This window comes from Streptomyces sp. NPDC079167, from assembly GCF_040686735.1.
GTDB lineage: Bacteria > Actinomycetota > Actinomycetes > Streptomycetales > Streptomycetaceae > Streptomyces.
Genome location: NZ_JBFBLO010000003.1, coordinates 115,344 through 227,674 on the forward strand (window position 1 = coordinate 115,344; position 112,331 = coordinate 227,674).

The 112,331-nt window shown below is 70.7% G+C and carries 101 protein-coding genes and 2 tRNA genes; 50 read left to right on the plus strand and 53 right to left on the minus strand.

From position 1 onward, the window contains the following. Positions 1-77 precede the first annotated feature (77 nt). Entirely contained in the window at positions 78-533 is a 456-nt protein-coding gene (locus tag AB0P41_RS08180; protein ID WP_351275025.1) for a TerB family tellurite resistance protein, read from the plus strand. A gap of 125 nt (positions 534-658) precedes the next feature. Here AB0P41_RS08180 and AB0P41_RS08185 read toward each other — a convergent pair whose 3' ends face one another. Further along, entirely contained in the window at positions 659-1,720 is a 1,062-nt protein-coding gene (locus AB0P41_RS08185) for a helix-turn-helix domain-containing protein (RefSeq protein ID WP_365930879.1), read from the minus strand. Positions 1,721-2,015: 295 nt separating this feature from the next. Here AB0P41_RS08185 and AB0P41_RS08190 point away from each other — a divergent pair, with 295 nt between their 5' ends. The 4 genes from AB0P41_RS08190 (at position 2,016) to AB0P41_RS08205 (ending at position 12,122) form a co-directional block, all read left to right on the plus strand. Next, positions 2,016-2,654 carry a hypothetical protein gene (locus AB0P41_RS08190; protein WP_365930881.1) on the plus strand — a complete coding sequence of 213 codons (639 nt, stop codon included), beginning with the start codon at positions 2,016-2,018 and terminating at the stop codon, positions 2,652-2,654. 106 nt (positions 2,655-2,760) lie between these two features. Further along, positions 2,761-4,884 carry a flotillin family protein gene (locus tag AB0P41_RS08195; RefSeq protein WP_365930883.1) on the plus strand — a complete coding sequence of 708 codons (2,124 nt, stop codon included), beginning with the start codon at positions 2,761-2,763 and terminating at the stop codon, positions 4,882-4,884. Between the two features lie 330 nt (positions 4,885-5,214). Continuing rightward, positions 5,215-10,101, plus strand: coding sequence for a DNA repair ATPase (locus AB0P41_RS08200; RefSeq protein WP_365930884.1), 4,887 nt, complete (start codon positions 5,215-5,217; stop codon positions 10,099-10,101). Positions 10,102-10,118: 17 nt separating this feature from the next. After that, complete coding sequence (locus tag AB0P41_RS08205; protein ID WP_365930886.1) at positions 10,119-12,122, plus strand: NAD-binding protein; 2,004 nt, start codon at positions 10,119-10,121, stop codon at positions 12,120-12,122. Between the two features lie 72 nt (positions 12,123-12,194). Here AB0P41_RS08205 and trpS read toward each other — a convergent pair whose 3' ends face one another. Next, on the minus strand, positions 12,195-13,247 hold the full coding sequence (gene trpS, locus AB0P41_RS08210; RefSeq protein ID WP_365930888.1) for a tryptophan--tRNA ligase: 1,053 nt from the start codon (positions 13,245-13,247) through the stop codon (positions 12,195-12,197). A gap of 333 nt (positions 13,248-13,580) precedes the next feature. On the opposite strand from trpS, the gene AB0P41_RS08215 reads away from it, so the two are divergent. The 3 genes from AB0P41_RS08215 (at position 13,581) to AB0P41_RS08225 (ending at position 15,864) form a co-directional block, all read left to right on the plus strand. After that, positions 13,581-14,681 carry an LLM class flavin-dependent oxidoreductase gene (locus tag AB0P41_RS08215; RefSeq protein WP_356709258.1) on the plus strand — a complete coding sequence of 367 codons (1,101 nt, stop codon included), beginning with the start codon at positions 13,581-13,583 and terminating at the stop codon, positions 14,679-14,681. Positions 14,682-14,683: 2 nt separating this feature from the next. Next, positions 14,684-15,343 (plus strand): FMN reductase, encoded by a 660-nt coding sequence (locus AB0P41_RS08220; protein ID WP_365931189.1) that lies wholly within the window; start codon positions 14,684-14,686, stop codon positions 15,341-15,343. A gap of 98 nt (positions 15,344-15,441) precedes the next feature. Beyond that, on the plus strand, positions 15,442-15,864 hold the full coding sequence (locus AB0P41_RS08225) for a universal stress protein (protein ID WP_356709256.1): 423 nt from the start codon (positions 15,442-15,444) through the stop codon (positions 15,862-15,864). A gap of 69 nt (positions 15,865-15,933) precedes the next feature. Here AB0P41_RS08225 and AB0P41_RS08230 read toward each other — a convergent pair whose 3' ends face one another. The 3 genes from AB0P41_RS08230 to AB0P41_RS08240 form a co-directional block, all read right to left on the minus strand. Further along, positions 15,934-16,791 (minus strand): ABC transporter permease, encoded by an 858-nt coding sequence (locus tag AB0P41_RS08230; RefSeq protein WP_365930890.1) that lies wholly within the window; start codon positions 16,789-16,791, stop codon positions 15,934-15,936. Further along, a complete protein-coding gene (locus tag AB0P41_RS08235) occupies positions 16,788-17,759 on the minus strand; it encodes an ATP-binding cassette domain-containing protein (protein WP_356709252.1) in 972 nt (323 codons plus the stop codon). Before AB0P41_RS08235 ends, AB0P41_RS08230 begins: the two co-directional genes overlap by 4 nt. Positions 17,760-17,924: 165 nt before the next feature. Next, entirely contained in the window at positions 17,925-18,347 is a 423-nt protein-coding gene (locus AB0P41_RS08240) for a hypothetical protein (protein WP_356709250.1), read from the minus strand. Positions 18,348-18,473: 126 nt separating this feature from the next. Here AB0P41_RS08240 and AB0P41_RS08245 point away from each other — a divergent pair, with 126 nt between their 5' ends. The 3 genes from AB0P41_RS08245 to AB0P41_RS08255 all read left to right on the plus strand — a co-directional run bounded on the left by AB0P41_RS08245 (position 18,474) and on the right by AB0P41_RS08255 (position 20,675). Continuing rightward, a complete protein-coding gene (locus AB0P41_RS08245; RefSeq protein WP_365930892.1) occupies positions 18,474-19,337 on the plus strand; it encodes a hypothetical protein in 864 nt (287 codons plus the stop codon). A 127-nt stretch (positions 19,338-19,464) separates the two neighbouring features. Further along, entirely contained in the window at positions 19,465-20,394 is a 930-nt protein-coding gene (locus AB0P41_RS08250; protein WP_365930894.1) for an NADP-dependent oxidoreductase, read from the plus strand. A gap of 35 nt (positions 20,395-20,429) precedes the next feature. Then, positions 20,430-20,675, plus strand: coding sequence for a DUF2630 family protein (locus tag AB0P41_RS08255; RefSeq protein WP_356709242.1), 246 nt, complete (start codon positions 20,430-20,432; stop codon positions 20,673-20,675). Positions 20,676-20,691: 16 nt separating this feature from the next. Here the strand turns inward: AB0P41_RS08255 and AB0P41_RS08260 are convergent, their stop codons facing one another. After that, positions 20,692-21,105, minus strand: coding sequence for an RNA-binding S4 domain-containing protein (locus AB0P41_RS08260; protein ID WP_356709240.1), 414 nt, complete (start codon positions 21,103-21,105; stop codon positions 20,692-20,694). 114 nt (positions 21,106-21,219) lie between these two features. After that, on the minus strand, positions 21,220-23,280 hold the full coding sequence (locus AB0P41_RS08265; RefSeq protein ID WP_365930897.1) for a PhoX family protein: 2,061 nt from the start codon (positions 23,278-23,280) through the stop codon (positions 21,220-21,222). Positions 23,281-23,572: 292 nt separating this feature from the next. On the opposite strand from AB0P41_RS08265, the gene AB0P41_RS08270 reads away from it, so the two are divergent. Continuing rightward, a complete protein-coding gene (locus tag AB0P41_RS08270; RefSeq protein ID WP_365930899.1) occupies positions 23,573-25,084 on the plus strand; it encodes a VWA domain-containing protein in 1,512 nt (503 codons plus the stop codon). Here AB0P41_RS08270 and AB0P41_RS08275 read toward each other — a convergent pair. Both AB0P41_RS08275 and AB0P41_RS08280 read right to left on the minus strand, forming a co-directional pair. Continuing rightward, complete coding sequence (locus tag AB0P41_RS08275; protein WP_365930901.1) at positions 25,018-26,262, minus strand: ATP-binding protein; 1,245 nt, start codon at positions 26,260-26,262, stop codon at positions 25,018-25,020. The two genes, AB0P41_RS08270 and AB0P41_RS08275, sit on opposite strands and share 67 nt — an antisense overlap. Continuing rightward, the gene (locus AB0P41_RS08280; RefSeq protein ID WP_356709459.1) at positions 26,259-26,912 is read right to left on the minus strand and encodes a response regulator transcription factor; all 654 of its coding nucleotides are present in this window, start codon (positions 26,910-26,912) and stop codon (positions 26,259-26,261) included. Before AB0P41_RS08280 ends, AB0P41_RS08275 begins: the two co-directional genes overlap by 4 nt. 147 nt (positions 26,913-27,059) lie before the next feature. Between AB0P41_RS08280 and metG the strand changes: the two genes are divergently transcribed. After that, positions 27,060-28,673 (plus strand): methionine--tRNA ligase, encoded by a 1,614-nt coding sequence (gene metG / locus AB0P41_RS08285; protein ID WP_356709232.1) that lies wholly within the window; start codon positions 27,060-27,062, stop codon positions 28,671-28,673. A gap of 66 nt (positions 28,674-28,739) precedes the next feature. Here the strand turns inward: metG and AB0P41_RS08290 are convergent, their stop codons facing one another. From AB0P41_RS08290 to aspS, 3 genes are all read right to left on the minus strand, one after another. Beyond that, complete coding sequence (locus AB0P41_RS08290; protein ID WP_356709230.1) at positions 28,740-29,321, minus strand: Uma2 family endonuclease; 582 nt, start codon at positions 29,319-29,321, stop codon at positions 28,740-28,742. A 67-nt stretch (positions 29,322-29,388) separates the two neighbouring features. Beyond that, positions 29,389-30,150, minus strand: coding sequence for a hypothetical protein (locus AB0P41_RS08295; protein WP_356709228.1), 762 nt, complete (start codon positions 30,148-30,150; stop codon positions 29,389-29,391). A 267-nt stretch (positions 30,151-30,417) separates the two neighbouring features. Then, positions 30,418-32,235 carry an aspartate--tRNA ligase gene (gene aspS / locus AB0P41_RS08300; RefSeq protein WP_356709226.1) on the minus strand — a complete coding sequence of 606 codons (1,818 nt, stop codon included), beginning with the start codon at positions 32,233-32,235 and terminating at the stop codon, positions 30,418-30,420. Positions 32,236-32,409: 174 nt separating this feature from the next. Here aspS and AB0P41_RS08305 point away from each other — a divergent pair, with 174 nt between their 5' ends. Beyond that, a complete protein-coding gene (locus AB0P41_RS08305) occupies positions 32,410-34,530 on the plus strand; it encodes a SpoIIE family protein phosphatase (RefSeq protein WP_365930904.1) in 2,121 nt (706 codons plus the stop codon). On the opposite strand, the gene AB0P41_RS08310 is transcribed toward AB0P41_RS08305, so the two are convergent. The 3 genes from AB0P41_RS08310 to AB0P41_RS08320 form a co-directional block, all read right to left on the minus strand. Continuing rightward, entirely contained in the window at positions 34,525-35,601 is a 1,077-nt protein-coding gene (locus tag AB0P41_RS08310) for an AI-2E family transporter (RefSeq protein WP_356709222.1), read from the minus strand. The genes AB0P41_RS08305 and AB0P41_RS08310 overlap by 6 nt on opposite strands. A gap of 93 nt (positions 35,602-35,694) precedes the next feature. Beyond that, a complete protein-coding gene (locus tag AB0P41_RS08315) occupies positions 35,695-36,651 on the minus strand; it encodes a pirin family protein (protein ID WP_365930906.1) in 957 nt (318 codons plus the stop codon). A gap of 149 nt (positions 36,652-36,800) precedes the next feature. After that, positions 36,801-37,241, minus strand: coding sequence for an SseB family protein (locus tag AB0P41_RS08320; protein WP_356709218.1), 441 nt, complete (start codon positions 37,239-37,241; stop codon positions 36,801-36,803). A 172-nt stretch (positions 37,242-37,413) separates the two neighbouring features. Between AB0P41_RS08320 and AB0P41_RS08325 the strand changes: the two genes are divergently transcribed. From AB0P41_RS08325 to AB0P41_RS08335, 3 genes are all read left to right on the plus strand, one after another. Continuing rightward, positions 37,414-39,240, plus strand: coding sequence for an acyl-CoA dehydrogenase (locus tag AB0P41_RS08325; protein WP_365930908.1), 1,827 nt, complete (start codon positions 37,414-37,416; stop codon positions 39,238-39,240). 148 nt (positions 39,241-39,388) lie between these two features. Further along, positions 39,389-40,687 carry a M18 family aminopeptidase gene (locus AB0P41_RS08330; protein WP_356709214.1) on the plus strand — a complete coding sequence of 433 codons (1,299 nt, stop codon included), beginning with the start codon at positions 39,389-39,391 and terminating at the stop codon, positions 40,685-40,687. Between the two features lie 104 nt (positions 40,688-40,791). After that, on the plus strand, positions 40,792-41,013 hold the full coding sequence (locus tag AB0P41_RS08335; RefSeq protein ID WP_124277833.1) for a DUF6458 family protein: 222 nt from the start codon (positions 40,792-40,794) through the stop codon (positions 41,011-41,013). 79 nt (positions 41,014-41,092) lie between these two features. Here the strand turns inward: AB0P41_RS08335 and AB0P41_RS08340 are convergent, their stop codons facing one another. Beyond that, positions 41,093-42,904, minus strand: a complete 1,812-nt coding sequence (locus tag AB0P41_RS08340; RefSeq protein WP_365930910.1) for an NHL domain-containing thioredoxin family protein — start codon at positions 42,902-42,904, stop codon at positions 41,093-41,095. 64 nt (positions 42,905-42,968) lie between these two features. Between AB0P41_RS08340 and AB0P41_RS08345 the strand changes: the two genes are divergently transcribed. Beyond that, positions 42,969-43,463 carry an LURP-one-related family protein gene (locus tag AB0P41_RS08345; RefSeq protein ID WP_356709210.1) on the plus strand — a complete coding sequence of 165 codons (495 nt, stop codon included), beginning with the start codon at positions 42,969-42,971 and terminating at the stop codon, positions 43,461-43,463. 69 nt (positions 43,464-43,532) lie between these two features. Here AB0P41_RS08345 and AB0P41_RS08350 read toward each other — a convergent pair whose 3' ends face one another. After that, positions 43,533-44,330, minus strand: coding sequence for a carbon-nitrogen family hydrolase (locus tag AB0P41_RS08350; RefSeq protein WP_356709208.1), 798 nt, complete (start codon positions 44,328-44,330; stop codon positions 43,533-43,535). A gap of 214 nt (positions 44,331-44,544) precedes the next feature. On the opposite strand from AB0P41_RS08350, the gene AB0P41_RS08355 reads away from it, so the two are divergent. After that, entirely contained in the window at positions 44,545-45,369 is an 825-nt protein-coding gene (locus AB0P41_RS08355) for a maleylpyruvate isomerase family mycothiol-dependent enzyme (RefSeq protein WP_356709206.1), read from the plus strand. A gap of 102 nt (positions 45,370-45,471) precedes the next feature. Here AB0P41_RS08355 and AB0P41_RS08360 read toward each other — a convergent pair whose 3' ends face one another. Both AB0P41_RS08360 and AB0P41_RS08365 read right to left on the minus strand, forming a co-directional pair. Beyond that, positions 45,472-46,779 carry an MFS transporter gene (locus AB0P41_RS08360; RefSeq protein WP_365930913.1) on the minus strand — a complete coding sequence of 436 codons (1,308 nt, stop codon included), beginning with the start codon at positions 46,777-46,779 and terminating at the stop codon, positions 45,472-45,474. Next, complete coding sequence (locus AB0P41_RS08365; RefSeq protein ID WP_365930915.1) at positions 46,776-47,459, minus strand: GntR family transcriptional regulator; 684 nt, start codon at positions 47,457-47,459, stop codon at positions 46,776-46,778. The genes AB0P41_RS08360 and AB0P41_RS08365 overlap by 4 nt, the downstream gene beginning before the upstream one ends. A 231-nt stretch (positions 47,460-47,690) precedes the next feature. Here AB0P41_RS08365 and AB0P41_RS08370 point away from each other — a divergent pair, with 231 nt between their 5' ends. Beyond that, entirely contained in the window at positions 47,691-48,569 is an 879-nt protein-coding gene (locus tag AB0P41_RS08370; RefSeq protein WP_356709200.1) for a D-alanyl-D-alanine carboxypeptidase, read from the plus strand. A gap of 59 nt (positions 48,570-48,628) precedes the next feature. Here the strand turns inward: AB0P41_RS08370 and AB0P41_RS08375 are convergent, their stop codons facing one another. Both AB0P41_RS08375 and AB0P41_RS08380 read right to left on the minus strand, forming a co-directional pair. Next, a complete protein-coding gene (locus tag AB0P41_RS08375) occupies positions 48,629-48,811 on the minus strand; it encodes a DUF397 domain-containing protein (RefSeq protein ID WP_365930917.1) in 183 nt (60 codons plus the stop codon). Beyond that, positions 48,808-49,662 carry a helix-turn-helix transcriptional regulator gene (locus AB0P41_RS08380; RefSeq protein WP_356709196.1) on the minus strand — a complete coding sequence of 285 codons (855 nt, stop codon included), beginning with the start codon at positions 49,660-49,662 and terminating at the stop codon, positions 48,808-48,810. The genes AB0P41_RS08375 and AB0P41_RS08380 overlap by 4 nt, the downstream gene beginning before the upstream one ends. Positions 49,663-49,917: 255 nt before the next feature. Here AB0P41_RS08380 and AB0P41_RS08385 point away from each other — a divergent pair, with 255 nt between their 5' ends. After that, positions 49,918-50,340, plus strand: a complete 423-nt coding sequence (locus AB0P41_RS08385; protein ID WP_365930919.1) for an ATP-binding protein — start codon at positions 49,918-49,920, stop codon at positions 50,338-50,340. Positions 50,341-50,355: 15 nt separating this feature from the next. On the opposite strand, the gene AB0P41_RS08390 is transcribed toward AB0P41_RS08385, so the two are convergent. The 4 genes from AB0P41_RS08390 to pdhA (AB0P41_RS08405) all read right to left on the minus strand — a co-directional run bounded on the left by AB0P41_RS08390 (position 50,356) and on the right by pdhA (AB0P41_RS08405) (position 54,582). Continuing rightward, complete coding sequence (locus tag AB0P41_RS08390; RefSeq protein ID WP_365930921.1) at positions 50,356-50,895, minus strand: hypothetical protein; 540 nt, start codon at positions 50,893-50,895, stop codon at positions 50,356-50,358. 120 nt (positions 50,896-51,015) lie between these two features. Continuing rightward, on the minus strand, positions 51,016-52,428 hold the full coding sequence (locus AB0P41_RS08395) for a dihydrolipoamide acetyltransferase family protein (RefSeq protein ID WP_365930923.1): 1,413 nt from the start codon (positions 52,426-52,428) through the stop codon (positions 51,016-51,018). Positions 52,429-52,438: 10 nt separating this feature from the next. Then, entirely contained in the window at positions 52,439-53,419 is a 981-nt protein-coding gene (locus AB0P41_RS08400; protein WP_365930925.1) for an alpha-ketoacid dehydrogenase subunit beta, read from the minus strand. A gap of 2 nt (positions 53,420-53,421) precedes the next feature. Beyond that, positions 53,422-54,582, minus strand: a complete 1,161-nt coding sequence (gene pdhA / locus AB0P41_RS08405) for a pyruvate dehydrogenase (acetyl-transferring) E1 component subunit alpha (RefSeq protein WP_365930926.1) — start codon at positions 54,580-54,582, stop codon at positions 53,422-53,424. Between the two features lie 346 nt (positions 54,583-54,928). On the opposite strand from pdhA (AB0P41_RS08405), the gene AB0P41_RS08410 reads away from it, so the two are divergent. From AB0P41_RS08410 to AB0P41_RS08420, 3 genes are all read left to right on the plus strand, one after another. Then, positions 54,929-55,588 (plus strand): response regulator transcription factor, encoded by a 660-nt coding sequence (locus AB0P41_RS08410; protein WP_356709184.1) that lies wholly within the window; start codon positions 54,929-54,931, stop codon positions 55,586-55,588. Between the two features lie 265 nt (positions 55,589-55,853). Beyond that, positions 55,854-56,261, plus strand: coding sequence for a pyridoxamine 5'-phosphate oxidase family protein (locus AB0P41_RS08415; RefSeq protein ID WP_365930928.1), 408 nt, complete (start codon positions 55,854-55,856; stop codon positions 56,259-56,261). 25 nt (positions 56,262-56,286) lie between these two features. Then, entirely contained in the window at positions 56,287-57,345 is a 1,059-nt protein-coding gene (locus AB0P41_RS08420; protein WP_365930930.1) for a phosphotransferase, read from the plus strand. Positions 57,346-57,383: 38 nt separating this feature from the next. On the opposite strand, the gene AB0P41_RS08425 is transcribed toward AB0P41_RS08420, so the two are convergent. After that, positions 57,384-58,997, minus strand: a complete 1,614-nt coding sequence (locus AB0P41_RS08425; RefSeq protein ID WP_365930932.1) for a protein kinase — start codon at positions 58,995-58,997, stop codon at positions 57,384-57,386. Between the two features lie 294 nt (positions 58,998-59,291). On the opposite strand from AB0P41_RS08425, the gene AB0P41_RS08430 reads away from it, so the two are divergent. The 6 genes from AB0P41_RS08430 to AB0P41_RS08455 all read left to right on the plus strand — a co-directional run bounded on the left by AB0P41_RS08430 (position 59,292) and on the right by AB0P41_RS08455 (position 66,671). Continuing rightward, entirely contained in the window at positions 59,292-60,923 is a 1,632-nt protein-coding gene (locus AB0P41_RS08430) for a protein kinase (protein WP_365930934.1), read from the plus strand. A gap of 479 nt (positions 60,924-61,402) precedes the next feature. Continuing rightward, positions 61,403-61,609: a hypothetical protein gene (locus AB0P41_RS08435; RefSeq protein ID WP_365930936.1), complete on the plus strand. Its 207-nt coding sequence runs from the start codon at positions 61,403-61,405 to the stop codon at positions 61,607-61,609. Between the two features lie 85 nt (positions 61,610-61,694). Then, positions 61,695-62,306, plus strand: coding sequence for a PadR family transcriptional regulator (locus AB0P41_RS08440; RefSeq protein WP_365930938.1), 612 nt, complete (start codon positions 61,695-61,697; stop codon positions 62,304-62,306). 86 nt (positions 62,307-62,392) lie between these two features. Further along, the gene (locus AB0P41_RS08445; protein WP_356709169.1) at positions 62,393-63,157 is read left to right on the plus strand and encodes an ABC transporter ATP-binding protein; all 765 of its coding nucleotides are present in this window, start codon (positions 62,393-62,395) and stop codon (positions 63,155-63,157) included. After that, positions 63,154-66,015, plus strand: a complete 2,862-nt coding sequence (locus AB0P41_RS08450) for an ABC transporter permease (protein ID WP_365930940.1) — start codon at positions 63,154-63,156, stop codon at positions 66,013-66,015. The genes AB0P41_RS08445 and AB0P41_RS08450 overlap by 4 nt, the downstream gene beginning before the upstream one ends. A gap of 107 nt (positions 66,016-66,122) precedes the next feature. Continuing rightward, positions 66,123-66,671 carry a bacterial proteasome activator family protein gene (locus tag AB0P41_RS08455; RefSeq protein WP_356709165.1) on the plus strand — a complete coding sequence of 183 codons (549 nt, stop codon included), beginning with the start codon at positions 66,123-66,125 and terminating at the stop codon, positions 66,669-66,671. Positions 66,672-66,832: 161 nt separating this feature from the next. Here AB0P41_RS08455 and AB0P41_RS08460 read toward each other — a convergent pair whose 3' ends face one another. The 7 genes from AB0P41_RS08460 to pdhA (AB0P41_RS08490) form a co-directional block, all read right to left on the minus strand. Continuing rightward, positions 66,833-67,819, minus strand: coding sequence for an NAD(P)H-quinone oxidoreductase (locus AB0P41_RS08460; protein WP_356709163.1), 987 nt, complete (start codon positions 67,817-67,819; stop codon positions 66,833-66,835). Positions 67,820-67,890: 71 nt separating this feature from the next. Then, entirely contained in the window at positions 67,891-69,033 is a 1,143-nt protein-coding gene (locus AB0P41_RS08465) for a potassium channel family protein (protein ID WP_356709161.1), read from the minus strand. After that, on the minus strand, positions 68,991-70,709 hold the full coding sequence (locus AB0P41_RS08470) for a molybdopterin-binding protein (RefSeq protein ID WP_365930942.1): 1,719 nt from the start codon (positions 70,707-70,709) through the stop codon (positions 68,991-68,993). Before AB0P41_RS08470 ends, AB0P41_RS08465 begins: the two co-directional genes overlap by 43 nt. Beyond that, positions 70,706-71,581: an NTP transferase domain-containing protein gene (locus AB0P41_RS08475; RefSeq protein WP_356709159.1), complete on the minus strand. Its 876-nt coding sequence runs from the start codon at positions 71,579-71,581 to the stop codon at positions 70,706-70,708. Before AB0P41_RS08475 ends, AB0P41_RS08470 begins: the two co-directional genes overlap by 4 nt. Positions 71,582-71,673: 92 nt before the next feature. After that, positions 71,674-73,083 carry a dihydrolipoamide acetyltransferase family protein gene (locus AB0P41_RS08480; protein WP_365930944.1) on the minus strand — a complete coding sequence of 470 codons (1,410 nt, stop codon included), beginning with the start codon at positions 73,081-73,083 and terminating at the stop codon, positions 71,674-71,676. Beyond that, positions 73,083-74,114, minus strand: a complete 1,032-nt coding sequence (locus tag AB0P41_RS08485; protein ID WP_356709155.1) for an alpha-ketoacid dehydrogenase subunit beta — start codon at positions 74,112-74,114, stop codon at positions 73,083-73,085. The genes AB0P41_RS08480 and AB0P41_RS08485 overlap by 1 nt, the downstream gene beginning before the upstream one ends. Next, complete coding sequence (gene pdhA / locus AB0P41_RS08490; RefSeq protein WP_365930946.1) at positions 74,111-75,274, minus strand: pyruvate dehydrogenase (acetyl-transferring) E1 component subunit alpha; 1,164 nt, start codon at positions 75,272-75,274, stop codon at positions 74,111-74,113. Before pdhA (AB0P41_RS08490) ends, AB0P41_RS08485 begins: the two co-directional genes overlap by 4 nt. 209 nt (positions 75,275-75,483) lie before the next feature. Here pdhA (AB0P41_RS08490) and AB0P41_RS08495 point away from each other — a divergent pair, with 209 nt between their 5' ends. After that, on the plus strand, positions 75,484-76,005 hold the full coding sequence (locus AB0P41_RS08495; protein ID WP_356709151.1) for an Lrp/AsnC family transcriptional regulator: 522 nt from the start codon (positions 75,484-75,486) through the stop codon (positions 76,003-76,005). 12 nt (positions 76,006-76,017) lie between these two features. Here the strand turns inward: AB0P41_RS08495 and AB0P41_RS08500 are convergent, their stop codons facing one another. Next, positions 76,018-76,608, minus strand: a complete 591-nt coding sequence (locus tag AB0P41_RS08500; protein ID WP_365930949.1) for a TetR/AcrR family transcriptional regulator — start codon at positions 76,606-76,608, stop codon at positions 76,018-76,020. A gap of 123 nt (positions 76,609-76,731) precedes the next feature. Between AB0P41_RS08500 and paaN the strand changes: the two genes are divergently transcribed. Continuing rightward, complete coding sequence (gene paaN / locus AB0P41_RS08505) at positions 76,732-78,432, plus strand: phenylacetic acid degradation protein PaaN (RefSeq protein ID WP_365930951.1); 1,701 nt, start codon at positions 76,732-76,734, stop codon at positions 78,430-78,432. Positions 78,433-78,549: 117 nt separating this feature from the next. Here paaN and AB0P41_RS08510 read toward each other — a convergent pair whose 3' ends face one another. From AB0P41_RS08510 to AB0P41_RS08520, 3 genes are read right to left on the minus strand one after another with little or no spacing between them, the layout of a single operon-like run. Beyond that, positions 78,550-79,257 (minus strand): TrmH family RNA methyltransferase, encoded by a 708-nt coding sequence (locus tag AB0P41_RS08510; protein ID WP_365930953.1) that lies wholly within the window; start codon positions 79,255-79,257, stop codon positions 78,550-78,552. Continuing rightward, positions 79,254-80,510 carry an HTTM domain-containing protein gene (locus tag AB0P41_RS08515; protein ID WP_365930955.1) on the minus strand — a complete coding sequence of 419 codons (1,257 nt, stop codon included), beginning with the start codon at positions 80,508-80,510 and terminating at the stop codon, positions 79,254-79,256. The genes AB0P41_RS08510 and AB0P41_RS08515 overlap by 4 nt, the downstream gene beginning before the upstream one ends. Continuing rightward, complete coding sequence (locus AB0P41_RS08520) at positions 80,507-81,514, minus strand: DUF5819 family protein (protein ID WP_356709453.1); 1,008 nt, start codon at positions 81,512-81,514, stop codon at positions 80,507-80,509. Before AB0P41_RS08520 ends, AB0P41_RS08515 begins: the two co-directional genes overlap by 4 nt. 115 nt (positions 81,515-81,629) lie before the next feature. Here AB0P41_RS08520 and paaA point away from each other — a divergent pair, with 115 nt between their 5' ends. The 5 genes from paaA to AB0P41_RS08545 are packed head-to-tail and all read left to right on the plus strand — an operon-like array spanning position 81,630 to position 85,199. After that, a complete protein-coding gene (paaA, locus tag AB0P41_RS08525; RefSeq protein WP_365930957.1) occupies positions 81,630-82,658 on the plus strand; it encodes a 1,2-phenylacetyl-CoA epoxidase subunit PaaA in 1,029 nt (342 codons plus the stop codon). Next, positions 82,655-82,945, plus strand: coding sequence for a 1,2-phenylacetyl-CoA epoxidase subunit PaaB (gene paaB / locus AB0P41_RS08530; protein ID WP_069171673.1), 291 nt, complete (start codon positions 82,655-82,657; stop codon positions 82,943-82,945). The genes paaA and paaB overlap by 4 nt, the downstream gene beginning before the upstream one ends. Continuing rightward, positions 82,942-83,643: a 1,2-phenylacetyl-CoA epoxidase subunit PaaC gene (paaC, locus tag AB0P41_RS08535; protein ID WP_365930960.1), complete on the plus strand. Its 702-nt coding sequence runs from the start codon at positions 82,942-82,944 to the stop codon at positions 83,641-83,643. Before paaB ends, paaC begins: the two co-directional genes overlap by 4 nt. After that, entirely contained in the window at positions 83,640-84,137 is a 498-nt protein-coding gene (paaD, locus tag AB0P41_RS08540) for a 1,2-phenylacetyl-CoA epoxidase subunit PaaD (RefSeq protein ID WP_365931191.1), read from the plus strand. Before paaC ends, paaD begins: the two co-directional genes overlap by 4 nt. Beyond that, the gene (locus tag AB0P41_RS08545) at positions 84,138-85,199 is read left to right on the plus strand and encodes a 2Fe-2S iron-sulfur cluster-binding protein (RefSeq protein WP_365930962.1); all 1,062 of its coding nucleotides are present in this window, start codon (positions 84,138-84,140) and stop codon (positions 85,197-85,199) included. A gap of 273 nt (positions 85,200-85,472) precedes the next feature. On the opposite strand, the gene AB0P41_RS08550 is transcribed toward AB0P41_RS08545, so the two are convergent. From AB0P41_RS08550 to AB0P41_RS08565, 4 genes are all read right to left on the minus strand, one after another. Continuing rightward, positions 85,473-85,817 carry a rhodanese-like domain-containing protein gene (locus AB0P41_RS08550; RefSeq protein ID WP_356709132.1) on the minus strand — a complete coding sequence of 115 codons (345 nt, stop codon included), beginning with the start codon at positions 85,815-85,817 and terminating at the stop codon, positions 85,473-85,475. A gap of 45 nt (positions 85,818-85,862) precedes the next feature. Further along, positions 85,863-86,918, minus strand: a complete 1,056-nt coding sequence (locus AB0P41_RS08555) for a J domain-containing protein (protein ID WP_365930964.1) — start codon at positions 86,916-86,918, stop codon at positions 85,863-85,865. 59 nt (positions 86,919-86,977) lie between these two features. Further along, positions 86,978-88,447 (minus strand): DUF2252 domain-containing protein, encoded by a 1,470-nt coding sequence (locus AB0P41_RS08560; protein ID WP_365930965.1) that lies wholly within the window; start codon positions 88,445-88,447, stop codon positions 86,978-86,980. A gap of 250 nt (positions 88,448-88,697) precedes the next feature. Next, on the minus strand, positions 88,698-89,771 hold the full coding sequence (locus AB0P41_RS08565; RefSeq protein WP_365930967.1) for a hypothetical protein: 1,074 nt from the start codon (positions 89,769-89,771) through the stop codon (positions 88,698-88,700). An 81-nt stretch (positions 89,772-89,852) separates the two neighbouring features. On the opposite strand from AB0P41_RS08565, the gene AB0P41_RS08570 reads away from it, so the two are divergent. Continuing rightward, positions 89,853-90,305: a MarR family winged helix-turn-helix transcriptional regulator gene (locus tag AB0P41_RS08570; protein ID WP_356709124.1), complete on the plus strand. Its 453-nt coding sequence runs from the start codon at positions 89,853-89,855 to the stop codon at positions 90,303-90,305. A 69-nt stretch (positions 90,306-90,374) separates the two neighbouring features. Here AB0P41_RS08570 and AB0P41_RS08575 read toward each other — a convergent pair whose 3' ends face one another. After that, entirely contained in the window at positions 90,375-90,719 is a 345-nt protein-coding gene (locus AB0P41_RS08575; protein ID WP_356709122.1) for a helix-turn-helix domain-containing protein, read from the minus strand. A 157-nt stretch (positions 90,720-90,876) separates the two neighbouring features. On the opposite strand from AB0P41_RS08575, the gene AB0P41_RS08580 reads away from it, so the two are divergent. Continuing rightward, positions 90,877-91,488, plus strand: a complete 612-nt coding sequence (locus AB0P41_RS08580) for an NAD(P)H-dependent oxidoreductase (RefSeq protein ID WP_356709120.1) — start codon at positions 90,877-90,879, stop codon at positions 91,486-91,488. A gap of 245 nt (positions 91,489-91,733) precedes the next feature. Here the strand turns inward: AB0P41_RS08580 and AB0P41_RS08585 are convergent. Next, a tRNA-Leu gene (locus AB0P41_RS08585) sits at positions 91,734-91,816 on the minus strand. Between the two features lie 315 nt (positions 91,817-92,131). On the opposite strand from AB0P41_RS08585, the gene AB0P41_RS08590 reads away from it, so the two are divergent. From AB0P41_RS08590 to pknB, 6 genes are all read left to right on the plus strand, one after another. Next, entirely contained in the window at positions 92,132-92,989 is an 858-nt protein-coding gene (locus tag AB0P41_RS08590) for a DUF3662 and FHA domain-containing protein (protein ID WP_365930970.1), read from the plus strand. Positions 92,990-92,999: 10 nt separating this feature from the next. Next, the gene (locus AB0P41_RS08595; protein ID WP_104787364.1) at positions 93,000-93,515 is read left to right on the plus strand and encodes an FHA domain-containing protein; all 516 of its coding nucleotides are present in this window, start codon (positions 93,000-93,002) and stop codon (positions 93,513-93,515) included. A 129-nt stretch (positions 93,516-93,644) separates the two neighbouring features. After that, the gene (locus tag AB0P41_RS08600; protein WP_356709115.1) at positions 93,645-95,132 is read left to right on the plus strand and encodes a Stp1/IreP family PP2C-type Ser/Thr phosphatase; all 1,488 of its coding nucleotides are present in this window, start codon (positions 93,645-93,647) and stop codon (positions 95,130-95,132) included. 21 nt (positions 95,133-95,153) lie between these two features. Continuing rightward, a complete protein-coding gene (locus AB0P41_RS08605) occupies positions 95,154-96,554 on the plus strand; it encodes an FtsW/RodA/SpoVE family cell cycle protein (RefSeq protein ID WP_365930972.1) in 1,401 nt (466 codons plus the stop codon). Next, positions 96,551-98,005, plus strand: a complete 1,455-nt coding sequence (locus AB0P41_RS08610; protein WP_356709111.1) for a penicillin-binding transpeptidase domain-containing protein — start codon at positions 96,551-96,553, stop codon at positions 98,003-98,005. The genes AB0P41_RS08605 and AB0P41_RS08610 overlap by 4 nt, the downstream gene beginning before the upstream one ends. Before the next feature lie 172 nt (positions 98,006-98,177). Further along, the gene (gene pknB / locus AB0P41_RS08615) at positions 98,178-100,163 is read left to right on the plus strand and encodes a Stk1 family PASTA domain-containing Ser/Thr kinase (protein ID WP_356709109.1); all 1,986 of its coding nucleotides are present in this window, start codon (positions 98,178-98,180) and stop codon (positions 100,161-100,163) included. Between the two features lie 79 nt (positions 100,164-100,242). On the opposite strand, the gene AB0P41_RS08620 is transcribed toward pknB, so the two are convergent. The 5 genes from AB0P41_RS08620 to AB0P41_RS08640 form a co-directional block, all read right to left on the minus strand. Beyond that, the gene (locus AB0P41_RS08620) at positions 100,243-100,971 is read right to left on the minus strand and encodes a class E sortase (protein WP_356709107.1); all 729 of its coding nucleotides are present in this window, start codon (positions 100,969-100,971) and stop codon (positions 100,243-100,245) included. A gap of 36 nt (positions 100,972-101,007) precedes the next feature. After that, positions 101,008-102,390, minus strand: a complete 1,383-nt coding sequence (locus AB0P41_RS08625; protein WP_365930974.1) for a class E sortase — start codon at positions 102,388-102,390, stop codon at positions 101,008-101,010. After that, complete coding sequence (locus tag AB0P41_RS08630) at positions 102,387-103,025, minus strand: aminodeoxychorismate/anthranilate synthase component II (protein ID WP_356709103.1); 639 nt, start codon at positions 103,023-103,025, stop codon at positions 102,387-102,389. The genes AB0P41_RS08625 and AB0P41_RS08630 overlap by 4 nt, the downstream gene beginning before the upstream one ends. Continuing rightward, the gene (locus AB0P41_RS08635; protein ID WP_099173291.1) at positions 103,022-103,210 is read right to left on the minus strand and encodes a hypothetical protein; all 189 of its coding nucleotides are present in this window, start codon (positions 103,208-103,210) and stop codon (positions 103,022-103,024) included. Before AB0P41_RS08635 ends, AB0P41_RS08630 begins: the two co-directional genes overlap by 4 nt. Positions 103,211-103,327: 117 nt before the next feature. Continuing rightward, a complete protein-coding gene (locus tag AB0P41_RS08640) occupies positions 103,328-104,053 on the minus strand; it encodes a DUF881 domain-containing protein (protein WP_365930975.1) in 726 nt (241 codons plus the stop codon). 178 nt (positions 104,054-104,231) lie between these two features. Here AB0P41_RS08640 and crgA point away from each other — a divergent pair, with 178 nt between their 5' ends. Further along, complete coding sequence (gene crgA, locus AB0P41_RS08645) at positions 104,232-104,486, plus strand: cell division protein CrgA (RefSeq protein ID WP_031090433.1); 255 nt, start codon at positions 104,232-104,234, stop codon at positions 104,484-104,486. Positions 104,487-104,752: 266 nt separating this feature from the next. On the opposite strand, the gene AB0P41_RS08650 is transcribed toward crgA, so the two are convergent. Then, on the minus strand, positions 104,753-105,658 hold the full coding sequence (locus AB0P41_RS08650; protein WP_365930977.1) for a rhomboid family intramembrane serine protease: 906 nt from the start codon (positions 105,656-105,658) through the stop codon (positions 104,753-104,755). 156 nt (positions 105,659-105,814) lie between these two features. After that, positions 105,815-106,342, minus strand: a complete 528-nt coding sequence (locus AB0P41_RS08655; RefSeq protein WP_356709095.1) for a peptidylprolyl isomerase — start codon at positions 106,340-106,342, stop codon at positions 105,815-105,817. 348 nt (positions 106,343-106,690) lie between these two features. Here AB0P41_RS08655 and AB0P41_RS08660 point away from each other — a divergent pair, with 348 nt between their 5' ends. Next, a complete protein-coding gene (locus tag AB0P41_RS08660) occupies positions 106,691-107,407 on the plus strand; it encodes a DUF5324 family protein (RefSeq protein WP_365930980.1) in 717 nt (238 codons plus the stop codon). A gap of 123 nt (positions 107,408-107,530) precedes the next feature. Here the strand turns inward: AB0P41_RS08660 and AB0P41_RS08665 are convergent. After that, positions 107,531-107,603: transfer RNA gene (locus AB0P41_RS08665), tRNA-Ala, on the minus strand. Between the two features lie 170 nt (positions 107,604-107,773). On the opposite strand from AB0P41_RS08665, the gene AB0P41_RS08670 reads away from it, so the two are divergent. Further along, positions 107,774-108,322, plus strand: coding sequence for a DNA-binding protein (locus AB0P41_RS08670; protein WP_356709091.1), 549 nt, complete (start codon positions 107,774-107,776; stop codon positions 108,320-108,322). A gap of 92 nt (positions 108,323-108,414) precedes the next feature. Beyond that, positions 108,415-109,827 carry a serine/threonine-protein kinase gene (locus tag AB0P41_RS08675; RefSeq protein WP_365930981.1) on the plus strand — a complete coding sequence of 471 codons (1,413 nt, stop codon included), beginning with the start codon at positions 108,415-108,417 and terminating at the stop codon, positions 109,825-109,827. A 25-nt stretch (positions 109,828-109,852) separates the two neighbouring features. Here AB0P41_RS08675 and AB0P41_RS08680 read toward each other — a convergent pair whose 3' ends face one another. Next, on the minus strand, positions 109,853-111,190 hold the full coding sequence (locus tag AB0P41_RS08680) for a hypothetical protein (RefSeq protein WP_365930983.1): 1,338 nt from the start codon (positions 111,188-111,190) through the stop codon (positions 109,853-109,855). A gap of 348 nt (positions 111,191-111,538) precedes the next feature. Beyond that, positions 111,539-111,673, minus strand: coding sequence for a DLW-39 family protein (locus AB0P41_RS08685; RefSeq protein WP_003958712.1), 135 nt, complete (start codon positions 111,671-111,673; stop codon positions 111,539-111,541). A 280-nt stretch (positions 111,674-111,953) separates the two neighbouring features. On the opposite strand from AB0P41_RS08685, the gene AB0P41_RS08690 reads away from it, so the two are divergent. Next, positions 111,954-112,313 (plus strand): DUF6344 domain-containing protein, encoded by a 360-nt coding sequence (locus tag AB0P41_RS08690; RefSeq protein WP_365930984.1) that lies wholly within the window; start codon positions 111,954-111,956, stop codon positions 112,311-112,313. The last annotated feature ends 18 nt before the right edge of the window (positions 112,314-112,331 follow it).

Below are 112,331 nucleotides of genomic sequence, written 5' to 3' on the forward strand. Positions count from 1 at the left end.
CCATCCGCCGTACTTCTACACGGTTGTAGAGTCTGACTGGTTCCCGCACCACAGGCAACGCAACGTATGGAGACGTCATGGCCCTTTGGGATCGGATCAAGGAATCCGCGTCGACGATGCAGACGCAGCTGGAGGCGAAGAAGAACGACCTGAAGAGCGGGGCGTTCCGGGACGCGAGCATGGCCATGTGCGCCCTCGTCTCCGCGGCCGACGGTTCCATCGACCCGTCCGAGCGGCAGCGTGTCGCCTCGCTGATCGCCACCAACGACGTGCTGCAGAACTTTCCGGCGGACGACCTCCAGCGCCGGTTCAACGCCTACGTGGACAAGCTGACGGCGGACTTCGCCTTCGGCAAGGTCAGCGTGCTCCAGGAGATCGCCAAGGCGAAGAAGAAGCCCGCCGAGGCGCGTGCCGTCATCCAGATCGGCATCGTGATCGGCGGCGCCGACGGCGACTTCGACAAGTCGGAGCAGGCCGTCGTGCGCGAGGCGTGCTTCGCCCTGGACCTGCCGCCGCACGAGTTCGACCTGTAGGGCACCCACTCCCGGCGCGTACGTCCCGGGCCCTCGGGCCGTACGCGCCGGGGCACTCGGGCCGTACGCGCCGGAGCCCTCGGGCCGTACGCGCCCGGGCACTCGGGCCGTACGCGCCCGGGCACTCAGAGCTCCTTCGCCGGCCAGTCCAGCAGCCGGGCGCCGATCACCGCGGTCTGCAGCGTGTAGCGGTGCATCGGGTCGGACGGGTCGGAGCCGGTCAGCTGGTGTATCCGCTCCAGCCGGTACGTCAGGGCGCGCACGCTCAGCGACAGCCGACGGGCCGTCTCCGCGGCGACACAGCCGGCGTCGAAGTACACGGACAGCGTGCGCAGCAGCGGCTCCGCGCCGCCCCGTGCCTCCTTGAGCGGGCCGAGCTCGCTCCGCACCAGGTCGGCCATCGCCTGCCGGTCCCTGGTCAGAACCGGATAGACCAGCAGGTCGGCGGCGTACAGCACGGGGTCGTCGAGGCCCATCCGCTGAGCCAGATCGAGGGCGTCGAGCGCCTCGTCGTACGAGTGGACCACCCCGCCGGGGCCCCGGTGCGGGCGGCCGACCGCGACCTGACCGCCGTCCGTCGCGGCATGGGCCTGCTTCGCGAAGTACCGCAGGACGTCGGGCTGGCTGCCGGGGGCTATGCAGACGAGCCGCCCGTCCTTCGTGGTGAGCAGGATCTTCCGGCCGCTGAAGCGGGCCAGCAGGGCCGCCTCCACGCTGCGGGGCACCGCGTCGGACTCGGTGTATGCCTCGGGGCCCGCCGCCACCGCGACGGCGTGGGCCCGCGAGAGCCGCAGCCCGAACCTGCTGGCGCGCTCCGCGAGCCGGCCCAGGTCGCTGCGCCCGTACAGCAGGTCGTCGATGAACTCCCGCCGCGCCGCTTCCTCCCGCCGCACCGTGATGCGCTGCGCCCGCTCGAAACCTTCCGCGAACGCGTCGACCGTCTGCTCCACGGCGGCCAGCACGGCATCGGCGGCGCCCTGCGGGGCGAGCGGCCAGGCGGCGCGGGTCTCCGAGAGGTGGCGCCGCACCAGGGCCCGCAGCTGGTGTCCGGCCTCCGCCGCCTCACGGCCGAGCGCGCGCCGCGTCTCCAGCTCGTCCCGGGTGAGACGGCGGCCGGTGTCCGCGACCTCGGCCAGGATCCGGGCATAGCCCTCCAGGAACCGTTCGGGGATCTCGGGCTCCGCCACTCGCACTCCTCCACTCATCGCCGGCATCGTCATCCTGTCAACGCACGGAAGCCGGTGCCGGTGCCCGGCAGGCCGGTCCCGTAAAGGCTGCCGGATTCCGGCAGTGCGGCCGGACCCGCCCGGCTGACACGATCTGTTCAGCAACACACGGGGGAATCACGGGGGACACGGGGGATCACGGGGGAAGAAACCGGTTGCTGCGAGGCCGTGTTCGCGGTGTCGCAGCGCCGGTCCCCCGTCCCACCCGGCGCCGCCCGGTTCCCCGGGCCGCACGGCGTCGCAGGGGGTGGACCGGATGACCGAATTCCTTTCCGCAGCACTCGCGTTCCCGGCCGTCGTCTTCGGCGGCGCCCTGGTGGTCGTCGTCTGTTTCTGGCTGCTGGTGCTGGTCGGAGCGGTGGGTCACGACTCCTTCGACACCGACCTCGACACCGAGGCCGTCGGCTTCGGCGGGGTACCCGTGTCCGTGTCGGTGTCGCTGTTCGTCGCCGTCTCCTGGTTCACCGGCCTGGCCGGTTCGGTCCTCGTCCTCCGCAGCGGAGCCACCGGCACCCTGCGGGCCCTGATGCACCTCGCCGTACTGGCGGGGGCACTTCTGATCGCCTGGGGGGTGGTCCGCATGCTCGTACGCCGCTTCCACCGGTTCTTCCCCGCGGAACCTCCCCCATCGCGCCAGGACTTCGTGGGTCAGGTCTGCACGATCCGTACGGGATCCGTCAGCGCCGACTTCGGGCAGGCCGAGGTCGCCGCCGCCGACGGGTCGACCGCGATCGTGCAGGTGCGGCAGCCGCTCAGGCCGTCCGCGGCGGGAGAGGAGTTCACCTCCGGCAGCACGGGCCTCCTCTACGCGTACGACGCCGACGGTGAGTTCTTCTGGGTCTCGCCGTACGACGCCTCGCTCGCCCCGCGCCCGCTGCCGCGCAAGGCCGTCTGACCCGCACCCCTTCTTCCGGACCCCGGGCCCGTGGTTCCGCGCGCCCTCGTACGGGCGTCCGGGCTCCCCTTCTCCTTCGTACGTCCCACCAGCCGCAAGGACTGACATGGATGCCATCTCCTGGGGCATCGGCGTGCTCGTCGCCGTTGTCCTGCTCATCACCGTCGCCCTGGTCTTCGTCATCACCCGGCTCTTCCGAAAGGTCGAGCAGGGGAAGGCCCTGATCATCTCCAAGACCAAGAAGGTCGACGTCACCTTCACCGGTGCGGTGGTCCTCCCGGTGCTGCACAAGTCCGAGACCATGGACATCTCGGTGAAGACCATCGAGATCCGCCGTACCGGGCGCGAGGGTCTGATCTGCCAGGACAACATCCGCGCCGACATCCACATCACGTTCTTCGTCCGCGTCAACAAGACCGTCGAGGACGTCATCAAGGTCGCGCAGGCCATCGGCACGGAGCGGGCGAGCGACAAGGCCGCCATCCAGGAGTTCTTCGCCGCGAAGTTCTCCGAAGCGCTCAAGACCGTCGGCAAGCAGCTCGACTTCGTCGACCTGTACACCAAGCGCGAGGAGTTCCGGGACCGGATCATCCGGGTCATCGGGACCGACCTGAACGGCTACCACCTCGACGACGCCGCGATCGACTTCCTCGAGCAGACGCCGATGGCGCAGCTCGACGGAGCCAACATCCTGGACGCGCAGGGCATCCGGAAGATCACCGAGCTGACGGCGATCGAGCACGTGCGGACCAACGAGTTCCAGCGCACCGAGCAGAAGGAGATCACCCGGCAGGACGTCGACGCCCGCGAGACCATCCTGGAGCTGGAGCGCCGGCAGGCCGAGGCGGAGATCAAGCAGCGCCGCGAGGTGGAGACCCTGCGGGCCCGTGAGGAGTCGGCCACCGCCCGGGTGCAGGAGGAGGAGCGGCTCGGTTCGCAGAGTGCGTTCATCCGCACCGAGGAACAGCTCGGCATCCAGCGGGAGAACCAGGCGCGCGAGGTCGCCGTCGCGCAGAAGAACCGCGAGCGGGTCATCGCGGTGGAGAACGAGCGCATCGAGAAGGACCGGATGCTGGAGGTCATCGGGCGCGAGCGGGAGACCGAGCTGAACCGGATCGCCGCGACGAAGGAGGTCGAGGCCGAGCGGCGTGAGGTCGCGGACGTGATCCGGGAGCGGATCGCGGTGGACCGTACGGTCGCCGAGCAGGAGGAGTCGATCCTGACGCTGCGGTCCGTCGAGGAGGCGGAGCGCACCCGCAGGTCCGTGATCATCGCGGCCGAGGCGGAGGCGCAGGAGAAGCTGGTCAAGGACATCAAGGCGGCGGAGGCCGCGGAGTCGGCCGCGGTCCACCTGGCGGCGGAGCAGCTGACGCTCGCGGACGCCCGGCTGAAGACGGCCGACCTCGACGCGCAGGCGAAGCTGCGGCTGGCGGAGGGGATCCAGGCCGAGTCCGCGGCGGCCGGGCTGGCGGACGTCCAGGTCCGTGAGGCCGAGGCCGACGTCACGGAGAAGGCCGGGCTCGCGGAGGGCCGGGCGACGGAGGCCCGGCTCAGGGCCGAGGCGGAGGGCGCGCGGCTCAAGGCGCTGGCGGCCGCCGAGGGCACGCGGGCGCAGGCGACCGCGGACGCGGCGGTGATCGGCGAGAGGCTGAAGGCCGAGGCCGAGGGGCTCACGGAGAAGGCAGCGGCGATGGCCGCGCTGGACGAGGCGTCGCGCGGGCACGAGGAGTACCGGCTGCGGCTGGCCGCGGAGAAGGAGATCCGCCTCGCGGAGTTCGACGTGCAGCGGCAGGTGGCGGAGGCACAGGCGACGATCCTGGCGACGGGTCTCGAGAACGCGGACATCGACATCGTCGGCGGGGACTCGGTCTTCTTCGACCGGCTGGTCTCGTCGATCTCGTTGGGGCGCAGCGTGGACGGGTTCGTGAACAACTCCAAGACCGCGCAGGCCCTTGCCGGGCCGTGGCTGGACGGCAGCGGGTCCTTCACGGACGACCTGACCCGGATGCTGGGGTCCGTCACCTCGGGGGACGTGCAGAACCTGACGGTGTCCGCGTTGCTGATGCGGCTGATGCGGGGGACGTCGGGGGCGGCCTCGGGGCAGGTGCGGCAGTTGCTGGCGGCGGCGGAGGAGCTGGGGCTGGCGGGGATGACGGTGTCGTCGCTGACGGAGGGCGGCGGCACGGGTTCGGCGGAGCCGTCGCTGAACGGGGCCGCGGGGGTGGCGTAGCCACCGGGACCCAGGGCATGTCGCTGGGCGGGGCCTGAGCCGGGCCGGGAGGTTCCGCCCTGGCCGCGTGAGGGTTCCGTCCTCAATCGCCGGACGGGCTTGATTTGCCGCCCCGAGGCCCTGAGGTCCCGCCCCGGCCACATGAAGGTTCCGTCCTCGAACGCCGGACGGGCTTGAATGTGCCGCCCAGGGCCATGTGGCAGGAATGGCCGGCCCCAGGCCATGAGGTCCCGCCCCGGCCGCGTGAGGGTTCCGTCCTCGAACGCCGGGCGGGCTCGATGCAGGCCGGGGGTGTTGTCAGTGAGTGATATTCCGTAGGGAGCCGTACGCATGGACCGTGACGCCACACCCACCGATGGCGGTGCCTACGAGGTGCTCCGGCGGCGGCTCGGGGCGCAGGCCGATGAGCTCGTCCGGCGGTCCGAGGCGCTCAACGCGCGGCGGACCGAGGAGTTCGGGTCGACCGGGCTGCGGCTCCTGGCCACCGAGCAGGTACACACCGGGCGCCCCTCGCTCGCCCGGGACCTCGTGGCGGTCGGTGGCCGGCTGCTGTTCGGCTTCGAGCGCGGGCCTGGGGCCGCCGGCGAGACCGGGGTCGGTGACGTCCTCGTCCTCCGGGAGCCCGGACTGGAGGAGGTCACGGCCGGAGGACCGCTGGCCGACGAGGCGTTCGTACGGGAGTTCGCGGGCCTGCACCGCTACTTCCGCGACGCCCGGCTGCTGCGTCTGCGCACGGTCGGCGGCCGGCTGATCGCCGTGTTCCGTACCGGCGAGAGCGCCGAGGACGTCCGTGTCCTGCGGTGGGCCCTGGGGCCGGACGGGTCGCCCGGGGAGTTCCTGGACGCGCGGGGCGACCGGGACCATGTCTTCCCGCCCTCGCACGACTTCGACTGGACCCCCGCGGGCCGGGAGTCGCACCGTCCCGGCCGGTACCCGCACATCGCCGTGGCCGACGGCGCGCTCTTCGTCGACACCCTGGGCGGCACGCTCACGGTCAAGACCGAGGACGACACCACGACCCCCGACGGGATCTACGAGGAGCCCGTCGACGAGCCCCTGCAGTCCCTGGCGGACGCCGACGTCGAGTACGCGAGGGCCGGGCCCCTGGTCCTGCTGCGGGTACGCCCGTACAAGGAGGAGGGCTGGCGCCACCTGGTCCTCAACACGCTGCTCGGCCAGGTCCGGCGGCTGGACGCGATCGGGCCGTCGTGCCACCGGCTCCCCGAGGACCAGGGGATCATCTTCCCCGGCGGCTACTACCTCACGACCGGCGAGGCCAAGACCTTCGACACCGCCGAGGAGCTCACCGACCCGGTCTTCGAGGGCGCGGTCCGCTCGCCCAACGGCGAGGACGTGCTGTACGTCTTCCGGTCCCGCGACGAGAGCCGCACCCTGCTCCTGCCGTACAACCTGATCCGCCAGGAGGTCGCCACCCCGCTGCTCGGCCGGGGGCACGCGCTCCTGGACGACGGCACCCTCGTACTGCTGAAGGGCGGCGAGGACGGGCCCGCGCGTGTGCACCCCCTCCAGCGCTGGCAGACCCCGTACGTCTCCGACACGTACGCCGCGTCGCGCCCCGCCGGCACCGGCCCGCTCGCCAGGACCGGCAACGCCGACCTCGTGCGCGGGATCTCCGACTGCCTCGCCCTGGCGCACGGCGTACGCGACATGACGCCGACCGCCGCCGTGTACGCCCGGCTCGTCGCCGACTGTGCGCGGGCGGGTGACCGCTACCACTGGCTCGCCGATCCCGGTCTGGGCCTGCTCGCCGAGCCCTTGGAAGAGATCGGCCGGACCGCCGCGCAGGTGCTCGCCGAGTTCGAGGCGGTACAGGAGCTGACCCGGCAGGCCGCCGAGGCCCTCGACGGGACGGCCGCCCGGCTCACCGCGCTGGTCCGGCGCATCCGTGGCGAGGCGCCACGCTCGGCCGCCGCCTGGGTCGACCAGCTGACCGAACTGCGGCGCACCCACGGCCACCTGGCGACGCTCGCCGGGATGCGGTACGCCGACACCGGGCGGATCGCCGAGCTGTCCGCCGAGGCCGAGGGCGACCTGGCGTCGGCCGCCCGGCGGGCCGTATCCTTCCTCGCCCGCGAGGACGCCTTCACCGGCTACCACGAGGAGCTCGCCGCCCTCACCGGGGCCGCCGAGGCGCTGACCGCCGCCGCCGGGGCCTCCGAGGTGGCCGACCGGCTGACGGAGATCACCGAGGGACTGGCGACCGTCACGGACGTGGTGGCGGGGCTCGACATCGGTGACGCCACCGTCCGTACGTCGATCCTGGAGCGGATCGCCGGGGTGCTGGGCGACGCCAACCGGGCCCGCGCCACCCTCGACGCCCGCCGCCGGGAGCTGCTGTCGCAGGAGGGCAGGGCCGAGTTCGCCGCCGAGTTCGCGCTGCTCGGGCAGGCCGTCACGGGGGCGCTGGCCGCCGCCGACTCCCCCGGCGCCTGCGACGAACAACTGGCGCGGCTGCTGCTCCAGCTGGAGAACCTGGAGTCCCGGTTCGCGGAGTCCGACGACTTCCTCGGCCGGCTGGCCGAGCGCAGGACCGAGGTCCACGAGGCCTTCTCGGCCCGCCGCCAGACCCTCCAGGACGCCCGCGCCCGGCGGGCCGAGCGGCTCGCGGACTCGGCCGCCCGGGTGCTGGAGACGGTCACCCGGCGTCTCGCGGCGCTGGAGGACCTGGACGCCGTCCACACGTACTTCGCGTCCGACCCGATGGTCACCAAGGTCCGGCGCACCGCCGACGAACTGCGCGAGCTGGGCGACCCGGTGCGCGCGGAGGAGCTCGACGGGCGGCTGAAGGCGGCCCGCCAGGAGGCCGGCCGCGCGCTGCGGGACCGGGGCGAGCTGTACGCGGACGGCGGCACGGTGCTCAAGCTGGGCCGGCACCGCTTCGCGGTGAACACCCAGCCCTTCGACCTGACCCTGGTCCCGCAAGGGGACGGGCTCGCCTTCGCGCTGACCGGCACCGACTACCGCGCCCCGGTCACCGACCCGGAGTTCGCGGCGACCCGCCCGTACTGGGACCGGCTGCTCCCCTCGGAGTCGCCGGACGTCTACCGCGCCGAGCACCTGGCCGCCCGGCTGCTGGACGAGCACGGCGCCGACGCGCTGGCCGGCGCGCGGGACCTGGCGGCGCTCGTGCGGGAGGCTGCAGCGGCGGCGTACGACGAAGGGCACCAGCGGGGTGTCCACGACGAGGACGCCACCGCGATCCTGGCCACGCTGCTGCGTCTGCACGCCGGCGCCGGGCTGCTGCGGTACGAACCCGCCGTGCGCGCCGCCGCGCAGCTGTTCTGGGCGCACGAGGCGGACGGAGCCCTGCGCGTCTCCTGGACGCGCCGGGCCGTGTCGCTGGCGCGGGCCCGCGACACCTTCGGACCCGCCCCGGCGATCGACGCCCTCCAGGAGGAGTGGGCGGCGGCGATGGGCGCGGGGGACGCGGCCGCCGCGTACCTCTTCGAGGAGCTGACGAGCGGCCCCGCGGGGTTCGTCACGAGCACGGCCACCCGCACGTTCCTGGAGAAGTTCCGCCGGGCCACCGGGACCCCGGCGTACGACGACGACCTGGCGGCGCTCACCGACGACCTCCCCGCCCGGCGCCAGCTGGTCGAGGGCTGGCTCGGCCCGTACGCCGCCGCGAGCGGCACCGGGGCGGACGCCGGGGACCTGGCGGAGGCGGCGGCCGTGGAGCTCTGCCCGGATCTGGCACGGTACGACTGCGACGCCCCGCTCACCGCGACCGTGGACGGGCTGCTCGGCGACCACCCCCGGGTGGACCGGGGGACGCTGACCGTCCGGCTGGACGAACTCCTCGCCCGTACCGCCGCCTTCCGGGCCGTCGACGTGCCCGGTTTCCGCGCCTACCAGCGGCTGCGCACCACGCTCGTCGACTCCGAACGGGCCCGGCTGCGGCTGGACGACCACCGGCCGCGCGTGATGTCGGCGTTCGTCCGCAACCAGCTGCTGGACGAGGTGTACCTGCCGCTGGTCGGTGACAGCCTCGCCAAGCAGCTCGGCACCGCCGACGCGGACCGGCGCACCGACTCGCAGGGTCTGCTGCTGCTCGTCTCCCCGCCCGGCTACGGCAAGACGACCCTCATGGAGTACGTGGCCGACCGGCTCGGCATGGTCCTCGTCAAGGTCAGCGGGCCGGCCCTCGGGCACGACGTGACCTCGCTGGACCCGGATCAGGCGCGCGGCGCGACCGCCCGGCACGAGGTCGAGAAGATCAACTTCGCGCTGGAGTCGGGCAACAACACTCTGCTCCACCTCGACGACATCCAGCACATCTCGCCGGAGCTGCTCCAGAAGTTCATTCCGCTCTGCGACGCCACCCGCCGCGTCGATGGGGTGAGGGACGGCGAGCCACGCAGCTACGACCTGCGGGGCAAGCGGTTCGCGGTGGTCATGGCGGGCAACCCGTACACGGAGTCCGGGGACCGGTTCAGGATTCCGGACATGCTCGCCAACCGGGCCGACGTATGGAATCTCGGCGAGGTGCTGAGCGGCCGGGAGGACGTCTTCGCGCTGAGCTTCGTGGAGAACGCCCTGACCGCCAACCCGGTCCTCGCCCCGCTCGCGGGGCGCTCCCGCGCCGACCTCGCGCTGCTCGTGCGCATGGCGTCCGGTACGGGTGCCGTGGCCCGCGCCGACCAGCTGGAGCACGCGTACGCGCCGGCCGAGCTGGACCGGATCGTGTCGGTGCTGCGCCATCTCCTCACCGCGCGGGAGACCGTCCTCGCGGTGAACGCGGCGTACATCGCGTCGGCGGCACGGACCGACGCGACGCGCACCGGACCGCCGTTCCGGCTGCAGGGCTCGTACCGCAACATGAACAGGATCGCCGAGCGGATCGTGCCCGTGATGAACGACGCCGAGCTCTCCGCCGTCGTCGACGACCACTACGCGGGCGAGGCCCAGACGCTCACCACCGGCGCCGAGTCGAACCTGCTGGAACTGGCCGCCCTCCGGGGCGCCCTCACCCCCGCCCAGGCGGAGCGCCGGTCGGCGATCGCCTCCGCCTATGTGCGTACGCAGGCACTCGGCGGCCCCGACGAGGACCCCGCCTCCCGCGCGGTGGGTGCGCTGGGACTGGTCGCGGACCGGATCGCGGCGGTCGAGGCCGCCGTCGACCGGGCCGTGGGACCCCGCGAGGGGGACGCGGGCCCACGCCCCCGTCACGCGATGATCACCGACACGCCCGACTGAGCCGGAGGGAGCAAGGCATGCTGGGTCATGTGTCCTCACTTCCGCAACAGCCCCAACGACCCCCGAACAGCGGCCACATGGTGGTCTGCGGCGACGACACCCTCGGCCGCCGGCTCGCCGTGGAGCTGCGTTACGTGTACGGGGAGCGGGTCACCCTCCTCGTCCCGCCGGGCCGGGAGCCCAGCAGACCGGACGTGCCGCTGACCCAACGGGCACGGGCCGGCGCCCTGTTCGGGCGGATGTCGGCCGCGATGAACCGCAACGGGGCGGGCGGCGCGAACGGGAGCGGCGACACGAACGCCGGCGTCGAGGCCGTCCGCATCATGGAGGCGCACGAGCCGTCCGACGACGTGCTGGAGGAGGCGGGCGTCGACCGGGCCGCCGCGCTCGCGCTCGTCTACGACGACGACGAGCTCAACATCCGCGCCGCCCTGACGGCCCGCCGGCTCAACCCGCGCCTGCGCCTCGTCATCCGGCTCTACAACCGCAAGCTGGGCCAGCACCTGGAGACGCTGCTCGACCAGGCCGCCGCCGTCTCCATGCCCGGACTCGACCCCGCCGCCCTGGACGCCTCCACCACCGTCCTGTCCGACGCCGACACCGCCGCCCCCGCCCTGGCCGCCACCGCGCTGACCGGCAGCAGCAAGGTCATCCAGGCCGAGGGCCTGCTCCTGCGCGCCGTGGAGCGCACCCCGCCCCGCCCGGGCGAGCTCGCGGACCCCGGGCTGTGCACGCTGGCGCTCCTCTCCTCCACCAGCCAGGACCCGGCCGGCAGCGAGGGCTCCGACAGCAGCGGCGAGGAAGGGCCTCAGCTCCTGCCCGACCTGGCGACGGTGAACGCCGCCACGGGCCGGGGCACGATCGTCCTGGAGGCCATCAGCCAGGCGGGGCCCGACCGGGGGCCCTCACGCATGGGAGGCAGGGGCGCTCCGCTCGGCCAGGTCTTCTCCCGGCGGCTGCGCTGGTCGGCGCTGGGCGTCGCTGCGGCCGTCGTCGCCCTGGCCGTCGCCTCGGTGATCACCACGGGCGACAGCCCGGTGCACGCCGCCTATCTGACCCTGCTCGACCTGCTGGCGATGGGCGACCCCGCCGTCGAGGACACCGACTCGGACTCCCGCCAGGTCATCCAGCTGCTCTCCGGCATGGCCGGGCTCCTGCTGCTGCCGCTGCTGGTCGCCGCCGTCCTGGAGGCGTTCGGCACACTGCGCACGGCCTCCTCCCTGCGCCGCCCGCCGCGCGGCCTGTCCGGCCATGTGGTCCTGCTGGGGCTCGGCAAGATCGGCACGAGGGTCCTGGTGCGCCTCCGCGAGCTGGACATACCCGTGGTGGTCGTCGAGGAGGACCCGGAGGCACGAGGCATCCCGCTGGCCCGCAGCCTGCACGTCCCGACGGTCCTCGGCGACGTGACCCAGGAAGGCGTCCTGGAAGCGGCCAAGATCCGCCGCGCCCGCGCACTGCTCGCCCTGACCAGCGTCGACACGACGAACCTCGAAGCCGCGCTGTACGCCCGCTCGGTGAAGCCGGGCCTGCGGGTGGCGCTGCGGCTGTACGACGACGAGTTCGCCACCGCCGTCTACCGCACCCTGCGCACGGCCCACCCGGGAGCCCTGACCCGCTCCCGCTCCGTGTCGCACCTGGCCGCGCCCTCGTTCGCCGTCGCCATGATGGGACGGCAGATCCTGGGCGCGGTCCCGGTGGAGCGCAAGGTCATGCTCTTCGCCGCCCTGGAGGTGGCGGGCAACCCGCACCTGGAGGGCCGCACCGTCGACCAGGCGTTCCGGGCGGGCGCCTGGCGGGTCCTGGCCCTGGACGCCACCCCGCCGGCCGACCGTCTGCCGGACCTGGCGGCCGTACCGCCGTACGACCCCCTCGACCCGCCGGGCCCGGACCGGCCCTCCGGCCTGGTCTGGGACCTGCACCCGGGCTATGTGCTGCGGCCGGAGGACCGGGTCGTGATAGCCGCGACCCGGCGCGGACTGGCCGAGATGCTGCGCGGGCAGGGCTCGGCGGCGCGTCGCTGAGCCGGGGAGGCCGGCCGGGCGCGGGCGGCGGCCCGGAAGGTCCGCTGACGTTCCGGGCGGCGGCCCAGGAGGTCAGCGGAACGTCCCCATCGCGTCCCGCACCTCCTGGAGGGTCGCCTCTGCCACGGCGTTCGCCCGCTCGTTGCCGGCCCGCAGCACGTCCCGTACGTACCCCATGTCCTGGGCGTACTCCGCCCGGCGGGCGCGGATCGGCGCCATGCGGGCGTTGACGGCCTCCGTCACGGTCCGCTTGAGACCGGCCGCGCCGCCGTTCCCGATCTCCTCGGCGACCTCGTGCGGGTCGCGGTCGAGGCAGAGCGCGGCCAGCAGCACCAGGCTCGACACCCCGGGCCGCAGCTCGGGGTCGTAGGTGATGTGCCGGTCGGCGTCGGTGGTGGCGCCCTTGATCAGCCGGGCGGTCTCGTCGGCGTCGGCGCCCAGGGCGATGGAGTTGCCCCTGCTCTTGCTCATCTTGGTGGCGTCGGTGCCGAGCAGCAGGGGCGCGGCGGAGAGCAGCGCGTCGGGTTCGGGGAAGACATGTCCGTACCGCTCGTTGAAGCGGCGGGCGACGGTGCGGGTGATCTCCAGGTGCGGCAGCTGGTCCATGCCGACGGGCACGAGGTTGCCCTTGCAGAACAGGATGTCGGCGGCCTGGTGCACCGGGTAGGTGTACATGAGGCCGCTGACGGCGGACTGCCTGGAGTGCGCGATCTCGTCCTTCACGGTGGGGTTGCGCCCGAGTTCCGCGACGGAGACGAGGGACAGGAACGGCAGCAGCAGCTGGTTGAGGGCGGGGACCGCGCTGTGGTTGAAGACCGTCGAGCGGGACGGGTCGATCCCGATGGCGAGATAGTCCAGGAGCAGCCCCTCCACATGCTCGGTGAGCCGCTCGGCGACGTCCCGGTCGGTGAGGACCTGGTAGTCGGCGATGAGCACGAAGGTCTCCACGCCGAGGTCCTGGAGGCGCACCCGGTTGTGGAGGGTGCCGAAGTAGTGCCCGAGGTGCAGGGCTCCGGTGGGCCGGTCGCCGGTGAGGACACGGAAACGGCCGGGGTCCCCGGCGAGCTGCTGCTCCAGCTCGGCGCTGCGGCGCACGGCGGGGCTGACGGCAAGGTCGGTGGTCATGGTCACGGGGGTCTCCTCGCTGGTGGTCTGCGCGTGGAGGACGGCCCGTCACGGGGCACCGGGGCAACGAGAAGGGCCGTCCGAAGATCGAACGGCCCTGGTTCCGTGCGGAGAAGGTGGCCGCTCCTAGGAGGAGCGCCACCAGTTACGGCACGGTACGGAGGTCATGGGCCGAGTGTAGCGCGCACCGGTCCCGGAGCGTGGAGCGTTTCCCTGCCGGGCCGGGCGTCCCGGGGAGGGCTGGAATAGGGAGAAGGGGTGCCCCGTTGTAGGGTGTGTCCACATAGTTCAAGCTTCAACAACTTCCGCTCAACACCTTTGGAGGCGGGCGCCATGCAGTTCGGGATCTTCACCGTCGGGGACGTCACCACCGACCCCACGACCGGTACGACACCGAGCGAGAACGAGCGGATCAAGGCGACCCTCGCGATCGCGCTCAAGGCCGAGGAAGTGGGCCTCGACGTCTTCGCGACCGGTGAGCACCACAACCCGCCGTTCGTCCCGTCCTCCCCGACGACCACGCTCGGTTACATCGCCGCCCGCACCGAGAAGCTGATCCTGTCCACCTCGACCACGCTGATCACCACCAACGACCCGGTGAAGATCGCCGAGGACTACGCCACGCTCCAGCACCTGGCCGACGGCCGCGTCGACCTGATGATGGGCCGGGGCAACACCGGGCCGGTCTACCCCTGGTTCGGCAAGGACATCCGCCAGGGCATCCCGCTCGCGATCGAGAACTACGCGCTGCTGCACAAGCTGTGGCGCGAGGACGTCGTCGACTGGGAGGGGAAGTTCCGCACCCCGCTGCAGTCCTTCACCGCGACACCGCGCCCGCTGGACGGCGTCCCGCCGTTCGTCTGGCACGGCTCGATCCGCTCCCCGGAGATCGCCGAGCAGGCCGCGTACTACGGCGACGGCTTCTTCCACAACAACATCTTCTGGCCCATGGAGCACACCAGGAAGATGGTCGACCTCTACCGGCGCCGCTACGCCCACTACGGGCACGGCACCGCCGAGCAGGCGATCGTGGGCCTCGGCGGCCAGGTCTTCATGCGGAAGAACTCGCAGGACGCGGTGCGGGAGTTCCGCCCGTACTTCGACAACGCGCCGGTCTACGGGCACGGGCCCTCCCTGGAGGACTTCACCCAGCAGACCCCGCTGACCGTCGGCTCGCCGCAGGAGGTCATCGAGCGGACCCTCTCCTTCCGGGAGGACGTCGGTGACTACCAGCGCCAGCTCTTCCTGATGGACCACGCGGGGCTGCCGCTGAAGACCGTCCTGGAGCAGCTCGACATCCTGGGCGAGGAGGTCGTGCCCGTACTGCGCAAGGAATTCGCCCGTCTGCGCCCGGCCGGAGTGCCGGACGCCCCCGTCCACCCGGCCGTCGCCGCCGCCCGCGCCGCCGCAACGGACCCGAAGGAGCTCCGATGACCGTGCCCGCCACCGCCCCCCTCAGGATCGTCGCCGTCGCGGCGGGTCTCAGCAGCCCCTCCTCCACCCGGCTGCTGGCCGACCGGCTCGCCGAGGCCACCCGTGAGCGGCTCGCGGCGGACCAGGACCGCCGAGTCGAGGTCCAGGTCGTCGAGCTGCGCGACCTCGCCGTGGACATCGCCAACCACCTGGTCACCGGCTTCCCGCCGGCCGGCCTGAAGAAGGCGATCGACGCGGTGACCGGGGCGGACGGGCTGATCGCCGTGACGCCCGTCTTCACCGCCTCGTACAGCGGGCTGTTCAAGTCCTTCTTCGACCTGATCGACCACACCGCCCTGACCGGCAAGCCCGTCGTCGTCGCCGCGACCGGCGGAACGCCCCGGCACTCGCTGGTCCTGGAGCACGCCATGCGTCCGCTCTTCGCCTACCTGCGAGCGGTCGTCCTGCCGACCTCCGTGTACGCGGCTTCCGAGGACTGGGGCTCCAACGGCGACGAGTACACCGAGGGACTGCCCTCCCGGATCCGGCGTGCCGGAGGCGAGCTCGCCTCCGCCGTCACCGGGCGGACCGTCTCCGGCGCCTCCCGGACCCTCACCCTCGACGACGGCGAGGACGCGGTCGTCCCGTTCGAGGAGCAGCTCGCCGGCCTGCGGGCCGGCTGACCCCGCCCGGGCATCGGGGGCACATCCGGCCCCTGATGCCCGCCTTGACTACAGTTGATCCCTGTATGCCGTAAATGTTGAACACACCGGAGGCAGACATGGGCAGGATCGTCGTGGGCGTGGACGGATCGGACGCGTCGATCAAGGCGCTCCGCTGGGCCGTGCGCCAGGCCGAGCTGACGGGCGACACGGTCGAGGCGGTCAACAGCTGGGAGTACCCCGCGACCAGCTGGGCGTCCATGATGCCGGGCATGCCGGAGGACTTCGACCCGCAGGAGGTCGCGACCGTGGCGCTCACCGAGGCGCTGGAGGAGGCACTCGGCGCGGAGGGCGCGGCGGCGGTCGAGAAGGTCGTGGTGATCGGCAATCCCGCCCAGACCCTGCTGGACCGCGCCAGGGGAGCCAACCTGCTGGTCGTGGGCGCCCGAGGCTACAGCGGCTTCAAGGCGACCCTGCTCGGCTCGGTCAGCCTCCACGTCACCCAGCACGCCGCCTGCCCGGTCACCGTCGTCCACGACTGAGCCGGCCGGATCCTGCGCCCACCGAAGGGCGGGCCTCCGGCACGCCGGAGGCCCGCCCTTCCGCCGCAGTCACTTCCGGTTGTACAGCCGCATCGTCACCGCGCCGAAGACCACCACGAACAGCGCCGACCAGCCCAGCGACCAGGCGATGTCCGTCGCGGGCCAGTTGCCGGCCATCAGCTCCCGTACGGCGGCGGCGAGATGCGTCACCGGGCTGTTGTTCACGAACGCCTGCAGCCAGCCGGGCATGGTGCTGGGGTCGACGAAGACGTTGCTCAGGAACGTCAGCGGGAAGATCACCATCATGCTGACGCCCATCACCGACTTCTCGGTGCGCAGCATCAGGCCGAACATCGTCCAGACCCAGGAGAAGGCGAAGGAGAACACCAGCAGGAGCGCGACGCCCGCCAGGACCCCGAGCGGTCCGCCGTCCGGCCGGTAGCCGATGACGATGCCGACGACGAGCATCACGGCCGAGGCCAGGAGGTAGCGCACGACGTCGCCGAGGAGGTAGCCGACCATGGGCGCCGGCCGCCAGATCGGCAGGGTGCGGAAGCGGTCGAACACGCCCTTGGCGATGTCGGTGTTCACCGCGACGCCCGTGTACATCGTGATCATCACGACGCTCATGACGAGGATCCCGGGCAGCAGGAACTGGATGTAGTCCTCGGTGGAGCCGGCCAGCGCCCCGCCGAAGAGGTAGGTGAACATCAGCACCATCATGATCGGAAAGACCGTCACGTCGAACAGCTGCTCCGGCACGTGCTTGATCTTCAGCATGGCCCGCCATCCGAAGGTCAGCGACGCCGACAGCGCGCTGGGCCGGTGCGGCCGCTTCCGGCCGACCAGCAGGGAGGCGAGGGTCTCCGCGTCCGGTGCGGTGAGTTCGGCGTCGTCGCGTTCGGCCGTGGTGGGCGCGCTGCTCATGCCGCTGCCCCCTTCTTGTCCGTGAGCGCGAGGAAGACCTCGTCGAGGCTGGGCTGCCCCAGCGAGAAGTTGTCCACGTGGATGCCGCACCGGGCCAGCTCCGCCAGTGCCCGCGCGGCCTGTTCGGCCGCCCCCTTGTCGGTGCCGTGGCCCCCGACCGTGGCGGTCAGCGCCACCGGGTCGTGGTCCAGCTGCACCGTCGCGTCGAGCGCGCGCGCCAGCACCCGTTCGGCCTCGGGACGCTGCCCGGGGTCGCGCAGGCGCAGATGGACGGACCCCGCCCCGACGGACGCCTTCAGCTCACCCTTCGTACCCTCCGCGATCACCTTGCCGTGGTCGATCACGGCGATACGGGAGGCCAGGTGGTCGGCCTCGTCGAGGTACTGGGTGGTCAGCATGACCGTCGTGCCCTGCGCGACGACGGCCCGCACGATGTCCCACACCTGGTTACGGCTGCGCGGGTCGAGCCCGGTCGTCGGCTCGTCGAGGAAGAGCAGGTCCGGGGTGTTCAGGATGGATGCGGCGATGTCGATCCGGCGCCGCATCCCTCCGGAGTAGTTCTTCACCTGCTTGCCCGCCGCCTCGCTCAGCCCGAACGCCTCCAGCAACTGCGAGGACCGGGTCCTGGCGGCGGGCTTGGAGTGGCCGAGGAGCCTGGCCAGCAGCACAAGGTTCTCCGTACCGGTCAGGTCCTCGTCGACCGAGGCGTACTGCCCGGTGAGACTGACCCGGCTGCGGACCGTGTCGGCGTCCTTCACGACGTCATGGCCGAATACCCGCGCCTGGCCCGCGTCCGGTCGCAGCAGGGTCGCCAGCATCCTCACGGTGGTGGTCTTCCCCGCCCCGTTGGGGCCCAGCACTCCGTAGACGGTGCCCGACGGCACGGCCAGATCGACGCCGTCCACCGCACGGTTGTCACCGAAGACCTTCACCAGCCCCGTGGTCTCGATGGCCAGTTCAGTACTCATGGTCGCTTCCCTGTCGGCTCGGCAGAGGCCCTGGGCGGATACGGGCCCACGATGGCACAGGACACGCCGGCAGCGGGGCGGATCGGACGGAACGGGACGGGCGCGGGGGCCGGATCGGATCCGGCCACCGCGCCCCTTCCTCCGGCATCAGGAAGGACGGCCGGGTCACTCCTCGCGCGTGTAGTAGGCGTAGAACATCGTGCAGAACATCCCCGCGCCGACCACCAGCCCGATGAAGCCCGACATCAGCACGCTCTTGCCGTTCAGGCTGGACAGGAAGCCGACCGCGCCCCCGGCCAGCACACCGAAGGCCGCCGCCCGCAGCTCACGCGGCAGGGCCCACCGGACCCGTGCGAGCACGTAGCAGAGCGCAGCGAAGACCACTCCGGAGACGACTCCGAGCCAGATCTGCCCGCCGGTGGTCGCTCCGCCGTCCCGGTTGATGAAGAAGGCCCAGAAGCCGAGGATCACGCCCAGCGTGAGGGGCACCGCCCAGGCGAGCGCCGTGCGCCGGTGCTCCTGGCGGACGGGAGCGGGGGCGCGGGCCTGCGTCCGTCGGCGCGTCGGCATCGTCGCGTGTGTGGCCATGGCGCACAGCTCCTTCCGTCGCCCCCCGTCCGTCCCTGTGTTCCTCCAGCGCACACCCGGCCGGGCCGCCCGGCAACTCGAATGGCCCACGGCCCGCAGCGCCCCGCCGCCCCAGGGGATTGGCTGATGCCTGTGCGGAACTGTCTCTCAGCGGCTCTCTCAGCGGTGCTGCTCGTCGTGCTGGCCGTGCTGGTCCCGGTGAGCGCGCTCTCGGCGTGGGTCGACCTGGAGCTGGACGACACCGGCCGTTACCTCGCCGCCGTCTCGCCGCTGGCCTCCGACGCCGACGTACAGGACACGGTCGCCACGCTCGTCACGGACGAGGCGATGAAGAACATCGACGTCGGCCCGCTCCAGGAAACCGTCGAGCAGTTCCTGCACGAGTCCGCCCGGTCCTTCACCACGACCGAGGCGTTCCAGCGGGCCTGGGACGGCGCGAACCGCACGGCGCACCAGGCAGTGACCGCCTCGCTGCACGGGGAGGGCGGGCAGGCCGTGACCATCGATCTGGCGCCGGTGATCGAGGAGGTCAAGAAGGAACTGGTCAGCAGCGGGGTGCCCTTCGCCGACCGGATCCCGGTGCGGGAAGCCTCCATCACCGTGCTGTCCGCCGACCGCGCCGACGAACTGCGCTCCTCGTTCCAGTGGCTCAGGTACTGCAGCGTCTGGCCGGCCGTGGCGACCGTGGTGCTGCTCGTGCTCGTGCTGGGTCTCACGCTCGTACGCGGCGGCCTCCGCGCCTGCCTGACCGCCACGGCCGTGGCCGGCTGCGGGCTGGTCCTCGGCGCGGCCCTGCTGCGGATCGCGGTCGCCGTCGGCCGCGGCCGGGTGCTCGACCAGGTGCCGGGGACCGACCGGGACGGGGCCGCCGCGGTGTACGACGCGCTGACCGCGTCCCTGCGGACGACGGTGTGGATCGTGCTGCTCGTGGGGGCGGTCCTGGCGGTCGGCGGCCTGGTCGGACGGGCCGTGGCGGCCCGGCGCGGGTAGGACCTCCGGCGTGAGCGGCAGCTCCGCGAGGGTGGCCGTGCGGCGTCCCCGGCCCGACGTGCGCGGGTGCGTGGGCCGGGCGACAGTGGGATGCGTGAGAGCAGGGGGCGAGTGAGAGGTCTGCCGTATGCGAGCCATCGCCGTCAGCGCGTCCCGTGCGGAGCCCTGTCCCGTCGAGGTGCCGAAGCCCGACCCCGGGGCGGGCGAGGTGCGGGTCAAGGTCGAGTACGCGGCGCTGAACCCGCTCGACTGGCAGATCGCCGACAGCGCTCCGGACAGTGCGTTCCCCCTCGTCCTGGGCACCGATTTCGCGGGCCGGGTGGACATGATCGGCAGCGGCGACAACCGCTTCCGGGTCGGTGACCCGGTCTTCGGCCGCGCGACGGCCCCTCCCCTCGGGCGCTGTGGGGCGTACGGCGAATACGTGTGCGTCCCGCAGGACTCCCCGATCACCCTCACCCCCCGCGACATGCCGCTCCGGCTCGCGGCGGCACTCCCGACGGCCGGGACGACCGCCGCGCAGATCCTGTCGAGCACGGCCGTACGCAGCGGGCTGAGCCTGCTGGTCGTCGGGGCGACAGGCGGCGTCGGCAGCTTCCTGACCCAGCTCGCGGCGGCCCGCGGGACAGCGGTCGTCGCCGCCGTGCGGGGTGACGAGAAGCGGCGGATGGGGGCGCTCGGCGCCACCGCCACGGTCGATACGGCCCTGGGCCCCGAGGCGCTGGAAGCCGCCGTACGCGATCTGTACCCGGACGGCGTCGACGCCGTCGTCGACCTCGTCTCGGCGGACGCGGCCTCGTTCGCGGCGCACGCCGCCCTGGTGCGTGACGGCGGAGTCGCGGTCACCACCCGCGGCGTGGCGGCGCCGCCGGGCATCGCCTGGGCCGACTTCCGGCTCGTCCCGACCGCCCCGGTGCTGGACGAGCTGGCCTCGGCGGTGGCGCGGGGGGAGCTGGAGGTGCCCGTCGACATGGAGCTGCCCCTGGAGAAGGCGCCGCAGGCGCTCGTGCAGAACCGCGCGGGCGGGGCACGCGGCAAGACCGTCTTCGTCATCTGAAGGACACGCCCCCCAGCACCGGACCGGGAGCCATCATGGCCGAGCAGGACATCTTCGAGAACATCGACGGACTGATCACCGAGGAGCGCTCCCTGCGCGCCCGCTCCACCGCTGAACTGGGCCTCTCCGCCGAGGAACGGTCACGGCTGCGCGAGGTGGAGGTTCAGCTGGACCAGTGCTGGGACCTCCTGCGCCAGCGGCGCGCGCTCAGCGAGTTCGGCGAGGACCCCTCGCAGGCGCGGGTACGCCCCGCCGACGAGGTGGAGGGCTACGAGAGCTGAAAGGCTGCGAAACGGCTCAGCCGGCGTCCGGTTTCCTGCCGTTGAGCCCCTGCAGGCGTTCCATCTCTCGCCGGTCCCGCTTGGTCGGGCGGCCGGCGCCCCGGTCGCGGACCGGGACCTGGATCGCCGTCTCGCGCGGCGGCGGGGGCGGACTGTTGTCGACGAAGCACTCGGCGGCGACCGGCGGGCCCACCCGCTTCTTCACGATCTTGGAGACGACCACGATCCGGTCCCGGCCTCCGTGCCGCAGCCGCACCTCGTCGCCCGTACGCAGGGCCTGGGCGGGCTTCGCGCGCTCGCCGTTGACCCGGACATGCCCCGCGCGGCAGGCGGCAGCCGCCTGCGACCGAGTCTTGGTCAACCGCACCGCCCACACCCAGGCGTCAACCCGGACGCTTCCCTCCGCCTGGGGTGCCTCACCGGAAACCATGCGTACGACTGTAATCGGGCGAGGCCCGGTGCAAGCCGGTCATTGGGAAGTCACGGACCGGGATCAGGGCGATTTGCCCGAATCTCCCGTCCGTAACTTCCCAACCGCCCTGGGCTACACGCCGATGTCGCTGCCGTCCTTGCGCCAGACGGCTACTACTGAGGGGCGGACCATGTGGCCGGGGCCGTCGGGCCAGGTACTGGCGGGCTTCTCGACGGAGGCGCCGTCGACCTCGCCCGGGTGCTGTACGGCGACGAGGACGCGGCGGTCCTGGATCACCGGGCCGCAGGTCTCCGCGCCCTTCGGCACGGTGAGGAACTGCTTGAGCTCACCCCGTCGTTCGCCCTGCGTCGCGACGCCGAACAGACCGTCGTGCGAGCCGAGCTGGGCGCCGTCCGTGGAGATCCACAGGTTGCCGTGGTCATCGAAGGCCACGTTGTCGGGGCAGGAGATGGGGCTGACCTTCTCCTTCGGGAACCCGGCGAAGTACGTCGCCGGGTCCTCCGGGTCGCCCGCGACGAGGAACAGCCGCCAGGCGAAGCCGTCGCCCGCCGGGTCGTCCCAGTTCTCCGCGAGCTCCAGGATCTGCCCGTGCTTGTTGGCGTTGCGCGGGTTGGCCTCGTCGGCGCCGACCTTGCCCGCCTTGCCCCGGTCGGTGTTGTTGGTGAGCGCGATGTAGACCCGGCCGGTGCGCGGCGAGGGCTCGACGTCCTCGGGGCGGTCCATCTTCGTCGCGCCGACCTTGTCACCGGCCAGGCGGGTGAAGACGTACACCTCGTCGGCCGTCATGCCCGGGACGTGCGAGGTGGTGCCGGTGGCGAGCGGGATCCAGACACCGCTGCCGTCGAACTCCCCGTCGGAGGGGAGCTTGCCCGTGCCGTCGAACTCCGCGGCCGGGGAGTCGCCGGTCAGCTTGGCGACGTACAGGGTGCCCTCGTCCAGCAGGGTGAGGTTGTGCTCGCGGGCGGCCCGCGAGTTCCCCTTCTTCATCCGCTTGCTGGAGACGAACTTGTAGAAGTAGTCGAAGCGTTCGTCGTCGCCCATGTAGACGACGGGACGGCCGTCGGCGGTCAGCCGGGGCTGCGCCGCCTCGTGCTTGAACCGGCCGAGCGCGGTCCGCTTACGGGGCGTGGAGTCGGGGTCGTACGGGTCGAGCTCGACGACCCAGCCGAAGCGGTGTGCCTCGTTGGGCTCCTGCGCCAGGTCGAAGCGCTTGTCGAACCGCTCCCACTTGCGCTCGGTGGCGGCCGTGCCGATGCCGTAGCGCTTGTCGGTGTCGCTGGAGCCGTTGGCGAAGTACTGGTTGAAGTTCTCCTCGCCGTGCAGCGTGGTGCCCCACGGGGTGGTGCCGCCCGCGCAGTTGTTGAGCGTGCCGAGCACCTTGCGGCCGGTGCGGTCGGCGGAGGTGCGGAGCAGCGGGCTGCCGGCGGCGGGGCCGGTGACCCGGAATTCACTCGTCGCGGTGAGTCGGCGGTTCAGCGGGTGACGGTTGACCGGCGCGAGCTTGCCGGTGCGGTTCTCCTCCTGGACGACGACCACGGAGAGTCCGTGCGCCGCCCAGGCGATCTCGACCTGCTCACGGGTCGGGCTGGCCGGATCGTATCCACGGAACATCAGGATCTCGTCCGTGTACTCGTGGTTGGCGACCAGTACCTGACGGCCGCGCTCACCGCGCAGCGGGAGCAGGGAGAGGAAGTCGTTGTTGTAGCCGAACTGGCCCGCCTGCGCCTTCGCCGACTGGTTGTCGGGGTCGAAGCGGGGGGCACCGCGCAGGATCGGTTCGCCCCAGCGGATCACGACGTTCTGGCCGTAGCCCTCGGGGATCGTGACCTTGTCGTCCGTGTTGGGCGCGACCGCCGCGAAGCGCAGACCCCTGGCGCCCGAGGCGGTCGGCTTCGGCTTGCCGCCCCTACGGCCCGCAAGGGGCGCGGCCTCGGCGCTCGGGGCCGCTGGACCGGCGAGAGCGGTGGTTCCGGCGGCGGCGGCCACGGTCACCACGGCTGCGGCGCGCATCATCGACCGGCGTGACAGGGCACCGGCGATGATGTCGCCGGCGTACTCGTTGTCGCTGGTGTTCGGGACCTCCTGGAAGCAGGCGTCACCGCAGCGGTAGCGGCAGGTCAGCGCAGAGCGCCCGCCCTGGTGCGAGCCGATGAGCGGCAGCAGATCACGCACGTTTTTCGTCCCTCCGTCTGTGTGTCACGCGTGACGGTAGGTGCGCATCCACGCCGTTCGTGGGACTGCCGGTGAACGGAGGGTGAAGTCCGGGACACCGCTCCTCTTCCCTTTGCCCTGGGCCCCGTTCAGGACTCGGTCACGACTCGGTTGGAGCTCGGTTGACGCAGGGGCGGGCCGTGCAGCCGAAGGGCCGGATCCGGCCGCTAACCTTACGTATCCGCCCTGGCCAGGGATCAATTCCCGCAGTACGGACATTTATCGCACCCAACTCATGCGAAAGGCCTCGCCCATGGGCATTCGGAGCTTGCTGCGCAAGGTGTTCGGCCGGACGGAGCAGGACGAGCCGACCACGGCCACCGTCCCGCCCCAGGCCGAGCGCACCCAGCCCACGGAGCCGGAGCCGGAGACCGCCACTTCGGCGGCCGAGCCCGCGAAGGCCTCGGTACCGGCCCCGGCCTCCTCGTCGGACCGGTCCGCCGGTACCGGGGACGACAGCGGACAGGCGTCGGACCTGGTCGCGGCGGCCTTCGACAAGGCGGCACTCGACAAGGCGGCCACGACCTCGCCGGCCACGTCGGCCCCCACCTCCGCGCCCCGGGTTCCGGCCCAGGGGTCGGACCCGGAGGCGAAGCCGGCCGCGGACGCCGGCGCGGAGACGGATACGGCTGCGGCCTCGGTTGCGGAGACCGCCGCCGCGCCGATCACCATCGACATGGACCCGGAGCCGGAGCCGGAGCAGCCTTCTGCTGCCGCGGAGAAGGCGGAGACAGAGCAGCCTCCTGCCGCCGAGGAGAAGGCGGAGCCGGCCGCCGAGAAGCCGGCCGAACCGGTCGCCTCCGAGAAGCCCGAGCCGGTCGCCGAGCCCGTGCCGGTCGCCGAAGCCGCCCCGGAGCCCGCCGCCGAGGCGGTCGTCGAAGCCGAGCCCGCCGTCACGCCGGAGCAGGAAGCGGCGCCCGAGCCGCCGAAGACGGAGCCCGTCGCCGCCGAACCCGCACCGGAGACGGCACCCGAGCCGGAAACCGCGCCCGCCGCCGCCGAGCCGGAAGCCACACCCGAACCCGCCGCCGAGCCGGAAACCGCCCCCGTGGCCAAGTCCGCCGCGCCCGCCGGCAAGCCCGCCGTCACTCTCGCCCGGGTCAAGGCCGCGGCGCCCGCGCTCGTGACCCCGTACAAGGCCGCGCAGGCCGGGCTCAAGGCGCACGGGCTGACCGGGCTCCGGGCCACCGTGTATCTGGTGCTCGACCGGTCCGGCTCCATGCGGCCGTTCTACAAGGACGGCAGCGCCCAGCACCTGGGCGACCGCACCCTCGCGCTCGCGGCCCACCTGGACACGGACGCCACCGTGCCCGTCGTCTTCTTCTCGACCGACATCGACGGCACCGGGACGATCGACCTCACCGCCCACGAGGGCCGGATCGACGAGCTGAACGCGGGCCTCGGCCGCCTGGGACGGACCAACTACCACCGGGCCGTCGAGGAGGTCGTCGCGCACTACGAGAAGTCCGGCGCGGACGGCCCGGCGCTGGTCGTCTTCCAGACGGACGGCGCACCGGACGCCAAGGTGGCGGCCAAGCAGGCCCTGGCGGACGCGGCGCGGCTGCCGCTGTTCTTCCAGTTCGTCGCGTTCGGCGACGAGGACGCGAAGGCCTTCGACTTCCTGCGCAAGCTAAACGTCGAGAACGCCGGGTTCTTCCACGCGGGCCCCGCCCCGCGCGAGGTCCCCGACGCGGCGTTCTACCGGGAGGTCCTCGCCGCACTGCCCGCCTGGGCCACTGCCCGCGGAGTCGTCGCGGAGGACTGATCCACCGGCAGCCGTACGGTCACGGCGAGCCCGCCCTCCGGGCCGGGTACCGCCGTGACCGTACCGCCGTGGGCCATCGCGATGGAACGCACGATCGACAGCCCGAGCCCCGATCCCTGCCCCATCCGGTCCCGCCCCTCCCCGCGCCGGAACGGCTGGAAGAACCCGGAGATGTCCTCCTCGGCCACGACCGGGCCGGTGTTGCGGACCACCAGGACCCCGTCCGCCGCCAGTGACACCTCCACACGGCCCCCGGGCACGTTGTACCGCACCGCGTTGGACAGCAGATTCGCCGCGAGCTGTGCGAGCAGCTGCCGGTTGCCCCGTACGACGCAGGGCTCGGCCGCGACCGTCACGTCCGGGCCGGATGATGCCAGGGGGCGGGCGGACTCCTCCGCCACCACCTGCGCCAGGTCGACCTCCGCGCGCTCGCTCTTCGCCAGCCCGCGTTCGCTGCGCGCCAGCACGAGCAGTCCCTCGATGAGCCGCTCGCTGCGCCGGTTGTTGTCCAGCAGCGTCTGCCGGGTCCGTACGAGGTCCTCCGGCGAAGGGTCGTCGAGCCCCACCTGGATCGCCGCCCGCTGGGTGGCCAGGGGGGTCCGCAGCTCGTGCGACGCGTTGGCGATGAACCGCCGCTGGCTGTCGAAGGCCTTCTCCAGCCGCGCCAGCAGCGCGTCGAGCGTCTCCCCCAGCTCCTTCAGCTCGTCGTCCGGGCCGCTCAGAGCGATCCGCTCGTGCAGGGTGTGCTCGGAGAGCCGCCGCGCCTTCGCCGTCATCGCGTGGACGGGCCGCAGCACCCGCCCCGCGGTCCACCAGCCCACGCCGACCGCGCAGCCCGTCATGACGAGCAGTGCCGCGACCGACCAGTACAGGAGCTCCCGGCTCGCGGCGTCGCTGACGTCGTCGGTGACGTCGTAGACCGTGGGCGGGCCCATACGGCCCCGGGTGTGCAGCGGGCCGTTGACGGCGAAGCCCGGCTGGGCGACCGCGGCGGACGTGGCGATGGCCCGTGCCTGCGAGTCCGTACCGGCGCGGGACGCCAGATTGACGGTGGCGAGCAGCGCCGTACCGAGGACCAGGAAGACCCCGCCGTACACGAGAGCGATCCGCACCCGGATCGTCGAGTGCCGGACCTGCGTCCCCCCCGTGGCCCGCACCAGCCTCAGCAGCCGGCTCACAGGGCGTACCCGACGCCCTGGACGGTGCGGATCAGCGCCGGGTCACCCAGCTTGGCGCGGAGCTTGCTCATGCAGACGCGGACGGCGCCGGTGAAGGGGTCGGCATTGGCGTCCCAGGCCCGCTCCAGCAGCTCCTCCGCGCTGACCGTGGCGCCGTCGGCCTCCAGCAGCAGCTGCAGCACCGTGAACTCCTTCGGCGAAAGGTCCAGATCCCGGCCGTCGCGGGTGGCGGCCCGGCGCACGCTGTCCAGCCGGATGCCGTGTCTCTCCAGCTGCGGCGGCACTGGCCGGGCGCTGCGGCGCCGCAGGGCACGCACCCGGGACACCAGCTCGGGGAATTCGAAGGGCTTGCTCACATAGTCGTCGGCGCCGAGGTCCAGCCCCTCCACCCGGTCCTCCATGGTCCCCGAGGCGGTGAGCATCAGGATCCTGGTCCGTGAGCCGGCGGACACGAGCCTGCGGGCCACGTCGTCGCCGTGCACCCGGGGGAGATCACGGTCCAGGACGACGACGTCGTAGTCGTGCAGCCCGAGGTAGGCGAGCGCGGCGTCCCCGCTGTACACGGTGTCGACGGCGAATCCCGCCCGTCGCAACCCGGTCGCCACCAGCTCGGCCAGGATCTCCTCGTCCTCGGCGACCAGTACCCGCATCGTGTTGTCCCCTGCCTCGTGCACGTGAGCCCACTCCTCCCAGGATGCGTCTTTGGTACGGGAAAGGATGTTTCGCAAAGCTCTCCGCGGGCGGGGCCGCCGTAATCGATGTGAGTGGATCTCCCACGGACCGTTAGGATTTCGACCATGGCGGCCACTGGATCCGAGAAGCAAGGGGGCGACGGCGTGAAGAGTTTCTACGTATCGACCCCCATTTACTACGTCAACGACGCTCCTCACCTGGGGCACGCCTATACGACCGTCGCCGGCGACGTGCTCACCCGCTGGCACCGCCAGCGCGGCGAGAAGGTGTGGTATCTCACCGGCACGGACGAGCACGGCCAGAAGATCCTGCGCACGGCCGAGGCGAACGACGTCACCCCCCAGGCCTGGTGCGACAAGCTCGTCGAGGAGGCATGGAAGCCCCTCTGGGAGCACCTGAACATCGCGAACGACGACTTCATCCGTACGACGGAGAAGCGGCACACCGACCGTGTGCAGGAGTTCGTGCAGGACCTGTACGACAAGGACCAGATCTACAAGGGCGGCTACGAAGGCCCGTACTGCGTGGGCTGCGAGGAGTACAAGCTCCCCGGCGACCTGATCGAGGCCGAGGACGGCACGAAGCTGTGCCCGATCCACAAGAAGCCGGTGGAGCTCCTCAAGGAGGAGAACTACTTCTTCAAGCTGAGTGAGTACGGCCCGAAGCTCATGGAGTTCTACGCGGCCAACCCGGGCTTCATCCAGCCGGAGTCCGCCCGCAACGAGATCGTGAACTTCGTCAAGCAGGGCCTCCAGGACCTGTCGATCTCGCGCTCCACCTTCGACTGGGGCGTCCCGGTGCCGTGGGACCCGAAGCACGTCATCTACGTGTGGATCGACGCGCTGCTCAACTACGCGACGGCGGTCGGCTACGGCGCCAACCAGGAGAAGTTCGAAGGCACCTTCCCGGCCGACGTGCACCTGATCGGCAAGGACATCCTGCGCTTCCACTCGGTCATCTGGCCGGCGATGCTGATGGCGCAGGGCCTGCCCCTGCCCGGCAAGGTCGTCGCCAACGGCTGGCTGATGGTCGGCGGCGAGAAGATGTCCAAGTCGAACCTGACGGGCATCAAGCCGCAGGACCTGACCTCGCACTTCGGCGTGGACGCGTACCGCTGGTACTTCCTGCGCGCCATCGCGTACGGCAGCGACGGCTCGTTCTCCTGGGAGGACTTCAGCGCCCGCTACACCTCGGAGCTCGCCAACGACTACGGCAACCTCGCCTCGCGCGTGGCGGCCATGGTCGGCAAGTACTTCGGCGGTGCGCTCCCGGAGGCCACGGCCGCCGGTGACGCGGAGCGGGCGGTCCAGGAGGGTCTGGCCGGGGCCGTCGCGTCGGCCGACCGGAAGATCGGCGAGGAGCTGGACTTCCAGGGCGGCATCCTGGCGGTCTTCGACTTCGTGAAGCAGGTCAACGGCTACATCACGGAGCAGGAGCCCTGGAAGGTCGCCAAGGACACCTCCCCGGAGGGCCAGGCCCGGCTCGCGACCATCCTGTACACGGCGGCCGACTCGCTGCGCGGTGTCGCGGTCCTGCTGAACGCCGTCATGCCGGACACCTCGCAGAAGCTGTGGGAGTCCCTGGGCGCCGAGGCGTCGCTGGGCGCCCTGGCCGACCAGCCGGTGCAGGACGCGGGCCGCTGGGGCCAGCTCCCCGCGGGCGCGACGGTGACGAAGGGCGCGGTGCTGTTCCCGCGCCTGGAGGAGAAGCCCGCGTAAGCGGCGTACACGCGCAGGAGCCCGGGTCCCGATGTGTTCGGGACCCGGGCTCCTGCGTGTGGCCCCTCAGCGCGTCCAGTTCTTGAGCGGCTCGGTGTCCAGCTCGATCCCCACAGGGTCGGGGAGCGTCACGGTCTTGCCGTACGGCACGGTGACGACCTGCTCGTACCGCACGCCGTCGGGCTGCGAGTGGACCTTCACCTCGCAGGTGTCCCGGTCGATCAGCAGGTACACGGGGATGCCGGTCTCGGCGTACGCACGCGGTTTCTCGACGCGGTCGCGACGGTCGGTGTCCTCGTCGTACGAGGTGACCTCTACGACCATGAGCACGCCGTCGGGGTCGGCCCATTCGCCTTGGCCGACGAATGTCTCCATGGGGGCGAGAGAAGCATCCGGCCGGGCGTTGCCCCTGCGGTAGGACTCGATACGCAGTCCCTGCTCACCGAAGAGCCATCGGCTCGGATCCGCCTGCATGCAGATCTGCGTCAGCCAGGCGATGATCCGCCCGTGATCCCCGTCCGGCACAGCCTTGACCCCCAGTTTCCCGTTCACGAATTCCAGCCGCAGCGCTTCCTCCGCGCGTATGGCGTGACGGGCCAGATCCTCGAACACGTCCTGGGTCAGCACGGAGTCCTCAACAACGGTCATGGCAGCCTCCTCGGGAACTGGGCGACGGATCCAGCCTACGGGCATGTATCCACGCATGTTTCGCGTTTCACCGGGCCAACGACGCGGCGTCCCCCATCACGATCACCGGGTGCTTCGCGGGATCGAGCGTGAGCAGGAGCTCGCGCATCCGGTCCTCCGTCAGCGAGACGCAGCCCTGGGTCGGTCCCCCGTGGTCCACGTGGATCCAGATGCCGCCTCCCCTCTCCGCGCCGAGCGGCCGGGTGCGGTCCAGCGGGCTGGTGCCCGGGGAGCGGTTGTAGTTGATGGCGACGACGTAATCGAAGGAGCCTTCGAGGGGTTCCCCCAGAAAGCCCTCGCCGCTCACCGCGAAGCGGTGCTGCTCGTCGTACGGGAGCAGCGCGCCCGGGTCGGGCAGCCGGCCGCCCGCGTCGGTGAGGCCGAACACCCCGACGGGTGAGCGGAGGTCATCCGCGAGATGGTGGTCCGTCCAGCCCTCCATGCCGTTGTGGGCGGGCCAGGGGCCCGCCCCGGGTCTCCAGCCGAGAGCGGGGTCGTCGAGGCTGTAGAGCATCACCGAGGAACGGTTGGCATCGGGGCCCTGCCCGGTCACCACGACGGCCTGCCGGGCCGTGGCCGGGATCTGCGCCCGGGTCTGGGGGCCGAGCGCCGGGATCTCCGCCGGGGGGCGGAGGCTCTCCACGACGCGGGGCGGGGCGGCGGAGGACTCCGGGCCGGCCGCGCCGCGGGGCGCGGAGGGGTCGGTGGTCTGCACCGCCCCTGCGGAGCAGCCGATGACCAGCAGGAACAGGGCGACGATCAGGACGTACGAGCGGCGCGGGACGGACACGGTGCGGAACTCCTCGGTGGGGGCGGACGAGCACTTCCCGTGCCAGTCCTTGCCGGGCCCGACGGCGCCGAACCGGAACCGGGGCCATCCGGATGTACCCGGTTCGTGTACCCGAGGTCCGGGAGTTCCGCACGGTCCACCCGTACGCAGGCAAAAAGCCCGGAACCGTCAGGCGCCGGTGCCGTGGCCCCCGGCGCCACGAAAAAACAGTCCCCGGCCGGTGGCCGGGGACTGTTTCACGTGGAACCGAAGCGGAACCGCTGAGATCTACTTCGCGCCGGTGTCCCGCGCCACGGCGTCCGTGACGTCGACCTTGTCCTTCGCGGCCGCGACGGGCTTGCGGAGCTGGATGTTCAGCTCACGCAGCCGGGTCTCCTCAAGCACGGTCGGGGCACCCATCATCAGGTCCTGGGCGTTGCCGTTGAGCGGGAAGGCGATCGTCTCGCGGATGTTCGGCTCGTCGGCCAGCAGCATCACGATGCGGTCGACACCCGGGGCGATGCCACCGTGCGGCGGGGCGCCGAGACGGAACGCGCGCAGCATGCCCGCGAACTCGCGCTCGACGGTCTCCGCCTCGTAGCCGGCGATCTCGAAGGCCTTCAGCATGACCTCGGGCTCGTGGTTACGGATGGCGCCGGAGGACAGCTCGATGCCGTTGCAGACGATGTCGTACTGCCAGGCGAGGATGTCCAGCGGGTCCTTCTCCTCCAGGTCCTTCATGCCGCCCTGGGGCATGGAGAACGGGTTGTGCGAGAAGTCGATCCTGCCGGTGTCCTCGTCCTTCTCGTACATCGGGAAGTCGACGATCCAGCAGAACCGGAAGACGCCCTCCTCGAAGTGGCCGGCGCGCTTGGCGGCCTCCACACGGACGGCGGACATGATCTTGGAGACCTCGTCGAACTCACCCGCGCCGAAGAAGACCGCGTGGCCGGGGGCCAGGGACAGCCGCTCGGTGAGGGTCTTGACGTCCGTCTCGGTGAGGAACTTCGCGATCGGCCCGGCCAGCGTGCCGTCCTCGCCCACGCGGACCCAGGCGAGGCCCTTGGCCCCGTGCTCGACGGCGTACTCACCGAGGCCGTCGAAGAACTTCCGGGACTGGCCCGCGGTGTCCGGGACCGGCAGCGCGCGGACGTGCTTGCCGGCGAACGCCTTGAAACCGGAGTCGGCGAAGACGTCGGAGATGTCGACGAGCTCCAGCTTGGCCCGCAGGTCCGGCTTGTCGTTGCCGTACTTCAGCATCGACTCGCGGAACGGGATGCGCGGGAACGGCGAGGTGACCTCGCGGCCGTTGCCGAACTCGGTGAAGAGCTCGGTCATCAGCTTCTCGATCGGCCGGAAGACGTCCTCCTGCTCGACGAACGACATCTCGACGTCGAGCTGGTAGAACTCGCCGGGCGAACGGTCGGCGCGGGCGTCCTCGTCGCGGAAGCACGGCGCGATCTGGAAGTAGCGGTCGAAGCCGGAGATCATCAGCAGCTGCTTGAACTGCTGCGGCGCCTGGGGAAGCGCGTAGAACTTGCCCGGGTTCAGCCGGGACGGGACCACGAAGTCACGGGCGCCCTCGGGGGAGGTCGCGGTGAGGATCGGCGTCGCCATCTCGTTGAAGCCGAGGGCCACCATTTTGGAGCGGATGGAGGCGATCACGGCCGAGCGCAGCATGATGTTGCGGTGCATGCGCTCGCGGCGCAGGTCGAGGAAGCGGTACTCCAGACGCCGCTCCTCGTTGACCCCGTCCTCGGTGTTGATCGTGAAGGGCAGCGGGCCGGCCTCGCCCAGCACCTCCACCTCGGTGACCTCGATCTCGATCTCGCCGGTCGGGAGCTCCGGGTTGACGTTGTCGGAGCCGCGCGCGGAGACCTTGCCGTCGATCCGGACGACGGTCTCCTTGGTCAGCTTCGCCAGGGCGTCGTTGCCGGGGGTGCCGGGGCGGGCGACGAGCTGCACCAGACCGTAGTGGTCGCGCAGATCGATGAAGAGGATGCCGCCCAGGTCTCGACGATTGTGCAGCCAGCCGCTCAGCCGGACGTCGGTGCCGACGTCAGAGGCGCGGAGCTCGCCGCAGGTGTGGGACCTGTACCGATGCATCGTCGTTCATCCAGTCTTCGCGGTCGGGGTGGATTGACACCCCAGGCTACCGCCCGTGGACGCACCGCTTCATTGGCATTGTCGCCGCACGGCTGTCCGGGACCCGCCCGGCGGCATCCGACGGGCGCTCTCCTTCGGTGGCGACTGCGGAGAACATCTTCCTAAAGTGGGGCAATGCGCACCGAGGAGATCCTGGCTGCGATCGGGACCGGGCTGTGGAGCTGGGACAGCTCGACGGGCACGGTCACGCTCGACGCCGAGGCGGCGCGGCTGGTGGGACTGCCCGCCGAGGCCACGGTCCGCCCCGGAGCCGAGGTGCGCCCCCGCTTCCACCCGGCCGACTGGAACGAGATCGACGGCATCGTGGCCTTCGCGATCGCCGAGGGCACGGTGGCCGAGGCCAGGATGCGGATCCTGGACGAGAGCGGCGTGGTCCTGCGCACGGTGCGCACCCGGTCGAAGCCGGTCCCGCTGGACACCCCGGGCCGCCACACGTACGTACTGAAGGGCATCCTCCAGGAGGTCACCCAGCTGCCGGAGGACACAGCGGCGATGACCCCGATCACGGGCGACTGGCGGCGGTCGCGGGAGGCGTTCCTGCTGGACGCGGGGCGGGCGCTCGCCGAGGCGGTGTCCACCGAGGAGGTCCTGCGGGTCGCGGGCTCGCTCTCCATGCCCGGCTTCTCGCCCGACGGACTCGCCGTGTTCGGGGTCTCGGGTGAGCGGCTGACGGTGGTCGGGCACCACGGGCACAACGTCGGCGACGAGAAGCCGTTCACCGACATGCCCCTCCAGACGGACTACCCGGCCGCCGAGGTCGTGCGGACCGGCCAGGCGATCTACCTGGAGTCCCCCGAGGAGTACCGCCGCCGCTTCCCTGCCACCTGGCCCCTCGCCCAGGAGTTCGGCCGCCAGTCCTGGGCCTTCCTGCCGCTGATCTCGTCCGGGCACACCATGGGCGCCTGGATGGCGGGATTCCGGCACAACGTGGTCTTCTCGCCGGACGAGCGTTCCGTGCTGACCACGGTGGCCAGGATGCTCGCCCAGGCGCTGACCCGCGCGGGCGCCGCCGAGACCGAGCGCGAGCTGTCGCTGGGCCTCCAGCGGGCGATGAGGCCGTCCCTGGGCCCCGGTGTGCCCGGCCTGACGGTGGCGGCGCGTTACATCCCGACAGGAGGAGGGCTCCAGGTCGGCGGCGACTGGTACGACGTGATCCCGCTCCCCAACGGCCGTATCGCCCTCGTCATCGGTGACGTCCAGGGCCATGACGTGCGGGCGGCCGGCCTGATGGGCCAGCTGCGGATCGCCCTGCGCGCGTACGCCTCCGAGGGGCACCGCCCCGACGCCGTGCTCTCCAGGGCCTCGCGCTTCCTGTCCGGACTGACCGAGACGTACGACCTCGACGACGGCGAGGACCGGTCCGACACGACACGCTTCGCGACCTGCCTGTACGCGGAGGCCGACCCGGCGGACGGAACCCTCGACGTCGCCCGTGCGGGACACCCGGACCCGGTGGTGATCAGTGTCGACGGCACCGCGGTGATCCGGCAGACCGCCGGGGGGCTGCCCCTGGGCGTCGAGAAGGACGCCGACTACCCGACGACCCGCGTCGTCCTGAGCCCCGGCGAGACGATCATGCTGTGCACGGACGGGCTCATCGAGACCGGCGGGCATGACATGGCCACCGGATGGACCAGGCTGAGGCCGGTCCTGGAGAAGCCCGTCGAGGACCTGGAGGAGCTCGCGGACGCCCTCGTGCAGACGGTGCACGGCCCCGGCTCCCACTACACGACGGGCCCCCTGGTGGACCGGCGTGAGGACGACATCGCGCTCCTGGTGCTGCGCCGCGAGGCCGAACGGACGCGCAGGACCCCGGCGCGGCGCTCGGCCATGACCATCGCCCAGGCGGAGCCCGAGCGCGTCGCGGCCGCCAGGCAGCAACTGCGGGAGCTGCTGCACGACTGGGCGGACACGGAACAGGTCGACTCCGCGGAGCTGATGGTCTCCGAGATGTCCACGAACGTGCTCGTCCACACGGACGGGGACGCGCTGCTCGTCGCGGAGGTGACGGGCGAGCGCGGCGAGCGGCGGCTGCGTGTCGAGGTGGCCGACGCCAGCGACGAGCTGCCGCACAAGCGGCGTCCGGGGGAGATGGCGTCCAGCGGCCGGGGGCTGGTGCTGATGGAGATGCTCGCCGACGCCTGGGGGGTGAACCCGAGGGGCGAGGGGAAGTCGATCTGGTTCGAGCTGTACGAGTCCGAGGAGCCGGCGGAGCTGGGCGTCACCGGCTCATGAGCTCCCGGGGACCGCGCCTTCCCGGCCTCCGGCCTCGTATCCCTTGCGCAGCTCGCCGATCACGCCGAACACCGCGGCGCACACCGGCACCGCAAGCAGCATGCCCAGCAGCCCCGCGACACTCGCGCCCGCGGTCAGCGCGATCATGACCGTGGCGGGGTGCATCTGGACCGTACGGCTCTGGATGACGGGCTGGAGCACGTGCCCCTCCAGCACCTGGACGGCGAGCACCACTCCCAGCACCCAGAGCGCGATAACGAAGCCCCGGTCGGCGAGCGCGACCAGCACGGCGACGGCACCGGAGATGAAGGCCCCGAGATACGGGATGTAGGCGCCGACGAAGACCAGCGCGCCCAGCCCCACCGCCCCGGGCACCCCCAGGATCAGCAGGCCCACCGTGATGCACAGCGCGTCGATCAGGGCGATGAAGGTGGTGCCGCGCATGAACCCCTCGACGGCTTCGAAGGCCCTGCGCCCCATGGCCTCCACGAGTTCGCCCGTGCCGCGCGGGGCGACGGTGTGGGCGAGGTGGACGGCGCGGTCCGAGTCACGCAGGAAGAAGAACGTCAGCAGCAGCGCCAGGACCGCCGTGGCCACGAGCGACCCGATGAGGCTGATCCCGGTGAGCAGTCCGCCCGCGGCGCTCGCGCCGAACTTCTCGACGAGGTCCCTGGCGTTGTCCGCCAGGTCGTCGACGTCGGCGACGCCCGCGATGTCGAAGTGGTCGATGACCCACTGCGCGGCTTCCTTGAGCGAGGCCACGATCTGGCCGCCGGTGTCCACGAGTGCCGTGACGACGATGTATCCGGCGCCGCCCACCACCGCGACGAGCGCGGCGCAGGTGAGTCCGGCCGCCACCGACCTGTTCACCTTGTGGGCGGTCAGCCAGCGGTGGACGGGACCGAGCAGTGCCGTGCCGAGCAGTGCCAGCAGGACCGGGGTGACCGCCGTCTTGAGCGCCACGCACAGCCAGACGGCCACGGCCGCGACGCCGGCGACCAGCAGCAGGACACCGCACCAGGCGGCCGTCCGCCGCGCGACGTCGGGCAGGAGGGGCTTCCGGGTAGGCACCCTCCCACCCGATCACGGGCCGGGAACGGTGTCCCCTCCGCACGGGCGTACGGGTGACGGTCCGTCACCGTACGCTCGGACGGCAGGGGCGGGTCACATGCCGTGGACCGCGGGGACCTTGCCGAGGCGGCCGGCCTGGAAGTCCTCGAAGGTCTGCTTGAGCTCGTCCTGAGTGTTCATCACGAACGGCCCGTAGTGCGCCATCGGCTCCCGGATCGGGCGCCCGCCGAGCAGCACGACCTCCAGGTCCGGTGTGTTGCCGTCCTGCGTTTCGTCGGCGCGGACGGTCAGCGAGGAACCCTTGCCGAACACCGCGGTCTGCCCGGTGCGGACCGGGCGGCGCTCCTCGCCGACGCTGCCGCGCCCGGCGAGTACGTACGCGAGGCCGTTGAAGTCCTCGCGCCACGGGAGCGTCACCTCGGCACCCGGCCGGACCGTCGCGTGGACCATGGTGATCGGCGTGTGCGTGATGCCCGGTCCCTCGTGGCCGTCGAGCTCACCGGCGATGACACGCAGCAGCGCGCCGCCGTCCGGGGAGGCGAGGAGCTGGACCTGGCCACCACGGATGTCCTGGTAGCGGGGGGCCATCATCTTGTCGGCCTTGGGGAGGTTCACCCAGAGCTGGAGGCCGTGGAAGAGGCCGCCGGACATGACGAGCGCCTCGGGCGGCGTCTCGATGTGCAGCAGCCCGCTGCCGGCGGTCATCCACTGGGTGTCGCCGTTCTCGATGGCGCCGCCGCCGCCGTGGCTGTCCTGGTGGATGAAGCTCCCGTCGATGATGTAGGTGACGGTCTCGAAGCCGCGGTGCGGGTGCCAGGGGGTCCCCTTCGGCTCGCCTGCCGCGTACTCCACCTCACCCATCTGGTCCATCATGATGAACGGGTCGAGGTGCCGGTAGTTGATCCCGGCGAAGGCGCGCCGCACCGGGAACCCCTCGCCCTCGAAGCCGCTGGGCGCGGTGGTGACGGTCAGCACAGGGCGGGCCACGGCCTCGGCCTGGGCCGCGACCTTCGGCAGGGTCAGCGGGTTTTCGACGGTCACTGCGGGCATGGGAGCCACCTCCGGGAGTCTTCTGATCCCAATTTAGTTGAACAGTGAACATCTAGCAAGGCCGCATCCATTCCCGCCCCTCCGGACAGCGACGAGGGCCCGCACCGGTTCGGTGCGGGCCCTCGTCGCCGTCCGGTGCGGGACCGGGCTCAGCCGTACATACGACGCATCGCGAAGTCCACCATCTGCTCCACCGCCTTGGCGTCGAAGACCATGCGGTGATCACCCTCCATGTCGAGGACGAACCCGTAGCCCGTCGGCAGCAGGTCGATCACCTCGGCACCCGTGATCACGAAGTACTTGGACTCCTTGCCGGCGTACCTCCGGAGCTCCTTGAGCGTGGTGAACATGGGGATCACGGGCTGCTGGGTGTTGTGGAGCGCCAGGAAGCCGGGGTTGTCACCGCGCGGGCAGTAGACCTTCGCCGTGGCGAAGATCTGCTGGAAGTCCTCCGCGGACAGCGAACCGGTCGTGAAGGCCCGAACCGCGTCGGCCAGGGACGGCGGCGAGGGCTCGGGGTACAACGGCTGCTCGCCGTAGCCGCCGCCCATCTGCTGCTGTGCGCCCTGGTTCTGGTCGTAGCCATACATGCCGCAAAGAGTAATCGGACACATCTGCGCCTAGAGGGGTTGCGCCTTATTACTGGCGGGTAGCATCATCGTAGGGGTCAGGTTGATATACCCACGCCCGGCCGTCCGTCGCCCGATCCTCACTCCTCCACGGGGCGCTGCGCGCCACTGCTATTGATTACGGAGCCTTCCCATGGGGCACTACAAGTCGAATCTCCGCGACATCGAGTTCAACCTCTTCGAGGTCCTCGGGCGCGACAAGCTGTACGGCACCGGTCCGTTCGCGGAGATGGACGTCGACACCGCGAAGAGCATCCTGGACGAGGTGACCCGCCTCGCGGAGAACGAGCTCGCCGATTCGTACGCCGACGCGGACCGCAACCCGCCGGTCTTCGACCCCGCGACGAACACCGCACCCGTCCCGGCCTCCTTCAAGAAGTCCTACCAGGCCTTCATGGACTCCGAGTACTGGCGCCTTGGCCTGCCCGAGGAGATCGGTGGCACGACGTCGCCGCGCTCCCTGATCTGGGGTTACGCGGAGCTGCTGCTCGGCTCGAACCCGGCGGTCTGGATGTACTCCTCCGGCCCCGCGTTCGCCGGCATCCTCTTCGACGAGGGCAACGAGGCGCAGAAGAAGATCGCGGAGATCGCCGTCGAGAAGCAGTGGGGCTCGACGATGGTGCTGACCGAGCCGGACGCCGGTTCGGACGTCGGCGCCGGCCGCACGAAGGCGGTCGAGCAGGAGGACGGCTCCTGGCACATCGAGGGTGTGAAGCGCTTCATCACCTCGGGCGAGCACGACATGTCCGAGAACATCCTCCACTACGTCCTGGCGCGCCCCGAGGGCGCCGGCCCGGGCACCAAGGGCCTCTCCCTCTTCCTGGTCCCGAAGTTCCACTTCGACTGGACCACGGGCGAGCTCGGTGCGCGCAACGGCGTGTACGCGACGAACGTCGAGCACAAGATGGGCCTCAAGGCGTCGAACACCTGTGAGATGACCTTCGGCGACCAGCACCCCGCCAAGGGCTGGCTGATCGGCGACAAGCACGACGGCATCCGCCAGATGTTCCGCATCATCGAGTTCGCCCGCATGATGGTCGGCACGAAGGCCATCGCGGCCCTCTCGGCGGGCTACCTCAACGCGCTGGAGTACGCCAAGGAGCGCGTCCAGGGCACCGACCTGTCGCAGTTCATGGACAAGACGGCTCCCAAGGTCACCATCACGCACCACCCCGACGTGCGCCGCTCCCTCATGACGCAGAAGGCGTACGCCGAGGGCATGCGCTCCCTCGTGCTGTACACCGCCTCCGTCCAGGACGCGATCCAGGTGAAGGAGGCCGCGGGCGAGGACGCCAAGGCGCTCAACGGCCTCAACGACCTGCTGCTGCCGATCGTGAAGGGCTACGGCTCGGAGAAGTCCTACGAGCAGCTCGCGCAGTCGCTCCAGACCTTCGGCGGCTCCGGTTACCTCCAGGAGTACCCGGTCGAGCAGTACATCCGCGACGCCAAGATCGACACCCTCTACGAGGGCACGACGGCGATCCAGGGCCAGGACTTCTTCTTCCGGAAGATCGTCCGCGACCAGGGCGCCTCGCTGAACGCCCTCTCCGAGGAGATCAAGAAGTTCCTCGCGAGCGCCCAGGGCGACGAGGAGCTGTCCGGCTCGCTGGACAACCTCGCCAAGGCCGCGGTGGACCTGGAGGCGATCGTCGGCACGATGATCACCGACCTCACCGCCACCGGCGAGGACGTCAAGAACATCTACAAGGTCGGTCTCAACACGACCCGCCTCCTGATGGCCTCGGGCGACGTCGTCGTCGGCTACCTGCTCCTCAAGGGCGCGGTCGTGGCCTCCGAGAAGCTGCGCAACGCCTCCGCCAAGGACACCGCCTTCTACCAGGGCAAGATCGCCGCTGCGAAGTTCTTCGCCGCGAACGTCCTGCCGGGCGTCTCCGGCGAGCGCGCGCTGGCCGAGGCCGTCGACAACTCGCTGATGGAGCTGGACGAGGCCGCGTTCTAGTCCTCGCCGCTCCACTCCGACGACGCCGCCGTCCGGAACCCTCCGGGCGGCGGCGTCGTCCTGCGCGGGGCAACTTTCCGGACACGGGCGGCGCCCCGCCGTCGTACACCGTTAAACGTCTCGGGCCGCCGTCGTTACAGTGAAGAACATGAGCTCTCCCCTCCGCTTCGACCGCGGGCACACCGACGATCTGATGGCCTTCCTGATGGCGGCCCCTTCCCCGTACCACGCTGTGGCCGCGGCCGCCGCGCGGCTGGAGAAGGCCGGATTCCGGCAGGTCGAGGAGACGGACGCGTGGGACGGCTCCACCGGAGGGAAGTACGTCCTGCGGGGCGGCGCCATCGTGGCCTGGTACGTGCCGGAGGGCGCCACGGCCCACACCCCGTTCCGGATCGTGGGCGCCCACACCGACTCCCCGAACCTGCGGGTCAAGCCGCTGCCCGACACCGGCGCGTACGGCTGGCGTCAGATCGCCGTCGAGATCTACGGCGGGACGCTCCTGAACACCTGGCTCGACCGGGACCTCGGTCTCGCCGGCCGCATCTCCCTGCGTGACGGCACGCACCGGCTGGTGAACATCGACCGGCCCCTGCTGCGGGTCCCCCAGCTCGCCGTGCACCTGGACCGGTCCGCCAACCCCGACGGCCTCAAGCTCGACCGCCAGAAGCACATGCAGCCGATCTGGGGCCTCGGCGACGTCGAGGAGGGCGACCTCATCCGCTTCGTCGCCGACGCGGCGGGCGTCGACGCCACGGAGATCACCGGCTGGGACCTCATGCCGCACCCCGTCGAGCCGCCCGCCTACCTCGGCCGGGACCGCGAACTGCTCGCCGGGCCGCGCATGGACAACCTCCTCTCGGTGCACGCGGCGACGGCCGCGCTGGCCGCCGTGGCCGGGCAGCCTGACGGCGAGATCCCGTACATCCCCGTGCTGGCCGCCTTCGACCACGAGGAGAACGGCTCCCAGTCCGACACCGGCGCCGACGGCCCGCTGCTGGGCACGGTCCTGGAGCGCTCCGTGTTCGCGCGCGGCGGTTCGTACGAGGACCGGGCCAGGGCCTTCGCCGGAACCGTCTGTCTCTCCTCGGACACCGGCCACGCCGTCCACCCCAACTACGCCGAGCGGCACGACCCGACGCACCACCCGGTGGCCAACGGCGGGCCGATCCTCAAGGTCAACGTCAACATGCGCTACGCCACCGACGGCGGTGGCCGCGCCGTGTTCGCCGCGGCCTGCGAGAAGGCCGGCGTGCCGTGGCAGACGTTCGTCTCCAACAACTCGATGCCGTGCGGCACGACGATCGGCCCGATCACCGCGGCCCGGCACGGCATCACGACCGTCGACATCGGCGTGGCGATCCTGTCGATGCACAGTGCGCGCGAACTCTGCGGCGCCGACGATCCGTATCTCCTGGCCAACGCGCTCACGGCGTTCCTCGCGGGCTGATCCTCCACCGTCCCAACCGCCCCGGGGGACATGGTTGTTGCCGGGCCGGGTACGCGACCCGTACACCGGCCCGGATTCACCGGGCCGTCGAGGAGGCGGAAATCATGGGACTCGGAGGATGCATTCTCCTGATCGGTGCCGGGGCGATCCTGGCGTTCGCCACCGACTGGGAAATGGATACCGTCAACGTCGACCTGGTCGGCTGGATCATGATGCTCGTCGGCCTCGTCGGGGTCTTCGTCTACGTGAGCATCGCGCGACGCCGCCGCATGGTCGTGCCGCCCACCACCACGGTCGTCTCGGAGGACGAGCGCCGCTACCAGTGAGCTGACGTCCCGCCAGGCGGCGTGGCGCCGGCACGTGCCCTGAGGGCGCGTGGCGCGGCGCCGCCGCGCCGGTCCGCCGTCAGCCCTGCTCGTCCATCCCGGCCAGCACCAGCGGGAGCCTGGACACCCCTGCGGCGGTGACGCTCACGGGAACGCCCCAGTCCTGCTGGTGCACATGGCAGGCCGGGTACTCGTTGTCCGGGTCGTCGTCGCAGGACGCCGCCATCGCGGACACGTGCAGAACGCCCTCGGTGACCCCGTCCGCGAGGACCAGGTCACGCCCCAGATCCGTTCCCTGGCCCGATCCCCCGGCCAGCAGCTCCGGCGGGGTCGAGGAGACCAGCAGCCGGGTGGAGGGGCCGTACCGGGTGTCGAGCTTCTGCCCGGCGGGCGCCTGGAAGACCACGTCCAGCCTCAGCGTGCCGGCGGCGACCTCGGTGGCCGCGCGCCGGGTGCGGTGGGCCCGGTCCGCGACCCGCACGGCCTCCTCGGGAAGCCGCAGCCGGGTCAGCCGGTGCCGTGCGGACTCGACGACGACCAGATCGCCGTCCACGAGGACCGCGTCGCTCGGCTCCCGCAGGTCGGTGGCCAGCGTGGTGACCTCGCCGCTCTCCGGGTCGTACCGCCGCAGCGCGTGGTTGTAGGTGTCGCTCACGGCCACGGAGCCGTCGGGGAGGGCTGTGACGCCCAGCGGGTGCTGGAGAAGCGCCTGGCCGGCCGGACCGTCGCGGTGGCCGAAGTCGAAGAGACCGGTACCGACAGCGGTGTGGACGACGCCCTCCCGGTCCACGTAGCGCAGCGCGGAGGTCTCCGAGTCGGCGATCCAGAGCCGGTCACCGGCCGCGGCCAGACCGGACGGCTGCGCGAACCACGCCTCCTCCCCTGGCCCGTCGACCAGTCCCTCGTTGGTCGTCCCGGCGGCGACGCGTACCGTGCCCTGCCCGGGGTCGTACGTCCACAGCTGGTGCACCCCGGCCATCGCGATCCACAGCCGGTCGCCGAACCAGGCGATGTCCCACGGCGACGACAGGTCCACCTCCGTGGCCGGGCCGCTGGTCGCGGACCCCTGCCACCACTGGCGTCCGGTCCCGGCGAGCGTGGTCGTCACGCCCGTCGCGAGGTCGAGCGCCCTGATCGCGTGGTTGACGGTGTCCGCGACGGCCACCCGGCCGTCGGGCAGGACGGCGAGGCCCTGCGGCTCGCTGAACCGGGCCTCGTCGCGGCCGCCGTCCGCGAATCCGCGCTCACCGGTGCCGAAGTGACCCCGCACGGTCTCGCCGTCCTCGGCCAGCTCCACCAGGCGGTGCCGGGTGGTGTCCGAGACCAGGAAGCCGCCGCCCGGAAGGGCGAGCGCCTTGCCGGGGAACCGCAGGTGTGTGGCCACGGGCTCGGGAGCGACGTAGGGGCCGTCACCGCGGTGCAGGGTGCCCTTCGCGGCGTGCTCGGCCTCCAGCTCCTCGACCAGCTTCTCGATGGCGTGCGCGTGACCCTCACCGGCGTGCTGGGCGACGACGTAGCCCTCGGGGTCCACGACGACGAGCGTGGGCCAGGCGCGGACGGCGTACTGCTTCCACGTGGCGAGCTCCGGGTCGTCTAGGACCGGGTGGTGCACCTCGTACCGCTCGACGGCGTCGACCACGGCCTGGTGCTCCGCCTCGTGCACGAACTTCGGGGAGTGGACGCCGATGATCACCACGGTGTCGCGGTGCTTCTCCTCCAGCTCACGCAGCTCGTCGAGCACATGCAGACAGTTGACACAGCAGAATGTCCAAAAATCCAGAATGACGATGCGTCCCCGCAGGTCAGCGAGGGTGTACTGCCGGTCGCCTGTATTGAGCCAGCCGCCCTTGCCGATCAGTTCGGGGGCGCGGACACGTGCACGTGCTGTCATGCCAACAGTCAACAGCACCGTGGCCTGCGCGCATTCCGGCAGGTCGTCGGGGAACCTGTGATCCATGAGACTTCTCGTACGTGAGCGAGTGTTCGGCGTCGGAGACGACTACTGGATCGAGGACGCGGACGGGCGGAAGCTCTTCCTCGTCGACGGCAAGGCCATGCGGCTCCGGGACACCTTCGAGCTGAAGGACACCGATGGCCAGGTGCTGGTGGAGATCCGGCAGAAGCTGATCAGCCTGCGCGACACGATGCTGATCGAGCGGAACGGCGAGGAACTCGCCAAGATCAAGCGGAAGCGGCTGTCGCTCCTGCGCAACCACTACCGGGTGACCCTGGTGGACGGCACCGAACTGGACGTCAGCGGCAAGATCCTGGACCGCGAGTTCGCCATCGACTACGACGGTGAGCTGCTCGCCCAGGTCTCCCGGCGCTGGCTGACCGTCCGCGACACCTACGGCGTCGACATCGTGCGGGAGGACGCCGACGCGCCCCTGCTCCTCGCCGTGGCGGTGTGCGTCATCGTCCTCGCGGACAAGGAGCACGACGACGACTGAACGGCCTCCGGACCGGAGCGAGGGCCCGGTTTCACGTGAAACCGGGCCCTCGGGACGACTGCGTACGGCTCAGGCCAGACGCCGTGGCGCGAGGCCCAGGCGGCGGTCCTTGAGGGCCGGGAACTGCTCCCGGGTGGTGGTGGCCTTCACCGGGTCGAACTCCACGGTGAGCACCTCCTCGCCGGCCCCCGCCTCGGCGAGCACCTCGCCCCAGGGGTCGACGACGATGCTGTGGCCCGCCTGCTCGACCCCCGCGTGGGTGCCCGCCGAACCGACCGCCAGAACGTACGCCTGGTTCTCGACCGCTCGGGCCTGCGCCAGCAGGGTCCAGTGCGAACGACGGCGCTCCGGCCAGCCGGCCGCGACGACCATGGTCTCGGCCCCCGCGTCGACGAGCCCCCGGAACTGCTCGGGGAAGCGCAGGTCGTAGCAGGTGGCGAGGCCGACCACGGTCTCCGGCAGGGCGACGGTGACGAGTTCCTCCCCGGCGCCCATGAGCACCGCCTCGCCCTTGTCGAAGCCGAAGCGATGGATCTTGCGGTAGGAGGCGGCCCGCTCACCCTCGGGGGAGAAGACCAGCGAGGTGTTGTAGAGGGTGCCGTCCTCGGCGCGCTCGACGAACGACCCGGCGTGCAGCCAGACCCCGGCCTCGGCGGCCGCCTTCGCCATGACGTCGTGGGTGGGGCCCTCCAGGGGCTCCGCCTCATCGGCGAACGCGGTGTAGGCGAAGGCACCGACCGGCCAGAGCTCAGGAAGGACGACCAGGTCCGCGCCCCGCTGGGCCACGACCAGTGAAGCCGCGCGCTCTCTACGGGAATTGACCGATTCATCCGGGTTTACTGCGATCTGGATGAGGGAGGCGTGCACACTACCACCGTCCTGGCATGGGAGCCGTCAACGCGGGCCTACGATCGTCACACGAAAGCACTGCCGGGGTGCCTGCTCGCAGCGTAACTTAGCGAGCGAACTCCCCACGCAGCCCGCAGACCGCAGACCGCAGACCGCACCGTCGGTGCCGGCCGTCCCGACCGGCACCACCTGCTCTCCAGCCCATGCACCGCAGAACCGCACGAGGGGTCCCGTGACCGTCCATCCCAGCCTCCAGACCTATGCCGATGCCTGGACCCACTCCGTCGAGTCGATATCCGAGCTGGTCAAGCCGCTCGTCGAGGGGGAGTGGAACCGCCGGACGCCCTGCCCGGGCTGGTCGGTACGCGACATCGTCTCGCACGTCATCGGCATGGAGTGCGAGCAGCTCGGCGACCCCCGGCCGATCCACACGCTGCCACGCGACCTCTACCACGTGCAGAACGACCACCAGCGGTACATGGAGATGCAGGTCGACGTCCGGCGCCACCACACCGCGCCGGAGATGACCTCGGAGCTGGAGTACACGCTCATCCGGCGCATGCGTCAGCTGCGCAACGAGTCGCGCGCCCCCGAGACCATGGTCCGGGCGCCCCTCGGCGCCGAGCAGACGCTGGAACTGGCGCTGCGGATGCGGGCGTTCGACGTCTGGGTGCACGAGCAGGACCTGCGCACCACGCTCGGACAGCCCGGCAACCTGGATTCCCCCGGCGCCCTCGTCGTCCGGGACACGCTGCTGGCGGGGCTGGCGAAGGTGGTCGCCAAGGACGCGGGCGCGCCGCCCAACACGGCCGTGGTCTTCGATGTGCACGGCCCGCTGGAGTTCCTGCGTACGGTCAGGGTCGACGGCGAGGGCCACGGCTCGGTCGACGGCGCGCCGTCGTTGGGCCCTGCGGCGACCCTGGCGATGGACTGGGAGACGTACTACCGGCTGGCCTGCGGCCGGGTCCGGGCGGGGGCCGTGGAGGACCGGATCAAGATCGAGGGTGACCAGGAGCTGGCGGCCGAGATCCTGCGCCACTTCGCCGTGACCCCGTGAAGCCGTGGCCCCGTGAAGCCGTGACCCCGTGAAGCCGTGACCCCGTGACCGGCGGCGCCCGCCCGTGGAGAGACCGGGACGGGCGCGCCGCCGGGTCCGCCGTCAGGCGGGGACGTGCACGGCTTCGACCCGGCTGACGACGTGGTGATCGCGTTCCCTGTGGGTGGCGCGGGCGTGCAGCCGCAGGATCTGTACGACGCCGAGCGCTTCCAGGACGAAGACCGACGCGAACGCGACGCGGTAGTTGTCCCCGGTCGCGTCCAGCAGGACGCCGACGGCGAACAGTGTCGTCATCGAGGCCACGAAACCGCCCATGTTGACGATGCCGGAGGCGGTGCCCTGACGCTCCGGCGGATTGGCCGGGCGTCCGAAGTCGAAGCCGATCATCGAGGCCGGTCCGCAGGCGCCGAGCACCACGCACAGGGTGATCAGGAGCCACATCGGCGCGTGGTCGCCGGGGTAGAAGATCGTCGACGCCCAGAGCAGCGCGGTCGTCGCGATCGTCCCCAGGGCCAGCGGGGCGCGCGCCGCGTGGTGGCGGGCGATGACCTGGCCGTAGACCAGCCCCACCACCATGTTGGAGAGCACCACCAGGGTGAGCAGCTCACCGGCGGTGCCCCGGCTCAGCCCCTGGGCCTCGACCAGGAACGGCATGCCCCACAGCAGCAGGAAGACCATGGCGGGGAACTGCGTCGTGAAGTGCACCCACATGCCCAGACGGGTGCCCGGCTCCCGCCAGGCAGCGGCGATCTGCTTCCGCACGTACGCCGCTCCGGCGTGCTCGGCCGGCGGGGGCTCGTGGCCCTCGGGGTGGTCCTTGAGGAAGAGCAGCAGCGGTATCAGTACCACCACTCCGGCCAGCGAGCTGCCGACGAAGGTCGCGGTCCAGCCGAAGCCGTGCAGCGCACGGGCGATGACGAGGGTCGAGACGAGGTTGCCCGCCATCCCGAAGAGCCCGGTCACCTGTCCGATCAGCGGTCCTCGCCGGGCCGGGAACCACCGGGCGCCGAGCCGCAGCACGCTGATGAAGGTCATCGCGTCGCCGCAGCCGAGCAGCGCGCGTGAGGCGAGCGCCATGCCGTACGAGGGGGAGAGCGCGAAGCCCAACTGCCCCAGCGTGAAGAGCGCCACGCCGATGGTGAGGACCTTCTTGGTGCCGAGCCTGTCGACCATGAGGCCCACGGGTATCTGCATGCCGGCGTAGACGAGCAGCTGCAGGATGGAGAACGTCGACAGGGCCGAGGCGTTGACCTCGAACCGGTCGGCGGCGTCGAGTCCGGCGACGCCCAGACTCGTGCGGAAGATGATCGCGACGAAGTAGACGGCGACACCGATGCCCCAGACCCAGAGGGCACGCCGTCCGCCGGGCGGGTCTCCGGGCAGGGAGAGGGTGGGGGACGCGGAGCTCATCGGTCATCACCCCGGACCAGCACCTTGACCCGGCTGACGTGGCGCCGCACGACCTGTGCGGCGCCGTCGGCGTCGCCGGCCCTGATGGCGTCCAGCAGCTCGCCGTGCTCGGTGATGTTGGCGGCGATCCTGCCGGGGTGCGCCTCCATCACGGCCACGCCCATGCGCAGCTGCCGGTCACGGAGCTGGTCGTAGAGACGGGAGAGGATCTCGTTGCCCGCGTTCTTCACGATCTCGGCGTGGAAGCACCGGTCCTTGACGGCGACCGCTGCCAGATCTCCCGCCTCCGCGAGCTCCCGCTGCTCGGACAGGAGCTGTTCCAGCCGGGCGATCAGCTGCGCCGACGCGGGCACGGCCTTCCGTGCCGCAAACTCCTCCACGAGCAGCCGGGTCTCCACCACATCGGAGATCTCCTGCGCGGAGACCGCGAGCACCAGCGCGCCCTTCTTCGGGTAGAGCTTGATCAGCCCTTCGACCTCGAGCCGGAGCAGCGCCTCCCGCACCGGGGTCCGGGACACTCCGACGGCCTCGGCCAGGTCGCCCTCGGTGAGGAGCGTGCCGCCTTCGTAGCGGCGGTCGAGGACGGCTTCCTTGATGTGGGTGTAGACGCGCTCGGCTGCGGGCGGTGGCTTGGGAGCCGCCTTGTGGGCGGCGGGTTCGGCGATAGGCGCGGCAGGCATGCACACAGCATAGATACAAGATGGGTGCGTCCGCTCTCCCTGTCCGGGATCCGGACGGGGGGAGCAGACGTTCGACCCTGGTGTCCGGCCGAGCTCCGGTCAGGTGTGAAATCACCCGTACGAGGAGGCATCCATCCGGGTGTCTCGCGAGTCTCACCAGCGAGCGGCACCCCATGTAGCCGCATTTCAGGTGTATTTGGAGCGTTCGACTTGAAAACTGGTCCCACGGGCATGAACCGCGTAAGCGCTGCCGCCACCGTCGCTCTCACCGCGGGCGCCGTCCTCGCGGGCAGCGCGTTCGCCTCCACGGCTCAGGCCGCGGCCCCGCCGACGCCCTCGATCGCCGCCAAGGGCGGCTTCGTGATGAACAGCGGCACGGCGAAGACGCTCTACGGAAAGGCCGCGGACACCCGCCGCTCCACCGGCTCCACCACGAAGATCATGACCGCCAAGGTGGTGCTGGCGCAGAAGAACCTGAACCTCGATTCCAAGGTCACGGTCCAGAAGGCGTACAGCGACTACATCGTCAAGAACACCGCCTCGTCGGCCCGGCTGATCGTCGGCGACAAGGTCACGGTCCGCCAGCTCCTGTACGGCCTGATGCTGCCCTCGGGCTGCGACGCCGCGTACGCACTGGCCGACAAGTTCGGCTCGGGCTCCACCCGCGCGGCCCGGGTGAAGTCCTTCATCGGCAAGATGAACGCCTCCGCGAAGAGCCTCGGCCTGAAGAACACCCACTTCGACTCGTTCGACGGCATCGGCAGCGGCTCGAACTACTCCACGCCGCGCGACCTGACGAAGATCGCCGCCAGCGCGATGAAGAGCTCCACGTTCCGCGCGATCGTGAAGACGAAGTCGACCAAGCAGAAGGTCACGACGAAGAGCGGCGGCTACCGCTACATGTCGTGGTCGAACACCAACCCGCTGCTGGGCAGCTACAGCGGCGCGATCGGCGTGAAGACCGGCTCGGGCCCCTCGGCGAAGTACTGCCTGGTCTTCGCGGCGACCCGGAAGGGCAAGACGGTCATCGGGACCGTTCTCACCTCGACGTCCGCGAACACCCGGACGTCCGACGCGAAGAAGCTCCTGGACTACGGCTTCAAGAAGTAGCGCCGCGGCTCGGAAGTGGGCCCTGCTCGCACGATGCGCGGGCGGGGCCCTCGGTCGTCCTACGGCTGCCGGCGCAGATCCGCTACGAAGCGGTCCCAGGCGGCGGGGGCCAGAGCCAGGACGTCTCCGTAGGGCCCCTTGGAGTCGCGGATCGCCACTGTGCCCGGGACGTTGAGGGCGACTTCCACACACTCGCCGTTCGGCTCGCTGTAACTGGACTTGCAGAAGTCGAACTCGCTCACTCGTCCATCCCCTTGGCCAGGCTCTCCACGAACCGCAACGAGTCGTACGGTGACAGGCTCGTCGCACAGGTGCGTGCGAACAGTTCAGTGTAGGCGGCGCTCTCCTCCGCGCCCTCGACCCAGTTGGTGGAGCGCAGACCGTCCATGTGCACCACGTCCACCGCACCTTCCTCCGCGAACGAGAGCACGTTGAAGGCCCCGCCGCCACAGGAATGCACGCCCGCGCGGAAGGGGAGCACCTGCACATCGATGTTGGGTGCTTCCATGAGCTCGCCCAGATGGCGAAGCTGCTGACGCATGACCTGGGGACCGCCGATCATCTGGCGCAGCGCCGCCTCCCAGATCACCGCGTGCACATGCAAGGGGCTGTCACCGTGCAGGCGCCGCTGACGCCGCAGACGCACGTCGACGAGGCGCTCGATCTCCTCGATCCGGTCGGGCGAGACAGCGGCGACCGCAAGAGCCCTCATGTACTCAGGCGTCTGAAACAGTCCTGGGATCAGGGCGAGCTGCCAAGTTCGCAGTCGGAGAGCGACATCTTCCATCGCGATGTACTCACGCAAGCTTCCTGGCGTGAGCTCGGTGACCCACCAGCCCTTGGCTCTACGCCGCTCCCGGTCCAGCTTGGCCAACTGGAGCATGCCCTCCACGACACGCGGGTCATCGACCCCGTACGCGCGGCAGAGTGCGATGACGTCAGGATCTCGGAACGGGACCCAACCACGCTCCATCTTGGCGACCTTGGCCGCCTGAGCGCTGAGGACTCCAGCAGCCTGCGTCTGGTTCAGACCCGCAGCTTCCCGGAAGGCCAGTAGTTGGTTGCCCAACTGGCGGGCCAGAACCGTGGACACACGGTTTCCTACGTCCACGCGCGCCTTCGGCACCGTTCATACCTCCTGTTGTCGGAGACAGTCTGCAATCGCGGAGCGTCAGGCCACAATCACTCGGACGGGGATAAATATCTCGGAGAGATTGTGCCGACCTGCCGGGTGTCGCTACTTTCAGCAGCGCACCGCTCACACAGCGGCACCGCCCGGCGGAAGTGCACCGCCCTGCCCTGCGCAGGCGCGGCATCGCCACCGCCCGCACCCAAGGAGCTCGCGCGCATGACCGCAGCCCAAGAGATCCCGGCCCCCGAGCCCGTACTCCACGAGGACCGCCTCGACTACACCCCGACCGCCCGCAGCGTCTCTCTCTGCCGCAGACGGGCGGCGCGCCTCGTCACGGAGTGGGGACAGCCCGATCGTGCGGATGAAACCGCGCTGCTTGTCAGCGAGTTGGCGACCAACGCGCTGTTGCACGGCTGCATGCGCGGCAGGCTCTTCCGGGTGCGCCTCACTCTCACCCGCACCGCCCTCCGCATCGAGGTCAGCGATCCTCGCGGGGAGCGGCTGCCCGGACTGCGCGAAGTGGGCTCGGACGACTGTTACGGGCGCGGCCTGCTCGTCGTCGCCCGGCTCGCCGACCGCTGGGGCGTCGAGCCGCGCACCGTGGGCAAGACCGTGTTCGCCGAACTCACCGTGGATTGACTGCGGAGCGGCGGCTCAGGCGCCCTCTTCCGCAAGGGACAGCGCTTCGGCGATCGTGCGGGTGGCGAAGTCCGGGTCGTCCGTGATGCGGTTGATGTGTTCCGCGAGCAGGAACGCGGTGGCCTCCAAGGGGTTCATCTCCGCTTCCGTCCAGTCCCCGTACTGCTTGCGCCACAGGTTGGGACTCAGGCCCATGCCCGCGGCGACGACCAGGCCGGCCATGGTGGGGATGGCCTCGGGACGGATACTCCTGGGCATCCGGCGCATCGAGGACACGAGGGTCGGCACCACGTACTCGATGACGTCCTTGTCCTGTGCCTCGTGCGCCTGCCGCAGCCAGCTCATGAACATGTAGATGATCGTGCACGTGCCGTCCAGGACGTCCTCGGCACCGCCGGGGCCCAGGGAGGCGACGACCTGTTCCGCCAGCGCCCTCTGCTCCAGGTGGCTCACGGCGTCGCCGTCGTGAACCTCCTTGAGCCGGGAGTCGATCATCATCAGCGCGGCGCCCACATCGCCGGCGGGAGCGTACTGGGGTTCGCAACTCGATGACACGGGGCGCCTCCTGGAATGACTGCGTCGGGTGACATGTCCTGCTCGCAGAGTAGTCGCACGACCCATCGGCGGACATGCCGATGGGCCCGCGCAAGCACTGCGCGGGCCCATCCCAGATGCCTACGCCCAGGTGATCAGCCGCTTCGGCTGCTCCAGGATCGCCGCGACGTCCGCGAGCACCTTGGAGCCGAGCTCGCCGTCGACCAGGCGGTGGTCGAAGGAGAGTGCCAGCGTGGTGACCTGACGGGGCTTCACCTTGCCCTTGTGGACCCAGGGCTGGAGCTTGATCGCCCCGACCGCGAGGATCGCGGACTCGCCCGGGTTCAGGATCGGCGTACCGGTGTCGACGCCGAAGACGCCGACGTTGGTGATGGTCACCGTGCCACCGGCCATCGCGGCGGGGGACGTCTTGCCCTCGCGGGCGGTGGTGACCAGCTCGCCCAGTGCCGCGCCCAGCTGGGGCAGGGTCTTGTCGTGCGCGTCCTTGATGTTCGGCACGATCAGACCGCGCGGGGTGGCGGCGGCGATGCCCAGGTTGACGTAGTGCTTCTGCACGATCTCCTGGCCGGCCTCGTCCCAGGCGGCGTTGACCTCGGGGTTGCGCTTGATCGCGACCAGGAGCGCCTTGGCGATGATCAGGAGCGGATTGACCCGGACCCCCGTCATCTCCTTGTCCTCCTTGAGCTCCGCCACGAGCTTCATCGTGCGCGTCACGTCGACGGTCACGAACTCGGTGACGTGCGGCGCGGTGAAGGCGCTGCCGACCATGGCCTGCGCGATGGCCTTGCGTACGCCCTTGACGGGGATGCGGGTCTCGCGGCCCGCCCGGTCCACGGGTGCCGCCACGGGCGCGGGGGCCGGGACGCTCTCCTCGGACCGTGCGGGAGCCTCGGCGGGCGCCGGGGCGGCTGCGGCGTGGACGTCCTCGCGGGTGATCACACCGCCCTCCCCGGTCGGGGTGACCGTGGCGAGGTCAATGCCCAGGTCCTTCGCCAGCTTGCGCACCGGCGGCTTGGCGAGGGGACGGGATTCCGCGACCTTCGCCCCGTGGCCGGCCTTCGCACCGTGGCCGTTGATCTCCGCCTGGATGGCGGCGGCGGCCGGTCCGGGGACCTCGGCCCCCTTGCGGGCCCGGCGCTTGGTGGAGCTCTCCGCCACCCCGTAGCCGACGAGCACCGGCTGACGGCCCTTGGGGGCCTCCTCCGCCGCGGGTTCCGCCACGGCCTCCTGCACGGGCTCCGGGTCGGCCGGGGCGTCACCGCTGCCCGGCGCCACGTCCACCGCGATGATCACCTCGCCGACGTCAACGGTCGAGCCCTCCGGGAAGCGCAGCTCGTGCACCACCCCGTCGAACGGGATCGGCAGCTCGACGGCGGCCTTGGCGGTCTCGACCTCGCAGACCACCTGGCCGTCCGTGACGGTGTCTCCGGGCTGGACGAACCACTTGAGGATTTCCGCCTCGGTCAGTCCCTCGCCCACGTCGGGCATCTTGAACTCACGGAAACGCGCGGACGTTTCGGTCATCGTCGTCACGACCCTCTCCTCAGTACGCCAGCGAGCGGTCGACGGCGTCGAGCACCCTGTCGAGCCCCGGCAGGTACTCGTCCTCGAGCCGGGCCGGCGGGTAGGGGGCGTGGTAGCCGCCGACCCGCAGCACCGGCGCTTCGAGATGGTAGAAGCAGCGCTCGGTGATCCGGGCCGCGATCTCGGCCCCGGAGCCGTAGAACACCGGCGCCTCGTGAACCACCACGAGCCGGCCGGTCTTCTCGACCGAGGTCTGTACGGCGTCGAAGTCGATCGGGGACATCGACCGCAGGTCCAGGACCTCGACCGACTTGCCCTCCTCCTGCGCCGCCGCTGCCGCCTCCAGGCAGACCTTCACCATCGGGCCGTACGCGACGAGCGTGAGGTCGGAGCCCTCGCGGGCCACGGCGGCCTTGTGGAGCGGGCCGGGGATGGACTCGGTGTCGAGCTCCCCCTTGTCCCAGTAGCGCCGCTTGGGCTCGAAGAAGATGATCGGATCGTCGCTCTGGACGGCCTGCTGCATCATCCAGTAGGCGTCGCTCGCGTTGGACGGCGAGACGACCTTCAGCCCCGCCACGTGCGCGAACAGCGCCTCCGGCGACTCGCTGTGGTGCTCGACGGCACCGATGCCTCCGCCGTACGGGATGCGGATGACGACGGGCATCTTGATCTTGCCGAGGGCACGGGCGTGCATCTTCGCGAGCTGCGTGACGATCTGGTCGTACGCGGGAAAGACGAAGCCGTCGAACTGGATCTCGACGATCGGGCGGTATCCGCGCAGGGCCAGGCCGATCGCCGTACCGACGATCCCGGACTCGGCGAGCGGGGTGTCGATGACCCGGTCCTCGCCGAAGTCCTTCTGGAGCCCGTCCGTGATGCGGAAGACCCCGCCGAGCTTGCCGACGTCCTCACCCATGATGAGGACCTTGGGGTCGGTCTCCAGAGCCTTGCGCAGCGACTCGTTGAGCGCCTTCGCGAGGGACATCTTCTCAGCGGCCATGGCTAGTTGCCCTCCTCGGCGAACGATGCCTGGTAGGCGGCGAACTGGGCGCGCTCCTCGTCGACCAGCGGGTTGCCGTCGGCGTAGGCGTGGTCGAAGATCGCCAGCCGGTCCGGGTCGGGCATGGCCCGCACCGCTTCGCGGACCCGCTTGCCGAGGGTCTCGCTCTCCTCCTCCAGCGCGGTGAAGTACGCGGCGTCGGCGAGGCCCTGCTTCTCCAGGTACGTACGCAGCCGGAGGATCGGGTCCTTGGCCTCCCAGGCCGCCCGCTCCTCGTCCGCCCGGTACTTCGTCGGGTCGTCGGAGGTGGTGTGGGCGCCCATCCGGTAGGTGAACGCCTCGACGAGGGTGGGCCCCTCGCCCCGCCGGGCCCGCTCCAGCGCGGACTTGGTGACGGCCAGGCACGCGAGTACGTCGTTGCCGTCGACCCGCACACCCGGGAAGCCGAAGCCCTGCGCGCGCTGGTAGAGCGGCACGCGGGTCTGCTTCTCGGTGGGCTCGGAGATCGCCCACTGGTTGTTCTGGCAGAAGAACACGACGGGGGCGTTGTAGACGGCGGAGAAGGTGAAGGCCTCCGCGACATCGCCCTGGCTGGAGGCGCCGTCGCCGAAGTACGCGATCACGGCCGAGTCCGCGCCGTCCTTGGCGACGCCCATGGCGTAGCCGGTGGCGTGCAGGGTCTGCGAGCCGATGACGATCGTGTACAGGTGGAAGTTGTTGGTGTTCGGGTCCCAGCCGCCGTGGTTCACACCGCGGAACATGCCGAGCAGGTTGGTCGGGTCCACGCCCCGGCACCAGGCGACGCCGTGCTCCCGGTAGGTCGGGAAGACGTAGTCGTCGTCGCGCAGCGCCCGGCCGGAACCGATCTGCGCGGCCTCCTGGCCCAGCAGCGAGGCCCACAGGCCCAGCTCGCCCTGGCGCTGGAGCGCGGTGGCCTCTGCGTCGAAGCGGCGGGTCAGGACCATGTCCCGGTAGAGGCCGCGGAGCTCGTCCGCGCTCAGGTCGATCTCGAATTCCGGGTGTTCGACGCGCTCGCCCTCGGGCGTCAGCAGCTGTACCAGCTGGGGGTCGGAACCCTCCGGCGTCTTCGCGGGCGTCTTCGCGGCGCTGGTCCGCTTGCTGCTGCGTCGCGGTTTGCGCGCGGCAGTGCTCTCCACGGTCACGTGCGTGCTCCTCCGTCGGTCCGGCCCCCGGGATGGCCGGGAACCAGTGCGGCTCGCCTGTGTCCGGACCCGTGCACGGGGTGGGTGCCACTCGGCCGGGAACAGGCGTGACAGGTGCCCCGGCGAGCGTCCTGTCATAAGCACGTTACCCAGTGCATCGCATAACTGCGAAACACCTTGTGACCTGCGATTTTGCTTGGATTTCCAAGTAAATCCAGAAAAACGCCAAGTCCCGCTGGTCACAGCACTGGTAACAGCCTTGCAGGCGGCCGGAACAACGGCACGTTATCCCGGCCCGCAGTCACAGGGAAGGGCGGACGAGAAAGGAGTGTGTGAGACTGCGAATGTGCGCGAAGAAGGAAAAATCACGGTATTCCTGCTCGATGATCACGAAGTCGTCCGGCGCGGAGTCCACGAGCTGCTGTCCTCCGAGGAGGACATCGAGGTCGTCGGCGAGGCGGGCACGGCCGCGGACGCGCTCGCGCGGATCCCGGCGACCCGCCCCGACGTCGCCGTCCTGGACGTCCGGCTGCCGGACGGCAGCGGGGTGGAGGTCTGCCGCGAGGTCCGCTCGCGGGACGAGAACATCAGGTGCCTCATGCTCACGTCGTACGCCGATGACGAGGCCCTCTTCGACGCGATCATGGCGGGCGCCTCGGGGTACGTACTGAAGGCCATCCGCGGGAACGAGCTGCTCAGCGCCGTGCGTGACGTGGCAGCCGGCAAGTCGTTGCTGGACCCGGCGGCCACCGCCCGCGTGCTGGAGCGGCTGCGCGAGGGCAAGGACGGCAAGGGGGACGACCGGCTCGCTGGGCTGACCGAGCAGGAGCGCAAGATCCTCGACCTGATCGGCGAGGGGCTGACGAACCGGGTGATCGGCGAGCGTCTGCACCTCGCCGAGAAGACCATCAAGAACTACGTCTCCAGCTTGCTCTCCAAGCTGGGCATGGAGCGGCGTTCGCAGGCGGCGGCGTACGTGGCGAGGCTTCAGGCCGAGAGGCGCTGACGGGGCACGGGCAGGGACTTTGGTCCCTGGCCGTCCGGGGCGGCGGACCCTTACACGGCTCCTACCCGTGGCGGAGAGTGGGGGCATGCTTTCTTCCCGCCCCTCCGACACCGGAACCGCGCCTGGTTCCGGTGTCGCGGCCGGTTCCGGCACCCTCGGCCCTTCCGGTCCGTCGACCTCCTCCGGCCCGGCGGCCTCATCGGGTCCGCCGGCCTCATCGGGTCCGTCGGCCTCCTCGGGTCCGTCGGCCTCCTCCGTCTCCTCCGTGGCGGACAGGCGCCGTGCCATCGAGTTGCTCGGCAGTGTCCGCTACGGCCGGCTGGCCATGAGCATGCGGGCCCTGCCCTTTCTGGCAGTGGCCCGGCACCTGGTGACCGAGGGCGGTGTCTTCCTGCGGATGCACAGGGGACTCGGCTTCCACGAGTCCTGCGACGGAAGCGTCATCGCCTACGGGGCGGACAACTTCAACTCCCCCGGGCCCGGCGGTGCGGAGGACCTCTGGTCGGTGCAGTTCACCGGCCCCGCCGAGATCGTGGAACCCGCCTCCGACCAGCGCGAACGCTTCGGGGCAGGTCCGGCGAAGGTGAACGGCGAGGTCTTCGATCCGGTGTATCTGAGGCTCGATCCGCACCTCTCCCATATGCACGCTCTGACCTTCGACGCAAGTCCGTAAAACCGGCCACTCAGCGTCACCTAACATGTGGCGAGTGCTGCGCTCATCTGTGACCCTTCCGCCTGTCCCTCCGGTCGTCGAGGTCCTGCGCCGCTACCCGGACGCCGGTGAGCCCCTCGCATGCGAACCGATCGGCAAGGGCCTGCTCAACCACGGTTACCGCGTGTCCACCACCCGCGGCTCGTACTTCCTGAAGCATCACCTCGACAAGCACCACCTCGACGACGCCAGCGGCGATCACGCCACGATCGTCCGGCAGCACCGGGCGACCCAGCAGCTGCACTCCCTCGGTGTGCCGGTGGCCCCGCCGCTCTCGGACACGGAGGGTGACACGGTCACGGTGATCGACGGGGAGCGCTATGCCCTGCACCGGTGGGTGGACGGACTCCACCGGGACGGCGCCCAGCTGACGACCGCCCAGTCGCGCCGGCTCGGGGCGCTCCTCGGCGCCGTACACACGGGCCTGGAGCAGGTCATGGAGGCGGACCCGCCACCGCCCCCGGTCCGGGGCCAGAGCCCTGATCCCGCCGACACGTTCACGCTGATCGACGAGCTGCTGACGGCCGCGCGGCACATGGGCCCCCGGGACGCCTTCGACGAGCTCGCCGTGCACCGGCTCGTCGAGCGCCGCGCCCTGCTGGAGCAGCACGCGCACCGCCGCCCGCCCATGCCCGAGGGCTCTGCCAGGGGGTGGGTGCACGGCGACTTCCACCCGTTGAATCTCCTCTACCGGGGCGCTGACCCCGTCGCCATCGTGGACTGGGACAGGCTCGGTGTGCAGCCGCGCGCCGAGGAGGCCGTACGGGCGGCGGCGATCTTCTTCGTCCGGCCGGACGGCGAGCTGGCACTGGAGAAGGTCCGGGCGTACGCCCGCGCCTACCGGCGGTCTGCGGGCGCCGGGGCGGCCGAGCTGGCGGCCGCGGTGCACCGGGTGTGGTGGGAGCGCCTCAACGACTTCTGGATACTGCGCTGGCGCTACCGCCTCCACGACCGCAGGGCCGACCCGCAGTTCCCTGCGGTGTCGGCCCTGGCGGTGTGGTGGACGCGTGAGTACGAGGCGGTCGGCGAGGCCTTCACGGGGTGAGGACCCTCGCCCTCAGGCCCCCGGCCCCCGGCCCTCGGTCAGCCGGTGGTGCCCGCCGCGCCCTCCGCGGCGCCCGCCGCGGCGCCCGCCGATGTGCCGGCGGTCGTTCCCGTCGTCGTCGCGCCCTCGTCGTCGCCGGTGCCACCGTCGTCACCGCTGCCGCCGTCGTCGCCGGTGCCGCCGTCGTCACCGGTGCCGCCCTCGGTCACCGTGCCGCCGTCCGACGTCCCGCCCGTGTCCGGGGACGGCGTCGTGGGTGTCACCGTCGGTTCCTGCGTCGGCTGGGTCGGCTCGTTCGTCGGGGTCCACGTCGACTCTTCTGTGGGCCACGTCTGATCGCCCGTGGAGCCGGACGGCTCCTCGGTCTCCTGGGTCTCCTCGTCCGTCGGCTCCGCCGAGGACGGGGTCGGTGACGGGCTGGAGGAGGTGGTGGGCGCGACCGGGTCCTTCTTCTTGTCGCCGTCACCGTCGGCCGCCTGGAGGGCGAACGCGACGCCCGCGCCGATCGCGATCAGCGCGAGCACGACGAACAGCAGCATCTTGCCGCGACCGCCGCCTTCGCGATGACTGCCGCCCGCGTACGCCCCGTCGTCGGGGTTCATGGGCGGCAGGATCGGGCCCTGTGAGGTGTCCCCGTGCATGGGGTGGCTCATGGCCGCCGTGCTGCCGGCGACGTTCATCGCCGCCGTGTGGCCGCTGTCCTGCACGTTGACCGGGCCGGTGTTCCACGTGCCCGTGTGCCCGCCCTGGACCTGCAGCATCTGCAGGCTGTACTGGACGAGGCCGCGCATCTCCTCGGCGCTCTGGAACCGGTCGTCCGGGTCCTTCGCGAGGGAGCGCATGACGAGCCCGTCCAGCTCCGGCGGGACGGCCCCGGCGGCCTGGGAGGGCGGCACCGGGGTGTCCTGGACGTGCTGGTAGACGACGGAGAGCGGGGTCTCGCCCGTGAACGGGGGCCGCAGGGCGAGCAGTTCGTAGAGCAGGCAGCCGGTGGCGTACAGGTCGGAACGGTGGTCGACGGCCTTGCCGAGCGCCTGCTCGGGGGAGAGGTACTGGGGCGTGCCCATGACCATGCCGGTCTGGGTCATCGTCGACTGTGCGCCGTGCAGCGCGCGGGCGATGCCGAAGTCCATCACCTTGACCGCGCCGGAGTGCGTGATGATCACGTTCGCCGACTTGATGTCACGGTGCACGATGCCGTGCTGGTGGGAGTAGGCCAGCGCCTCCAGGACGCCCGAGACGATGATCAGCGCCTGCTCGGGCGGCGGGGCCTCGGCCTCCAGCAGCAGATCGCGGATGGTGTTGCCCTCGACGAGCTCCATCACGATGTACGGCACGGTCGAACCGCCCACGACGTCTTCACCGGAGTCGTACACGGCGACGATCGCGTGGTGGTTGAGCCCCGCGACCGACTGCGCCTCACGCGTGAAGCGGGCCTTGGAGACCGGGTCCTCGGCGAGGTCGGAACGGAGCAGCTTCACCGCCACCGTGCGGCCCAGACGGACGTCCTCCGCGGCGTAGACCTCGGCCATGCCGCCGCGGCCGAGCCGGTGGGTCATGCGGTAACGGCCGTCCCCGACCACACCGCCGACACCCCAGGAGTCGGTGCCATCCGAAACTCCGCCGCCGTTTGCTTCGGATCCGGGTGCCATCAGTCCTCGCCGTCGTATCTGTCCGCGCGTCCGCGGGTCTCACGGTGCCTTGCTGCATTGCCAGGTCACGCTACAGCCTCTGTCCGACACACCGGTTTTCCAGAGTGACCGGTCATCCAATCGGCTCGCGTGCCGTACGCGCAAATTCCATGCGCTTCCTGTAACGCTTCCGAGACGCTTCTTGTGCGTAGGGTCACGGAACGGGCACCCGGCTTGACGTGTCGTACCCCTCGGGCAGACTTGGCCCGTAATAGGGATGATCGCGTCCGTCGGGCGCCGAGGGGGATGCAAGTCATGAGCCACGACGGGGCACACGGCGCCCAGGGGCGCTACGCGGGCGGTTCCGTGGCCGGCGGCCGCTACCAGCTGCGCGACCTGCTCGGCGAGGGCGGCATGGCGTCCGTCTACCTCGCGTACGACTCGGCCCTCGACCGCCAGGTCGCGATCAAGACCCTGCACACGGAGCTGGGACGCGAGCAGTCCTTCCGCGAGCGTTTCCGGCGCGAGGCGCAGGCCGTCGCCAAGCTGCAGCACACCAACATCGTCTCGGTGTTCGACACGGGCGAGGACGAGCTCGGCGGCGCGCTGATGCCGTACATCGTCATGGAGTACGTCGAGGGGCAGCCGCTCGGCTCCGTGCTCCAGTCGGACATCCAGCAGTACGGCGCGATGCCGGCCGACAAGGCGCTCAAGGTGACGACCGACGTGCTCGCCGCCCTGGAGACCAGCCACGAGATGGGTCTGGTCCACCGCGACATCAAGCCCGGCAACGTGATGATCACCAAGCGCGGCGTCGTCAAGGTCATGGACTTCGGTATCGCCCGTGCCATGCAGTCGGGCGTCACCTCGATGACCCAGACCGGCATGGTCGTCGGTACCCCGCAGTACCTCTCCCCCGAGCAGGCGCTCGGCCGCGGCGTCGACGCGCGCTCCGACCTGTATTCGGTCGGCATCATGCTCTTCCAGCTGCTCACGGGACGTATCCCGTTCGACGCGGACTCCCCGCTCGCCATCGCGTACGCGCACGTGCAGGAGGAGCCGGTCGCCCCGTCGGGCATCAACCGGTCGATCACGCCCGCGATGGACGCCCTCGTCGCCCGCGCGCTGAAAAAGAACCCGAACGAGCGCTTCCCGAGTGCCGCGGCGATGCAGGACGAGATCACTCGCGTCCTGAACGCGAGCGGCCCCGCGGGCGCCCCGGTGATCGTCGGCGGCGGTGCCCCGGCGAACAGCGGCTCGGGCGTCGGATCGGCGGTCTTCCCGCCCGTCGACCAGGCCGCCCCGGCCCCGCACAGCGTGCAGACGCCGTACCAGCCGCACCCTCAGCAGCCGGGTCCCTACGGCGTACCGACCCCCGCACCCACCCCGGGCTACGGCTACCCGCAGGCGGCCCAGCCGTACGGCACGCCGGCACCGCTGGGTCACCAGACCCCACCGCCGTACACGATGGCCCCGCAGACCGTCACGGGCGCGGGCGGCAGCGGCGGGTCCAGGCGCAACATGCCGGTCGTCGTGGGGTCGATCGTGGTCGCCCTGGTCGCCATCGGCGGCCTGATCGCCTTCCTCAACATGAACGGCGACTCGGAGAACGGCAAGGGCGGCGACCCGGGCACCAGTGAGGCCGGCGTGGCAGGCGAGCACAAGGATCCGGAGCGGAACCGGACGATGAAGACCGAGAAGTGCACGGACGCGCCCGAGGACACGGACGACCCGGCGAAGGTCCAGGCCCCGAACTTCGTCTACAAGGACATCCTCTCCGCGAAGGCGTGCGCCATGGCCGCGGGCTGGACGATCAAGGAGATCAAGGTCGAGGGCAACACCTACGCCGAGGACCAGGTCATCGACCAGTTCCCGAGCGCGGGCGCGGCCGTGGCCGAGCGGGACGCCCACTTCGAGCTGCGCATCGCGACGGGTGACCCGGCCTGACCGGCCGGCCGCCTGCCTCCGCCCGCTGCCGGGCCTTCCGCTCTGACCGGAACCGGTGAGGGGCGCCGTCCGGACGCACTCGGGATGCCGGACATATCGGTGCGTGTGACGCTGATCCCATGCCTCCAGGACTCCCGGCTTCACGGTCGTCACGGTGCGTCGCCTGTGTGGTGACAGCGGTCTGGGTGGCACTCGGGCCCGCCGCCCTGGCACATGCGGAGGGCGGGTCGGTCGCGTCCGTACGCCCGGCACACTCGGCACACTCGGCACATTCGGCACCCCCGGGGCATCGGGCTCCGGCTCCGGCTCCGGCTCAACCCTCCGGCTCCTCATCCTCCACTGCGAGTCCGTCTGCCTCTGCCTCCGCCTCCGCCGAGGCGTCGCCTCTGGCCGGGCGGCAGGCCGGGGAGGGGCGGGCGCGGCCGGGGAGGTCCCTCTCCCCCCTGGAGGCCGCGGAGTCCGAGGCCGCGGCGGACGAGATGCCGCCGGATCCGGATCCCGCGAAGGTCCCTGCCTTCACCCCACCACCCGAGGCGTTCCCGGAGCCCGGTGCGACAGCGCGGCAGCGACAGGCGCTTGACGAGCCCGCCCTGGAGCAGGTGCGGGACGTGTCGCTGGGCAGCGGCATCGCCCTGGTCGGGCTGGGACTGGCGTTCCTGGCCCTCCGCATGCGCCGCCCGAACTGACCCGTCCGAACTGACCCGTCCGACCGGCCGGGGCCTTGGCCAGGGGCGCTTGCGCCGAGCAACATACTGGGTATACATACTCAGTATGTCGATCCGCCACGGGCTGCTGGCCCTCCTTGAGCGGGGACCTCGGTACGGCTCCCAGCTCCGCACCGAATTCGAGTCCCGCACCGGTTCCACCTGGCCGCTGAACGTCGGGCAGGTCTACACGACGCTGAGCCGTCTGGAGCGCGACGGCATGGTCGCCCAGGACGGTGAGGACGACGCGGGCCATGCGCTCTACTCGATCACCGAGGACGGGCGCAACGAGCTGAGGAGCTGGTTCGCGACCCCCGTCGACCGCAGCAGCCCGCCCCGCGACGAGCTGGCGATCAAGCTCGCGATGGCGGTCGGGGCGCCCGGCGTCGACATCCGCGCCGTCATCCAGTCCCAGCGGAGCCACACGCTGAAGGCGATGCAGGACTACACCCGGCTGAAGGCGCAGGCGCTCGCCGACGTACCCGCCGACCGTGACGAGGTCGCCTGGCTGCTCGTGGTGGAACAGCTGATCTTCCAGGCCGAGGCGGAGGCACGCTGGCTCGACCACTGCGAGTCCCGTCTCGTGCGCCTCGCCGCGGCCGCCGCGACCGAACCCGCCGCGCCCACGAGCCACGGGACCACGCGCTCCACCGCTCCGCGCCCGTCCGCCCGCCGCTGACCGACGGCGACGACAGCCACACCGGGCCGCGCCACTCCGGCCCACGGCCCCTTTCCGTACACCGTTCTCAGGGGGAACAGCCCACCATGTCCTCGTCCGTCCCCGCACCGTCCACCGGTCTCTCCGTGGACGCTCCCGTCCTCGAGCTGAGGGCCCTGACCCGCACCCACGGCTCCGGCATCGCCGAGGTCCACGCCCTGCGCGGCATCAACCTGTCCGTCCACACCGGTGAGCTCGTCGCCGTGATGGGGCCCTCCGGTTCAGGCAAGTCCACGCTTCTGACCCTGGCGGGCGGCCTGGACACCGCGACCAGCGGTCAGGTCGTCATCGAGGGCCAGGACATCTCCGCGCTCGGCCGCAAGGGCATCGCGCGTCTGCGCCGGCGCAGCGTCGGTTACGTCTTCCAGGACTACAACCTGATCCCCGCCCTCACCGCCGCGGAGAACATCGCACTGCCGCGCGAACTCGACGGCGTCTCCGTACGCAAGGCGCGCAAGGAGGCCATGGCCTCGCTGGAGGAGATGCACCTCGCGGAGGTCGCCGACCGCTTCCCCGACGAGATGTCCGGCGGCCAGCAGCAGCGCGTCGCCATCGCCCGCGCCCTCGTGGGTGACCGCCGCCTCGTGCTCGCCGACGAGCCGACCGGAGCGCTCGACTCCGAGACCGGTGAGGCGGTGCTCGCCCTGCTCCGTAACCGCTGCGACCAGGGCGCTGCCGGGGTGATGGTGACGCACGAGCCCCGGTACGCGGCCTGGGCGGACCGGGTGGTCTTCCTCCGGGACGGGTCGATCGTGGACCAGACGGTGGCCACCGCCGCCGAGTCCCTGCTCGCCGCTGAAGGTGCCGAGTGAGCGTCTTCACCGGGTGGCGCGCCGCCCTCCGGATCGCCCGGCGTGATGCCATGCGGTCCAAGGGCCGCAGCGCTCTCGTCGTCGCGATGATCGCTCTGCCGGTCCTCGGTGTGACGGCCGCCGACGTGACGTACCGCAGTTCCGCGTCCACCGTCGCCGAGGACCTGACCGCCCGGATGGGCTCGGCGGACGCCGTGTTCAGTTCGCCGGGCATCGGGCCCGTCCCACTGGAACAGATGCCCGACGCCAGTACATGGGGCACTCCTGAGGACGAGCCCGAGATCCCGGCCGACGACGAGCGCGACCCCGTCGATGTGCCCGCCACGTTCCCGGAGGGTTCGCGCTACCTCACCGAGCAGTCCGTACCCGCCGTGGTCACCACGCGGCACGGGGTCGCCAACACCGAGATCGTGGAGCTGCGCACCTCCGATCCGGCGGTCCGGGGCAGGCTCGACCTGGTCGACGGCGCGTACCCGCACGGCGAGGGGGAGATCGTCGCGACCGAGCACTTCCTGGAATCGGCCGGGCTCGCTGTCGGCTCCCGCACGACACTGCGCGGCCCCGAGCAGACGTACACGATCACCGGCAGCGTCGAGCTGCCCGGGGAGCTCGACAAGAGCGCCCTGTACGCCGACCCGGGGGCGGTGCTCGCTCCGTGGAAGGCGGCGGCCGACCGTGACGAGAAGGTCGTCCCTCCCTACCCGGGCGACATGACCTGGCTCGTCCGCGGCCCCGCCGGTGCCGGCATCTCCTGGCCGGATGTGCTCAAGGCCAACGAGAAGGGCGTCGTGGTGCTGTCCCGCCAGGTCGCTCTCGACCCGCCCCCGGACTCCGAGGTCCCGCTGCTCGCGCACCAGGACATCTCCTCCTACGAAGGCTCCTCGGAGCTGAGCGCGGCGGTGGTGACCGTCGTCGCCATGACGGTCCTGGAGATCGTCCTGCTGGCGGGTCCCGCCTTCGCGGTAGGGGCCAGGCGCTCGCGCAGGCAGCTCGGCCTCGTCGGCACCTGTGGCGGCGACCGGGGCCAGGTCCGGGCCGTCGTGCTGTCGGGGGGCCTGGTCCTCGGCGCGGTGGGCGCCGTGACCGGTGTCGCCGCCGGGCTCGGCCTCACCGTCCTGTTCCGTCCGATGATCGAGGGCTGGATGGGAAGCCGCTTCGGCGAGTTCGACATCCGCCCCTGGGAGCTGCTGGGCATCGCCGCCATCGGCCTCGTCACCGGAGTCCTGGCGGCTCTGGCGCCGGCGATCGTCGCCGGCCGGCAGTCGGTGCTCGAATCGCTCACCGGGCGCCGTGGAACACGCCGGAGCTCGCGCGTCCTCCCCGTCGTGGGCTGCGTGGCGCTGGCGGGCGGCGTGGTGGTCGCCGTGTTCGGCGGCATGAGCGCCGACACCCGCCTCATCGCCGGCGGCTCCGTGGTCGCCGAGCTCGGGGTGCTCGCCTGCATCCCCGTGATCGTCGGCTTCCTCGGACGGCTCGGTACCCGGCTCCCCCTCTCCCCGCGCATGGCACTGCGCGACGCGGCGCGTAACCGAGGGCGTACGGCGCCGGCGGTCGCCGCCGTCATGGCGGCCGTGGCGGGCACCGTCGCCATCGCCACGTACACCACCAGCGTCATGGCGGAACACGACTACGACCACGTGCGCTCCCTCACCCCGGGCACGGTGGCGCTCATCGCCTCGGAATCGGCCGGCGTGGACCAGCTTCCCCTCGCCAGGACCGCCGCGGAACAGAATCTGGCGGTCAGCGGCGGCCGCGCCGACATCGGGCGGGTCTGGGCCGGGTCCGACTGCACGGTCTACTACGAGGACGAGAACAGCTGCGGGGCGCTCGAACTGGTCAAGCCGACCGGGGAGGGCCACACATGCCCGCTCCAGGGGGAGGGTGCCAAGGAGCTCGCCGAGAGTCTCTCCGCCGACGAGCACAAGAAGCTGATGGGCTCCCCCGCCTGCGTCGACGAGTACATCACCGCACAGGCAATCTCCACGGGCGAGAGCAACATCGCCGTGGGGGACGCCGCACTGCTCAGGTCGTACGTGAAACTCGACGACCCGGCGGCGGCCGAAGCCCTCGCGGCCGGGACTCCTGTGCTGCTCAACCCGGCGTACGCACAGGACGGCCAGGTCACGCTCAAGGCCGTACACACGTACAACGAGCGCGACAAGGAGAACCGCAAGCTCCATCCGGGGAAGGCCAGGACCACCACGGACCGGCTGAAGGTGTACGTCGCTCCCGCGAAGTACGCCACCACCCCCGGGATCCGGATGATCCTGCCGCAGCGGACCGCGGAGCGGCTCGGGCTGCACACCGAGGCGTACGGAAGCATCTACACCGTCACGCACACGCCGACGGACGCCGAGCAGCAGGCTGTGGCGGCCGCGTTCACCCAGGCCGGCAACGGGGTCTACCTCCAGGCGCCGAATCCGATGGAGACGCGCGACGAGGATGTGGTCCTGCTGATCCTCGCCCTGTTCGCGGGCGTCGTCACGCTCGGCGCGGCCGCCATCACCACCGGTCTCGCCAAGGCCGACGCGGAGGCCGACCTCACCACGCTCAGCGCGGTGGGGGCACCGCCGGGCGTGCGGCGCTCACTCTCCGGGTTCCAGTGCGTGGTCGTCGCCCTCACGGGCGTACTGCTGGGCACGGCCGCGGGCGTCGTGCCTGCGGTGGCCCTGCGCCTGGTCGACCTGCGGGAGGCGATGGAGGCGATGCGTGCCGAGCCCATGGACTCCGCGTACACGCCCATCGTGATGCCGTGGGAGACCATCGGGTTGCTGGCCCTGGTCGTGCCGGTCCTGGCCGGGCTGCTGGCGGCCGCCTTCGCCGGCTCACGGCTGGCCCTGGCACGGCGCGCGGGGTGAGCACCCTCGTGAGGTGAGCGGCTGCTCCTGTGCCCCCGGAAAGGTTGGATCTTGCCTTTCCGGGGGCACCACCGTGTTGAGCAGTCGGTGTGGGAGACAATGTCGGCATGGAAATGCCGAGGAGTGAACGGTCGCAGGAGCACCCCCAGGTCCTCGTGGTGGGGCAGGACGGAATGGCCATCGGCGGCGGTGGGGGTGACGACGAGTCGCGCGAGGTGCCGGTGACGGAAATGGTCGAACAGCCCGCGAAGGTCATGCGGATCGGCAGCATGATCAAGCAGCTTCTGGAGGAGGTCAGGGCGGCTCCTCTCGACGAGGCGAGCCGTGTCAGGCTCAAGGAGATCCACGCGAGCTCGGTGAAGGAGCTCGAGGACGGCCTGGCGCCGGAGCTCGTGGAGGAGCTGGAACGGCTCTCGCTGCCGTTCACCGAGGAGTCCGTCCCCTCGGAGGCCGAGCTGCGGATCGCGCAGGCCCAGCTGGTCGGCTGGCTGGAGGGCCTTTTCCACGGCATTCAGACGGCGCTGTTCGCCCAGCAGATGGCGGCCCGCGCCCAGCTGGAGCAGATGCGCCGCGCCCTCCCTCCGGGGGTCGGTCAGGAGGACGAGGAAGGCGGCGTCGACCCGCACGGACCGGCGCGCTCCGGCCCGTACCTCTAGGGTCTTCCGTCCGGACGAGAGCAGCCCCTGGGACCTGAGCCCACACCGACCGTGGTACGCACCGGGGCCCGGCACACGCCGCGTGTGCCGGGCCCCGCGTCTGTGCTGTGCTGTTCTCTGCCTGGCGCTCGCGTCAGGCCTTCGGCAGCCTGGCGCTCGCGTCAGGCCTTCGGCGCGGCCAGGAGGATCTTGCCGATGTGGCTGCTGGACTCCATCAGCCGGTGTGCTTCCGCCGCGTCCGCCATCGGCATCGTGCGGTCCACGATCGGCCGGACGACGCCGTCGGCGAGCAGCGGCCACACGTGCTCGCGTACCGCCGCGATGATCGCGGCCTTCTCCGCGAGCGGTCGTGCGCGGAGCGACGTGGCCGTGACAGCCGCCCGCTTGCTCAGCAGGGCGCTCAGATTCAGCTCACCCTTGGCTCCGCCCTGGAGACCGATGATGGCGAGACGGCCGTTCACGGCGAGGGCCCGCACGTTCCGGTCCAGATACTTCGCTCCGACGATGTCCAGGATGACGTCCGCTCCGGCGCCGTCCGTCGCCTGCCGCAGCTCCTCGACGAAATCCTGCTCGCGGTAGTCGATGAGGATGTCGGCGCCCAGCTCCTGGCAGCGCGCCAGCTTCTCGGGACCTCCCGCCGTCACCGCGACGCGCGCGCCGACGGCCTTGGCGAGCTGGATCGCCATCGTGCCGATACCGCTGGAACCACCGTGGACGAGGAGGGTCTCGGCGGGCCGCAGGTGGGCCACCATGAAGACGTTGGACCAGACCGTCGCCGCGACCTCGGGCAGCGCCGCCGCATCGACCAGGTCCACACCGGCGGGCACGGGCAGCAGCTGTCCGGTCGGTACAGCGACCTTCTCCGCGTATCCGCCGCCCGCGAGCAGCGCGCACACCTCGTCGCCCACGGACCACCCGGTCACCCCGGGGCCGAGCGCCGCGACACGGCCCGCACACTCCAGACCGGGGTAGGGGGAGGCGCCGGGCGGGGGGTTGTAGAACCCCTGCCGCTGCAGGACATCGGCCCGGTTCACCGCGCTGGACACGACCTCGACGAGAACTTCGCCCTCGCCTGGTACGGGGTCGGGGACCTCGGCCCATACGAGCGCTTCGGGGCCGCCGGGTTCGGGGATCGTGATCGCATACATGGCGGCGAGGCTACTCCGTGCGGAGTCCCGGACGGGGGCGGCACTGCCTGCGTCGTGTCCGGGACCCGCTCCTACGGCCGCTGGTTGGGCTGCTGCGGATAGCTCGTCGGCGCCGTGTGGCTCGGTGAGGCGCGCACGATGGTGATCACCCGGTCCGTCAGCTGCAGGGGGCTGGCCGCGGGATCGTCGTAACCGAGCAGCCGGTGGCCGCGCAGGACGCTGACCACGAGGTCGTCGGTCTCGCGGACGTTCTTGCCCACCTCGGCCTTTATCACCGGCCGTTCGACGAGATCGAGCCCGCTGCCCTGCTGGATGAGGTCCTCCATCACCGTGCCCGCGCTGGGGCTGAGGACCGACAGACCGAGCAGCCGTCCGGCCGCGCTCGCGCTGGTGATCACGGCGTCGGCGCCCGACTGCCGCAGCAGTGGCGCGTTCTCCTCCTCGCGGACCGCGGCCACGATCTTCGCACCCCGGTTGAGCTGACGCGCGGTCAAGGCGACCAGCACCGCGGTGTCGTCGCGCTGGGTGGCGATGATGATCTGGCGAGCCTTCTGGATCTCTGCCCGCAAGAGCACGTCACTGCGTGTCGCATCACCCAGGACGCCCACGAAGCCCTCCGCGTTGGCCGCCTCGATCACCTTGCCGGCCGGGTCGACGATGACGATCTGGTCCTTCCTCAGACCGGTGGCGCAGAGCGTCTGGATGGCTGAGCGGCCCTTCGTGCCGAAGCCGACGACCACGGTGTGTTCACGCAAGTTGCTTCTCCAACGATTCAGCCGGAAGTCCTCGCGGGTCCGTTCCGTCAGGACCTCGAGGGTGGTGCCGACCAGGATGATGAGGAAGAGCACCCGCAACGGCGTCACCAGCACCACGTTGACGAACCGGGCCGGGTCGCTGTACGGGACGATGTCGCCGTAGCCGGTCGTCGACAGCGTCACCGTCGCGTAGTAGACGGCGTCGAGGAAGTCGACCCTCTCGTCGGCGTTGTCGTGGTAACCGTCCCGGTCGGCCCAGACGATGAAGACCGTTATGGCCAGCACCGTGAGAGCCATCGCCAGTCGCTTGGCCACCTGTCGCAGCGGTCTGTCGACGACGCGCCGGGGCAGGAGCACCCGGGTCGGGACGACATGTTCGTCCGCCCGCCTGGCCATCGCGTCATGGCCGGGAAGTTTCACGTGAAACACCCTTCCGTCCACGGCGATGCCGAGGCCCACGGTAGATCGAGGATCTCCACCTCGGTGCCGGACCGTACCCCGCCGGGCCCCACCACGGCCAGCCCGTCCGCTGCCGCGATCCCACGCAGCATGGCGGGACCGTTGTAGTGCAGGGGTACGACGCTGTCGTCGCGGTGGACCACGGGAATCAACCGGGTGTCATGTGGGTGTCCGTGCACCTCTTCGCGGACGGGGGCGCGGTAGCGGTCCTGGGCGGGCCGCCCGGCGAGCCCCCGGAGCAGCGGCTCGGCCAGTGTGAGCAGTCCGGACACCGCGGCGAGGGGGTTGCCGGGCAGGCCGACCACGCAGGGGCCGCCCTCGGCGAGCCGCGCCAGGAGCATCGGATGTCCCGGCCGTACGGCCACCCCGTCGACCAGCAGCTCGGCCCCGATCTCGGCCAGGACCGGATGGACATGGTCCACCGGGCCGGCGGCTGTGCCACCCGTGGTGAGGATCAGGTCGGCGTCGGAGGAGAGGAGGGCCCGGCGGAGGGCGTCGGCATCGTCACCGAGCCGCCTGGGCTCGGCGACCTCCGCCCCCAGGGCGCGGAGCCAGGGGGCGAGCATGGGGCCGAGGGCGTCGCGGATCAGCCCTTCCCGCGGGAGCCCCGCCGTGAGGAGCTCGTCACCGAGGACGAAGACATCCACACGGGGCCGGGGCGCGGCGACGAGGGCGTCGTACCCCGCGGCAGCCGCCAGCCCGAGAACGGGCGGGGTCACCACGGTCCCCACGGGGAGGAGCTCGTCGCCGGACCGGCACTCCTGGCCCCGGGGCCGGATGTCCTGGCCCTGCACCACTTCGCGGGTGGCGTGCAGCAGCCCCTTGGCCTCGTCGCAGTGTGCGTGTTCGCTGCGGATCACGGCGGTGGCGTCCGCCGGGAGGCGAGCGCCCGTGGCGATGCGCAGGGCGTGCCCGTCGGGGAGCGGCTCCACGGATCCGCGTCCGGCGAGCAGCCCTTCCCCTTCCCGTACGGCCCAGGGGCCCGGCCCCGCGACGACCCAGCCGTCCATGGCCGAGGTGTCGAACGACGGCAGATCGGTGAGCGCGACGACGGCCTCGGCGAGGACGTGCCCGAGAGCCCGGTCCAGCGGGAGCCGGTGGGCGGCCGGGAGGATGGCCCGGCCGAGACGGTCGGCCAGGGCACGCGCCGCGGGCCAGGCGGTGGCACCGTCCCGGTGGGCGTGAGAGGAAGAGCCGGGGGTGTGCGGGGGAGAACCGGGGGTGTGTGGGGGAGCGCCGGGGGCCGACGACGGTCCACGGTGACCGGAAAGGCTCGGGGCCGGGACGCCCGGCTCCCCTCCGCCTGGCACAGGGGCGTCCGGAGTCGGGCCGGTGCGCATGCCCGGAGCTGCCGGTGCCGGCCTGGAAGGCGGCTCCCCCGCGTCGGGCCGGCCCGGCGCGCGATGCTGAGTCCCCGGCTGCCCATCCGGGGCGGGATGCGAAGTGCCGGGCTGCCGGTCCGGGGCGGGATGCGAAGTGCCGGGCTGCCGGTCCGGGGCGGGATGCGAAGTGCCGGGCCGCCGTCCCACGAGGGCCAGTGCCTGCTCGACCGCCCGCTCCTCCTCGGCGGCAGCCCGCTCCTCCTCGGCGACCGCCCGCTTCCTCTGGGCCGCCCGTTTCTCCTCGGCCGCGCGTTCCTCCTCGGCCGCGCGCGTGTCGCGTCCGTGCGGGGTCATGGCGTGCCGGGTCCGCTTCCCGCAGCCGTTTCCTCCTCCCACCGGAGCGCGAGGGCGGTGGCCTTGCGGGAGGCTTCAGCCACGGCTTCAGCCGCGGCCTCCGGACTCTTGCCGCTGCTCGCCATGGCCGCCGCGTACCCCACCAGGAAGGTGGTCAGCGGCGCGGCGGGCCGGGCCACGCCGTGCGCGGCATCTCGGGCGAGGTCCAGCAGGACGCCGGTGTCGACGTCGAGCTCGATGCCCAGTTCGTTCTTGACTGCGGTGATCCATTCGTCCAGCACGGTCCCATGCTCCCTGATCCGGGCCCTGGCGGCGGCAATGTCTTCCCAGGTGTCGCAGTCGAACGCGGCCAGCGGCCCGGCCTGGACCCGGACCAGATCCAGTTCGGCGGTCAGCAACCGGAGGGGGAGACCGGCCAGGCTGCCGTGTTCGGTGGCGAGAAGGGCGAGTTCGCGGCGGAGCGGCTCGGCCCGGTAGACCGCGACCAACGGCTGGTCCCGGCCGCCCTGGTCGGTGCACAGGGCGCCTTCGCGGTCTCCCTGCTCCATCGCGGTCAGCAACGAGCGGACCGTCGGCTCCCCCAGGAACGGCAGATCCGCGGAGAGCACCAGCACGCTCTCCGCGGCCGTGTGCCGTACCCCGGCACCGAGGGCCGCCAAGGGGCCGCCGCCCTCGGGCACTTCACGTGTCCAGGTGACCGGACGCACGGTGGGCCTGCGCCCGCCGACCACCACGGTCGACCCGGCGTCGGCACATGCGGCGAGCACCCGGTCGAGCAGCGCACGGCCGCCCACGCGGAGCCCTGGCTTGTCGGCCCCCCCGAGGCGTTTCGCAGCCCCTCCGGCAAGGACGACGGCGTCATACGTGGTCATGCCCCTGAGTATGGGGGCCGCCCGCCGGTGACGGGCCCCCGGGGACCGAACTCACACGATGCCCGGGCCCCGGCCGTCCACCGGCCGGCTCGCTACAGCGTGCGGAGCAGCACCGCCGGCTGCTCCACACAGTCGGCGACGTAGCGCAGGAAGCCGCCGGCCGTGCCACCGTCGCAGACCCGGTGGTCGAAGGTGAGCGAGAGCTGGACGACCTGGCGAACCGCCAGCTCTCCTTCGTGCACCCAGGGTTTGGGCACGATCCGGCCGACGCCGAGCATGGCCGCCTCGGGGTGGTTGATGATCGGCGTCGAACCGTCGACGCCGAACACCCCGTAGTTGTTCAGGGTGAACGTCCCTCCGGTGAGCTGCGCGGGGGTCAGCTTCCCGTCCCGGGCGGCCTCGGTCAGCCGGGCGATCTCCGCCCCGATCGACTCCGCGTTACGGGTGTGCGCGTCCCGGACCACCGGAACGACCAGGCCTCGCTCCGTCTGGGCGGCGAAACCCAGATGGACCCCGGACAGCCGCACGATCTCCCGGGCTTCGGCATCCACCGAGGAGTTGAGCTCGGGGAACCTCGCCAGCGCTGCCGTGCAGATGCGGGCCAGCAGCGCGAGCACCGACACCTTCGGTCCTGCGGAGGTCCCCGCGGCGGCGTTCATCGCGGCCCGCGCCGCCATCAGCTCGGTGGCATCGGCATCGACCCAGCAGGTGGCATCGGGGATCTCACGCCGGCTGCGGGACAGCTTCTCGGCCACCGCGCCCCGGACACCGCGCAGCGCGATCCGCTCGGCCGACGGGTCCGGCTCCGTCAGGCCGCCGGTACGGGACGTGCCGGCAGCGCGTTCCTCGTCCACGGCTCTGATCGCGCACTCCACGTCGGTGCGGAGGATCAGACCGTCCCGCCCGGTACCGGCGACCTGCCGGAGGTCGAGACCGTGCTGTCGCGCCAGTTTCCGGACCAGCGGGGAGATGACTGCGACGGGCCCTTGGGCATCCCCCGCCGGGGGCGCCGCCGTCGCAGCCGCCGACTGCTCCGCCGCGGCAAGGTCCCGCTTCGGGGCTGTGGCCCTGGCCGAGGCCGTCCCCTCCTCGGGCGCCGCAGGGGTCTGCGCCGAGACCGGAGCGGGCCGCACCCGGCGTCTCCGCGCCGCCGGTGCGGCTGTGCCGTAACCGACCAGCACATTGCCGGACGCGTCGCCCCCGGAGCCGTCGCCGGAGGGATCGGCGGGGAGTTCGTGCCCGTCCACTCTCTCCATCGAGCCGACTGCCACCGTCAGCAGTGGCGCGCCGACCGGGAGCTCCGCACCTTCCTCGCCGAACCGCGCCGTCACCACTCCCCCGTAGGGGCAGGGCACCTCCACCATGGCCTTGGCCGTCTCGACCTCGACGACCGGCTGGTCGACGGCGACGACATCGCCGACCTCCACCAGCCAGCGCACGATCTCGGCCTCGGTCAGACCCTCACCCAGGTCAGGCAGCTTGAATTCGAGCACCTGCGCCATCAGCTCTCGGCCTCCCACTGAAGACGGGCGACCGCGTCCAGCACCCGGTCCACGCCCGGCAGATGGTGCCGCTCCTGCATCGGCGGCGGATAGGGAATGTCGAACCCGGCGACTCGCAGAACGGGCGCCTCCAGATGGTGGAAGCACTGCTCGGTGATCCGCGCCGCGATCTCACCGCCCGGCCCGCCGAACCCGGACGACTCGTGGACGACCACCGCACGCCCCGTGCGGCGCACCGACGCGGCGACTGTCCCGTCGTCGAAGGGCACCAGCGAGCGCAGGTCCACCACTTCGAGGTCCCATCCCTCGGCCGTGGCCGCCTCGGCGGCCTCCAGGCACACCGGGAGGGACGGGCCGTAGGTGATCAGGGTCGCGCTGCGACCGGGGCGCCGGACCACGGCCCGCCCGATCGGCTCGACCCGCGACGGCGCGTCCGGCGACCAGTCGGCCTTGGACCAGTAGAGCCTTTTCGGTTCGAGGAAGACCACCGGGTCGTCGGAGGCGATCGACTCCCTCAGCAGCCCGTAGGCGTCGTCGACCGTGGCCGGCATGACGACGTGCAGCCCGGGTGTCGCCATGTAGTACGCCTCGGAGGAGTCGCTGTGGTGCTCGACCCCACCGATCCCGCCGCCGTACGGCACGCGCACCGTGATCGGAAGAGGCATCGCGCCCCCGGTCCTGTTCCGCATCTTCGCGACGTGACTGACCAGCTGCTCGAACGCCGGATACGCGAAGGCGTCGAACTGCATCTCCACCACGGGCCGCAGCCCGTACATCGCCATGCCCACGGCCGCGCCGAGAATGCCCGCCTCGGCCAGCGGCGTGTCCGTACAGCGGTCGTCGCCGAACTCCTTGGCCAGGCCGTCGGTCACGCGGAAGACGCCACCGAGCGTGCCCACGTCCTCCCCGAGGACGTGCACGGTGGGATCCTCCGCCATCGCGTCACGCAGCGCCCGGCGGAGGGCCTGCGCCATCGTGGCCGGACCGGCCCTGCCGGTCCGTTCACCGGCCGTCGCGGCAGCGGTGCTCATCGTCCCTCCTCCGCGCCGCTCTCGTCGTGCGCGCCGTTCCCCGCGTCCAGCTCGGCCCGCAGCCGCGCCGCCTGCTCCCGCAGCTGGCCGGTCTGCTCCTCGTAGACATGGGCGAACAGATCCATCGGGTCGAGCGGCGGATCGGCGTTCATCTGCTCCCGCAGCCTCTCCGCCATCCGTTCCGCCGCCTCGTGCACCTCCCGGATACCGTCCTCGTCCAGCAGCCCCCGCCCGGTCAGCTCCCGCTCCAGAAGTCTGATCGGGTCGTGTGCGCGCCATGCCTCCACCTCGCTGTCGCCGCGGTAGCGGGTGGCGTCGTCGGCGTTCGTATGGGCGTCCATGCGATACGTGACCGCCTCGACCAGCGTCGGCCCTTCGCCCCGCCTGGCACGGGCCACCGCCTCGCTGAGCACCTGGTGCATCGCGGCCGCGTCGTTACCGTCGACCAGGCGCCCCGGCATCCCGTAGCCCACGGCCTTGTGCGCCAGGGACGGCGCCGCGGTCTGCTTGGCCAGCGGCACGGAGATCGCGAAGCCGTTGTTCTGTACGAGGAAGACCACCGGGGCCCGCCAGACAGCGGCGAAATTGAGCGCCTCGTGGAAGTCGCCCTCACTCGTCCCGCCGTCGCCGACCATCGCGAGGGCCACCACGTCGTCGCCCTTGAGGCGCGCCGCGTGCGCGAGGCCCACGGCGTGCGGCAACTGGGTGGCCAGCGGGGTGCAGAGCGGGGCGATGCGGTGCTCACGCGGGTCGTAGCCGGTGTGCCGGTCCCCCCGCAGCAGTGTCAGCGCCTCGACCGGGTCCAGACCGCGCGCGACCGCGGCGAGCGTGTCGCGATAGCTGGGGAAGAGCCAGTCCCGGTCCTCCAGCACGAGCGCCGCAGCGATCTCGCACGCCTCCTGGCCGGTGCTCGACGGGTACACCGCGAGCCTGCCCTGCTTCGTCAGTGCGGTGGCCTGCGCGTTGTACCGGCGGCCACGCACCAGCTCGGCGTAGAGCCTCAGCAGCAGCTCGGGGTCGACCCCGGCCGCCGCGTCCGTACCGAGCACGCGATGGGGCTCGGGGTCCGGGAGCAGCGGCGCGGGATCGGTGAGCGGCTTCCAGGCCGGGGGCGGCGTGGGCCGGTAGGCGGCTGCGCCGGGCAGCTCCTGGACCGTCATGACAAGCACCTCCTGGCATCGAGATATATCGAGGGGTGTCGAAATCTGCAGAATGTCGGGCGTGGGCAAGGCACGGATGTGGTGTGCCTCACCTACCGATTGTTCGGTCGCGGAGGCAATTTGGCTACAGGCACCCTCAGCCTGTGGACAAACGGTTCTCCACAGCCTGGGATAGAGACAGGTCGTCCACAACAGGGAGGCGCGGGCAGATGGCAGCTGAACAAATGGCCGACGGGGGCGGCGTCCAGGACCGCACTCCTCTCGCCCGGCCGCTCGACTCCATCGACCGTGCCATCCTGCGCATCCTCCAGACGGACGGCCGCGCCTCGATACGGGCGGTCGCGGAGCGCGTCCACGTCTCCCGGGCCAATGCGTACGCCCGGATCAACAGGCTCGTAGAGGACGGCGTGATCCGGGGATTCAGCGCACGGGTGAATCATGAGCGGGCCGGCCAGGCCGCCTCCGCCTACATCACGCTCAAGATCGTCCAGAATTCCTGGCGCACCGTGCGCGAACAGCTCCAGGCGCTTCCGGGCGCCACACACATCGCGCTGGTCAGCGGCGACTTCGACGTCCTGCTCCTGGTGCACACCCCGGACAACCAGGCCCTGCGCGAGCTGGTGCTGACCAGGATCCAGGCCATCCCCGAGGTGCTGTCCACCCGCACCCTGCTGGTGTTCGAGGAGACCGACCTGGGCCCCCGCCCGGACCGCACGGCCGAGATCAGCTGAGGGCCTTACCGGTCAGCCGGCCCGCATCCCCTCGAAGGCGAGCTGGACGACGGTGTCCGCGAGCTGCTCCGCCTCCTGGGATCCGCCGGGCTGCGGGCGGTACCACTCGACCAGCGAGTTCACCATGCCGAAGAGCAGCCGGGTCGCCAGGCGTATGTCCACGTCCGCACGCAGGTCGCCGTCCGCCACCGCGGCCTTGAGCAGCTCGGCGACCCGCTGGTCGAACTCACGCCGGCGCTCCAGGGCCCAGCGCTCCGTCTTCGTGTTGCCCCGTACGCGCAGCAGCAGCGTGACGTACGGCAGCTCCGCCATGAGCACCTCGACCGTCCGGCGCGTGACGTACTCGACCCGGGCGATCGCCCGCCCGCGGGTGGCCCCCGCCTCGTCGAGAATCCCGAAGAGCCCGTCGAGCGCCCGGCTCACCGCACGCTTCAGGAGCTCTTCCTTTCCCGCCACGTGGTGGTAGATGGACGATTTGGAGATGCCCGCCGCCTTGGAGAGGTGCTCCATGGACGTGCCGTCGTAGCCGCGCTCGTTGAAGACGCGGACGGCAACGGACAGGAGCGTCTCCGGGGTGTACGTGTCCCGCTTGGCCGTGGTCATGACCGCGATCCTCCCCCATGAGTTGTCCACAGGTTCCTTGGGGCCCCTTGTCCCGACCGATCGTTCGGTTACTCTAACTCCGTCAGCATGTCCCTGCCCGGCTCGACGAGGAGTTGGTCCGTCATGGCCGCCGAGCTTTCCCCCGAGAAGCTGTCCGAGATCCACCGTCCGACGCTCGACCAGGCCCTCGACGCGATCCGGACGCGCGCCTACTGGTCCCCGCACCCCGAGCACCCCAAGGCGTACGGCGAGGGAGGCCTCCCCGGCAGCCTCGGCGCGGCCGAGGGCAAGGCCGCTTTCGACGCCGTGCTCAACACCCGGCTGGACCTCGGCCAGCCCGGCACCGACGGCTGGACCGGCGCGGAGGTCTCGCCGTACGGCCCGGAGCTCGGCGTCGAGTATCCGCACGCCGACCCGGACGTCCTGCTCCCCGCCATGAGCGCCGCGACGGGCTCCTGGCGTGCGGCGGGCCCCGAGACGCGGGCCCTGGTCTGCGTGGAGATCCTGGCCCGGATCAGCGCGCGTACGCACGAGCTGGCCCACGCCGTGATGCACACCAGCGGGCAGGCATTCGTGATGGCCTTCCAGGCGGGCGGCCCGCACGCCCAGGACCGCGGCCTGGAAGCCGTGGCGTACGCGTACGAGGAACAGACGCGTACGCCGCGCAGCGCCGACTGGTCGAAGCCCCAGGGAAAGCGCGACCCGCTGCGGCTGGACAAGACGTACACAGCGGTGGGGCGCGGTATCTCCCTGTTGATCGGCTGCAACACCTTTCCGACGTGGAACGGCTATCCGGGCCTCTTCGCCTCGCTTGCGACCGGCAATCCCGTGCTGGTCAAGCCGCACCCGCGGGCGGTGCTGCCGCTCGCGCTCACGGTCCGGCTGGCGCGCGAGGTGCTGACCGAGGCGGGTTTCGACCCGAATCTCGTCGCCCTGGCGACCGAGCGGCCCGGCGAGGGCATCGCCAAGAGCCTGGCGGTGCGCCCCGAGATCAAGATCATCGACTACACGGGTTCCACCGCCTTCGGGGACTGGCTGGAGGCCAACGCCCGGCAGGCCCAGGTCTACACGGAGAAGGCGGGCGTCAACACGATCGTCCTCGACTCCACCGACAACTACCGGGGCATGCTCTCCAACCTGGCCTTCTCGCTCTCGCTCTACAGCGGCCAGATGTGCACCACCCCGCAGAATCTGCTCATCCCGCGCGACGGGATCACGACCGACGCGGGCGCCAAGTCCTACGAGGACGTGGTGGCGGACCTCGCCGACGCGGTGAGCGGGCTGCTCGGTGACGACGCCCGGGCCAACGGGCTGCTCGGCGCCCTGGTGAACCCGGACGTGAAGGCCCGGCTGGAGGGGGCCGCGGCCCTGGGCGACGTGGCACTGGCCTCGCGCCCGGTGGCCAACCCCGACTTCCCCGACGCCGTGGTCCGCACACCGGCCCTCGTGAAACTCGACGGCACCAAGCCCGACGACGGGGCGGCCTACCTCTCGGAGTGCTTCGGCCCGGTCTCCTTCGCCGTGGCCGTCGACTCCACCGGTGACGCTCTGGACCTGCTGCGCCGCACGATCCGGGAGAAGGGCGCGATGACCGTCGGCGCGTACACCACGTCCCCCGACGTGGAACGCGCGGTGGAGGAAGTCTGCTTCGACGAATCGGCTCAGCTCTCGCTGAACCTCACCGGCGGGGTGTACGTCAACCAGACGGCGGCCTTCTCCGACTTCCATGGTTCGGGCGGCAACCCGGCTGCCAACGCGGCTCTGTGCGACGGCGCGTTCGTCTCCAACCGCTTCCGGGTGGTGGAGGTCCGCCGCCAGGCCTGAGGGCGGGTCCGGCCGACGGCATCCGGTGGAGTGTGGACCCGCGCGAGGATCCACACTCCACCGCTCCGTCACCTGTCACCCGTCACCCGTCACCCGTCACCCGTCACCCGTCACCCGTCACCCGTCGCGCGGGTCCGGGACGTCCGCGTACCGCTGCACCCAGGCGTGCATCGCGATGGCGGCCGCCGCACCGGCGTTGATCGACCTGGTCGAACCGAACTGGGCGATCGAGCACACCATCGAGGCGTGCTTGCGCGCCTCCTCCGTCAGTCCCGGCCCTTCCTGCCCGAACAGCAGCACACACCGGCGCGGCAGCTCGGTCCGCTCCAGCGGCACGGCCCCGGGGAGGTTGTCGATCCCGATGATCGGCAGTTCCTCGGCCTCCGCCCAGGCAGTCAGGTCCGCCGTGTCCGGGTGGTGCCGCACATGCTGGTAGCGGTCGGTGACCATCGCGCCCCGCCGGTTCCAGCGCCGCCTGCCCACGATGTGGATCTCCTTCGCGAGGAAGGCGTTGGCGGTGCGCACCACCGAGCCGATGTTGAAGTCATGACCCCAGTTCTCCACCGCCACATGGAAGTCGTGCCGCCGCAGGTCGAGATCGGCGACGATCGCCTCCCGTGTCCAGTACCGGTAGCCGTCGCCCACATTGCGCCGGTCCCCGTGGGCGAGGAGTTCGGGGTCGTAGCGCTCCTCTTCGGGCCAGGGCAGCGGGTGCGGACCGACCCCGATCACGCCGTACCCGTCGTCGTACTGGATCGGTTCCCCGGAGGGAGCGGGCTCGGCTGCCGCCCCGGGCTCTTCTGCACTGCCGGTCTCGCTGGTCACCCGACGAGCGTATGGCCATCGCCACCGCCGCTGCGCGCGGCCTCCTCGTCGTCTTGCCCTGCCCGCCGCTGCCGGGGAAGCATCAGCCGCCCCGCCGTCCGTGAGAACAGACGCCGCCGGCCGAGCGACACCCGGTGCCCCAGCCACACCAGGAAGACCGTCGGCAGGAAGACGGCATCCGCGGCGATCATCGCCATGGAGAAGAAGGGCAGCCCCAGCAGGACAGCGATCCCCGCGTGCTCACCGATCATGAGGACCAGCAGGACGTTCTTCACCCGCCGGTTGAACAGGGTGAACGGGAAGGCGACCTGCACGATGACCGTGACGTACGTCAGCACCATGATCAACAGAGCGCTCGACGCGGCCAGTCCGGAGAGACCGTCCCACGGGGTGAAGTAGTCCAGCTGGAGCGGATAGTAGACCGCGGTGCCGTCCTGCCAGCGAGAACCCTGGATCTTGTACCAGCCGGCCGTCGCGTAGATCAGGCACACCTCGGCCATGATCACGAGGAGGGCGGCGTTGTGGGCGAAATTGGCCAGGACGTCGAGAAGGGCGCGCAGCTCATGGTCCGGCGCCAGACGGTTCAGGGCCCACCGGACGCCGTTTCCGAGCCACAGCACCCACAGAAGGGACTGCAGCCACCATGTGCCGCCGAGCCCTTGCATGAGGGTGGCCGGCAGGAGGACGCAGCCGAGGGCCACCCACAGGACCGGCCCCGCGACATCACGCGCCGGCGGGCCGCCCGCCGCGAGACGTGCGGCGTTCCTCGAAGCGCGGCGCGCGTCCAGGGACCACACCCGGGCACAGCGGGTCAGCACCAGGTAGACGGCCAGCAGATGGATGACGTTGTCACCGCCGTCGCCCATGAAGATGCTGCGGTTCTGGAGGGAGAGGACACCGACCATGAACAGGACGGACATGGCCCGGGTCCGCCAGCCGGTCATCAGGAGCGCGGCCGAGACCAGCGTGAGCCCGTACACGGTCTCGAACCAGACCGTGGAGTCCGACCACATCAGGGCGGTGAAGGCGTCGTTGTTGGCGATGAGCCGGCGCGCCATGTCCCAGCTCCACGGACCGTCCGGACCGTACAACTCGTGGCGGTTGGGCAGCTCTCGCAGCAGGAACAGCAGATAGGTGGCGGAGACACCGATCCGGACGACGGCGCTCTGGTACGTGCCGAGGGGGGCGGCCGTGACGCGCTGTACGGCGCGCGCGAGCGCGGGACCGACGGAGGCGGGGGCGGGGGCGCTCACTGCTCGGCCTTTCCGGCCTTCGAGGCCTGACCCGCTGCGGCAGCACCGGAGAGGTCGGACGGGGTCACGGTCCACCACGGGAGTTCCGTGTACCTCGGACGGGTACTGATTTTCTCGTCGCTCCACGCCGGCGCACCGACGGAACGCGTGGCGGACCTCACCTGGATGCGCTCGACCTTTCCGCCGTAGCCGTGTTCGGTGAGACGCAGCATGACGATGCGGCGGATGTAGCGCTCCGACAGCTCACCGCGCAGGCCGTTGGGGCGGTTCTCCCTGTCGTGGGAACCGGAGTAGAAGTCCCAGGCACGGCGCAGCTCGTTCTGGTCGACGTGGCTGGGGAGGGGATTGCCGCGTATCGCCTCGCCGTCGTCGCGCGAGAGATCGATCCAGCGCGTGATCTTGCTGCCGTCAGCACCGCCGTCGGCCAACTCGGCGCGTACGTGCACGGAGATGTTCTGCTGGAGCGGGTTGGGGGCGAACAGCTTCCAGTTCTGCTCGAACTCGGGATAGACCCAGTCGTCGACCACCTCGCCGTGCTGCTTCGTCAGGGTGTTGGACGGCGCGACGTGCAGAAAGATCATGGCTATGTGTACGCAGGCCAGCAGCCCCAGGCCGGCCAGCGCGAGCGCCGCGACGACCTGGTACGGAAGCGAGAGTGCCGCCATACCGCCGCCCGGCCGGCGTCCTGCCGGTCCCGGTTCGGCTCTTCCGGAACCCGGGCCTGGCTCAGGCCCTCCGGGCTCGGCTCCGGCCGCGGCAGTGTTCGGCGACGGCGCCGCGGCAGCCGGATCAGGGTGCGGGTCCGGGCGCGGGTCCGGATGCCGGCTCGCGTGCGGGTCCGGGGCCTGGTCCGGAGTCCGGTCCGGGGGGAGGACCGCCGCACCGGTGTCCGGTATTCCCGCAGGTGCGGCCTCCGCCTCCTGATCTGCGGACGGGCGGCTTCTCACGCCGGGCCAGGCGAGCTTCTTCTCGTTTCCGGTGCGCCCATCGTGGTCCCCGTCCATTCCGCCCCGATCACCGTCGATCACCACTCAGTTATCCACAGGGTTGACACCCTACGGGCCTCCGGCTCACCATTGAAGCCGATGAACCGAACGATCGGTCGGTAGGGAGCCCGGGATGGCGGTAGTGACTGCGGACCAGACGACGCAGGGAACAGCAGGCGCGGCGGACGAGGCCGACGAGGCCCGTCTGGCGGCTTTCGACGCCGCGGTGGCGGCCGACGACCGGATCGAGCCGCGGGACTGGATGCCCGAGGCGTACCGGGCCTCGCTGATCCGCCAGATGGCCCAGCACGCCCATTCCGAGATCATCGGCATGCAGCCCGAGGCCAACTGGATCACGCGGGCGCCTTCTCTGCGCCGCAAGGCGATCCTGATGGCGAAGGTTCAGGACGAGGCGGGTCACGGCCTCTACCTGTACAGCGCGGCGGAGACGCTGGGGACCAGCCGCCAGGAGATGCTCGACAAGCTGCACGCCGGGCGTCAGCGCTATTCCTCGATCTTCAACTACCCCACGCTGACGTGGGCGGACGTCGGCGCGATCGGCTGGCTGGTGGACGGCGCCGCCATCACCAACCAGGTGCCGCTGTGCCGCTGCTCCTACGGCCCGTACGCCCGCGCGATGGTCCGTGTCTGCAAGGAGGAGTCCTTCCACCAACGCCAGGGATACGAGCTGCTGCTCGCCCTCAGCCGCGGCACCCCCGCACAGCACGAGATGGCCCAGGACGCGGTGAACCGCTGGTGGTGGCCCTCCCTGATGATGTTCGGGCCGCCCGACGACTCCTCGGCCCACTCGGCACAGTCGATGGCCTGGAAGATCAAACGGCACTCCAACGACGAGCTGCGCCGGCGCTTCGTCGACATCTGCGTCCCGCAGGCGGAGGCGCTGGGGCTCACCCTCCCCGACCCCGACATCCGGTGGAACGAGGAGCTGGGCCAGCACGACTACGGCGCGATCGACTGGACCGAGTTCCAAGAGGTCCTCAAGGGCAACGGCCCCTGCAACGAACAACGGCTGACCCAGCGGCGCAAGGCCCACGAGGAGGGCGCCTGGGTCCGCGACGCGGCGGCGGCATACGCAGACAAGCACGCGGCACGGCCCGGCACAGCCGGAGCGGCCGCCCAGCCCGTGGAGGCGACCGCATGAGCAGCTCGACCGACTGGCCTCTGTGGGAGGTGTTCGTGCGCTCCCGGCGAGGGCTGTCCCACACCCACGCGGGCAGTCTGCACGCGCCGGACGCCGAGATGGCCCTGCGCAACGCCCGCGATCTGTACACCCGCCGATCGGAGGGCGTCTCCCTCTGGGTGGTCCCCTCGACGGCGATCACGGCATCGTCACCGGACGAGAAGGACTCGTTCTTCGAACCCGCCGGCGACAAGCCCTACCGCCACCCCACGTTCTACGAGATCCCGGAAGGAGTGAAGCACCTGTGAGCGCGGCTCTCGCCCTCGGCGACGACGCCCTGGTGCTCTCGCACCGGCTGGGGGAGTGGGCGGGCCACGCTCCCGTACTGGAGGAGGAGGTGGCCCTGGCCAACATCGCCCTCGACCTGCTCGGCCAGGCCCGGATTCTGCTCTCGCTCGTGGGGAACGAGGACGAGTTGGCGTACCTCCGTGAGGAGCGAGCCTTCCGCAACGTCCAGCTGGTGGAGCAGCCGAACGGCGACTTCGCCCACACCATCGCCCGCCAGCTCTACTTCTCCGTGTACCAGCACCTGCTGTTCGAAGCGCTGGCCGCCGGCGAGGTCGAGTTCGCGGATCTCGCGGCCAAGGCGGTCAAAGAGGTCGCCTATCACCGGGACCACGCCGAGCAGTGGGTCCTGCGGCTGGGTGACGGCACCGCGGAAAGTCATGAACGGATGCAGCTCGCGCTGGACGCCCTGTGGCGGTTCACGGGTGAGCTGTTCGAGCCGGTCGAAGGACTAGCCGTCGACCATCAGGCCCTGCGCGACGGCTGGCTGGCCGCGGTCACCTCCGTGGTGGAGCGGGCCACCCTGTCTCTGCCGACAGGGCCGCAGTCCGGTGCCTGGGCGGCGGGAGCGGGCCGGCAGGGCCTGCACACGGAGCCCTTCGGGCGGATGCTCGCCGAGATGCAGCATCTGCACCGCAGCCACCCGGGGGCGTCATGGTGACCACCGAGACGCCGCTGGAGGCGGAGCTCCACCGGCTGGCGGGCTCCGTCCCCGACCCCGAGCTGCCGGTCCTCACGCTGGACGAGCTCGGCGTGCTCCGCGGCGTGCGGGCCGACGGGCCGGACAAGGTCACCGTGCGGCTCACCCCGACGTACACCGGCTGCCCGGCCATCGAGGCCATGTCCGCCGACATCGAGCGTGTGCTGCACGACCACGGCGTCGGTGAGGTGTCCGTGGTCACGGTCCTCGCCCCTGCCTGGTCGACCGACGACATCAGCGACGAGGGGCGCCGCAAGCTCGCGGAGTTCGGCATAGCGCCGCCTCGGCCGGGGAGCGGGCCCGGCGGGCCGGTTCCTCTGAGGCTCTCGGTGCGCTGTCCGCACTGCGGTTCCACGGAGACGGAGCTGCTGAGCCGGTTCTCCTCCACGGCCTGCAAGGCACTGCGCCGATGTGTGACGTGCCGCGAACCGTTCGACCACTTCAAGGAGTTGTAGATGTTCCATCCGCTCCGGGTCAGCGCGATCGAACGGATCACGGACGACGCGGTGGCCGTCACCTTCGCCGTGCCGTCCGAACTGCGCGAGACCTTCCGCCATCGCCCCGGCCAGCACCTGAACGTGCGCTACCGCGTCGACGGCGAGGAGATCCGGCGGTCGTACTCGATCTGTGCCCCGGCCGCCGAACAGCCGGGCGACCCCTTGCTGCGGGTGGGCATCCGCATGGTTGACGGAGGCGCGTTCTCGACGTACGCCCTCAAGGAGCTGGCCGTGGGGGACCAGTTGGAGGCGATGGCTCCGATGGGGCGTTTCGTCCTCGATCCGCGCCCCGGCCGCTTCGCCGCGATCGTCGGCGGCAGCGGGATCACCCCGGTGCTGTCGATGGCAGCGACCCTGCTCGCGCGGGAGCCCTCGGCGCGCTTCTGTCTGATCCGTAGCGACCGGACGGCTGCGTCGACGATGTTCCTGGACGAGGTGGCAGACCTCAAGGACCGCTACCCGGACCGCTTCCAGCTGGTGACCGCGCTGTCCCGGGAGGAACAGGCCGCCGGGCTCCCCTCGGGCCGACTGGACCGCGAGCGGCTCACCGGGCTGCTGCCCGCGCTGCTGTCCGTTCCCGATGTGGACGGCTGGTTCCTGTGCGGGCCGCTCGGCCTGGTCCGGGGTGCGGAAGGGGCGCTGCGCGCACTCGGAGCCGACCGGTCACGCATCCACCAGGAGATCTTCCACGTCGCCGACGAGGGGGCGGGCATGCCCACGGCCGCCAGGGTGGCCACACCGTCGGAGAGCAGGCTCACGGCAACACTCGACGGGCGGTCGGGCAGCTGGCCGGTCCAGGACGGCGAATCGCTGCTGGACACAGTGCTGCGAAGCCGCTCGGACGCTCCGTATGCCTGCAAGGGCGGGGTGTGCGGGACCTGCAGGGCCTTCCTGGTCTCGGGCGAGGTGCGGATGGACCGCAATTTCGCCTTGGAACCGGAGGAGACCGGGGCAGGTTTCGTGCTGGCTTGCCAGTCGCACCCCGTCACCCCGGAGGTCGAGCTCGACTTCGACCGCTGAGACCACCCGACCACCCGACCACCCGACCACCCGACCGCCCGACCGCCCGACCGCCCGACCGCCGAGATCATCCAGCCGCTGAGACCGCCCAAGGCCGGCCAAGGCTTCGCCCGACAGGAACCGCCCGCACCGACACAGCCGTACGCGCCATAGCCGTACGCACCACAGCCGGCCCACGACCGCCGTGCGTATGACAGCCGTGCGTGCGCCCGCCGTAGTGCGACCGGCGCATGCGCACCGCCACGTGCGTTGCGGACGGCCCTGCGGAAGCGGTCAGAGTACGAAGGCCGAGCTCCCGTTGTCCGTGACCATCGGGCGCCCGGCGCCGTCCCAGGCGAGCATGCCGCCGTCGATGTTCACGGCGTCGATGCCCTGCTGCACCAGATACTGGGTGACCTGGGCCGACCGGCCTCCTACGCGGCACATCACATGCACACGCCGACCGTCGTCGGCCGCCTCGGTGAGCTCACCGAAGCGGCCCACGAAGTCGCTCATGGGAATGTGCAGCGCACCCTCGACATGCCCGGCCGCCCACTCGTCGTCCTCCCGGACGTCCAGAACGAAGCCGTCCGCCGGAATCGCCGCGACGTCCACCGAGGGCAGTGGAGGGAAATTCATGGGTATGCCTTCTCTCGTACGTACGCGCCAGGGTCATCCGGAACGCTACTGCACCAGCCCTGCCAGCTCGCCCTCACGCTGGGACACCTCCGCCAGAAGCTTCTCGCCGATGTCGTCCAGCAACCGGTCAGGGTCGTCCGGCGCCATCCGCAGCATCGAACCGATCGCGCTCTCCTCCAGCTCCTGCGCCAGAACGGTCAGCAGCTCCTTACGGCGGCTGAGCCACTCCAGCCGTGCGTAGAGCTCCTCGCTCTCGCTGAGCCGCAGCTCCGGCGTCACCGGCCCCGCCGCCCACTCCGCGGCCAGCTCCTTCAGCAAAGCCACGTCGCCGCGCCCGTAGGCCGCGTTGACCCGGGCGATGAACTCGTCCCGCCGTGCCCGCTCCGTCTCGTCCGGTGCCAGGTCCGGGTGTGCCTGACGGGCGAGCTCCCGGTAGAGCTTGCGCGCCTCCTCGCTCGGCCTGACCCGCTTCGGCGGCCGGACGGGCTGGTCTGTGAGCATGGCCGAGGCCTCGGGCGAGAGGCCGTCCGAGTCCATCCAGTCGTGGAAGAGCTCCTCGACACCAGGCATCGGCATGACGATCGCCCGTGCTTCCTGAGCCTTGCGCAGATCCTCCGGATCGCCGCTCTTCGCCGCCCGCGCCTCCGCGATCTGCGCGTCGAGCTCGTCGAGGCGGGCGTACATCGGGCCGAGCTTCTGGTGATGCAGCCGGGAGAAGTTCTCCACCTCGACCCGGAAGGTCTCCACCGCGATCTCGAACTCGATCAGCGCCTGCTCGGCCACCCGCACAGCCTTGGCGAGCCGCTCCTCAGGCCGGGGGGCCGCTCCCTCACCCACCGCGTCACCGCCGGCCTCACCGGCCGCACCGCCTGCCGGATCACCCACCGCGCCGACGAATGCGGGCCCCGCCTCCGCGGCCTCGTCCGGGCCGGCCCGCAGACCGTCCCCCTGCGACGCTTCCTCGGCGTGCCGCGGCACATCCCGCGCGTGCTGCGGCGCGTCCTGCCGGTCCTGGTTCTGCCGGTCCTGGTTCTGCCGGTCCTGGTTCTGCCGGTCTTCGTCGTTCCGGGTGGTCGGCACCCCGGCGGCTTCGTGGGTCACCCGTCCAGCGTATGGCCACGGCCCGCGCTGTGAAGACACACGTCGGCCCCAGGCCCCGCTCAGACGCCGAGCTCAGCGGCTATTCGACCGGCTCGGACAGCCCGGACGAGCTCGGCGTGATCCGCCTCGGTCCGGTCCGCGTACGTCACGGCGAAATCTGCCACCGCCGCGTCCAGCTCGGAGTTCTTCCCGCAGTAACCCGCGAGCAGTCGGGGGTCGGCGCTGTGCGCATGGGCCCGGGCCAGCAGAGCACCTGTCATCCGCCCGTAGTCGTCCACCTGGTCCGCAGCGAGCGCGGCCGGGTCCACACTGCCCTTGCGGTTCCTGAACTGGCGTACCTGATACGGCCGGCCGTCGACCTCGGCCCAGCCGAGCAGTATGTCGCTGACGACCTGCATCCGCTTCTGTCCGAGCACCACCCGGCGCCCCTCGTGCACCACATCGGGCACCTCGAAGCCGATGCTCCGGAGGCAGGGAGCGAGAACGGACGGGCGGGCTTCCTTCACCTGCAGCACCAGCGGTTCGCCACGGTGGTCGAGCAGCAGCACCACATACGACCGGGTTCCCACGCTTCCCGTACCGACCACCCGGAACGCCACGTCGTGGATCGCGTAACGGGCCAGCAGCGGAACCCTGTCCTCGGAGATCGTCCCGACGTAACCCTCCAGCCCCGCCGCCACGGCCGCCGCCTCCGCGTCGGGCACACGGCGCAGCACGGGTGGTGAGTCGACGAAGCGGCGACCGCCGTCCTCGCACTCCTCCGTGGACCTGGCGGCGAAGCGGGCACTCGTGTTGTTCCGCGCCTTGGCGGAGACCCGCTCCAGCGTCCCGAGCAGGTCCCGGGCGTCGGTGTGCGAGACGAGCTCCTCGTCCGCGATGGCGTTCCACGCGTCGAGTGCGGGCAGCCCCGCCAGCAGACGCATGGTGCGGCGGTACGCGCCCACCGTGCCGTACGCACCCTGCCGGCAGGTGTCCTCGTCCGCCCCCGCCTCCCGGCCCGCGAGCACCAGCGAGGTGGCGAGCCGCTTGAGATCCCACTCCCACGGGCCGAACACGGTCTCGTCGAAGTCGTTGAGATCGATGACCAGGTTGCCGCGCGCGTCGCCGTACAGCCCGAAGTTGGCCGCGTGCGCGTCACCGCAGAGCTGGGCGCCCACGCCCGTGACCGGAGTGCCCATGAGGTCGTGCGCCATCAGTCCGGCCGAGCCGCGCAGGAACGCGAACGGTGTCGCGACCATCCGCCCCACCCGTATGGGCACCAGGCCGGGCACCCGGCCCTGATTCGACTCCTCGACCGCCTGGACCGCGTCCGGCCTCCCGGCGGGCAGGTCCAGCGAACTGTGCGCGGACCTGGGCACACCGACCCTCAGCGCCTTGCCGGCCGCCTTCGGGGAAGCCGCCCCGGACGAGGCCGGCCCCGGTCCGGACCGCACCCCTCCGGCCAGGCGCCGGGCGAATCCGGGAACGACCGGGATACGCCCGTCCCCCGACATCCGCTCCGCCGGCACCGTCCGCTCGATTTCACCCATGGTGCGCCGCCTCCCCCGCCTCGTTCAGCCGTCCTGTCCGGCCGAGACATCAACTGCGGACGACGGTACAACCGTCCGTCACAGTCGTCTTCCGCTGTGGACAACCCGGGAGCCGGCCTGTGGACAACCTCCCGCAGAGGCCGGGCCCCGGGCGGGCTCACCGAAGATTCCCGGGCTCCCTGGACGTGGGCACCCCGACTGGCACGGGGCGGCCCCGGCCAGGACCGCGATCCACCCCGGCACCGGGACGTCATACCCCCACGGCCTCTTCCATCTCCTCCTCGACCCCGGCCGCAGCCCGCGCCCGGGCCGCCTGACGCGCCGTCTCGGCCTTCTCGCGACGCCGCCTCGCCTCGGCCAGGCCCGCCAGGCCCAGGACGGCCAGACCGGCGACGAACCACAGAGCCAGTACCAGCAGGTGCCCGCCCAGGGCGTGGCCGCCGAAGTACACGTGGCTGCGCACTCCCTCGACGAATCCCGCTCCGTTCCAGAAGGCGTGCAGGGCACCGAAGAAGCCCGGCTGGACCTCCGGCCGGAAGATGCCTCCGGAACTCGTGAAGTTGAGCATGACGAAGAGCAGCATCACGCCGAGCGTCGTCCACCGCTTGAGGAAGGTGTGCAGCCCTACCCCGATCAGCAGGATCCCCGCCGAATAGAGCCATGCCATCGCCCAGAGCCCGCCGAGGCCGTGGTCCACCAGCCCGAACACCGGCCCCGCGAAAGCGACTCCGATCAGACTCACCGCGAACGAGGTGGCGACGGCCAGCCCGGCCCTGATCCGCAGGGCCAGCACCGCCCCCGCACCGCCGATCACCGCGACCGAGGCGTACGACCCGATACTGACAGCCACCAGCAGGAAGAAGATCCCCTGACCGGTCGGATCACCCTCCGCCGTGGGCGCCACATCCGTCACCTCGAGCGGAGCCCCCTGCTCCGCGGCCACCTCGGTGAAGACCTTCTGGACCACCGTCGCGCTGGTGTCCGACGAGGCCGTGGCCACCATGAGCTCGGGGCTGCCGCCCGGTACGTACGCGCCGTAACTCTGCTGCGTCCTCAGGTGGTTCACCGCGATGTCGCGGTCCGCTACGGTACGCACACTCAACGCACCGTCACCCTTGTCCTGCAAGGTCTGGGCAAGCACCTGCGCGCTTGCTCCCGAGCCGACGACGTCCACCCTCAGGTCGTGCGGCTGCGGGGCGTGAAAGGCCCCCAGGTAGGCAAGCCCCATACCGATGCACATCAGCAGCGGCGTGACGAGATGGCTGAGCACATGACGCAGCGCACCGGCGGTTGAGCCGGAGGCGGAGCTCGGACCTGCGGACATTCGATCACTCCTCCAATGGTTGGCTTTTACAACTATCAGTCTCGTTGTAGCATACAACTAAAATTCGAGAAGGTGATTCACGTGGCAGACGCCCCCCGGGAACGCGAGGAGTCGCTGGACGTCATCCAGCGCGAGCTGACCGCCTTTGCGCGCCGCGCACGCTCGGCCGCGGCACGGCTCCATCCGGATCTGCCGCTGGTCTCGTACACGCTGCTCGCCCACATCGACGACCGGCACGGCTGCCGCGCGACCGATCTGGCGGCGCACTACATGCTGGACAAGTCGACGGTCAGCCGACAGGTGGCGGCGCTGGAGAAGCTCGGCCTGGTCGAGCGCCATCCGGACCCGGACGACCAACGCATCCAGGTGCTGCACCCCACCGACGCCGGCATCCGGGCGCTCGCCTCGACCCAGACCAGTAGGCGCGCCGCCTACAGGCAACGCCTCGGAGCGTGGACGTCGGACGATCTCGAACAGTTCGCGGAGTACCTGCTGCGCTACAACTCGGCGGGCGAGGACGCCGCGCCCCGATAGCCGCCCCGCCACCCCACCCCAGGCCGGCCCGGGGCAGGTCAGCAGCCGATCGGACGGCCCGGGGGCGGGTCAGCAGCTCCCCGGGCCTCCGAGATAGGTGTCGGCCCACCGCCCGAGCTCCTCAAGCGCGGGACCCATCGCGGCACCGGCCTCCGTCAGTCGGTACGCGACCCGCAGCGGCGGCCCTTCGTCGACCTCACGCACCACGAGACCGGCCGCCCCCAGCTCGGACAGCCGGTCCGACAGCATCCGCTCACTGATGCCTGGAATCGCCCGCCGCAGATCCGCGAAGTGCACCGGCTGCTGCATCAGCACCGAGACGATCGGGCCCGTCCAGCGCTTCCCGAACAGCTCGAAGACGCGCGTGATGCTCCCGTCCACCTGCCGACAGGTCTGCTCGCTGTGATCCGCCATGCCTCCAGAGTACTGCGCCGGAGTTGGCGACTTATGAAAAGTAAGTGGCTATGCTATTACTAGCCACGTACTGAAAAGTCAGATCGCTCACCTGCCACGACCGCCATCCCCCACGGCCCGCGCCGATCCGCTTCATCCGACCCCTACGGAGATCCCCATGGCCACGCTTCTGCACCTCGACTCCGCCGTTTTTCCCCAGGGCTCCACGTCCCGTGAGGTCACCGCCGCCTTCGTCACGGCTTGGCGCGAGCAGCACCCCGACGGAGAGGTCGTCCACCGCGATCTCGCCGCCGACCCCCTGCCCCACCTCGACGCCTCGGCCGTAGCCGCCGGTGCCGAGGACCCGCTGCGCGGGGAACTGGCAGCCGAACTGGCCGCTGCGGACGCCGTACTCATCGGCGCGCCGATGTACAACTTCTCCATCCCGTCCACGCTCAAGGCGTGGCTCGACCAAGTGATCATCGTGGGTCACAACGCAGGTCCCGAGGGCCCTGTCGCCGGCACGCCCATCACCGTTGTGGCCAGCCGAGGCGGCTCGTACGCCCCCGGCACGCCGCGCGCGGAGTTCGAGTTCGTCCAGAACTACCTGGAGAAGGTGCTGACGGGCATGCTGGGGGCCGAAGTCGATTTCATCGTCCCGGAGTTGACGCTGGCCCACTCGAAGCCCGAGATGGCCGGGCTCATCCCCCTCGCCGACGCTTCCCGCGCCCAGGCGTTCCAAGACGCCGCAGAGAAGGCCAAGGCTCTCGCAGCCCGCCTCGCCGCCTGAGTCGACCCTGCCGGGCGGGCCCGCACGAAAGGCCGCTTTGGTGCGGATCCGACGTTTCACGTGAAACAGAAGCCGCCTCCGGCCCTGCTCCCGCGAGGGATGCGGGCTTCATCACAGCCCGCTCAGGCACGCCCGGCTCGACGCACGCACCAAAGAATCCACACAACGAAGAACCCCCGCGCCGGATCTCTCCGGTGCGGGGGCTCTGTCGAACCAACCCGACGGTCGCAAGCGACTGCCTGTTGTGCGCGAGGGGGGATTTGAACCCCCACGTCCCTAAGGACACTGGCACCTGAAGCCAGCGCGTCTGCCGTTCCGCCACTCGCGCATGAGTGGTGCTTTCAGACTCCCTCACCCAGTGGTGTGAGCGCCTGGCGACAAACGGAAGATTAGCACGCTGGACAGGGTGGATTCACATCCGTTGTTTCGCCGGACCCACGGGGGGAACCGGGAACGCGGAAAGCCTGGCCCCACTCCTCCTGAGTGCACCCGGAGTGCGGGACACTGTCAGGAGGGCACCTCTACGATCCGTGTGAGAGGTGACACTCATCCACTGTGCAGACAAGGGGAACCAGCCGATTTCCCCACGCGTGGATACGATCAGTAAGCAGTACAGGGATGACGACACCGGAGGAGGTGCCCCATGGGAGTCATGAAGCGTTTCGAGCAGCGTCTCGAAGGTCTGGTCAATGGCACCTTCGCCAAGGTCTTCAAGTCCGAGGTGCAGCCGGTCGAGATCGCGGGAGCCCTTCAGCGCGAGTGCGACAACAACGCGTCGATCTGGAACCGCGAGCGGACCGTCGTACCCAACGACTTCATCGTCGAGCTCAGCACCCCGGACTACGAGCGTCTCAGCCCGTACTCCGGCCAGCTGGGGGACGAGCTGTCCGGCCTCGTACGTGACTACGCCAAGCAGCAGCGGTACACCTTCATGGGACCGATCAAGGTCCACCTGGAGAAGGCGGACGACCTCGACACGGGTCTCTACCGCGTACGCAGCCGGACCCTCGCGTCGAGTTCGTCACAGCAGGGCCAGGGCGGCCCCGCTCCCTACGCCCAGCCGAACCGCCCCGCCGCCCCTCAGGGGCAGGGCGGCTACGGCTACCCGCCGGCTTCCGCCCCTCCCATGCCCGCGGCCCCGCCGCCGGGCGCGGGACGCCCAGGAGGCCCTTCCAGCGACTGGCGCCCGCCGGCCGCGTCCAGCCCCATGCCGGACGCCCAGGTGCGGCGCTGGATCGAGATCAACGGCACCCGCCATCAGATCTCCCGCCCGACGTTGGTGATGGGACGAAGCACCGACGCCGACGTGCGGATCGACGACCCCGGCGTATCGCGCCGGCACTGTGAGATCCGGACCGGAACGCCCTCGACGATCCAGGATCTCGGGTCTACCAACGGCATCGTGGTAGACGGGCAGCACACCACCCGCGCTACGCTCCGCGACGGCTCGCGGATCGTCGTGGGCAGCACCACCATCGTTTACCGGCAAGCCGAAGGGTGAAGCGGGGGCAATGTCAGAGCTGACCCTGACGGTCATGCGGCTAGGTTTCCTGGCTGTTCTGTGGCTATTCGTAATCGTGGCCGTCCAGGTCATTCGCAGCGACCTGTTCGGTACGCGTGTCACGCAGCGCGGCTCACGCCGCACTGCCGCTGACGCCCGTCCCCAGCAGGGACGCCAACAGCAAGCAGCGCCTCCTCAGCAGCGCCAGCAGTCCGGGCGCCAGCGCCGCGGGGCACCCACCAAGCTGGTCGTCTCCGAGGGCACGCTCACCGGCACCACCGTCGCGCTCCAGGGCCAGACCATCACCCTGGGCCGGGCGCACGATTCAACAATCGTGCTGGATGACGACTACGCGTCCAGCAGGCATGCCAGGATCTACCCGGACCGTGACGGCCAGTGGATCGTCGAGGATCTCGGGTCCACCAACGGCACCTATCTCGACCGGACCCGGCTCACCACCCCGACACCTGTTCCGCTGGGCGCGCCGATCCGCATCGGCAAGACCGTCATCGAGCTGCGGAAGTAGTACGACAATGAGCGAGCGGAGCGAGCGAGCCGCCGCGGTCCTCACGACGGACCCGGCCCGGCTCCCGACCGGAGGGTGGGCAGTGTGGCTCGAGACCGGCTGTACCCCGAACCGACGGGCGAGGTGCGCATGAGCTTGTCCCTGCGCTTCGCCGCCGGATCGCACAAGGGCATGATCCGGGAAGGCAACGAGGACTCCGGCTACGCCGGCCCCCGCCTTCTCGCCATCGCCGACGGCATGGGCGGCCAGGCGGCCGGAGAGGTCGCCAGCTCCGAGGTGATCTCCACGCTCGTGCAGCTCGACGACGACGTCCCGGGCTCCGACATCCTCACCTCGCTCGGCACCGCGGTCCAGCGGGCCAACGACCAGTTGCGCGTCATGGTCGAGGAGGACCCCCAGCTGGAGGGCATGGGCACGACGCTCACGGCCCTGCTCTGGACCGGTCAGCGTCTCGGCCTCGTCCACGTCGGCGACTCCCGCGCCTACCTCCTGCGTGACGGCGTCCTGACGCAGATCACCCAGGACCACACCTGGGTGCAGCGTCTCGTCGACGAGGGCAGGATCACCGAGGAAGAGGCCACCACCCACCCGCAGCGCTCCCTGCTGATGCGGGCACTGGGCAGCGGCGACCATGTGGAGCCCGATCTCTCCGTCCGGGAGGTCCGCGCCGGTGACCGCTATCTGATCTGCTCGGACGGCCTCTCCGGCGTCGTCTCCCACCAGACGATGGAAGAGACCCTGGCCAGCTACCAGGGCCCTCAGGAGACCATCCAGGACCTCATCCAGCTCGCCCTGCGCGGCGGCGGTCCCGACAACATCACCTGCATCGTCGCCGACGTCCTGGACGTCGAAAGCAACGACACCCTGGCCGGGCAGCTCAACGACACCCCGGTCATCGTCGGCGCCGTCGCGGAGAACCAGGCCGCCCAGGCGAACGACGGCCGCGCCATGGAGACCCCGGCAGGCCGTGCGGCCGGCCTCGGCCGCCCCGTGCCGCCGCCGGCCGGAGGCTTCGGCCCCCCCGGCAGCGGCGACGACGTGGGTTACGGCTCCGGCCCGGACGGCGCCTTCAACTCGTACACCGACGACGACTTCGTCAAGCCGCGCGGTGGCCGCAGGTGGCTGAAGCGGTCGTTCTACATCGTGCTCGCGCTGGCCGTCATCGGCGGTGGCGTCTACGGCGGGTACCGCTGGACCCAGACGCAGTTCTACGTGGGCACGAAGGACGACAACGTCGCGCTGTACCGCGGAATCAGCCAGGACCTCGCCTGGGTGTCCCTCTCGAAGGTCGAGGAGGACACCGAGATCGAACTCAAGTACCTCCCGCCGTACTGGCGCAAGCGGGTCGAGGCGACGATCTCCCAGGGCAACCTCACCGAGGCACGCAAGAAGCTCAGCGAACTCGACGCACAGGCCTCCGCCTGCAAGAAGGACGCGCAGCGCCGCGCAGCCGAGGCGGACACCAATGCCGCGAAGGACAAGGGCGAGACCGGCAACGCCTCCGACAGCACGTCAGCCACGTCTCCCGCCAAGGGGACCAAGACCGCGACTCCCACTCCCGGCCCCAGCCTCTCGGAGGAAGAGAAGAAGCTGGCCCTGCAGTGCGGTAAGCAGTAAGCCGTAGGGGGCCTTCAGCACATGAGCGTTGTCACCAACACGACCACCATCGGCGCGATCGACGCACCGAGCCGCCGTAACACCGAACTGGCGCTGGTCGCCTTCGCCGTCCTGATCTCGGTCTTCGCGTACGCCAACGTGGGCCTCGCCCTCAACGGCGAGCTGCCCGCCGGCATGCTCGGCTACGGGCTGGGGCTCGCACTGCTCGGCGGTGTGGCACACATCGCCGTACGGAGATTCGCTCCGTACGCCGACCCGCTGCTGCTGCCGCTGGCGACGTTGCTGAACGGGCTGGGCCTGGCTTTCATCTGGCGTCTGGACCAGTCTGAACGCTTCCAGGCGCTCAAGACCTTCGCTCCTGCCGCCTCCAAGCAGCTGATCTTCTCCGCTGTCGGTGTTGCCCTGATGGTGGGCGTTCTCATCGCCCTCAAGGACCACCGCATCCTGCAGCGCTACACCTACATTTCCATGGTGGTGGCGCTGATCCTGCTGATCCTGCCGATGTTTTTTCCCGCCGTTAACGGCGCGAAGATCTGGATCAACATTCCGGGGGTGGGCACGATCCAGCCGGGAGAGTTCGCCAAGATCGTCATCGCGGTGTTCTTCGCCGGTTACCTCATGGTCAAGCGCGACGCGCTGGCCCTGGCCAGCCGCCGCTTCATGGGGCTGTACCTGCCCCGTGGCCGCGACCTGGGCCCGATCCTCATGGTCTGGGCGTTCTCGATCCTCATCCTGGTCTTCGAGACGGACCTGGGTTCGTCGCTGCTCTTCTTCGGCATGTTCGTCGTCATGCTGTACGTCGCTACCGAGCGCACAAGCTGGATCGTGTTCGGTCTGCTGATGTCCGCAGCCGGCGCCGTCGGTGTAGCCACCTTCGAGCCGCACGTACAGGACCGCGTCACCGCGTGGCTCGACCCGTTCGCGGGCTGGGGCGAGATTCCCGCCAGCGAGCAGATGGCCAAGTCCCTCATGGCGTTCGGCTCCGGCGGCACGCTCGGGACCGGCCTCGGCCAGGGCAACTCCGACCTGATCGGCTTCGCCGCCAACTCCGACTTCATCCTTGCCACCGTCGGTGAGGAGCTCGGCCTCGCCGGCATGATGGCAGTCCTGCTCGTCTACGGCCTGATCGTTGAGCGTGGTGTCCGCACCGCCCTCGCCGCCCGCGACCCCTTCGGCAAGCTTCTCGCCATCGGCCTCTCCGGTTCCTTCGCCATCCAGGTCTTCGTCGTCGCCGGCGGTGTCATGGGGCTCATCCCGCTGACCGGTATGACCATGCCGTTCCTCGCACAGGGTGGCTCGTCCGTCATCGCGAACTGGGCGCTCATCGGGATCCTGATCAGAATCAGCGATACGGCCCGACGTCCCGCCCCGGCCCCCGCGCCGTCCCCGGATGCCGAGATGACCCAGGTGGTCCGACCGTGAACAAGCCGCTCCGCAGGATCGCGATCTTCTGCGGCATCCTCGTCCTGGCCCTGCTGATCCGCACGAACTACCTCCAGTACGTCCGTGCCGACGAGCTCAACGCGAACGAGCACAACCGTCGCGTCCAGATCGAGCGCTACGCCCACGAGCGCGGCAACATCATCGTCGACGGGGAGCCCGTCACGGGCTCGGTCGAGACCACGGACAGCGACTTCAAGTACAAGCGGGTCTGGAAGAACGGCCCCATGTGGGCGCCCGTCACCGGCTACTCCTCGCAGGCCTTCGACTCCTCGCAGCTGGAGAGCATCGAGGACGGCATCCTCACCGGCAACAGCGACGACCTGTTCTTCGACCGCACCCTGTCGATGTTCACCGGCGAGAAGAAGACCGGCGGCAACATCGTCACCACCCTCAACGGCGCCGCCCAGAAGGCCGCCTTCGAGGGGCTCGGCGACAAGAAGGGCGCCGTCGCCGCACTCGATCCGCAGACCGGCGCCGTACTGGCGCTGGCCAGCACTCCCTCGTACGACCCCTCGGTCTTCGCGGGCAACTCCATGAAGGACTCGGACGCCCGGCAGAAGCTCCTCGAGGACGAGGACAAGCCGATGCTGAACCGGGCCCTGCGGGAGACCTACCCGCCCGGCTCGACGTTCAAGGTCGTCACAGCCGCCGCGGCGCTGGAGAACGGCCTCTACACCGACATCGACGCCAAGACCGACTCCCCGCTGCCCTGGCGGCTCCCGCAGTCGACCAACCTCCTGCAGAACGAGGGGAACATCCCCTGCAAGGACGCCTCGCTCCGGGTGGCGCTGCGCTACTCCTGCAACACCGTCTTCGGCAAGATGAGCGACGACCTCGGCAACGAGAAGATGATCGAGCAGGCCGACAAGTTCGGCTTCAACGAAGAGGTCTTCACGCCGGTCCGCGCCGACGCCAGCGTCTACCCGAAGGACAACCGGCCGCAGAACGCCATGGCGGGCATCGGCCAGGCGTCCAACCGCGCGACCCCGCTCCAGATGGCCATGGTGGCGTCCGCGATCGCCAACGACGGCAAGCTCATGAAGCCGTACATGGTCGCCCAGCGCCAGGCGCCCAACCTGGACGTCATCTACACGCACGAGAAGGAGCAGCTCAGCGAGCCGCTCTCGGGTGAGAACGCCCAGAAGGTGCAGCAGATGATGGAGAGCGTGGTCGAGGACGGCACGGGTACCAACGCTCAGATCGACGGCGTCACCGTCGGCGGCAAGACGGGTACCGCACAGCACGGCCTCAACAACAGCGAGAAGCCGTACGCCTGGTTCATCTCGTACGCCAGGACCGACAGCGGCTCCCCGGTCGCCGTCGCCGTGGTGGTCGAGGACGGCAATGCCAACCGGGACGACATCTCCGGCGGCGGACTGGCGGCTCCGATCGCCAAGAACGTGATGAAGGCGGTACTCGACGGAAAGTAGTGACACCCGTCACAACTTCTGTTCACACCAGCACATTGGGATACCGGTCGGATATCAGCTGACGGGTGCGGGCCGATCACGCCGGGAGTGCCCGGTAGCGTATGCCCGGAACAGCGCACCGCCGGACCACACACGGGTGCGGTCGGGACTGACGGAGAGGGCTGGATCAGTTATGGAAGAGCCGCGTCGCCTCGGCGGCCGGTACGAGCTGGGCTCGGTGCTCGGCCGTGGTGGCATGGCCGAGGTCTACCTCGCGCACGACACCCGGCTCGGCCGCACCGTCGCTGTGAAGACGCTGCGGGCCGACCTCGCCCGCGATCCGTCCTTCCAGGCACGGTTCCGCCGTGAGGCCCAGTCGGCCGCCTCGCTCAACCACCCCGCGATCGTCGCCGTCTACGACACCGGCGAGGACTACGTCGACGGTGTCTCCATCCCGTACATCGTGATGGAGTACGTCGACGGATCGACGCTCAGAGAGCTCCTGCACTCCGGCCGCAAGCTGCTGCCGGAGCGGACCCTGGAGATGACGGTCGGGATCCTCCAGGCCCTGGAGTACTCGCACCGCGCCCAGATCGTCCACCGTGACATCAAGCCGGCGAACGTCATGCTGACGCGCACCGGCCAGGTCAAGGTCATGGACTTCGGTATCGCCCGTGCCATGGGCGACTCCGGCATGACGATGACCCAGACCGCCGCGGTCATCGGCACCGCCCAGTACCTCTCCCCGGAGCAGGCCAAGGGCGAGCAGGTCGACGCACGCTCCGACCTGTACTCCACCGGCTGCCTGCTCTACGAGCTGCTCGCGGTCCGGCCGCCGTTCGTCGGGGACTCGCCGGTCGCGGTCGCGTACCAGCACGTCCGTGAGGAACCGCAGCCTCCGAGCAACTTCGACCCCGAGATCACGCCCGAGATGGACGCCATCGTCCTGAAGGCTCTGACCAAGGACCCCGACTACCGCTACCAGTCGGCCGACGAGATGCGGGCCGACATCGAGGCCTGCCTCGACGGCCAGCCGGTCGCGGCCGCGGCGGCCATGGGAGCGGCGGGTTACGGCGGGTACGACGGCTACAACAACGACCAGCCCACCACCGCCCTGCGGGCCGCGGACCAGGGTGGCGCCCAGACGTCCATGCTGCCCCCGGTCAATCCGGACGACGGCGGTTACGGCTACGACGACCGCCCGGACCGCCGGCGCCAGAAGAAGAGCAACACCTCGACGATCCTCCTGGTCGTCGCCGGCATCCTGGTACTCATCGGTGCGATCCTCATCGGCCGTTACGTCTTCAGCTCCACCGACAGCGGCGGCGGCAAGGTCGACGTGCCGAACCTGGTCGGTTCCACGATGGAACAGGCCCAGGGACGCGCGGAGAACGCCGAGGTCAAACTGGCGGTCGGTTCCAAGGAGCCCTGCGCGAACCAGGAGAAGGGCAAGATCTGCAGCCAGGTCCCGTCCCCGAGCGAGAAGATGGAGACGGGCGAGACCGTGACGGTCGTCGTCTCCACCGGCGCCCCCAAGGTCGAGGTCCCGGACGTCCTGGAGAAGTCCGAGGACAGTGCCCGCAAGGCGCTGGAGGACAAGGGCTTCACGGTGAACGTCGAGACCGCCGAGTCCGAGAAGACCCTGAACTCGGTCATCTCCCAGGACCCCGAGGGCGGTTCGAAGGTCGAGAAGGACACCGAGGTCACGATCACCGTGGCCAAGGAGGCCACGGTCCCGATGCCCGACGTGCGCACCCGCTCGTACGACGCGGCCGTGGCACAGCTGAACGGCCTCGGCTTCGGGAATGTGTCGAAGCAGGAGGTCGACTCGGAGGAGGCCGCCGGGACGGTCATCGAGCAGACCCCCACGGGTCCGAGCGAGCAGGCCAAGGACGTCCAGATCGTCCTGAAGGTCTCCAAGGGCCCTGCTCAGCCCGAGCAGCCCGAGCAGGTCACCATCCCGGGTGACCTCCTCGGGCAGCGGTTCCAGCAGGCGAAGGCCACGCTCGAAGGAATGGGCCTCGTGGTCGCACTCGCGCCCAACTCGTCCGACAAGCCGAACGCCATGGTGATGCAGGCCAACCCCGGACCCAACTCCCAGGTCCCCAAGGGGCAGACGGTCACTCTCACCACCATCGGCGGCGACATCATCGGCGGCCGGTCCGGCTCGCGCGACTGACCCGCGTAGCGCCGTACACCACACGCACAGGGCCCCGGTCACCTCAACGGTGACCGGGGCCCTGTGCGTTCGTCCGTGACTACCGCAGCTCCACCGGCTTCGTGCGGTCCCTGTCCACCTTCTCGGTCCGCACCAGCTCACCCCAGACGATGTAGCGGTACTTCGAGGTGTAGACCGGGGTGCACGTGGTCAGCGTGATGTAGCGGCCGGCCTTCTTCACGCCCGACTCCTTGGGCACCGGGGCGATCGCGTCGACGTTGAACTTCGACGTCTGCGGCAGCTCCGCGAAGACCTTGTAGACGTACCAGGTGTCCTTGGTCTCGAAGACGACCGCGTCACCCTTCTTCACCTTGTCGATGTTGTGGAACTTGGCGCCGTGCCCGTCCCGGTGCGCGGCGAGCGAGAAGTTGCCCTGCGCGTCCGAGGGGAGCGCCGACTTCACGGGCTCCGTGTAGTAGCCGGCGATGCCGTTGTTGAGCGTCTCGGTGTCGGTGCCCTTCTTGACCAGCACCTCGCCGTTCTTCATGGCGGGGACGTGCAGGAAGCCGATGCCGTCCCTGGTGTCCAGCTCCCCCGGGCCGCCCGCCCAGCGGTCACGGACGGTGTTGCCCTGCTTGTCCGCCTCACGGTCGGCCAGCACATTGGTCCACCACAGCGAGTAGACGACGAACAGGCCCAGCACCAGCCCGGCGGTGATCAGCAGTTCACCGAAAAGACTCACCGCCGTCGCGACGGGACGGCGTTTCCTGCTGCGGACCGGGGCCGCCGGCTCATCGGTGCGCTCTTCGTGCTCGGTCCTCGCTGCCACCGCACCCGTCCCTGTCGTGATGTCGTCCAGCTCGCGTCAGCCGACGAGCGCGTCGGGCTTCCCCTTGCTGCGCGGCCGTTCCTCGACCATTTTGCCCCACACGATCATTCGGTACGTACTCGTGAACTCCGGGGTGCACGTCGTCAGCGTGATGTACCTGCCCGGGCCGGTGAAGCCGGAGCCCTGGGGCACTTCGTCGATCACGGCCACATTGGACGGCGACGTCTGCGGAAGGATGCTGGTCATCTCGTACGTGTAGTAGGCGTCCTGCGTCTCCACCACGATCGCGTCGCCCTGCTTCAGCTTGTTGATGTAGCGGAAGGGCTCGCCGTGGGTGTTGCGGTGACCGGCCACCGCGAAGTTCCCCTGCTCGTCCGAAGGCATCGCGGTCTTCAGCTTGCCCTCGGCGTAGTGACCGATCATGCCGCGGTCGAGGACCTTCTCCTTGTCGATGCCCTCCGCGATCGGGGAGACCACGTCCAGCTTGGGGATGTGCATGATGGCGAACCCCTGGCCGGGCTCGAAAACCCCCGGGCTGCGCTCGCCGTTGGCCCAGTCGTCCTGGATCTTGTTCGTCTCCCGGCCGGCGATCTGGTCGGCACGGACGTTGGTCCACCACAGCTGGTACGTGACGAACAGAAGCATCAGCACGCCGAAGGTGATGAACACTTCGCCGACGACCCTGCTGGCGACGACGGCGGGGCTGTCCTTCGCGGCGCGGGCCGCGCGACGGGCCTCCAGCCGTGACATCGGGACCGCGGGCTCCGCCGCCTCGGGCACCGCCGCACGCCGGGGTTCGCCCCGTCGTCGTCCGTGCCCCTTGGCCGCCCGGCGGCGCTCGGCCCGGCCGCCTGTCGGCAGCGGTTCGGGAGCGGGCTCGGAGGTGTCGGATCCGTCCGGCTCCGACGCTCTCCGCGTATCGGCGGCCCGCAGCGCCATGGTCTCGTCGGGCAGGGCCGGACCGACGTCGTCGACGGGCATCCGCGGGCCCGGACGGACGCCGGCGAAAGCCTCCGCCGGGCCCGGGTCAGCTGCTGCCGGGACCGGGGGAGGCGTCCCCTGACCGGGTATCACCGCTGTGCCCTGGACGGTCGGTGCCGCAGGGGCTGTTTCCGGCCCCTGGTGCCCGTACCAGTCCCTCCGGTATCCCTCCGGGTCGTACCACTCGCCCGGGGTCTCCGCGGGCGCCTGGGGCCCCGTCCGGGGCGTCTGCCGCGGCCCGCCGTCCTGTGGGCCCTCCGCCCGGAACCAGGGCGAGGTGTGCTGCCCCGCCGGCGGATCCGTGGGGCGCTGCCCCGGCAGCGGATCGTTCAGCGGGTCCGCGAGCTGCTCCACCGCCGCTTCGAACGTGCCGTCGGGCTCGTACGCACCCTGCGAGTACGGGCCTTCCTGCCCGGCGGAGGGGCGGAGTGAGGTCACGCGGCGGCCTTGCCCACCACCGGGGCGAGCCCCGCCGATCTCGCGACCGCGCCCTCGTCACCACACCGCTCCAGCCAGTTGGCGAGCATCAGGTGACCGTGCTCCGTGAGCACCGACTCGGGGTGGAACTGCACTCCCTCCACCGCCTGTTCGCGGTGGCGCAGTCCCATGATGATGCCGTCGGCGGTGCGAGCGGTGACTTCCAGCACGGACGGGACCGTCGCCGGCTCGGCGGCGAGCGAGTGGTAACGCGTCGCCGTGAACGGGGACGGCAGACCGGCGAACACGCCCTTGCCCTCGTGCAGCACGGGGGAGGTCTTGCCGTGCAGCAGCTCCGGCGCGCGGTCCACCACACCGCCGTACGCGACGGCCATCGACTGCATGCCCAGGCAGACGCCGAAGACCGGCACCCCGCTCCGCGCGCAGTGGTGGACCATCTCGATGCAGACCCCCGCCTGCTCAGGTGTTCCCGGGCCGGGCGACAGCAGGACCCCGTCGAAGCCGTCCTCGGCGTGCGCCGTGGTCACCTCGTCGTTGCGCACCACTTCGCACTCGGCACCGAGCTGGTAGAGGTACTGGACGATGTTGAAGACGAAGCTGTCGTAGTTGTCGACGACGAGAATGCGTGCGCTCACTGGCCGGACCCCGCTCCGCTGGTTCCTTCGCCGTCCACCGTCACATCACCGAACGGGAGCAGGGGCTCCGCCCAGGGGAAGACGTACTGGAAGAGCGCGTAGACAACGGCCAGGACGAGCACGAGCGAGATGAAGCCCCGCACCCATGCGTTGCCCGGCAGGTGCCGCCAGATCCAGCCGTACATGCTGTTGCCTCCATTCGGTACGGCACCAGACTAAACGGCCGGGGCACAGGCGTGGGTCAGCTGTGGAAAGCCGCTCGTGCGGACGTACGTCACAGTGGAGCGCGGGACCCCCGCGGGCTACTCCACCGGCTGCGCGTAGTGGAGGTCGACGGTGCCCGAATAGCCGGGAAGCGTCAGCTTGTCGTCCTCCTCGACCTTCCATCCCAGCCCGTACGCCTTCACGTACAGCTGGTAGTTCTGGATGGCGGTGGAGTCGTCGAGCGCCTGCCGCAGCTTCCCGGTGTCGCCGACGGCGGTGACCTTGTAGGGAGGCGAGTAGACCCGGCCCTGCAGGATCAAGGTGTTGCCGACGCAGCGCACCGCGCTGGTGGAGATCAGCCGCTGGTCCATCACCCGGATCCCGCGTGCGCCGCCATCCCAGAGGGCGTTGACGACGGCCTGCAGGTCCTGCTGATGGATCACCAGGTCGTTGGGCTGCGGCTCGGGGTACCCGGGGTTGGCGGTGGCGTCGGCCGGAGCGTCGTTCAGCGTGACGGAGAGCGCCTCGCCGGTGACCTTCGTGGTGCCCGCGGCCTTCTCCAGCGCGTCGAGCTCGGCGTCCTCGGCGCGGGTGCTCCCATCGTCGCGCCGGGCGAGCGTGTCGATGTCCGCGCGCACGGAAGCGGTCGATTCGTCCAGCTCCGCGTTGTTCTCGCTGCGCTGCTGAATGAGGTCGGAGAGCTTCAGCAAAGAGGAGTCGGTCCGGATATCGGTCCCCTTGGCCGTATTGGCACTGGTGACGAAGATCAGCCCGGCCAGCGCGAAAACGGCAGCGGTGAGGCCTTGGACCGGCCATCGGGACATGCGCCCGGCCGGGCCTCGAGGAGAGTCGGCAGAATTGCTCAACGTACCCTTATCTCCTTAGGCGCCACGGAAGCACTACGCTAACGGACGCCCCGGGGAGGCAGCATTCCCCCTCGCGCCCCGGCGCCAGCCACAGATCCCTGCGCGGTCACGCAGCGCATCGACAGGAGAGTCCCTCGTGCCGAAGTCACGTATCCGCAAGAAGGCAGATTTCACGCCTCCGCCGGCCAAGCAGTCGACGAGCATAAAGCTGACCAATCGCAGTTGGGTCGCGCCGGTGATGCTGGCGCTCTTCCTGATCGGTCTGGCCTGGATCGTGGTCTTCTACGTCACCGAGGGCGACCTGCCGATCGACGCCCTCGGCAACTGGAACATCGTGGTGGGCTTCGGCTTCATCGCCGGTGGCTTCGGAGTCTCCACGCAGTGGAAGTAGCTGCTTCCACGCAGGAGAAGTAAGTCTGCCCTGAAGTTACCCACAGAGTTATCCACAGGTGGGGGAAAAGGTCAGACGATCTGTGGATAACTTCCCCCGAAGTTGACGCCGGTGTGACTACACACTTACGCGTCGCGCGAGGGTACGCCCCTTGTCCTGACTGGTAAAACCCGGTCCAGCGACAAGGGGCACACCTGTTCCCCACGTCATGCACAAGATCCGGCACGCTCTGTGGACAACCGCACCGCTGGAGCAACGGATTCCGCTCAGGTGAGCACAGCCGTCCGGACGAGGACGGTCACCACGACCGCCACGAGGACCAGCCCGCAGGCGCCGTACTGCACGAGATTCCGGCGCTCCCGGGGCGCGTGGACCATGGCGATCGCGATCAGCGCCCCGGCGACCAGCCCACCGACGTGCGCCTGCCAGGCGATCCCGCCCCACGGGTTGAAGGTGAAGATCAGGTTCACCACGAGGAGCGCGATCACCGGCCGCATGTCGTAGTTCATCCGGCGCATCAGCACGGCCGTGGCACCCAGCAGCCCGAAGACCGCCCCCGAGGCGCCGAGCGACCCCTGACCGGGATCCGCGATCGCATAGGTGAGAGCGCTGCCCGCCAGTCCCGACAGCAGGTAGAGCGCGAGGTACCGGGCACGGCCCAGCGCGGCCTCCAGGGGGCCGCCGAGCCACCACAGCCCCAGCATGTTGAACGCGATGTGCCACACCTCCTGGTGCAGGAACATCGACGTCACCAGCCGGTACCACTGCCCCTCCGCCACGCCTTCGACGCCGGCCGACGGATCGCCCGCGTAAGCACGGCCGAACAGCAGCAGGTCGTCGAGCAGTGAGCGGCCGCCGACCGAGACCGCGATGAAGACGGCGAGGTTGACGACGAGAAGGATCTTGGTGACCAGCCTGGGGTCGGCGGCCACGCTTCCGCCGGCCAGGGTCCGCGGCCGGTTCGCCGCGGGGTGGTGGCCCGTGCCGGAACCCTGACGGACGCACTCCGGGCAGTGGAAGCCGACCGACGCCTCGATCATGCAGTCCGTACAGATCGGCCTCTCGCACCGCGTGCAGCGGATTCCCGTCTCCCTGCCCGGATGCCGGTAACACGTGGGGGGACCGTCCGCGGCCGCGGACCTGTCCTGGTCTTCCGGCGGCTGCTGGTCCATCGGTCACGGCCCCTTCGGTCCTCGTCCGTGCGGGGGGCACACATGCGACCGCCCCGCTCGCCCGTTATGTAACAGTACGGACGAGCAGGGCGGTTGGTTCCCGCAAGGGCGGCGGCCGTTCGGGTCAGCGGCCCGGGAGACCGGCCGTCCCCCGGCTCACCGGGTCTCGATGGCGACCGACTCGATCACCACGTCCTGGAGCGGACGGTCGGTGCGCGGATTGGTCGGAGACGCCGCGATGGCGTCCACGACCTTCCTGCCCGCCTCTCCGGCTACCTCGCCGAAGATCGTGTGCTTCCCGGTCAGCCAGGCGGTGGGCGACACGGTCACGAAGAACTGCGACCCGTTGGTACCCGGTCCGGCGTTGGCCATCGCCAGGAGATACGGCTTGTCGAACGCGAGGTCCGGGTGGAACTCGTCGCCGAACTCGTATCCGGGGCCGCCCGTGCCGTTGCCCAGCGGGTCGCCGCCCTGGATCATGAAACCGCTGATGACACGGTGGAAGACAGTGCCGTCGTACAGCTTGTCGGTGGACTTCCGGCCGGTCTCCGGGTCGGTCCACTCACGCTCGCCCTGGGCGAGCTCGACGAAGTTCCTGACCGTCCTGGGCGCGTGGTTCGGCAGCAGCCGGATCTCGATGTCGCCCCGACTGGTCTTCAAAGTGGCGTAGAGCTGCTCGGCCACGGTCTGCCTTCCGTAAGTCTCCGCTGATGACCACCGATCCTTGCACGGGGAACCCGGTCCACAGCGCGGTCACAGCACCGGGAAGGGCGGCACTCACCTTGTTGCTCGCTTTCCTGCACCTTTCCCACACTTCCTGCGGGATAAATGCGGCCAAGTGCCCGACGACACGGAGCGCGCGGACACGAACCGTGGCATCGTCGGCGTCACGCTCCCCTTGCACCGTATTGCCAGAGAATGACGTTCATGACCCGGATGCCCGTCCCGCATGGCGCCCAAGGCGTCAGCGGGCATGATTTCGAATTGGGTGGATAGGCGGAGTACCTACCCGCCACCAATGAGGAGGATCCCGTGACCCGCATCGACAGCGTGCGCGCCGCAACCTACTCGGCGAAGGACAGCGCGCAGCACGCCGCGGAAGTGGTGGCGCCTTACGCCGACACGGCCAAGGAACAGGCCACGCACTACGCGCACGAGGCTCGTGCGCGGATCGCGCCCAAGGTGTCGAAGGCAGCCGCGCAGGCCCGCGTCCAGTACGGCGCACACCTCGCACCGCGTATCGAACAGGCGCTCACCCATGTACCCCCCAAGGTCGACGAGGCCGCACAGAAGGCCGCGGTGCGGACGCGCAACGCCGCCCGCACGGCCGCGGACTACACCGTGCCGCGCGTCGAGTACGCGGTGGCCGCGAGCCGCCCCATGGCCGAGGAGGCCACCGCCCGCAGCGCCGCCGCACTGGCCGCTCTCCGTGGCCAGGTGACGGCCAAGGAGATCCAGAAGCTCGTCAGGAAGCACGAGCGGCGGGCCAGGGCGGGCCGGACGTTCAAGGGATTCCTCGTGCTGGGCGTCCTGGCCGGCGGGGCCTTCGCCGCCTGGAAGTGGTGGGACAAGCAGGCCAACCCGGACTGGCTGGTCGAGCCGCCCGCTCCCACCGAGGTGGGCGACGACCGCGCCCCTCTGACCTCGGTCGACGGCAGCGGCTCGACCGTGCTCGACCCGGAGGTCCGCGCCAAGCAGGACGAGGCCGGATCGGACACCGCGGAAGGCGACCGCGACGACCGCCGCTGAGCACGCGGAGCACCGCGTGTGAGAGAGGGGCGCCGGAGGACCTCACGGTCTTCCGGCGCCCCTCCCCGTAAGAAGCAAAAGCGCCCCTGACCTGCTGTGAAGCGGGTCAGGGGCGTTCGTCTGTGGAGCCTAGGAGATTCGAACTCCTGACATCTGCCTTGCAAAGGCAGCGCTCTACCAACTGAGCTAAGGCCCCGAAAAGCCGGACATCACGAACAAAACCACGCCGCGGCGTCCGTCGCAGAACAGAGTACCGGGTGACCCCCCGAATCCTGCAAAAGGATTGGGGCTCCCGGCCCGCAACAGCTCTCCGTAAGATGCACGACGAGGTTCGCAGCAGCGAAGCCGCAGCGAAGGGGAGACGCAATGGACGCAGCGCAGCAAGAGGCGACGGCTAGAGCCCGGGAGCTCCAGCGCAGCTGGTACGGAGAGCCGTTGGGGGCGCTCTTCCGCAGGCTGATCGACGACCTCGGCCTCAACCAGGCACGCCTCGCGGCGGTGCTCGGGCTGTCCGCCCCCATGCTCTCCCAGCTGATGAGCGGACAGCGGGCCAAGATCGGCAATCCCGCGGTCGTCCAGCGGGTCCAGGCGCTTCAGGAACTGGCGAGCCAGGTGGCGGACGGCAGTGTGAGCGCGGGAGAGGCCACCGACCGGATGGAAGAGATCAAGAAGTCGCAGGGCGGTTCGGTCCTGACCAGCACCGGCCAGACCTCCACCACGGGTGGTGCACCCACCGTGCGGCGTGTGGTCCGTGAGATCCAGTCGCTGCTGCGGTCGGTCGCCGCGGCCGGCGACATCATCGATGCCGCGGACTCCCTCGCCCCGGCCCACCCCGAGCTGGCAGAGTTCCTCAGGGTGTACGGAGCGGGGCGCACCGCGGACGCGGTGGCGCACTACGAGGGCCACCAGAGCTAGCGCCCGGGGCCGCTCCCCGGGGCGGCCGGCCGTGGCAGTGTCCCGGCAGCCGGGGCACGAACCGAAACGGGAACGGGAGCGGGCGCAGCGCAATGGGTGAGGTCTTCGCTGGTCGGTACGAGCTGGTCGATCCGATCGGACGTGGTGGGGTCGGCGCCGTCTGGCGCGCGTGGGACCACCGCCGCCGCCGGTACGTGGCGGCCAAGGTCCTGCAGCAGAGCGACGCGCACACGCTGCTGCGCTTCGTCCGTGAGCAGGCGCTGAGGATCGAGCATCCGCATGTGCTCGCCCCGGCCAGCTGGGCCGCCGACGACGACAAGGTCCTGTTCACGATGGATCTGGTCAGCGGCGGTTCGCTGGCCCATGTCATCGGTGACTACGGGCCGTTGCCCCCGCGGTTCGTCTGTCTCCTGCTCGACCAGCTGCTGTCCGGGCTGTCCACGGTGCACGCCGAGGGGGTCGTGCACCGCGACATCAAACCGGCCAACATCCTTATGGAGGCCACCGGTACGGGCCGTCCGCACCTGCGGCTCTCCGACTTCGGCATCTCGATGCGGAAGGGCGAGCCGCGGCTGACGGAGACCAACTACGTGGTGGGCACGCCGGGTTACTTCGCTCCCGAGCAGATGATGGGAGCGGAGCCCGACTTCCCGGCAGACCTCTTCGCCGTCGGGCTCGTCGCCCTCTATCTGCTGGAGGGCCGGAAGCCGGACTCCAAGGCGCTGATCGAGTACTTCGTGGCCCACGGCACCCCTGGCGCCCCCCAGGGCGTTCCGGAGCCCTTGTGGCAGGTTCTCGCCGGCCTGCTGCAGCCGGACCCGCACGCCCGCTTCCGTACGGCCACCGGGGCGCGCAAGGCGCTGACGGCGGCGGTCGAGATGCTGCCGGATCCCGGTCCGGACGACGAACGGGTCGAGGTGTTCGACCAGATCGGCCCGCTGCCGGCGGGATTCGGCCCCGAAGGACCCGCCACCGGGCCCGGGACGCCCGGCGGCGGGCCGCAGTCGCCCGTACGGGCCGCCGGGGCGCCATCGCCCGCACCTCAGCCGTCGCAGCAGCCGTACGCGCCGGAAAACCAGGGCCAGCAGTCCTACGCCCCTGCGCAGGGCACGCCGGGGCAGCAGCCGTACGCCCCGCCCCCGTCGATGTCGGAGACGGGCAGCTTCCACCTCGCGCCGCCCCCGCAGCGGCCCGCTCCGGTTCCGCACCCGGCGCAGCCGCAGACGCCGTCGTCCGCCCCGCCGCCCGCCCACGCGGCGTCCCCCTACGCCTCCGACGCGGCCCCGGATCCCGCCCGGGCCGCCACGGCCGCCGTGCCGTACGGGACCACGCCCACGCGCCCGTACACCGCTCAGCACCCGCAGGCTCCCCAGCACGTCGCACCGGCCGCCCCGGTCCCGGCCCCCGCGAAGCGGCCGGGACCGTCCCCGAAGGTGGCGGTCCCGGTGCTGGTGGTGGCGCTGATCTGCTTCGCGGTGGGGATCTGGGCGCTCACCCAGGCCTGAGCGCCCTTCCGGACGTCCGCGCCGCCTACCAGGCCTGCGGCGGGCCGCCGAACGGCGGCTGCCCGCCCGCGCCCGGCGGCACAGCGGCCGGTAGCGCCCGGCGCCTGGCCAGCAGGGTCCACGCCCCGACCCCCAGCACGAGCACCGAACCCGCGCCGATGCCCGCCGCGGCGACCATCTTCATCGTGCCGCTCTCCCCGGCCTCGGCCGCACTCCGGCCGCTCCTGGCCATGTCCCGGTCGTCGTCCGTGACCCCGAAGATCCCGGCGTCCCCCTGGTAGGGCGACGGCTCGCTGTCGTTGACGACCTTCACCTTCAGCGTCAGCCCGAGGGGCCCGTCACCGTAGTGCTCGGCGACCTCGGGCGACAGCGTCACCGACAGGTAGTACCAGCCCGCGAAGCGCATCGCGCTGACGTCGGCCGCCGAGTCGTAGCGGTTCTCGTACGCCACCGGCGGAAGCGGGTCCAGGGCCACGGAGTTGGGCGTCCCGGAGTACGACAGCGTCGCGTCGTCCACATGGCCGCGCGCCGGGTTGTCCAGGGCCAGCGCCAGGGCGTTGCCGAGGTACTCCGTCGACTTGCCGCTGTTGCTCAGCGCGGCCGTGGCGAAGAGCTGCTGCCCCCAGTCCACAGGAACCCGGTAGAAGCGGGTCTGTCCCGGCGCGATGGTGTCGGCCCATTCACCGGTGTCCAGGCCGGTGGCGTCGTGGAAACCGCTGCCCCCGGAGCGCTTCTGCTTGCCGGTGGGCGGCGTCGGCGAGGCGGAGGGCCAGTTCTCCGGCGCCTCGGTCGGCATCGACTTCGCGTCCCTGAGCGCCGGTTCGTTCTCGAAGCGCAGCTCCAGGTCCCAGGCTTCGGGGGACGACGTCGCCTTGCTCTCCCGCTCGATCAGGACGTTGTACGTGCCACCCGCCGCGCACGTGGTGCTGTCCTTCTCCACGATCCGGTGGGCGTAGGCCGCGATGGGGCGGGGGAACTCCGCCGACTCGAAGGCCGCGTCCTCGGAACTGCACCGGTTGTCGTCGAGATCCCTCATGCTGATCGTGATGCCGTCCCCGTAGGCGACCTTTCCGCCGCCCTTCGGGACCGCGACGGCGGAGACGTAGGCATCCGTCCTGTCGTCGAGCTCCAGACGGTAGTAGAGCTTCTGCCCCTGCCCGATGGAGCTCCTGTGGACCGACCCCGGCTTCAGCTCCGCCGCGTCGGCGTTGGACTCCGCACCCCGGACCGCCTCCGCCGCCGGGTCGAAGGCGTACGCCGCGGGGCTGTCGGCCGCGTGCGCCTGCCCCGGCAGCGCCGCCACCGCGCACACCGCCGCGAACGTCGCGAGCGTCACCCGGCCCCTGTCGCGCTGCCTGTTCACGCGCTCCCCCTCGTCATCTGCGTAGCTGCCCTGCACCGTCCGCGTACGAGCAGGAACCCGGCGGCCGGTGCGACGCGGTGCCCGCTCCGGCGGCGGCCGCGATGCCGGACCATCCTGCCCCGCCCGTACCACCGCTGTCTGCGGCCCCTGCCGTACTGCCGTCATTGCCCGCCTTGTCGCAGCACCGGCCCCCTTCGGCCAACGCCACTTCACTCCTGCAACCTAATAATTTGCTTAGGAGAACTCAAGGGTCAAGGGCGCGGCCGTCACGGTCCCGCCACAGCGGGCCCCGGGCAGCAGAAAGCCCCGGCCGCTCGGCGGCCGGGGCTTTTAGCAGACTGTTCCGTCTCACACACCTGAACCTGCGGGCACGGAGTCGGTCGCCTCCGTCCACAGATCCTGCTCGGCGCGATCCGCCTGGATCTGGCGGTACACGAGGAGCCCGCCGATGGCAGCCAGTGCGACCAGGAGAAGCTTCTTCACCGCGCGACCTCGTCTTTCCTTGACGTAAGGGACTTCTGCCGCCCGACTATACACACCGACCGATACCGATCGGTGACCTCCCCGGTACCCGGTCGCCGCCTGATCCGGACCCCTGTCGAGCCCCTTCTGGACCCCGGAGCGGGTTTTCCGAGCCGGTTGAACCATAAGAGTGGTGTTCATCGGAAGATCGGCGCACCGGGGGCGTCGGTACCGGTTTCCAGGGCCCGGATCCACATCATCGGAAAGGTAAGCAAACCGGACCACCTGAAAGCGAGGGGCCATGAGCACCTTCAGGGTCAAGAGCATCTGGACCGCCTTCATCACCGCATTCTTCGCACTTCTCGCGTCGCTGGGCCTCGCCACCGCCCAGGCCGCGGCCGCGGAGCCGACGGTCACGAGCCACGAGCACACGGGTGCGAACCCGGCAACCGCGACCACGCCGTCGGTGCGATGGACCCTTCCGCGTGACAGGGCGCTGCCACCCACGATGAAGCAGCGCATCCGCGCCGAGGCGCACGGCTCCTCGCCCGCCACCCGGCAGCTGTCGGCCGACACCACGGACGCCACCGACGCGACGAACAGCACCCGCTCCGCCCACAGCGCCGCACCTGCCGGGGACTCGGCCCCGCTGCCACCCTGACGGCGCCGCTAACGCCAC

What these genes read in the sequence shown, in the direction of transcription:
- AB0P41_RS08290 (WP_356709230.1), bottom strand. Translation starts at nt 29,321, where the DNA reads ATGACCGTTGTTGAGGACTCCGTGCTGACCCAGGACGTGTTCGAGGAT.
- AB0P41_RS08445 (WP_356709169.1), top strand. Translation starts at nt 62,393, where the DNA reads ATGTCCTCGTCCGTCCCCGCACCGTCCACCGGTCTCTCCGTGGACGCT.
- AB0P41_RS08365 (WP_365930915.1), bottom strand. Translation starts at nt 47,459, where the DNA reads ATGCCTGCCGCGCCTATCGCCGAACCCGCCGCCCACAAGGCGGCTCCC.
- AB0P41_RS08240 (WP_356709250.1), bottom strand. Translation starts at nt 18,347, where the DNA reads ATGGCCACACACGCGACGATGCCGACGCGCCGACGGACGCAGGCCCGC.
- AB0P41_RS08270 (WP_365930899.1), top strand. Translation starts at nt 23,573, where the DNA reads ATGGGCATTCGGAGCTTGCTGCGCAAGGTGTTCGGCCGGACGGAGCAG.
- paaA (WP_365930957.1), top strand. Translation starts at nt 81,630, where the DNA reads ATGGCGGTAGTGACTGCGGACCAGACGACGCAGGGAACAGCAGGCGCG.
- AB0P41_RS08205 (WP_365930886.1), top strand. Translation starts at nt 10,119, where the DNA reads ATGCTGGGTCATGTGTCCTCACTTCCGCAACAGCCCCAACGACCCCCG.
- AB0P41_RS08425 (WP_365930932.1), bottom strand. Translation starts at nt 58,997, where the DNA reads ATGGCACCCGGATCCGAAGCAAACGGCGGCGGAGTTTCGGATGGCACC.
- AB0P41_RS08245 (WP_365930892.1), top strand. Translation starts at nt 18,474, where the DNA reads ATGCCTGTGCGGAACTGTCTCTCAGCGGCTCTCTCAGCGGTGCTGCTC.
- AB0P41_RS08260 (WP_356709240.1), bottom strand. Translation starts at nt 21,105, where the DNA reads ATGGTTTCCGGTGAGGCACCCCAGGCGGAGGGAAGCGTCCGGGTTGAC.
- AB0P41_RS08280 (WP_356709459.1), bottom strand. Translation starts at nt 26,912, where the DNA reads ATGCGGGTACTGGTCGCCGAGGACGAGGAGATCCTGGCCGAGCTGGTG.
- AB0P41_RS08605 (WP_365930972.1), top strand. Translation starts at nt 95,154, where the DNA reads ATGAGCGTTGTCACCAACACGACCACCATCGGCGCGATCGACGCACCG.
- AB0P41_RS08190 (WP_365930881.1), top strand. Translation starts at nt 2,016, where the DNA reads ATGACCGAATTCCTTTCCGCAGCACTCGCGTTCCCGGCCGTCGTCTTC.
- AB0P41_RS08215 (WP_356709258.1), top strand. Translation starts at nt 13,581, where the DNA reads ATGCAGTTCGGGATCTTCACCGTCGGGGACGTCACCACCGACCCCACG.
- AB0P41_RS08430 (WP_365930934.1), top strand. Translation starts at nt 59,292, where the DNA reads ATGAGCCACGACGGGGCACACGGCGCCCAGGGGCGCTACGCGGGCGGT.
- AB0P41_RS08370 (WP_356709200.1), top strand. Translation starts at nt 47,691, where the DNA reads ATGAACCGCGTAAGCGCTGCCGCCACCGTCGCTCTCACCGCGGGCGCC.
- AB0P41_RS08590 (WP_365930970.1), top strand. Translation starts at nt 92,132, where the DNA reads ATGGGAGTCATGAAGCGTTTCGAGCAGCGTCTCGAAGGTCTGGTCAAT.
- aspS (WP_356709226.1), bottom strand. Translation starts at nt 32,235, where the DNA reads ATGCATCGGTACAGGTCCCACACCTGCGGCGAGCTCCGCGCCTCTGAC.
- AB0P41_RS08600 (WP_356709115.1), top strand. Translation starts at nt 93,645, where the DNA reads ATGAGCTTGTCCCTGCGCTTCGCCGCCGGATCGCACAAGGGCATGATC.
- AB0P41_RS08670 (WP_356709091.1), top strand. Translation starts at nt 107,774, where the DNA reads ATGGACGCAGCGCAGCAAGAGGCGACGGCTAGAGCCCGGGAGCTCCAG.
- AB0P41_RS08580 (WP_356709120.1), top strand. Translation starts at nt 90,877, where the DNA reads ATGGCCACGCTTCTGCACCTCGACTCCGCCGTTTTTCCCCAGGGCTCC.
- AB0P41_RS08235 (WP_356709252.1), bottom strand. Translation starts at nt 17,759, where the DNA reads ATGAGTACTGAACTGGCCATCGAGACCACGGGGCTGGTGAAGGTCTTC.
- AB0P41_RS08485 (WP_356709155.1), bottom strand. Translation starts at nt 74,114, where the DNA reads ATGAGCACCGCTGCCGCGACGGCCGGTGAACGGACCGGCAGGGCCGGT.
- AB0P41_RS08675 (WP_365930981.1), top strand. Translation starts at nt 108,415, where the DNA reads ATGGGTGAGGTCTTCGCTGGTCGGTACGAGCTGGTCGATCCGATCGGA.
- AB0P41_RS08200 (WP_365930884.1), top strand. Translation starts at nt 5,215, where the DNA reads ATGGACCGTGACGCCACACCCACCGATGGCGGTGCCTACGAGGTGCTC.
- AB0P41_RS08690 (WP_365930984.1), top strand. Translation starts at nt 111,954, where the DNA reads ATGAGCACCTTCAGGGTCAAGAGCATCTGGACCGCCTTCATCACCGCA.
- AB0P41_RS08250 (WP_365930894.1), top strand. Translation starts at nt 19,465, where the DNA reads ATGCGAGCCATCGCCGTCAGCGCGTCCCGTGCGGAGCCCTGTCCCGTC.
- AB0P41_RS08635 (WP_099173291.1), bottom strand. Translation starts at nt 103,210, where the DNA reads ATGTACGGCTGGATCTGGCGGCACCTGCCGGGCAACGCATGGGTGCGG.
- AB0P41_RS08255 (WP_356709242.1), top strand. Translation starts at nt 20,430, where the DNA reads ATGGCCGAGCAGGACATCTTCGAGAACATCGACGGACTGATCACCGAG.
- AB0P41_RS08420 (WP_365930930.1), top strand. Translation starts at nt 56,287, where the DNA reads ATGTGGCGAGTGCTGCGCTCATCTGTGACCCTTCCGCCTGTCCCTCCG.
- AB0P41_RS08500 (WP_365930949.1), bottom strand. Translation starts at nt 76,608, where the DNA reads ATGACCACGGCCAAGCGGGACACGTACACCCCGGAGACGCTCCTGTCC.
- pknB (WP_356709109.1), top strand. Translation starts at nt 98,178, where the DNA reads ATGGAAGAGCCGCGTCGCCTCGGCGGCCGGTACGAGCTGGGCTCGGTG.
- AB0P41_RS08195 (WP_365930883.1), top strand. Translation starts at nt 2,761, where the DNA reads ATGGATGCCATCTCCTGGGGCATCGGCGTGCTCGTCGCCGTTGTCCTG.
- AB0P41_RS08455 (WP_356709165.1), top strand. Translation starts at nt 66,123, where the DNA reads ATGGAAATGCCGAGGAGTGAACGGTCGCAGGAGCACCCCCAGGTCCTC.
- AB0P41_RS08385 (WP_365930919.1), top strand. Translation starts at nt 49,918, where the DNA reads ATGACCGCAGCCCAAGAGATCCCGGCCCCCGAGCCCGTACTCCACGAG.
- AB0P41_RS08495 (WP_356709151.1), top strand. Translation starts at nt 75,484, where the DNA reads ATGGCAGCTGAACAAATGGCCGACGGGGGCGGCGTCCAGGACCGCACT.
- paaN (WP_365930951.1), top strand. Translation starts at nt 76,732, where the DNA reads ATGGCCGCCGAGCTTTCCCCCGAGAAGCTGTCCGAGATCCACCGTCCG.
- metG (WP_356709232.1), top strand. Translation starts at nt 27,060, where the DNA reads ATGGCGGCCACTGGATCCGAGAAGCAAGGGGGCGACGGCGTGAAGAGT.
- AB0P41_RS08435 (WP_365930936.1), top strand. Translation starts at nt 61,403, where the DNA reads ATGCCGCCGGATCCGGATCCCGCGAAGGTCCCTGCCTTCACCCCACCA.
- AB0P41_RS08565 (WP_365930967.1), bottom strand. Translation starts at nt 89,771, where the DNA reads ATGTCCGCAGGTCCGAGCTCCGCCTCCGGCTCAACCGCCGGTGCGCTG.
- AB0P41_RS08315 (WP_365930906.1), bottom strand. Translation starts at nt 36,651, where the DNA reads ATGCCCGCAGTGACCGTCGAAAACCCGCTGACCCTGCCGAAGGTCGCG.
- AB0P41_RS08400 (WP_365930925.1), bottom strand. Translation starts at nt 53,419, where the DNA reads ATGGCCGCTGAGAAGATGTCCCTCGCGAAGGCGCTCAACGAGTCGCTG.
- AB0P41_RS08480 (WP_365930944.1), bottom strand. Translation starts at nt 73,083, where the DNA reads ATGGCGCAGGTGCTCGAATTCAAGCTGCCTGACCTGGGTGAGGGTCTG.
- AB0P41_RS08470 (WP_365930942.1), bottom strand. Translation starts at nt 70,709, where the DNA reads ATGACCCCGCACGGACGCGACACGCGCGCGGCCGAGGAGGAACGCGCG.
- AB0P41_RS08345 (WP_356709210.1), top strand. Translation starts at nt 42,969, where the DNA reads ATGAGACTTCTCGTACGTGAGCGAGTGTTCGGCGTCGGAGACGACTAC.
- AB0P41_RS08335 (WP_124277833.1), top strand. Translation starts at nt 40,792, where the DNA reads ATGGGACTCGGAGGATGCATTCTCCTGATCGGTGCCGGGGCGATCCTG.
- AB0P41_RS08575 (WP_356709122.1), bottom strand. Translation starts at nt 90,719, where the DNA reads ATGGCGGATCACAGCGAGCAGACCTGTCGGCAGGTGGACGGGAGCATC.
- pdhA (WP_365930946.1), bottom strand. Translation starts at nt 75,274, where the DNA reads ATGACGGTCCAGGAGCTGCCCGGCGCAGCCGCCTACCGGCCCACGCCG.
- AB0P41_RS08595 (WP_104787364.1), top strand. Translation starts at nt 93,000, where the DNA reads ATGTCAGAGCTGACCCTGACGGTCATGCGGCTAGGTTTCCTGGCTGTT.
- AB0P41_RS08325 (WP_365930908.1), top strand. Translation starts at nt 37,414, where the DNA reads ATGGGGCACTACAAGTCGAATCTCCGCGACATCGAGTTCAACCTCTTC.
- AB0P41_RS08550 (WP_356709132.1), bottom strand. Translation starts at nt 85,817, where the DNA reads ATGAATTTCCCTCCACTGCCCTCGGTGGACGTCGCGGCGATTCCGGCG.
- AB0P41_RS08640 (WP_365930975.1), bottom strand. Translation starts at nt 104,053, where the DNA reads ATGTCCCGATGGCCGGTCCAAGGCCTCACCGCTGCCGTTTTCGCGCTG.
- AB0P41_RS08650 (WP_365930977.1), bottom strand. Translation starts at nt 105,658, where the DNA reads ATGGACCAGCAGCCGCCGGAAGACCAGGACAGGTCCGCGGCCGCGGAC.
- AB0P41_RS08360 (WP_365930913.1), bottom strand. Translation starts at nt 46,779, where the DNA reads ATGAGCTCCGCGTCCCCCACCCTCTCCCTGCCCGGAGACCCGCCCGGC.
- AB0P41_RS08520 (WP_356709453.1), bottom strand. Translation starts at nt 81,514, where the DNA reads ATGGACGGGGACCACGATGGGCGCACCGGAAACGAGAAGAAGCTCGCC.
- AB0P41_RS08225 (WP_356709256.1), top strand. Translation starts at nt 15,442, where the DNA reads ATGGGCAGGATCGTCGTGGGCGTGGACGGATCGGACGCGTCGATCAAG.
- AB0P41_RS08460 (WP_356709163.1), bottom strand. Translation starts at nt 67,819, where the DNA reads ATGTATGCGATCACGATCCCCGAACCCGGCGGCCCCGAAGCGCTCGTA.
- trpS (WP_365930888.1), bottom strand. Translation starts at nt 13,247, where the DNA reads ATGACCACCGACCTTGCCGTCAGCCCCGCCGTGCGCCGCAGCGCCGAG.
- paaB (WP_069171673.1), top strand. Translation starts at nt 82,655, where the DNA reads ATGAGCAGCTCGACCGACTGGCCTCTGTGGGAGGTGTTCGTGCGCTCC.
- AB0P41_RS08475 (WP_356709159.1), bottom strand. Translation starts at nt 71,581, where the DNA reads ATGACCACGTATGACGCCGTCGTCCTTGCCGGAGGGGCTGCGAAACGC.
- AB0P41_RS08180 (WP_351275025.1), top strand. Translation starts at nt 78, where the DNA reads ATGGCCCTTTGGGATCGGATCAAGGAATCCGCGTCGACGATGCAGACG.
- AB0P41_RS08440 (WP_365930938.1), top strand. Translation starts at nt 61,695, where the DNA reads ATGTCGATCCGCCACGGGCTGCTGGCCCTCCTTGAGCGGGGACCTCGG.
- AB0P41_RS08330 (WP_356709214.1), top strand. Translation starts at nt 39,389, where the DNA reads ATGAGCTCTCCCCTCCGCTTCGACCGCGGGCACACCGACGATCTGATG.
- AB0P41_RS08340 (WP_365930910.1), bottom strand. Translation starts at nt 42,904, where the DNA reads ATGACAGCACGTGCACGTGTCCGCGCCCCCGAACTGATCGGCAAGGGC.
- AB0P41_RS08305 (WP_365930904.1), top strand. Translation starts at nt 32,410, where the DNA reads ATGCGCACCGAGGAGATCCTGGCTGCGATCGGGACCGGGCTGTGGAGC.
- AB0P41_RS08560 (WP_365930965.1), bottom strand. Translation starts at nt 88,447, where the DNA reads ATGGGTGAAATCGAGCGGACGGTGCCGGCGGAGCGGATGTCGGGGGAC.
- AB0P41_RS08320 (WP_356709218.1), bottom strand. Translation starts at nt 37,241, where the DNA reads ATGTATGGCTACGACCAGAACCAGGGCGCACAGCAGCAGATGGGCGGC.
- AB0P41_RS08545 (WP_365930962.1), top strand. Translation starts at nt 84,138, where the DNA reads ATGTTCCATCCGCTCCGGGTCAGCGCGATCGAACGGATCACGGACGAC.
- AB0P41_RS08230 (WP_365930890.1), bottom strand. Translation starts at nt 16,791, where the DNA reads ATGAGCAGCGCGCCCACCACGGCCGAACGCGACGACGCCGAACTCACC.